The sequence below is a fragment of the Kitasatospora sp. NPDC087271 genome (genome assembly GCF_044744605.1).
GTDB lineage: Bacteria > Actinomycetota > Actinomycetes > Streptomycetales > Streptomycetaceae > Kitasatospora.
The window spans coordinates 1-108,457 of record NZ_JBIUYQ010000017.1 but is presented as its reverse complement, the minus strand read 5'-3'; the positions used below and the strand labels follow the sequence as shown (position 1 = coordinate 108,457).

Annotated in this window: 127 protein-coding genes, 1 other RNA gene and 1 riboswitch (1 of these 129 cut by a window edge); of the genes, 89 read left to right on the top strand and 39 right to left on the bottom strand. The window is 73.1% G+C overall.

What is annotated here, in order from left to right:
- Positions 1-1,831, bottom strand: partial view of a bifunctional [glutamine synthetase] adenylyltransferase/[glutamine synthetase]-adenylyl-L-tyrosine phosphorylase gene (locus tag ACIO9K_RS26285; RefSeq protein WP_371516738.1) — the 5' portion only. 1,202 nt of this gene lie to the left of the window's left edge; only the first 1,831 of its 3,033 coding nucleotides appear in the window; its start codon is at positions 1,829-1,831; its stop codon lies off the left edge, out of view.
- A 193-nt stretch (positions 1,832-2,024) separates the two neighbouring features.
- Between ACIO9K_RS26285 and ACIO9K_RS26280 the strand changes: the two genes are divergently transcribed.
- Complete coding sequence (locus tag ACIO9K_RS26280) at positions 2,025-3,239, top strand: acyltransferase family protein (RefSeq protein ID WP_400333567.1); 1,215 nt, start codon at positions 2,025-2,027, stop codon at positions 3,237-3,239.
- On the opposite strand, the gene ACIO9K_RS26275 is transcribed toward ACIO9K_RS26280, so the two are convergent.
- Both ACIO9K_RS26275 and glnA read right to left on the bottom strand, forming a co-directional pair.
- On the bottom strand, positions 3,206-4,423 hold the full coding sequence (locus ACIO9K_RS26275; protein WP_363622307.1) for a hypothetical protein: 1,218 nt from the start codon (positions 4,421-4,423) through the stop codon (positions 3,206-3,208). The two genes, ACIO9K_RS26280 and ACIO9K_RS26275, sit on opposite strands and share 34 nt — an antisense overlap.
- A 166-nt stretch (positions 4,424-4,589) precedes the next feature.
- The gene (gene glnA / locus ACIO9K_RS26270; protein ID WP_363580876.1) at positions 4,590-5,951 is read right to left on the bottom strand and encodes a type I glutamate--ammonia ligase; all 1,362 of its coding nucleotides are present in this window, start codon (positions 5,949-5,951) and stop codon (positions 4,590-4,592) included.
- A 163-nt stretch (positions 5,952-6,114) separates the two neighbouring features.
- Here glnA and ACIO9K_RS26265 point away from each other — a divergent pair, with 163 nt between their 5' ends.
- Entirely contained in the window at positions 6,115-7,869 is a 1,755-nt protein-coding gene (locus tag ACIO9K_RS26265) for an NAD+ synthase (protein ID WP_363580874.1), read from the top strand.
- A gap of 5 nt (positions 7,870-7,874) precedes the next feature.
- Here the strand turns inward: ACIO9K_RS26265 and ACIO9K_RS26260 are convergent, their stop codons facing one another.
- The 3 genes from ACIO9K_RS26260 to ACIO9K_RS26250 all read right to left on the bottom strand — a co-directional run bounded on the left by ACIO9K_RS26260 (position 7,875) and on the right by ACIO9K_RS26250 (position 11,620).
- Entirely contained in the window at positions 7,875-8,744 is an 870-nt protein-coding gene (locus tag ACIO9K_RS26260) for an endonuclease/exonuclease/phosphatase family protein (protein ID WP_363580978.1), read from the bottom strand.
- A 450-nt stretch (positions 8,745-9,194) separates the two neighbouring features.
- Positions 9,195-9,845, bottom strand: a complete 651-nt coding sequence (locus ACIO9K_RS26255; protein WP_363580872.1) for a TetR/AcrR family transcriptional regulator — start codon at positions 9,843-9,845, stop codon at positions 9,195-9,197.
- A gap of 164 nt (positions 9,846-10,009) precedes the next feature.
- Positions 10,010-11,620, bottom strand: a complete 1,611-nt coding sequence (locus tag ACIO9K_RS26250; RefSeq protein ID WP_363580870.1) for an MFS transporter — start codon at positions 11,618-11,620, stop codon at positions 10,010-10,012.
- Between the two features lie 280 nt (positions 11,621-11,900).
- Here ACIO9K_RS26250 and panB point away from each other — a divergent pair, with 280 nt between their 5' ends.
- Positions 11,901-12,770 (top strand): 3-methyl-2-oxobutanoate hydroxymethyltransferase, encoded by an 870-nt coding sequence (panB, locus tag ACIO9K_RS26245; RefSeq protein ID WP_371516740.1) that lies wholly within the window; start codon positions 11,901-11,903, stop codon positions 12,768-12,770.
- A 143-nt stretch (positions 12,771-12,913) separates the two neighbouring features.
- On the opposite strand, the gene ACIO9K_RS26240 is transcribed toward panB, so the two are convergent.
- From ACIO9K_RS26240 to ACIO9K_RS26225, 4 genes are all read right to left on the bottom strand, one after another.
- On the bottom strand, positions 12,914-13,759 hold the full coding sequence (locus tag ACIO9K_RS26240; protein ID WP_363622313.1) for a GNAT family N-acetyltransferase: 846 nt from the start codon (positions 13,757-13,759) through the stop codon (positions 12,914-12,916).
- 84 nt (positions 13,760-13,843) lie between these two features.
- Complete coding sequence (locus tag ACIO9K_RS26235) at positions 13,844-14,041, bottom strand: hypothetical protein (protein ID WP_363622315.1); 198 nt, start codon at positions 14,039-14,041, stop codon at positions 13,844-13,846.
- 2 nt (positions 14,042-14,043) lie between these two features.
- Positions 14,044-15,162 (bottom strand): radical SAM protein, encoded by a 1,119-nt coding sequence (locus ACIO9K_RS26230; RefSeq protein ID WP_363622317.1) that lies wholly within the window; start codon positions 15,160-15,162, stop codon positions 14,044-14,046.
- A 73-nt stretch (positions 15,163-15,235) separates the two neighbouring features.
- Positions 15,236-15,880, bottom strand: a complete 645-nt coding sequence (locus ACIO9K_RS26225) for an ATP-binding protein (protein WP_363622319.1) — start codon at positions 15,878-15,880, stop codon at positions 15,236-15,238.
- 184 nt (positions 15,881-16,064) lie between these two features.
- Here ACIO9K_RS26225 and ACIO9K_RS26220 point away from each other — a divergent pair, with 184 nt between their 5' ends.
- Positions 16,065-17,363 carry a hypothetical protein gene (locus tag ACIO9K_RS26220; RefSeq protein ID WP_400333646.1) on the top strand — a complete coding sequence of 433 codons (1,299 nt, stop codon included), beginning with the start codon at positions 16,065-16,067 and terminating at the stop codon, positions 17,361-17,363.
- Here the strand turns inward: ACIO9K_RS26220 and ACIO9K_RS26215 are convergent, their stop codons facing one another.
- On the bottom strand, positions 17,364-17,897 hold the full coding sequence (locus tag ACIO9K_RS26215; RefSeq protein WP_350885084.1) for an NUDIX hydrolase: 534 nt from the start codon (positions 17,895-17,897) through the stop codon (positions 17,364-17,366).
- Between the two features lie 346 nt (positions 17,898-18,243).
- On the opposite strand from ACIO9K_RS26215, the gene ACIO9K_RS26210 reads away from it, so the two are divergent.
- Entirely contained in the window at positions 18,244-19,266 is a 1,023-nt protein-coding gene (locus ACIO9K_RS26210; protein ID WP_363580866.1) for an ATP-binding cassette domain-containing protein, read from the top strand.
- Entirely contained in the window at positions 19,263-20,075 is an 813-nt protein-coding gene (locus ACIO9K_RS26205) for an ABC transporter permease (protein WP_400333556.1), read from the top strand. The genes ACIO9K_RS26210 and ACIO9K_RS26205 overlap by 4 nt, the downstream gene beginning before the upstream one ends.
- A 158-nt stretch (positions 20,076-20,233) precedes the next feature.
- Here ACIO9K_RS26205 and ACIO9K_RS26200 read toward each other — a convergent pair whose 3' ends face one another.
- Positions 20,234-23,632, bottom strand: coding sequence for a BTAD domain-containing putative transcriptional regulator (locus ACIO9K_RS26200; protein WP_363622327.1), 3,399 nt, complete (start codon positions 23,630-23,632; stop codon positions 20,234-20,236).
- A gap of 181 nt (positions 23,633-23,813) precedes the next feature.
- On the opposite strand from ACIO9K_RS26200, the gene ACIO9K_RS26195 reads away from it, so the two are divergent.
- Positions 23,814-24,629 carry a site-2 protease family protein gene (locus ACIO9K_RS26195; RefSeq protein WP_363580861.1) on the top strand — a complete coding sequence of 272 codons (816 nt, stop codon included), beginning with the start codon at positions 23,814-23,816 and terminating at the stop codon, positions 24,627-24,629.
- Between the two features lie 4 nt (positions 24,630-24,633).
- Here ACIO9K_RS26195 and ACIO9K_RS26190 read toward each other — a convergent pair whose 3' ends face one another.
- Together ACIO9K_RS26190 and npdG are read right to left on the bottom strand one after the other, a co-directional pair.
- Entirely contained in the window at positions 24,634-24,834 is a 201-nt protein-coding gene (locus ACIO9K_RS26190; protein ID WP_363372195.1) for a hypothetical protein, read from the bottom strand.
- Between the two features lie 114 nt (positions 24,835-24,948).
- A complete protein-coding gene (gene npdG, locus ACIO9K_RS26185; protein ID WP_363622329.1) occupies positions 24,949-25,641 on the bottom strand; it encodes an NADPH-dependent F420 reductase in 693 nt (230 codons plus the stop codon).
- A 47-nt stretch (positions 25,642-25,688) separates the two neighbouring features.
- Between npdG and ACIO9K_RS26180 the strand changes: the two genes are divergently transcribed.
- Both ACIO9K_RS26180 and ACIO9K_RS26175 read left to right on the top strand, forming a co-directional pair.
- On the top strand, positions 25,689-26,294 hold the full coding sequence (locus ACIO9K_RS26180; RefSeq protein ID WP_400333551.1) for a hypothetical protein: 606 nt from the start codon (positions 25,689-25,691) through the stop codon (positions 26,292-26,294).
- A 107-nt stretch (positions 26,295-26,401) separates the two neighbouring features.
- On the top strand, positions 26,402-27,769 hold the full coding sequence (locus ACIO9K_RS26175; protein WP_363622333.1) for an MFS transporter: 1,368 nt from the start codon (positions 26,402-26,404) through the stop codon (positions 27,767-27,769).
- A gap of 67 nt (positions 27,770-27,836) precedes the next feature.
- Here the strand turns inward: ACIO9K_RS26175 and ACIO9K_RS26170 are convergent, their stop codons facing one another.
- Positions 27,837-28,067: a hypothetical protein gene (locus ACIO9K_RS26170; protein ID WP_363622335.1), complete on the bottom strand. Its 231-nt coding sequence runs from the start codon at positions 28,065-28,067 to the stop codon at positions 27,837-27,839.
- Between the two features lie 104 nt (positions 28,068-28,171).
- Between ACIO9K_RS26170 and map the strand changes: the two genes are divergently transcribed.
- Complete coding sequence (gene map, locus ACIO9K_RS26165) at positions 28,172-29,017, top strand: type I methionyl aminopeptidase (protein ID WP_363622337.1); 846 nt, start codon at positions 28,172-28,174, stop codon at positions 29,015-29,017.
- 19 nt (positions 29,018-29,036) lie between these two features.
- Here the strand turns inward: map and ACIO9K_RS26160 are convergent, their stop codons facing one another.
- Positions 29,037-29,738 carry a bifunctional DNA primase/polymerase gene (locus ACIO9K_RS26160; protein WP_363580851.1) on the bottom strand — a complete coding sequence of 234 codons (702 nt, stop codon included), beginning with the start codon at positions 29,736-29,738 and terminating at the stop codon, positions 29,037-29,039.
- A 413-nt stretch (positions 29,739-30,151) separates the two neighbouring features.
- Between ACIO9K_RS26160 and ACIO9K_RS26155 the strand changes: the two genes are divergently transcribed.
- Positions 30,152-30,382 carry a hypothetical protein gene (locus tag ACIO9K_RS26155; RefSeq protein WP_063347363.1) on the top strand — a complete coding sequence of 77 codons (231 nt, stop codon included), beginning with the start codon at positions 30,152-30,154 and terminating at the stop codon, positions 30,380-30,382.
- Positions 30,383-30,434: 52 nt separating this feature from the next.
- Positions 30,435-30,632, top strand: coding sequence for a hypothetical protein (locus tag ACIO9K_RS26150; RefSeq protein WP_063347364.1), 198 nt, complete (start codon positions 30,435-30,437; stop codon positions 30,630-30,632).
- 36 nt (positions 30,633-30,668) lie between these two features.
- On the opposite strand, the gene ACIO9K_RS26145 is transcribed toward ACIO9K_RS26150, so the two are convergent.
- Positions 30,669-31,325 (bottom strand): PadR family transcriptional regulator, encoded by a 657-nt coding sequence (locus tag ACIO9K_RS26145; protein WP_350885063.1) that lies wholly within the window; start codon positions 31,323-31,325, stop codon positions 30,669-30,671.
- 187 nt (positions 31,326-31,512) lie between these two features.
- On the opposite strand from ACIO9K_RS26145, the gene ACIO9K_RS26140 reads away from it, so the two are divergent.
- Positions 31,513-31,911, top strand: coding sequence for an ACT domain-containing protein (locus ACIO9K_RS26140; RefSeq protein WP_363622340.1), 399 nt, complete (start codon positions 31,513-31,515; stop codon positions 31,909-31,911).
- Between the two features lie 95 nt (positions 31,912-32,006).
- The gene (locus ACIO9K_RS26135) at positions 32,007-32,264 is read left to right on the top strand and encodes a hypothetical protein (RefSeq protein ID WP_063347367.1); all 258 of its coding nucleotides are present in this window, start codon (positions 32,007-32,009) and stop codon (positions 32,262-32,264) included.
- A 237-nt stretch (positions 32,265-32,501) separates the two neighbouring features.
- Here ACIO9K_RS26135 and ACIO9K_RS26130 read toward each other — a convergent pair whose 3' ends face one another.
- The 3 genes from ACIO9K_RS26130 to ACIO9K_RS26120 form a co-directional block, all read right to left on the bottom strand.
- Positions 32,502-33,821, bottom strand: coding sequence for a site-specific integrase (locus ACIO9K_RS26130; RefSeq protein ID WP_363622342.1), 1,320 nt, complete (start codon positions 33,819-33,821; stop codon positions 32,502-32,504).
- Positions 33,818-34,261, bottom strand: coding sequence for an ImmA/IrrE family metallo-endopeptidase (locus ACIO9K_RS26125; RefSeq protein WP_363622344.1), 444 nt, complete (start codon positions 34,259-34,261; stop codon positions 33,818-33,820). Before ACIO9K_RS26125 ends, ACIO9K_RS26130 begins: the two co-directional genes overlap by 4 nt.
- Before the next feature lie 123 nt (positions 34,262-34,384).
- Entirely contained in the window at positions 34,385-34,957 is a 573-nt protein-coding gene (locus ACIO9K_RS26120; protein WP_363622346.1) for a helix-turn-helix transcriptional regulator, read from the bottom strand.
- Between the two features lie 186 nt (positions 34,958-35,143).
- On the opposite strand from ACIO9K_RS26120, the gene ACIO9K_RS26115 reads away from it, so the two are divergent.
- The 24 genes from ACIO9K_RS26115 to ACIO9K_RS26000 all read left to right on the top strand — a co-directional run bounded on the left by ACIO9K_RS26115 (position 35,144) and on the right by ACIO9K_RS26000 (position 45,533).
- Positions 35,144-35,359, top strand: coding sequence for a helix-turn-helix transcriptional regulator (locus ACIO9K_RS26115; RefSeq protein ID WP_363622348.1), 216 nt, complete (start codon positions 35,144-35,146; stop codon positions 35,357-35,359).
- On the top strand, positions 35,356-35,625 hold the full coding sequence (locus ACIO9K_RS26110) for a helix-turn-helix domain-containing protein (protein WP_363622350.1): 270 nt from the start codon (positions 35,356-35,358) through the stop codon (positions 35,623-35,625). Before ACIO9K_RS26115 ends, ACIO9K_RS26110 begins: the two co-directional genes overlap by 4 nt.
- A 94-nt stretch (positions 35,626-35,719) precedes the next feature.
- On the top strand, positions 35,720-36,088 hold the full coding sequence (locus ACIO9K_RS26105; RefSeq protein ID WP_363622352.1) for a hypothetical protein: 369 nt from the start codon (positions 35,720-35,722) through the stop codon (positions 36,086-36,088).
- Positions 36,085-36,501: a hypothetical protein gene (locus tag ACIO9K_RS26100; RefSeq protein ID WP_363622354.1), complete on the top strand. Its 417-nt coding sequence runs from the start codon at positions 36,085-36,087 to the stop codon at positions 36,499-36,501. The genes ACIO9K_RS26105 and ACIO9K_RS26100 overlap by 4 nt, the downstream gene beginning before the upstream one ends.
- Complete coding sequence (locus tag ACIO9K_RS26095) at positions 36,498-36,662, top strand: hypothetical protein (RefSeq protein ID WP_363622356.1); 165 nt, start codon at positions 36,498-36,500, stop codon at positions 36,660-36,662. The genes ACIO9K_RS26100 and ACIO9K_RS26095 overlap by 4 nt, the downstream gene beginning before the upstream one ends.
- Complete coding sequence (locus ACIO9K_RS26090; RefSeq protein ID WP_363622357.1) at positions 36,659-36,958, top strand: hypothetical protein; 300 nt, start codon at positions 36,659-36,661, stop codon at positions 36,956-36,958. The genes ACIO9K_RS26095 and ACIO9K_RS26090 overlap by 4 nt, the downstream gene beginning before the upstream one ends.
- Entirely contained in the window at positions 36,958-37,374 is a 417-nt protein-coding gene (locus tag ACIO9K_RS26085) for a hypothetical protein (RefSeq protein WP_363622359.1), read from the top strand. The genes ACIO9K_RS26090 and ACIO9K_RS26085 overlap by 1 nt, the downstream gene beginning before the upstream one ends.
- Positions 37,374-37,808 (top strand): hypothetical protein, encoded by a 435-nt coding sequence (locus ACIO9K_RS26080; RefSeq protein ID WP_363622361.1) that lies wholly within the window; start codon positions 37,374-37,376, stop codon positions 37,806-37,808. The genes ACIO9K_RS26085 and ACIO9K_RS26080 overlap by 1 nt, the downstream gene beginning before the upstream one ends.
- 12 nt (positions 37,809-37,820) lie before the next feature.
- On the top strand, positions 37,821-38,030 hold the full coding sequence (locus ACIO9K_RS26075; protein ID WP_363622363.1) for a hypothetical protein: 210 nt from the start codon (positions 37,821-37,823) through the stop codon (positions 38,028-38,030).
- 307 nt (positions 38,031-38,337) lie between these two features.
- Positions 38,338-38,943, top strand: a complete 606-nt coding sequence (locus tag ACIO9K_RS26070) for a hypothetical protein (protein ID WP_363622364.1) — start codon at positions 38,338-38,340, stop codon at positions 38,941-38,943.
- A 79-nt stretch (positions 38,944-39,022) separates the two neighbouring features.
- Positions 39,023-40,018, top strand: a complete 996-nt coding sequence (locus tag ACIO9K_RS26065) for a hypothetical protein (RefSeq protein WP_363622366.1) — start codon at positions 39,023-39,025, stop codon at positions 40,016-40,018.
- Positions 40,015-40,653 (top strand): hypothetical protein, encoded by a 639-nt coding sequence (locus ACIO9K_RS26060; protein WP_363622367.1) that lies wholly within the window; start codon positions 40,015-40,017, stop codon positions 40,651-40,653. Before ACIO9K_RS26065 ends, ACIO9K_RS26060 begins: the two co-directional genes overlap by 4 nt.
- Positions 40,650-40,964, top strand: coding sequence for a DUF4326 domain-containing protein (locus tag ACIO9K_RS26055; protein ID WP_363622369.1), 315 nt, complete (start codon positions 40,650-40,652; stop codon positions 40,962-40,964). Before ACIO9K_RS26060 ends, ACIO9K_RS26055 begins: the two co-directional genes overlap by 4 nt.
- A 3-nt stretch (positions 40,965-40,967) precedes the next feature.
- A complete protein-coding gene (locus tag ACIO9K_RS26050; RefSeq protein ID WP_363622371.1) occupies positions 40,968-41,678 on the top strand; it encodes a hypothetical protein in 711 nt (236 codons plus the stop codon).
- 135 nt (positions 41,679-41,813) lie between these two features.
- Positions 41,814-41,978 carry a hypothetical protein gene (locus ACIO9K_RS26045; RefSeq protein WP_363622373.1) on the top strand — a complete coding sequence of 55 codons (165 nt, stop codon included), beginning with the start codon at positions 41,814-41,816 and terminating at the stop codon, positions 41,976-41,978.
- A 61-nt stretch (positions 41,979-42,039) separates the two neighbouring features.
- Entirely contained in the window at positions 42,040-42,270 is a 231-nt protein-coding gene (locus ACIO9K_RS26040; protein ID WP_363622375.1) for a hypothetical protein, read from the top strand.
- Positions 42,267-42,470, top strand: coding sequence for a hypothetical protein (locus tag ACIO9K_RS26035; protein ID WP_363622377.1), 204 nt, complete (start codon positions 42,267-42,269; stop codon positions 42,468-42,470). Before ACIO9K_RS26040 ends, ACIO9K_RS26035 begins: the two co-directional genes overlap by 4 nt.
- A complete protein-coding gene (locus ACIO9K_RS26030; protein WP_363622379.1) occupies positions 42,467-42,742 on the top strand; it encodes a hypothetical protein in 276 nt (91 codons plus the stop codon). Before ACIO9K_RS26035 ends, ACIO9K_RS26030 begins: the two co-directional genes overlap by 4 nt.
- Complete coding sequence (locus tag ACIO9K_RS26025) at positions 42,739-42,924, top strand: hypothetical protein (protein WP_363622381.1); 186 nt, start codon at positions 42,739-42,741, stop codon at positions 42,922-42,924. Before ACIO9K_RS26030 ends, ACIO9K_RS26025 begins: the two co-directional genes overlap by 4 nt.
- Positions 42,921-43,196, top strand: a complete 276-nt coding sequence (locus ACIO9K_RS26020) for a helix-turn-helix transcriptional regulator (RefSeq protein ID WP_363622383.1) — start codon at positions 42,921-42,923, stop codon at positions 43,194-43,196. The genes ACIO9K_RS26025 and ACIO9K_RS26020 overlap by 4 nt, the downstream gene beginning before the upstream one ends.
- Entirely contained in the window at positions 43,193-43,666 is a 474-nt protein-coding gene (locus ACIO9K_RS26015) for a hypothetical protein (protein ID WP_363622384.1), read from the top strand. Before ACIO9K_RS26020 ends, ACIO9K_RS26015 begins: the two co-directional genes overlap by 4 nt.
- A gap of 49 nt (positions 43,667-43,715) precedes the next feature.
- Positions 43,716-44,456, top strand: a complete 741-nt coding sequence (locus ACIO9K_RS26010; protein WP_363622386.1) for a hypothetical protein — start codon at positions 43,716-43,718, stop codon at positions 44,454-44,456.
- A gap of 67 nt (positions 44,457-44,523) precedes the next feature.
- The gene (locus ACIO9K_RS26005; RefSeq protein WP_363622388.1) at positions 44,524-45,105 is read left to right on the top strand and encodes a hypothetical protein; all 582 of its coding nucleotides are present in this window, start codon (positions 44,524-44,526) and stop codon (positions 45,103-45,105) included.
- Positions 45,102-45,533 (top strand): DUF6221 family protein, encoded by a 432-nt coding sequence (locus ACIO9K_RS26000; protein WP_363622390.1) that lies wholly within the window; start codon positions 45,102-45,104, stop codon positions 45,531-45,533. The genes ACIO9K_RS26005 and ACIO9K_RS26000 overlap by 4 nt, the downstream gene beginning before the upstream one ends.
- A gap of 168 nt (positions 45,534-45,701) precedes the next feature.
- Here the strand turns inward: ACIO9K_RS26000 and ACIO9K_RS25995 are convergent, their stop codons facing one another.
- Positions 45,702-45,863, bottom strand: coding sequence for a hypothetical protein (locus tag ACIO9K_RS25995; RefSeq protein WP_363622392.1), 162 nt, complete (start codon positions 45,861-45,863; stop codon positions 45,702-45,704).
- Between ACIO9K_RS25995 and ACIO9K_RS25990 the strand changes: the two genes are divergently transcribed.
- The gene (locus tag ACIO9K_RS25990) at positions 45,856-46,113 is read left to right on the top strand and encodes a hypothetical protein (RefSeq protein WP_363622394.1); all 258 of its coding nucleotides are present in this window, start codon (positions 45,856-45,858) and stop codon (positions 46,111-46,113) included. The genes ACIO9K_RS25995 and ACIO9K_RS25990 overlap by 8 nt on opposite strands.
- Before the next feature lie 51 nt (positions 46,114-46,164).
- Here ACIO9K_RS25990 and ACIO9K_RS25985 read toward each other — a convergent pair whose 3' ends face one another.
- The gene (locus ACIO9K_RS25985) at positions 46,165-46,482 is read right to left on the bottom strand and encodes a hypothetical protein (protein ID WP_363622396.1); all 318 of its coding nucleotides are present in this window, start codon (positions 46,480-46,482) and stop codon (positions 46,165-46,167) included.
- A 307-nt stretch (positions 46,483-46,789) separates the two neighbouring features.
- On the opposite strand from ACIO9K_RS25985, the gene ACIO9K_RS25980 reads away from it, so the two are divergent.
- Genes ACIO9K_RS25980 through ACIO9K_RS25860 form a run of 25 tightly spaced genes read left to right on the top strand, consistent with a single transcriptional unit; the run spans position 46,790 to position 66,193 of the window.
- Positions 46,790-47,260 (top strand): hypothetical protein, encoded by a 471-nt coding sequence (locus tag ACIO9K_RS25980; RefSeq protein ID WP_363622398.1) that lies wholly within the window; start codon positions 46,790-46,792, stop codon positions 47,258-47,260.
- Positions 47,244-48,815: a hypothetical protein gene (locus ACIO9K_RS25975; protein ID WP_363622400.1), complete on the top strand. Its 1,572-nt coding sequence runs from the start codon at positions 47,244-47,246 to the stop codon at positions 48,813-48,815. The genes ACIO9K_RS25980 and ACIO9K_RS25975 overlap by 17 nt, the downstream gene beginning before the upstream one ends.
- Before the next feature lie 13 nt (positions 48,816-48,828).
- Entirely contained in the window at positions 48,829-50,307 is a 1,479-nt protein-coding gene (locus tag ACIO9K_RS25970) for a phage portal protein (protein ID WP_363622402.1), read from the top strand.
- Positions 50,308-50,311: 4 nt separating this feature from the next.
- Positions 50,312-51,313, top strand: coding sequence for a hypothetical protein (locus tag ACIO9K_RS25965; protein WP_363622404.1), 1,002 nt, complete (start codon positions 50,312-50,314; stop codon positions 51,311-51,313).
- Positions 51,314-51,362: 49 nt separating this feature from the next.
- On the top strand, positions 51,363-52,106 hold the full coding sequence (locus tag ACIO9K_RS25960; protein ID WP_363622406.1) for a hypothetical protein: 744 nt from the start codon (positions 51,363-51,365) through the stop codon (positions 52,104-52,106).
- A gap of 18 nt (positions 52,107-52,124) precedes the next feature.
- A complete protein-coding gene (locus ACIO9K_RS25955; protein ID WP_363622408.1) occupies positions 52,125-52,985 on the top strand; it encodes a P22 phage major capsid protein family protein in 861 nt (286 codons plus the stop codon).
- 14 nt (positions 52,986-52,999) lie between these two features.
- Entirely contained in the window at positions 53,000-53,377 is a 378-nt protein-coding gene (locus tag ACIO9K_RS25950) for a hypothetical protein (protein WP_363622410.1), read from the top strand.
- The gene (locus ACIO9K_RS25945; protein WP_363622412.1) at positions 53,377-53,658 is read left to right on the top strand and encodes a hypothetical protein; all 282 of its coding nucleotides are present in this window, start codon (positions 53,377-53,379) and stop codon (positions 53,656-53,658) included. The genes ACIO9K_RS25950 and ACIO9K_RS25945 overlap by 1 nt, the downstream gene beginning before the upstream one ends.
- Before the next feature lie 9 nt (positions 53,659-53,667).
- Positions 53,668-54,228 (top strand): hypothetical protein, encoded by a 561-nt coding sequence (locus ACIO9K_RS25940; protein ID WP_363622414.1) that lies wholly within the window; start codon positions 53,668-53,670, stop codon positions 54,226-54,228.
- Positions 54,228-54,635, top strand: a complete 408-nt coding sequence (locus ACIO9K_RS25935) for a DUF6093 family protein (protein WP_363622416.1) — start codon at positions 54,228-54,230, stop codon at positions 54,633-54,635. The genes ACIO9K_RS25940 and ACIO9K_RS25935 overlap by 1 nt, the downstream gene beginning before the upstream one ends.
- Positions 54,632-55,012, top strand: coding sequence for a hypothetical protein (locus ACIO9K_RS25930; protein ID WP_363622418.1), 381 nt, complete (start codon positions 54,632-54,634; stop codon positions 55,010-55,012). Before ACIO9K_RS25935 ends, ACIO9K_RS25930 begins: the two co-directional genes overlap by 4 nt.
- Positions 55,009-55,416: a hypothetical protein gene (locus ACIO9K_RS25925; RefSeq protein WP_363622419.1), complete on the top strand. Its 408-nt coding sequence runs from the start codon at positions 55,009-55,011 to the stop codon at positions 55,414-55,416. The genes ACIO9K_RS25930 and ACIO9K_RS25925 overlap by 4 nt, the downstream gene beginning before the upstream one ends.
- Positions 55,417-55,426: 10 nt before the next feature.
- On the top strand, positions 55,427-55,756 hold the full coding sequence (locus ACIO9K_RS25920) for a hypothetical protein (protein WP_363622421.1): 330 nt from the start codon (positions 55,427-55,429) through the stop codon (positions 55,754-55,756).
- 35 nt (positions 55,757-55,791) lie between these two features.
- Positions 55,792-56,271 (top strand): hypothetical protein, encoded by a 480-nt coding sequence (locus tag ACIO9K_RS25915; RefSeq protein ID WP_363622423.1) that lies wholly within the window; start codon positions 55,792-55,794, stop codon positions 56,269-56,271.
- Positions 56,271-56,810, top strand: coding sequence for a hypothetical protein (locus tag ACIO9K_RS25910; protein WP_363622425.1), 540 nt, complete (start codon positions 56,271-56,273; stop codon positions 56,808-56,810). Before ACIO9K_RS25915 ends, ACIO9K_RS25910 begins: the two co-directional genes overlap by 1 nt.
- A 47-nt stretch (positions 56,811-56,857) precedes the next feature.
- Entirely contained in the window at positions 56,858-57,118 is a 261-nt protein-coding gene (locus tag ACIO9K_RS25905; protein WP_363622426.1) for a hypothetical protein, read from the top strand.
- A 1-nt stretch (position 57,119) separates the two neighbouring features.
- Positions 57,120-60,782, top strand: a complete 3,663-nt coding sequence (locus ACIO9K_RS25900) for a phage tail tape measure protein (protein WP_363622428.1) — start codon at positions 57,120-57,122, stop codon at positions 60,780-60,782.
- Positions 60,783-60,796: 14 nt separating this feature from the next.
- Entirely contained in the window at positions 60,797-61,672 is an 876-nt protein-coding gene (locus ACIO9K_RS25895) for a hypothetical protein (protein WP_363622430.1), read from the top strand.
- 10 nt (positions 61,673-61,682) lie between these two features.
- Entirely contained in the window at positions 61,683-62,723 is a 1,041-nt protein-coding gene (locus tag ACIO9K_RS25890) for a hypothetical protein (protein WP_363622432.1), read from the top strand.
- Positions 62,723-63,796 (top strand): hypothetical protein, encoded by a 1,074-nt coding sequence (locus ACIO9K_RS25885; RefSeq protein WP_363622434.1) that lies wholly within the window; start codon positions 62,723-62,725, stop codon positions 63,794-63,796. The genes ACIO9K_RS25890 and ACIO9K_RS25885 overlap by 1 nt, the downstream gene beginning before the upstream one ends.
- A complete protein-coding gene (locus ACIO9K_RS25880; RefSeq protein WP_363622435.1) occupies positions 63,793-64,254 on the top strand; it encodes a hypothetical protein in 462 nt (153 codons plus the stop codon). The genes ACIO9K_RS25885 and ACIO9K_RS25880 overlap by 4 nt, the downstream gene beginning before the upstream one ends.
- Before the next feature lie 10 nt (positions 64,255-64,264).
- A complete protein-coding gene (locus tag ACIO9K_RS25875; RefSeq protein ID WP_363622437.1) occupies positions 64,265-64,645 on the top strand; it encodes a hypothetical protein in 381 nt (126 codons plus the stop codon).
- Positions 64,646-64,662: 17 nt separating this feature from the next.
- Positions 64,663-65,598 (top strand): hypothetical protein, encoded by a 936-nt coding sequence (locus ACIO9K_RS25870; protein WP_363622439.1) that lies wholly within the window; start codon positions 64,663-64,665, stop codon positions 65,596-65,598.
- 2 nt (positions 65,599-65,600) lie between these two features.
- Complete coding sequence (locus ACIO9K_RS25865) at positions 65,601-65,882, top strand: hypothetical protein (RefSeq protein WP_363622440.1); 282 nt, start codon at positions 65,601-65,603, stop codon at positions 65,880-65,882.
- Positions 65,879-66,193: a hypothetical protein gene (locus tag ACIO9K_RS25860; protein ID WP_363622441.1), complete on the top strand. Its 315-nt coding sequence runs from the start codon at positions 65,879-65,881 to the stop codon at positions 66,191-66,193. Before ACIO9K_RS25865 ends, ACIO9K_RS25860 begins: the two co-directional genes overlap by 4 nt.
- Before the next feature lie 71 nt (positions 66,194-66,264).
- Here the strand turns inward: ACIO9K_RS25860 and ACIO9K_RS25855 are convergent, their stop codons facing one another.
- Both ACIO9K_RS25855 and ACIO9K_RS25850 read right to left on the bottom strand, forming a co-directional pair.
- Entirely contained in the window at positions 66,265-66,450 is a 186-nt protein-coding gene (locus tag ACIO9K_RS25855) for a hypothetical protein (protein ID WP_400333510.1), read from the bottom strand.
- Between the two features lie 8 nt (positions 66,451-66,458).
- Complete coding sequence (locus ACIO9K_RS25850) at positions 66,459-66,710, bottom strand: hypothetical protein (protein WP_363622445.1); 252 nt, start codon at positions 66,708-66,710, stop codon at positions 66,459-66,461.
- A 57-nt stretch (positions 66,711-66,767) separates the two neighbouring features.
- Here ACIO9K_RS25850 and ACIO9K_RS25845 point away from each other — a divergent pair, with 57 nt between their 5' ends.
- The gene (locus ACIO9K_RS25845) at positions 66,768-67,430 is read left to right on the top strand and encodes an HAD family hydrolase (protein WP_363622447.1); all 663 of its coding nucleotides are present in this window, start codon (positions 66,768-66,770) and stop codon (positions 67,428-67,430) included.
- Here the strand turns inward: ACIO9K_RS25845 and ACIO9K_RS25840 are convergent.
- Positions 67,411-68,670 carry a transcriptional regulator gene (locus tag ACIO9K_RS25840; protein ID WP_363622449.1) on the bottom strand — a complete coding sequence of 420 codons (1,260 nt, stop codon included), beginning with the start codon at positions 68,668-68,670 and terminating at the stop codon, positions 67,411-67,413. The two genes, ACIO9K_RS25845 and ACIO9K_RS25840, sit on opposite strands and share 20 nt — an antisense overlap.
- Before the next feature lie 390 nt (positions 68,671-69,060).
- Between ACIO9K_RS25840 and ACIO9K_RS25835 the strand changes: the two genes are divergently transcribed.
- From ACIO9K_RS25835 to ACIO9K_RS25825, 3 genes are read left to right on the top strand one after another with little or no spacing between them, the layout of a single operon-like run.
- Positions 69,061-69,540, top strand: a complete 480-nt coding sequence (locus tag ACIO9K_RS25835) for a hypothetical protein (protein WP_363622451.1) — start codon at positions 69,061-69,063, stop codon at positions 69,538-69,540.
- A complete protein-coding gene (locus ACIO9K_RS25830) occupies positions 69,537-69,704 on the top strand; it encodes a hypothetical protein (protein WP_363622453.1) in 168 nt (55 codons plus the stop codon). The genes ACIO9K_RS25835 and ACIO9K_RS25830 overlap by 4 nt, the downstream gene beginning before the upstream one ends.
- On the top strand, positions 69,704-70,147 hold the full coding sequence (locus ACIO9K_RS25825; protein WP_363622454.1) for a hypothetical protein: 444 nt from the start codon (positions 69,704-69,706) through the stop codon (positions 70,145-70,147). The genes ACIO9K_RS25830 and ACIO9K_RS25825 overlap by 1 nt, the downstream gene beginning before the upstream one ends.
- A gap of 360 nt (positions 70,148-70,507) precedes the next feature.
- Here the strand turns inward: ACIO9K_RS25825 and ACIO9K_RS25820 are convergent, their stop codons facing one another.
- Complete coding sequence (locus tag ACIO9K_RS25820; RefSeq protein WP_363622456.1) at positions 70,508-70,753, bottom strand: helix-turn-helix transcriptional regulator; 246 nt, start codon at positions 70,751-70,753, stop codon at positions 70,508-70,510.
- Between the two features lie 237 nt (positions 70,754-70,990).
- Here ACIO9K_RS25820 and ACIO9K_RS25815 point away from each other — a divergent pair, with 237 nt between their 5' ends.
- Positions 70,991-71,128 (top strand): hypothetical protein, encoded by a 138-nt coding sequence (locus ACIO9K_RS25815; protein WP_363622458.1) that lies wholly within the window; start codon positions 70,991-70,993, stop codon positions 71,126-71,128.
- Here ACIO9K_RS25815 and ACIO9K_RS25810 read toward each other — a convergent pair.
- Positions 71,119-72,042 (bottom strand): hypothetical protein, encoded by a 924-nt coding sequence (locus tag ACIO9K_RS25810; protein ID WP_363622459.1) that lies wholly within the window; start codon positions 72,040-72,042, stop codon positions 71,119-71,121. The genes ACIO9K_RS25815 and ACIO9K_RS25810 overlap by 10 nt on opposite strands.
- A 219-nt stretch (positions 72,043-72,261) precedes the next feature.
- Between ACIO9K_RS25810 and ACIO9K_RS25805 the strand changes: the two genes are divergently transcribed.
- Positions 72,262-72,474, top strand: a complete 213-nt coding sequence (locus ACIO9K_RS25805; protein WP_363622460.1) for a hypothetical protein — start codon at positions 72,262-72,264, stop codon at positions 72,472-72,474.
- A 351-nt stretch (positions 72,475-72,825) separates the two neighbouring features.
- On the opposite strand, the gene rnpB is transcribed toward ACIO9K_RS25805, so the two are convergent.
- From rnpB to ACIO9K_RS25785, 4 genes are all read right to left on the bottom strand, one after another.
- Positions 72,826-73,222: RNase P RNA component class A (gene rnpB, locus ACIO9K_RS25800), an RNA gene on the bottom strand.
- A 13-nt stretch (positions 73,223-73,235) separates the two neighbouring features.
- Entirely contained in the window at positions 73,236-74,723 is a 1,488-nt protein-coding gene (locus tag ACIO9K_RS25795) for an MFS transporter (RefSeq protein WP_363622462.1), read from the bottom strand.
- Positions 74,724-74,826: 103 nt separating this feature from the next.
- A complete protein-coding gene (locus tag ACIO9K_RS25790) occupies positions 74,827-76,284 on the bottom strand; it encodes an RNB domain-containing ribonuclease (protein WP_400333503.1) in 1,458 nt (485 codons plus the stop codon).
- Between the two features lie 95 nt (positions 76,285-76,379).
- Positions 76,380-76,637 (bottom strand): Fic family protein, encoded by a 258-nt coding sequence (locus tag ACIO9K_RS25785; RefSeq protein WP_363622466.1) that lies wholly within the window; start codon positions 76,635-76,637, stop codon positions 76,380-76,382.
- Positions 76,638-76,694: 57 nt separating this feature from the next.
- Between ACIO9K_RS25785 and ACIO9K_RS25780 the strand changes: the two genes are divergently transcribed.
- The gene (locus ACIO9K_RS25780; RefSeq protein WP_363622468.1) at positions 76,695-77,135 is read left to right on the top strand and encodes a DUF3995 domain-containing protein; all 441 of its coding nucleotides are present in this window, start codon (positions 76,695-76,697) and stop codon (positions 77,133-77,135) included.
- Positions 77,136-77,220: 85 nt separating this feature from the next.
- Positions 77,221-78,006 carry a peroxide stress protein YaaA gene (yaaA, locus tag ACIO9K_RS25775; protein WP_400333499.1) on the top strand — a complete coding sequence of 262 codons (786 nt, stop codon included), beginning with the start codon at positions 77,221-77,223 and terminating at the stop codon, positions 78,004-78,006.
- 115 nt (positions 78,007-78,121) lie between these two features.
- Here the strand turns inward: yaaA and ACIO9K_RS25770 are convergent, their stop codons facing one another.
- The 3 genes from ACIO9K_RS25770 to ACIO9K_RS25760 are packed head-to-tail and all read right to left on the bottom strand — an operon-like array spanning position 78,122 to position 80,866.
- On the bottom strand, positions 78,122-79,258 hold the full coding sequence (locus tag ACIO9K_RS25770; RefSeq protein WP_063347373.1) for a bifunctional RNase H/acid phosphatase: 1,137 nt from the start codon (positions 79,256-79,258) through the stop codon (positions 78,122-78,124).
- A 4-nt stretch (positions 79,259-79,262) separates the two neighbouring features.
- Positions 79,263-80,006 carry a C4-type zinc ribbon domain-containing protein gene (locus ACIO9K_RS25765; RefSeq protein ID WP_363580833.1) on the bottom strand — a complete coding sequence of 248 codons (744 nt, stop codon included), beginning with the start codon at positions 80,004-80,006 and terminating at the stop codon, positions 79,263-79,265.
- A gap of 23 nt (positions 80,007-80,029) precedes the next feature.
- Complete coding sequence (locus tag ACIO9K_RS25760) at positions 80,030-80,866, bottom strand: Nif3-like dinuclear metal center hexameric protein (protein WP_363622472.1); 837 nt, start codon at positions 80,864-80,866, stop codon at positions 80,030-80,032.
- 625 nt (positions 80,867-81,491) lie between these two features.
- Here ACIO9K_RS25760 and ACIO9K_RS25755 point away from each other — a divergent pair.
- The 6 genes from ACIO9K_RS25755 to ACIO9K_RS25730 all read left to right on the top strand — a co-directional run bounded on the left by ACIO9K_RS25755 (position 81,492) and on the right by ACIO9K_RS25730 (position 91,107).
- Positions 81,492-84,701, top strand: coding sequence for a lanthionine synthetase LanC family protein (locus tag ACIO9K_RS25755; RefSeq protein WP_400333494.1), 3,210 nt, complete (start codon positions 81,492-81,494; stop codon positions 84,699-84,701).
- Positions 84,698-86,695, top strand: coding sequence for an alpha/beta hydrolase family protein (locus tag ACIO9K_RS25750; RefSeq protein WP_400333491.1), 1,998 nt, complete (start codon positions 84,698-84,700; stop codon positions 86,693-86,695). The genes ACIO9K_RS25755 and ACIO9K_RS25750 overlap by 4 nt, the downstream gene beginning before the upstream one ends.
- Before the next feature lie 189 nt (positions 86,696-86,884).
- Complete coding sequence (locus ACIO9K_RS25745) at positions 86,885-87,028, top strand: VenA family class IV lanthipeptide (protein WP_159398410.1); 144 nt, start codon at positions 86,885-86,887, stop codon at positions 87,026-87,028.
- A gap of 115 nt (positions 87,029-87,143) precedes the next feature.
- A complete protein-coding gene (locus tag ACIO9K_RS25740; protein WP_400333488.1) occupies positions 87,144-88,835 on the top strand; it encodes an ATP-binding cassette domain-containing protein in 1,692 nt (563 codons plus the stop codon).
- Between the two features lie 224 nt (positions 88,836-89,059).
- Complete coding sequence (locus ACIO9K_RS25735; protein WP_400333485.1) at positions 89,060-90,766, top strand: ATP-binding cassette domain-containing protein; 1,707 nt, start codon at positions 89,060-89,062, stop codon at positions 90,764-90,766.
- 167 nt (positions 90,767-90,933) lie between these two features.
- Positions 90,934-91,107, top strand: coding sequence for a hypothetical protein (locus ACIO9K_RS25730; RefSeq protein ID WP_400333482.1), 174 nt, complete (start codon positions 90,934-90,936; stop codon positions 91,105-91,107).
- Between the two features lie 77 nt (positions 91,108-91,184).
- On the opposite strand, the gene ACIO9K_RS25725 is transcribed toward ACIO9K_RS25730, so the two are convergent.
- Positions 91,185-92,276, bottom strand: a complete 1,092-nt coding sequence (locus tag ACIO9K_RS25725) for an alcohol dehydrogenase catalytic domain-containing protein (RefSeq protein WP_363622484.1) — start codon at positions 92,274-92,276, stop codon at positions 91,185-91,187.
- Between the two features lie 177 nt (positions 92,277-92,453).
- Here ACIO9K_RS25725 and ACIO9K_RS25720 point away from each other — a divergent pair, with 177 nt between their 5' ends.
- From ACIO9K_RS25720 to ACIO9K_RS25705, 4 genes are all read left to right on the top strand, one after another.
- Positions 92,454-93,110, top strand: coding sequence for a class I SAM-dependent methyltransferase (locus ACIO9K_RS25720; RefSeq protein WP_363622485.1), 657 nt, complete (start codon positions 92,454-92,456; stop codon positions 93,108-93,110).
- Between the two features lie 179 nt (positions 93,111-93,289).
- Positions 93,290-94,477 carry a hypothetical protein gene (locus ACIO9K_RS25715; RefSeq protein WP_400333479.1) on the top strand — a complete coding sequence of 396 codons (1,188 nt, stop codon included), beginning with the start codon at positions 93,290-93,292 and terminating at the stop codon, positions 94,475-94,477.
- Between the two features lie 7 nt (positions 94,478-94,484).
- The gene (locus ACIO9K_RS25710; protein WP_400333476.1) at positions 94,485-95,471 is read left to right on the top strand and encodes an N-acetylmuramoyl-L-alanine amidase; all 987 of its coding nucleotides are present in this window, start codon (positions 94,485-94,487) and stop codon (positions 95,469-95,471) included.
- A gap of 195 nt (positions 95,472-95,666) precedes the next feature.
- The gene (locus ACIO9K_RS25705) at positions 95,667-96,578 is read left to right on the top strand and encodes a hypothetical protein (protein ID WP_363580813.1); all 912 of its coding nucleotides are present in this window, start codon (positions 95,667-95,669) and stop codon (positions 96,576-96,578) included.
- 202 nt (positions 96,579-96,780) lie between these two features.
- On the opposite strand, the gene ACIO9K_RS25700 is transcribed toward ACIO9K_RS25705, so the two are convergent.
- The 3 genes from ACIO9K_RS25700 to ACIO9K_RS25690 form a co-directional block, all read right to left on the bottom strand.
- Positions 96,781-97,842, bottom strand: a complete 1,062-nt coding sequence (locus tag ACIO9K_RS25700) for a prenyltransferase (protein WP_350885009.1) — start codon at positions 97,840-97,842, stop codon at positions 96,781-96,783.
- Positions 97,839-98,588: a class I SAM-dependent methyltransferase gene (locus ACIO9K_RS25695; protein WP_400333472.1), complete on the bottom strand. Its 750-nt coding sequence runs from the start codon at positions 98,586-98,588 to the stop codon at positions 97,839-97,841. Before ACIO9K_RS25695 ends, ACIO9K_RS25700 begins: the two co-directional genes overlap by 4 nt.
- Positions 98,589-98,711: 123 nt before the next feature.
- Entirely contained in the window at positions 98,712-100,022 is a 1,311-nt protein-coding gene (locus ACIO9K_RS25690) for a glycosyltransferase family 4 protein (protein ID WP_363622491.1), read from the bottom strand.
- Positions 100,023-100,276: 254 nt separating this feature from the next.
- On the opposite strand from ACIO9K_RS25690, the gene ACIO9K_RS25685 reads away from it, so the two are divergent.
- The 6 genes from ACIO9K_RS25685 (at position 100,277) to ACIO9K_RS25660 (ending at position 106,888) form a co-directional block, all read left to right on the top strand.
- On the top strand, positions 100,277-100,906 hold the full coding sequence (locus ACIO9K_RS25685) for a TetR family transcriptional regulator (RefSeq protein WP_063351068.1): 630 nt from the start codon (positions 100,277-100,279) through the stop codon (positions 100,904-100,906).
- 92 nt (positions 100,907-100,998) lie between these two features.
- A riboswitch (cobalamin riboswitch) is annotated at positions 100,999-101,074 on the top strand.
- Between the two features lie 117 nt (positions 101,075-101,191).
- Positions 101,192-102,439, top strand: a complete 1,248-nt coding sequence (locus ACIO9K_RS25680; protein ID WP_363622493.1) for a prenyltransferase/squalene oxidase repeat-containing protein — start codon at positions 101,192-101,194, stop codon at positions 102,437-102,439.
- Positions 102,440-102,537: 98 nt separating this feature from the next.
- The gene (locus ACIO9K_RS25675; protein WP_400333643.1) at positions 102,538-103,254 is read left to right on the top strand and encodes an SCO2322 family protein; all 717 of its coding nucleotides are present in this window, start codon (positions 102,538-102,540) and stop codon (positions 103,252-103,254) included.
- A gap of 48 nt (positions 103,255-103,302) precedes the next feature.
- Positions 103,303-104,406 carry a CbiQ family ECF transporter T component gene (locus tag ACIO9K_RS25670; protein ID WP_363622496.1) on the top strand — a complete coding sequence of 368 codons (1,104 nt, stop codon included), beginning with the start codon at positions 103,303-103,305 and terminating at the stop codon, positions 104,404-104,406.
- Positions 104,403-106,013, top strand: a complete 1,611-nt coding sequence (locus ACIO9K_RS25665; protein WP_400333467.1) for an ABC transporter ATP-binding protein — start codon at positions 104,403-104,405, stop codon at positions 106,011-106,013. Before ACIO9K_RS25670 ends, ACIO9K_RS25665 begins: the two co-directional genes overlap by 4 nt.
- On the top strand, positions 106,010-106,888 hold the full coding sequence (locus ACIO9K_RS25660; protein ID WP_400333464.1) for an ECF transporter S component: 879 nt from the start codon (positions 106,010-106,012) through the stop codon (positions 106,886-106,888). The genes ACIO9K_RS25665 and ACIO9K_RS25660 overlap by 4 nt, the downstream gene beginning before the upstream one ends.
- 26 nt (positions 106,889-106,914) lie before the next feature.
- Here the strand turns inward: ACIO9K_RS25660 and ACIO9K_RS25655 are convergent, their stop codons facing one another.
- Entirely contained in the window at positions 106,915-107,742 is an 828-nt protein-coding gene (locus ACIO9K_RS25655; protein WP_363622502.1) for a helix-turn-helix domain-containing protein, read from the bottom strand.
- A 238-nt stretch (positions 107,743-107,980) separates the two neighbouring features.
- Here ACIO9K_RS25655 and ACIO9K_RS25650 point away from each other — a divergent pair, with 238 nt between their 5' ends.
- Complete coding sequence (locus ACIO9K_RS25650; RefSeq protein ID WP_363622506.1) at positions 107,981-108,367, top strand: dienelactone hydrolase family protein; 387 nt, start codon at positions 107,981-107,983, stop codon at positions 108,365-108,367.
- Positions 108,368-108,457 lie beyond the last annotated feature (90 nt).

Genomic DNA, 108,457 nt, shown 5'->3' with positions numbered 1-108,457 from the left:
GGCCGGCCGACAGCACCCGGGCCAGCTGCTCGGCGGCGGCGCTCTCGTCGCGCAGCAGCCGCAGGTACCAGGGGGTGCGGCCGAGCGCGTCGGAGACCTGGCGGAAGTTGAGCAGCCCGGCGTCCGGGTCGGCCGAGTCGGCGAACCAGCCGAGCAGCACCGGCAGCAGGGTGCGCTGGATCGCGGCCTTGCGGCTCACCCCGGAGGCGAGCGCGCTGAGGTGGCGCAGCGCGGCGGCCGGGTCCGCGTAGCCCAGCGCCTCCAGCCGGGCCCGGGCCGCGTCCGGGGTCAACCCGGCCGCGCCCGGCGGCAGTTCGGCGACGGCGTCGAGCAGCGGCCGGTAGAACAGCTTCTCGTGCAGCCGCCGGACCTCGACCGCGTGCCGCTTCCACTCGCGCTGCAGCGCGGCCACCGGGTCGGAGCGGGTGTCGTCGTTGATCAGCGCGGCCAGCGAGCGGGCCAGCCGGCGCAGGTCCTCCGCGCCGGTGGGCATCAGGTGGGTGCGGCGCAGCCGGTAGAGCTGGATCCGGTGCTCCAGGGAGCGCAGGAAGCGGTAGGCGGTGTCCAGCGAGACGGCGTCCGCCCGGCCGACGTACCCGCCGCGGGAGAGCGCGGCCAGCGCCTCCAGGGTGTTGCCGCTGCGCAGCGCCGGGTCGGTGCGGCCGTGCACCAGCTGGAGCAGCTGGACGGAGAACTCGACGTCGCGCAGCCCGCCGGGGCCGAGCTTGAGCTGGCGGTCCAGTTCGGTGGCGGGGATCGAGTCGATCACCCGGCGGCGCATCTGCTGCACGTCGGTGACGAAGTTGTCCCGGGCGGCGGCCTGCCAGACCATCGGGGCCAGCGCCTCCAGGTAGGCGGCGCCGAGTTCGGCGTCCCCGGCGACCGGGCGGGCCTTGAGCAGCGCCTGGAACTCCCAGGTCTTGGCCCAGCGCTGGTAGTAGGCGAGGTGGCTGGCCAGGGTGCGCACCAGCGGGCCGTTGCGGCCCTCGGGGCGCAGGTTGGCGTCCACCGGCCAGATGGTGCCCTCGCCGGTGGTGTCCGCGCAGAGCCGGGTGAGGGCGGCGGCGAGCCGGGTGGCGGCCTTGACGGCCTCGTGCTCGTCCACGCCCTCGCGCGGCTCGGCGACGAAGATGACGTCCACGTCGGAGACGTAGTTGAGTTCGCGGCCGCCGCACTTGCCCATGCCGATCACGGCGAGCCGGCAGGCCCGGGCGGCGTCCTGGTCCTGCTCGGCGGCGAGGTCCAGGGCGGTCTGCAGGGTGGCGCCGGCCAGGTCGGCGAGCTCGGCGGCGGTCTGCGCGAGGTCGGTGGTGCCGGTGAGGTCGCGGGCGGCGATGGCGAGCAGGCAGCGGCGGTAGGCGACGCGCAGCGCGTCCGCCGGGCTGCGGCCGCCCTCCCGGCCGCGCCGGACGCCCTCGGCGAGCGCGCGGCGGAAGTCCTCCGGGCCGGGGTGCATGTCGCGCAGCTCGAAGGTGACCAGCATGTGCCAGTCGTGCGGGTGCCGGGCCAGGTGGTCGGCGAGCGCGGTGGAGACGCCGAGCACGCCGAGCAGCCGGTCGCGCAGCGGCTTGGAGGTGGTGAGGGTGTCGCGCAGGGTGCGCCGTTCGGCCTCGTCGGCGGCCTCCAGCAGCCGGGCCAGGCCGAACAGGGCGAGGTCGGGGTCGGCGGTGGCGCCGAGCGCGTCCAGCAGCACGGGGTCGTCGGCCAGGCCTTCCAGGCCGGGGCCCGCCAGCAGCCGCACCGCCTGCGCCGGGTCGGTGAACCCGCGCCTGACCAGCCTGATCTCCGGCCGGCTGACCCGGCTCCCGGCCCGCTGCTCGTCCACCGCCATGGCCCCTCCATCCGTCCGCCCCAGCAGGTTACGCGCCCTGACGGCCCGGCGCCGGACACGACCACCGGACACGACCACCGGACGGCCCGCCGCCGCGCGCCGCGCCGCCCGTCCGTGACCTCGGGCCCGCCGCGCTCGTTCTCCCGGCGCCGACCGCCTCACCCCGCCCATCCCGTCCCATCCCGGAGCGCCGATGCCCAGCCGCCTGCCCTCGCTCACCGGGCTGCGCTTCTGGGCGGCCCTGCTGGTGGTGCTCTACCACCTGTCCCGCAAGGTCGGAGGGCTGCCGGTACTCGATCCGCTCGCCTGGTACGGGCGCTCGGGGGTGACGTTCTTCTTCGTCCTGTCCGGTTTCGTCCTGGCCTGGACGTACGGCGGCTCGCCCGTCCCCGCCGGGGCGTTCGCCCGCCGCCGGTTCGCCCGGATCTGGCCGTTGCACGTGCTGAGCACCGTGCTGTCGCTGGGCGCGGACGCCGCGATCGGCACGGCGCTGCCGGTGGCGGCCGCGCTCTGGTCGCTGCTGCTGGTGCACCCGTGGGCGCAGGCGACGGTGTACGGCGGCAATCCGGCGTCCTGGTCGCTGGGCGCCGAGGCCTGGTTCTACCTGCTGTTCCCGCTGCTGCTGCGGTTGCTGGCGCCGCGCCGCCGCGCCTGGCTGCCGGTGGCGGCGGTGTGCGCGGCGCTCGGCCCGGCACTGTGGGCGGCGGGCCCGCTGCTGCCGGCCGATCCGACGGTGCGCGGCTGGCTGCTGGACTACCTGCCGCTGGCCCGTACCCCGCAGTTCGTGCTCGGGGTGGCGGTCGGGCTGGCGGTGCGGCACGGGCTGCTCCCCCGGGTGCGGCTGGGCGCGGCGGCCGCGGCGGTGGCGGGCTGGCACCTGCTGCTGGCGCCCTGGCACGCGGCCGTCCCGGACGCGCTGTGGTGGGGCCCGTACAGCGCCTCCCAGCTGGTGCCGGCGGCCCTGTTCGCGGCGCTGCTGGTGGCGGCGGCCCAGCGGGACGCGGCCGGTGCGGCACCCCGGCCGCCGGGCGAACGGGGCCCGGCCGGACGGGGACCGGCCGGGCGAGGTCTGGCCGGGCGGGCGGCGGTGCGGCTCGGCGAGTGGTCCTACGCCTGGTACCTGGTGCACGAGATCGGCATCCGCTGCTGGCTCGCCGAGTCGGGCCGCCCGGCGCCCGGGGCGGCGGCGCTCGGGGTCTGGCTGCTGCTGGCCGGGGGGTCGCTGGCGGTGGCGGCGGGCCTGTACCGCTGGGTGGAGCGGCCGTGCGAGCGGCTGCTGCGCGGCTCGCCACGCCGGCCCGGCGGGAACGCGGCGGCGCCGCTGCCGGCCCGCGCGGTGCGGGTGGGTCGGCAGCGGCGCCGGGCGGCGGCCGGTCAGGCGTCGGTGGAGCCGTCCAGGTTGACGTAGGCGTAGAAGACGCCGATGTCGTAGCCGTCCTTCTGGGTGTTGAAGGTGGTGGTGAGGTCGGTGTCCCCGTTGCGCAGGTACGGCGAGATGTCCCAGCGGTTGGAGTCGTAGCCGAAGTTGTTGCGGTTGTACGGGTTGCGGGCGAACTGGTCCTCCGGGGTCAACTCCTCGATGGTGGAGTTGAAGGCGTCGTCCGGCGCGTGGTTGATGTCGGAGAACAGCGTCTCGGGCCCGTTGGTGGACTTGACCGACAGGGTGTCACCGGTCCACTTGAGGTCGCCGTCGTAGACCACCCAGCCGAGCTTGCCGTGGAGCTGACCGCTCTGCGGCGTCTGCAGCCCCGTGAGCTTGATCTGCCGCGTCGGGCTGTCCGGCAGCTCGACCTGGAAGCCGTCCCACAGGTGGATGTGCCGCATCGGCTTGCAGTCGTTCTCGTACGCGACGACGATCGTCCAGCCGCCCCAGCTGTGCGGCTTCACCACCGAGTCCATGTTGGCGACGGTGTAGGTGCCGTTGCCGGCGTTCCTGACCAGGTCGGTGATGTCGGCGGAGGCCTGGTAGCTGCTCTCCACGTCGGTGGTGATGTAGCCGATGGACGGCTGGTCGTTGGCGATGTCCCGGTACTGCTTCTCGCCCGGGACCTTGAGGTACACCTCGTCGATCTGGTTCTCCGGCAGCACGGTGTCGCCGATGCCTCGGGTGCCGCCCCAGTACAGCCGGGCGTACTTGACCTTGGAGCCGTCGATCAGGCCGAGGTCGGCGGAGCTGGCGGAGTAGATCGGGTCACCGAGCGGGCCGATGGAGCCCGGGTCGATGTTGATGTACTTCATCTCGTACTTGTTGTTGATCGGCATGCTGCCGAGGCCCTTGCGGGCGTCCTCGCAGGGCGGCTGCGCCGGGTCGACCGGCGGCTTGGTCTCGTCACAGGTCATCAGCGAGTTGCTGATCCTGGTGACGGAGCCGTGGAAGTCGCCCTGGAAGCGGGTGGTGAACGGCAGCGGGTTCTCGGCGATGGTCTCGGCGCGCGGGCGCGGGTTCGACGAACCGGAGCCGGAGCCACGGGCGTCGGCGACCGGGGTGGCCAGCAGCTGGCTCGCGACGGCGGCGAGGGCGGCGCCCGCGACGACGGCCCGGCGGGCGAGCAGGCGGGCCGCGGCGGCGCGGCTGACAGCGGAGGAGGGCATGGGATCCTCTCGGGACGGAACGGACGAGCACGCCCATCGGACCACAACTGTCCGTCACAGGATCTTCACATACCGCCATTGGGGAAGCGATCCCACCCCAGCGGACGGCCCGCTGTCATCCGATCGAACGACAGCGGGCCCGGAGGTGTTTGGGAGCCTCAGGTGCTCACAGCACCTGGAGGTTCTTGCGCAGCTCGAACGGGGTGACCTCGGAGCGGTACTCCTCCCACTCCTGCCGCTTGTTGCGCAGGAAGAAGTCGAAGACGTGCTCGCCGAGGGTCTCGGCGACGAGCTCGCTGCGCTGCATCAGGTCGATCGCCTCGCCGAGGTTCTGCGGCATCGGCTGGATGCCGAGGGCGCGGCGCTCGGAGTCGGACAGCGCCCAGACGTCGTCGTCGGCGCCCGGCGGGAGCTCGTAGCCCTCCTCGATGCCCTTGAGGCCGGCCGCGAGGGTGACGGCGTAGGCGAGGTACGGGTTGCAGCCGGTGTCCAGGGAGCGGACCTCGATCCGGGTGGAGCCCTGCTTGCCGGGCTTGTACATCGGCACCCGGATCAGCGCCGAGCGGTTGTTGTGGCCCCAGCAGATGTAGGACGGGGCCTCGCCGCCGGCGCCGGCGGTGCGCTGGGAGCCGCCCCAGATCCGCTTGTAGGAGTTCACCCACTGGTTGGTGACGGCGGCGGTCTCGGCGGCGTGCTTGAGCAGGCCGGCGATGAAGGAGCGCCCGACCTTGGAGAGCTGGTACTCGGCGCCGGTCTCGTGGAAGGCGTTGCGGTCGCCCTCGAACAGCGACAGGTGGGTGTGCATGCCCGAGCCGGGGTGGTCGGAGAACGGCTTGGGCATGAAGCTGGCGTGCACGCCCTGCTCCAGCGCGACCTCCTTCATGACCAGACGGAAGGTCATGATGTTGTCGGCGGTGGACAGCGCGTCGGCGTAGCGCAGGTCGATCTCCTGCTGGCCGGGGGCGCCCTCGTGGTGGGAGAACTCCACCGAGATGCCCATCGACTCCAGCATGGTGATGGCCTGTCGGCGGAAGTCGTGGCCGACCCCGCGCGGGGTGTGGTCGAAGTAGCCGGACTGGTCGGCGGGGATCGGCGGGGTGCCGTCGCCGGGCAGGTTCTTCAGCAGGAAGAACTCGATCTCGGGGTGGGTGTAGAAGGTGAAGCCCTGGGCGGAGGCCTTCTCCAGGGTGCGCTTGAGCACGAACCGGGGGTCGGCGTAGGACGGCGAGCCGTCGGGCATCAGGATGTCGCAGAACATCCGGGCGGTGCCGGGGGTCTCCGAGCGCCACGGCAGGATCTGGAAGGTGGTCGGGTCCGGCTTGGCGATCATGTCGGACTCGTAGACCCGGGCGAAGCCCTCGATCGCCGAGCCGTCGAAGCCGATGCCCTCCTCGAAAGCCTGCTCCAGTTCGGCCGGAGCCACCGCGACCGACTTCAGGAACCCGAGCACGTCGGTGAACCACAGCCGGACGAACCGGATGTCACGCTCCTCAAGCGTCCGAAGCACGAACTGCTGCTGCTTGCCCATGGGGACAGTCTCACCTCTGCTCTTTACGCTCGTGTTACGCCCGGAAGACCCCCGGACGCGACTGCCCCCATCATGGCCGATCACCGCGCGGGACGGCAGTCCGGACCCCGGTCCGACCCCCCGGGCAGCACATTGCGTCAGATCGACGATTACACTCGGAGGCATGCCCAATCTCCGTCTCGCCCTGAGCCAGATCGACCCCTGGGTCGGTGACATCGCCCGCAACAGCGATGAGGTGGTGCGCTGGACCAGGCAGGCCGTGGAGGCCGGCGCCCAGTTGGTCGCCTTCCCCGAGATGGCCCTGACCGGATACCCCGTCGAGGACCTCGCCCTGCGCAGTTCCTTCGTCGAGGCGTCCCGGGGCGCGCTGGTCGAGCTGGCCGGGCGGCTGGCCGCCGACGGGCTGGGCGAGGTGCCGGTGGTGGTCGGCTACCTCGGGCGCTCCGAGCACGCCTCGCCGAGGTTCGGCCGCCCGGCCGGCTCCCCGCAGAACTGCGCCGCCGTGCTGCACCGGGGCGAGGTGGTGACCCGCTTCGCCAAGCACCACCTGCCCAACTACGGCGTGTTCGACGAGTACCGCTGGTTCGTCCCGGGCGAGCAGCTGCCGGTGCTGCGGCTGCACGGAGTGGACGTCGCGCTGGCCATCTGCGAGGACATCTGGCAGGACGGCGGCCGGGTCACCGCGGCCCGCGAGGCCGGGGCCGGGCTGCTGCTGGTGGTCAACGGCTCGCCGTACGAGCGGAACAAGGACGACCAGCGGCTGGAGCTGGTCCGGCGCCGGGCCGCCGAGGCGGGCTGCCCGCTGGCCTACGTCAACATGGTCGGCGGCCAGGACGAGCTGGTCTTCGACGGCGACTCGATCGTGGTCGGCGCGGACGGCGAGGTGCTGGCCCGCTCCCCGCAGTTCGAGGAGCACCTGCTGGTGCTGGACCTCGACCTGCCGGCCGCCGGCGGCGACCACACCGACGGCCTGCTGCTGAGCGACGGCCTGCACCTCGTCCGCACCGAGCTGGGCGGCGAGCCGCAGGCCGCGCCCGCGGACACCCCGACCCCCGAGGTGGCGCCGCGGCTGTCCGACGAGGCGGAGATCTGGGCCGCGCTGGTCTCCGGCACCCGGGCGTACGTCACCAAGAACGGCTTCCGTTCGGTGCTGATCGGCCTCTCCGGCGGCATCGACTCGGCACTGGTGGCCGCCATCGCGGTGGACGCGATCGGCGCCGAGAACGTGTACTGCGTCTCGATGCCCAGCCGCTACTCCTCGCAGCACTCCCGGGACGACGCGGCCGAGCTGGCCCGCCGGACCGGGCTGCACTACCGCACCGTCTCCATCGCCCCGATGTTCGACGCCTACCTGGGCGCGACCGAGCTGACCGGCCTGGCCGAGGAGAACCTGCAGTCCCGGCTGCGCGGCACCCTGCTGATGGCGATCTCCAACCAGGAGGGGCACATCGTGCTCGCGCCCGGCAACAAGAGCGAGCTGGCCGTCGGCTACTCGACCCTGTACGGCGACTCGGTGGGCGCGTTCGGGCCGATCAAGGACGTCTACAAGTCGCTGGTCTTCCGGCTGGCCCACTGGCGCAACGAGGAGGCCGAGCGGCGCGGCGAGGTGCCGCCGATCCCGGAGAACACCATCTCCAAGCCGCCGTCCGCCGAGCTGCGGCCGGACCAGAAGGACAGCGACTCGCTGCCCGACTACGACCTGCTGGACAGCGTGCTGGCCCGCTACATCGAGGGCGACGAGGGGCGGGACGCGATCGTCGCGGCCGGCTTCGACCCGGCCGTGGTGGACCGGGTGGTCCGGCTGGTCGACACCGCCGAGTACAAGCGGCGGCAGTACCCGCCGGGCCCCAAGATCTCGGTCAAGAACTTCGGCCGGGACCGCCGCCTGCCGATCACCAACCGCTGGCGGCGGGGCTGACCCAGCTAGTTGAACCGGTAGGTGGCGGCCACCGCGAGGTGGTCGCTGCCGTCCCGGGGCAGGGTGCGGGAGTCGACCGGCGCGAGGCCGCCCTTGCTCATGATCTGGTCGATCCGGGCCATCGGGAAGGACGCCGGCCAGCTGAAGCCGAAGCCGTCCCCGGCGGCGCCCTGGGCCGAGCGCATCTGCGAGGTGACCGGCGCCAGGCTGCGGTCGTTCATGGTGCCGTTGAGGTCGCCGAGCAGCAGCACCTTCTTCACCGGCTCGGCCTGGATCGCGTCGCCGAGCGCCTGCGCGCTGACGTCCCGCTGGTCGACGGTGAAGCCGCCCTCGGCCTTCAGCCGCACCGACGGCAGGTGCGCGACGTACACCGCGACCGGGCCCTGCGGGGTGGCGACCTGGGCCCGGAACGCCCTGGTCCAGCCCATCTTGAGGTCCACCGGCGAGACTCCGCTGATCGGGTACTTCGACCAGAGGCCGACCGTCCCCTCCACCTCGTGGTACGGGTACGCCTCGGCGAGCCCGCTCTCGTAGTCGCGCAGCGGCTTGCCGGCCAGCTCCTGGAGGGCGACGATCTGGGCGCCGGAGGCCACCAGGCCGCGGACGGTGCCCGGCACGTCGGGGTTGGCGGCGGCGACGTTGTGGCTGACCACCGTCCAGTCGCCGGTGCCGCCGCTCTTGTCGCTGAGCAGGCCGCCGAACAGGTTGAGCCAGATCGCGACGGGCAGCAGCAGCGCGATCAGCGCGGTGGCGGAACGGCGCAGCAGCGCGGGGACCAGCAGCACCGGGACGGCCAGGCCGATCCAGGGCAGGAAGGTCTCCAGCAGGCTGCCGAGGTTGCCGGCGCTGTTGGGGACGTCGGCGTGGAGGGCCATCAGCAGGGCGGTGAGCACGGCCAGCACCGCGACCACCAGGCCGCGCCGCCAGGTGGTGGCGCCGCGGCCGTCCCGGCCCCAGTGCCGCAGGCCCAGGAACCCTCCGGGACGGCCCGCGGGGGCCGGGGCGCCCGCCTCGCCCCAGGGCCCGGCCGTGCTCCGGTCGGTCCTGTCCGCCTGCGTCATCCGTGGCTCCCGTTGTTCGTGCCGTCGCCGGTCCGGTGTCCGGCCCGTGGGGTACGGGCGGGTGCCGGACTGGTGCCGGTTTGATCGGATACCCGGCTCAGCCTATGCCGGGACAGACGCGGGGCCGTCGGAGCGGGTTCCGGCGTGGCCCGGTTTGGTGAGCCAGGCCACGCCGGACGCAGGTCGGTGCAGGTCGGACGCAGGTCGGTGCAGGTCGCTGCGGGTACGGGACCGGGGCGCGGGGTCCGGGGCGCGGGAGCGCGTTCAGCCGCGGGAGCCGGAGGCCGCGTGCGGCGCCAGGCCTTCGAGCAGCGAGTCGACCATCCGGCGGGCCAGGTCCGGGTCCTCCAGGTCGGAGTCGTCCCAGAGGATGCTGCGGTACAGGATCGGGCCCATCAGCATGTCGCCGAGCAGCTCGACGTCGAGGTCGGACCGCAGCACGCCCTCGTCCATGGCGCGGCGGATCAGGGTGAGCCCCGCCTCCCGGCGCGGCTTGATCACCCGGTCGCGGTACGCGCTGTACAGGTCGGGCAGGCCCTGCATCTGGCCGAGGGCGGCCTTGAGCACCCAGCGGGAGCGCTTGGCGAGGCCGCGCCGGCGCATGTAGTCGATCATCTCGATCAGGTGGTCCCGGGCGGTGCCGTCGGTCGGCGCGGGCATCGGGACTTCCAGCCGGCTGACCACGTCGACCAGCAGGGCCTCCTTGTTGGGCCAGCGCCGGTAGATGGTGGCCTTGCCGACGCCGGCCGCGGCGGCGATGCCCTCGATGGTGAGCTCGGACAGCGCGGTGCCGCCGGCCATCAGGTCCTCGACGGCGGCGAAGATGGCCTGCTCGGCGGCCTCGCTGCGCGGGCGGCCGCGGCGTACGGCGGCGCAGGGCTGTCCGGCTCCGGCGGCCGGGGTGTCCGTCTTCATCCCCGCTGTACTCCCTCGCTGTCCGCGTGGCGCACGGGCGCCGTTCCGTTTCCGATGGTGGTCCGTGGACCGGGCCGGGTGGCGGCCGCCGTCCTGGACCTCGGCCCTGCCGCCCGGGGGTTCACCCGGGTGACAGGGCCATTGTCGCTCAGTGCGATCGAGGGTCAGGCGTCCGCGGCCACGGCCTTGCGGCTCTGGTCGGGCTGCTCGGCGGCCTTCCCGGCCGGGCCGCCGGGGGCGGCCGACCGGCGCGGCAGCAGGAACCAGGCGATCAGCGCGCCGACCACCGTGATGCCCGCGGAGAGCGAGGCCACCACGTGCATGGCGCTGACGAAGGCGTCGTCGGCCGGGCCGATCAGCGCGGCGCCCTTGGGGCCCATCCGCTCGGCGATGGCCAGGGTGGCCTCCAGCGACTCGCCGGCCTTGCCGCGCAGGTCGTCGGGCAGCTGGTTGAGCGTGTCGGTCATGCCGTCGCGGTAGACGGTGGAGAGCACCGCGCCGAGCACGGCGACGCCGAGCGAGCCGCCGACCTGGCGGAAGGTGTTGTTGACGGCCGAGCCCGCGCCGGCCTTCTCGCGGGGCAGCGAGGCCATGATCGCGACGGTGACCGGCGGCATGACGTGCGCCATGCCGGTGCCCATCAGCAGGCCGAGCACGATCAGCACCCAGATCGGCGTGTCGACGCCCAGCAGGGTATAGCCGACGAAGCCGACCGCGATCAGCAGCATGCCGACGGCGGCGGTGGCGGCGACGCCGAAGCGGTCGACCACCAGCCGGGCCCGCGGCGCGAACAGGAGCTGGGCGACGGCCAGCGGCAGCATCAGCAGGCCGGCCTGGAGCGCGCTGTAGCCGCGCACGCTCTGGATGTAGAAGACGCCGAAGAAGGAGACGCCCATCAGCGCGAAGAAGACCACGCCGACGACCACGACGGAGGCGCTGAACACCTTGTTGCGGAACCAGGTGACGTCCAGCGCGGGGAAGCGGGTGCGGCCCTCGAACCAGACGAAGGCGGCCAGCGCCAGCACGCCGACCAGCGTCGGCACCCAGGCCTCGGCGGCGGTGAAGTCGGCCAGCTCGCCGCCCTTGATGATGCCGTAGATCAGCGCGACCAGGCCGATGATCGACAGCAGCACGCCTATCGGGTCGAGCTTGCCGGGGTTCGGGTCCTTGGACTCGGGCACCAGGACGATCATCGCGATCACCGCGACGATCACGATCGGGACGTTGACCAGGAAGACCGAGCCCCACCAGAAGTGCTCGATCAGCAGGCCTCCGGTGATCGGGCCGATGGCGATGGCCAGGCCGACCGCGCCGGCCCAGATGCCGATCGCCTTGGGCTGCTCGGAGCGCTCGAACACGTTCATGATGATGGCCAGCGTGGCGGGCATCGCGAGCGCGGCGCCGACGCCCATCAGGGCGCGGTAGCCCACGAGTTCACCGGGCGAGGCGGCCAGCGCGGAGAGCAGCGAGGCGATGCCGAAGACCACCATGCCGCCGAGCAGCGCGCGCTTGCGGCCGAAGCGGTCGCCGAGCAGGCCGGAGGTGAAGAGCAGCCCGGCGAACACCAGGGTGTAGGAGTTGATCGACCACTCCAGGTCGCTCTGGCTGGCGCCGAGGCCGACCGGCGCGGGGGTCGCGATGGTCTTCATCGCGACGTTGAGGATCGAGTTGTCGAGGACGACGACGAGCAGGGCGAGCACCAGGGTGCAGAGGATCGCCCAGCGTCGGCGGTGGATGGCTTCCGGCACGCGGGGTGGCGCGGCTGCGGTGGTCATTGGTCTTCCCGTCCGTGGTGGTGTGGCACTGGCGGGCAATTCCGAGCCATGGTCGTCTCGTAACCCCCCGGCACCAGGGTAGCGGCCATTACGATACGAGACGACTCCGTTTCGTAAAAACGCGGCAAAGCCCGGGGGCGCCCGCGCTCGCCGGTGTGCCGCAGATCGCACCCGACCGCCCGCACGCCCCTTTGCGCGCACGCCGGGGCGTGCAAGCATGGAGGTGATCCGGGGACGCCGCACGGCGCCACGAGACGACAACCCTTCAGGAGTCCGTTCGATGAACGCTTCTTCGCCTTCGCCTGCCCAGAACCAGGCGGCGACCGCCACCCTCTACGGCGGGGTCACCAACCGCCGCATCACCGTCCGCGACCTCGCCAGCGCCAAGCAGCGCGGCGAGAAGTGGTCGATGCTCACCGCCTACGACGCCCTCACCGCCGGAGTGTTCGACGAGGCCGGCATCCCCGTCCTGCTGGTCGGCGACTCCGCCGGCAACTGCCACCTCGGCTACGAGACCACCGTGCCGGTGACCATGGATCAGATGGTGATGCTCTCCGCCGCCGTCGTCCGCGGCACCAAGCGCGCGATGATCGTCGCCGACCTGCCGTTCGGCTCCTACCAGGAGTCCCCCGCGCAGGCCATGCGCAACGCGGCCCGGCTGATGAAGGAGGCCGGGGTCGGCGCGGTCAAGCTGGAGGGCGGGGAGCGCAGCGCCCGCTCGATCGAGCTGCTGGTCGAGGCCGGCGTCCCGGTGATGGCGCACATCGGCCTCACCCCGCAGTCCGTGCACGCCTTCGGCGGCTACCCCGTCCAGGGCCGCGGCGACGAGGCGGCGCACCAGCTGCTGCGCGACGCCAAGGCCGTCCAGCAGTCGGGCGCCTTCGCGGTCGTACTGGAGGCGGTGCCGGCCGAGCTGGCCGCCCAGGTCACCGAGCAGCTGACCATCCCGACCGTCGGCATCGGCGGCGGGCCCGACACCGACGCCCAGGTCCTGGTCTGGACCGACATGGCCGGCATGACGGCGGGCCGGGTGCCCAAGTTCGTCAAGCAGTACGCCGACCTGCGGACCGTCCTCGGCGACGCCGCCCGCGCCTTCGCCGAGGACGTCCGCGGCGGCGCCTTCCCGGCGGCGGAGCACAGCTTCCGCTGACGGCCTACCCGCACCGTCGCCCGTCGCCGCTTCGGCATCGCCGAAGCGGCGACGTTGCCGGTCGAAAAGGGCAGGGCCCCGCGGTTCCTTCGTTGGCCGCGGGGAGACAGGACGAATCCCGGCCTCGGCGGAGCTCGATCCGCTCAGATGTCGGAGACGCAGACGACCCCCAGGTCGGCGAGTCCTTCGCTCTGGCAGAGGTGATCGGACGCGCCGCCGACGGCGGTCTGCAGCAGCTGGTAGTCGGCGCCGTGCGCCCGGCCCCAGTGCATGGCGGCCCGCCACAGTTGCCGCCCCAGGCCGAGTCCGCGGTACTCCGGCAGGACTCCGAAGTACTGGGGCAGGAGGCGGACTCGCCCGATCGGGTCAGCCATCGTCTCCATGGGGCCGATGGCACCGGCCACCCGCCCGTCCCGCACCTCGATCAGAACGGGGCCGACGGTTTCGAGCCTGGAGTGCAGGAAGGCGAACCCCTCGCCGGCCAGCTTCTCGGCGAAGGCCTCGAAGGTCTTCGCCACGTCCGCGGCTGTTCCGGACAGGGCCTCGACTCCGTCGACAGCGGGAACGCGGCTGTCGAAGGTCCTGAGCTGGACGCGGGTGGATGCGGCCAGAGGCTCCGGGGCCTCCTGGAACCACACGACGCGGGCTTTTGCGACTCCGCGCAGGGTGGCGAGTCCGGCGGCGTTCTCGCGGGCTCCGGGCAGGCACTCCGAGGCACCGTAGAGGTGGAGCCGCAGGATCCCGCGGTCGGTGATCGTCGGGATCAGGGTGTGCTCGCGGTCCTGGACGATGTCGTCCACCAGGACCCGTTCGCCCTTGCGGTCCGACCAGCGCCGGTCCTTGTCGTGGGACAGGAACCGGCCGGTGCCGGCGACGGCGAACACGTCGTTCAGAAGTTCCGGGCCCATCACGTCGGGGTGAACGGGGCCGAGTGCCGGCACGTACGGCACGGAGATGCGGGGTTGCAGCCAGTCCCAGCGGAATCCCATGCGCCCACGCTACTCGGCTGCCACGCCGGGCTCAGGCCCTGACGCGAACCGCGTCAGGGCCTGAGCATCACCGACCGATCGCGATCAGTGCGGGTTGTCGTCACCTGCGGAGCACGAGCACTTGATCGACTCCATGGTGTCGTCCAGGTCGGCGACGGTGGTGATCTCGGTGACGGGCGGGACGGAGACGCCCAGGGGCCGCGTCAGGTACGGCAGGCGCTGGGTCGGGCCGTCCCCCGGCAGCGGACGCCTCGGGGAGATCTCGATGGCAACTGCGGTCATGTTCATCCTGCTTTCTTGATGCCGTGTTGGCAGTAGGAACCGAGTGGTGCCTTCGCCTCCTGGTAGTGCTTGGCCAAGGGTCGGCACACCGTGCACGACCCGGAGAGCTGGCAGCCGGAGCAGCCACCGGTGCGAAGCATGAGGCGGTCGGCGATGACGCCGAGCCGGGCAAGGCCGTCGATCCCCTCAGCGGGCAGACTGATCTGGTCGTCACGGCCGATCTTGCAGATGGACACCAGACCGTGGGGATCGGTGTGGAAGAAGCTGTGGCCCGCGTTGCACCCGGCGAACGGCTTGCGCATGCGCAGGTGCTCTTTGGACTGCGCGGTCAGGGACTCGGCACCGCCGTAGATCGTCGGCGTCATGTTGGTGAAGACGTTGTACTCCAACCCCCACGACCGGCAAAGGTCGATCATCGCCTGCTCCTCGTGCGCGTTGTCGTCGGTGACGACAACGCTCATCCGTAGCGGGAGCCGGGCGTGGCGCGCGGCGTTCATCCCCTGGACGAACAGGTCCCAGGCGCCCGGCCGTTGCGTGAGCTCGTCGTAGCTGGCTTTCGTGGCGCCGTACATCGACACCGTGACCCGGTAGGGCGGGCAGTCCCGGAGGAGGCCAAGCAGGTTCTCGCGCCACAGTAGCGAGGCGTTCGTCGAGACCGTGATCATCATGCCCAGCTCGAAGGCGGTCCGATAGGACACGAGGAAGTCCTTGTCCACGGTGGGCTCCCCACCGGTGATCTGGAGCCACAGCACGCCAGCTTCGGCCATGATCCGCAGACACGCCAGCTTGTCGGCCAACGGCATGCCGGAGTTGACCTTGAGTCCCAGGTAGCAGTGCTTGCACGTGTAGTTGCAGCCGAGGTTGATCTCCCACGACGCCCTGGAGTAACCCCACGGGGAGGGCTCGCGGACGAACAGGAACTCGCCCACCGGCCGGCCGGTGACCTCCAGGTCGGCCCACTGGGTGCCCACGGCGTCCACGAGCCAGGAGGGAGCCGCCTCGGCCGGGTCATGGGCACGCAGGTCCTCGTAGTAGGAGTGCGGGAGCCGAAGGCCGCCACGGCTGCCCGGCCGCACCAACAGGTACTCGTCCAAGAACGGACTGGCGATGAGGTTGTGCATGTTCCCTCCTTCACTGAGCAATTCGGAAGGCGCCGCCGACGGCGGGCCGAAGTGCCTGGGCGGATCCAGGCGGTCAGGCGCCGGGGTAGCGCAGGTACGCCTCAGCGGACGCAAGGGTGTAGAAGCGCCTGATCCGGTGCGGATCGCCCAACGCGCGCAGGTACTCGTGCCGCTCGCGGTCGTAGATCCCCCAGCACTCCAGCAACAGGAAGTGCGGGCTGCAGGAGTCGATCGGGCGAATCTCGTATCGAGACGAGGGAGAGGAGACGGTCGCCCCACGACCACTGGCCGGATCGACCCCCGTCACGGCTCGGTCGGGGGCCGCTTCGAACCACACCACCTTTCCCTTCTCCACCGGGTGCCAGCCCCAGGAGTGAGCCAGTGCCTCCACCAGCAGGAGGCCACGGCCGTTGGTGGCCATGTCGTCGGCCTTGCTCCTGACCGGCGGCTGCGGACTCCGGTCAGCGATCTCGACCCGCAGGCGGGCGCCAGTCCACAGCACCGTGATGCGGCAGCACTCCTGTCCGTACTCGATGGCATTGGCCAGCAGCTCGCCCGCGCACAACTCCGCATCCCACAAAGCGTCGTCCGTCAACGGAACCCGCCAGGAAGCGGCGAGGTGCCGGATCAGTCGACGTGCCGGCCGGATGGTCGCCGGGTTCGGCTCGACATCCCAGGAGTGCGGCTTCGGGATCGTGGCAGCGTCGGTGCGGTTCATTGGCGGGGCCGTCTCAGTCGGGTACTCCTCCGGGCATGTATCCGGAGGAGCACCAGAATCCCGAGGCGGCGGCTTCGAGGTAAGGCCAGCGTGTGTACCCACGATGGGTAAACTTGCGGTCAGTTATCTCAAGTGACGCTGAGCGATGATCCTTTGCTGCAGGGGGCCGGTCGTGAGTGAGCCAATGGGGCCGCCCGGGCTTCCGCGTCGCCTGCTCGCGGACCCCGAGATGAGGGCGGCCTGCGCGGATCGAGACTTCGCAAGAATCTTCCAACTCGCCAAGCGCAAAGGGGGGTTCCACCCTTCACGCATCGCACGGGCCTGTGAGCTGACGCCCAGCAGGGTGGGGGAGGTGATGAAGGGGCGCCCGAAGATCACCAACATGGTCGTCATCGAGCGCATCGCGGATGGCTTACGGATTCCCGGCCGCATGCTCGGGCTTGCGGATCGTAGCTGGGAAGGTCCACACCCCCGCGCAGGGTCACCAGTGATGGTTGACCCTGCGTATACCTCGAGGCCGGCCAGGGACGCGCCAACAGAGAACACCTTGGATGACATCCTGGCCATCGCAGCCGGATCCAGGGCCACACCGAATGTCCTCCGCTCCCTTCAGGTGTCCATCGAGGACTACTGGCGGCGCGACGATCAGCACGGCGGTGAGGCGCTCCGACCTGCGGTGATCGGTCAACTGAGGTACGTCATGGGCGTCATACGGGACGCTGTCGACCCGAACTACCGGCGCAGTCTCCACGGCATCGCGGCCGAGCTCGCCCGCCTTGCCGGCTGGACGTACTTCGACGCGCGGCAGTACAGCGCGGCGCAGGGCTACTTCACCGAATCACTTCGGTTCGCGCGGGAGATCGACGACCGCACGTTCATCGCCAACGTACTTGCGTGCCTCAGCCTCCAGGCGACCTACCAGGACAAGCCTCAGGACGCAATCACGCTCGCCCGGGCCGCGCAGGACAACGCACGCTCTGCCGGAGGTACACCGAGACTCCTGGCGATGCTGTCGGTGCGGGAAGCCTTCGGTCACGCGAGTGCGCACGATCGGGAGGCAGCCCATCGCGCGATCACCGAGGCGCATCGCCACTTCGGGTGCATCGCCGATGGTGACGGCGACCCCGCCTGGGTTCGGTATTTCGACCACACCAAGCTCACCGTGGATACCGGCATCGTCCTCGGCCGGCTGAATGAAGCCGGGGCTGCCGAGCCGCTCATCGCCGAAGGATTGAAGGCGGAGCCGATGGCGAACCTCAGAGGCCGCGCGTTCCATACCTTCTGGCTCGCACGGACCCAACTCCAGCGGCGAGAGGTCGAATTGGCATGCGCCACCGCTGGGGAGGCCCTCGCCCTGACCGCAGCCATCGAGTCCCCCAGGGTGGTCGCCCATCTCCATGAGTTCTGCCGACTCCTGAGGCCCTACCGCAGCAGCGCCTCGGCCGCGGAACTGTCCGACCGGATCACCGGCATGGCCGAGTGATCAGTGACCGGCCTCGTCAAGCAGCAGGTACAGCACTCCCACGAGCGTGCCGCTGCTGACGATCTCGCGGCGGTCGATCATGCCGCGAAGCTCGGACAGGGGAATCCACTCGACTCGGTCGGACTCGTTGCGCTCGGTCGGCGGGCCCACGTACTCGACAGCGTCGGCCCGGAAGACGAAGTGCTCCGAGTCCGTGATCCCGTTGGCCGGCTGGGCGTAGATCAGCGGCTCGACCCCAGCGACCTTCCAGCCGGTCTCCTCCAGTGTCTCGCGGGCTGCCGCCTCTGCCGGGCTCTCGTCCGGCTCGATAAGCCCCATCGGGAGTTCCCAGGCCCAGGTATTGGTGATGAAGCGGTGCCGCCACATCATGAGGACCTGCTTCCGGTCGTTCACGACAGCCGCCACAGCGAGGTGCCGCAGCTTGACCACGTGGTGTTCCCAGCGGTGGCCGTCGGGCTGCTCGATGTCGGCCAACCACAGATTCACCCATGGGTTCTCGTAGATCGGACGTTCCCCGTGGATCTTCCACTGCATTGCTGAAGCCTCCCTCGATGGACCCTCAGCATCTCAGAGGTCGGCGCCCCGGGCAGGCCCCTCCGACTAATTCGCGTCAGACTGACGAATAGTGGTGATGTCGGCAGACAGTTGCCAAGTCCCCCTTCATTCCGAGCCTGGTCCCTCCCTGTTCGTTCAGAATTTTTTCTTTCGGTGGCGCCTCCTCGTCCGAGGAGGCGCCACCGATTAAAAATCTTTTCTTTTGGTGTTGAAATAATTTGGAGGCCGTATCCCCGTACGCCGGTGACAGCCGGGTGACAGCGGCCTGACAGCGAGCGGCGCCGGCCGACAGGGGGCTGACAGCCGGGCCGGACAGCCTAGGGGCATGACACGAATCGCCACCGCCCCGAACGACCGGGGGACCGCCGCGGGCAACGCCGTCGAGGTCCGCGGCATCGTCAAGCACTACGGCACCACCAAGGCCCTCGACGGGGTCGACCTCACCGTCCGCGAGGGCACCGTGCTCGGCGTGCTCGGCCCCAACGGCGCCGGCAAGACCACCCTGGTCCGGGTCCTCTCCACCCTGATCAAGCCCGACGCCGGCACCGCGTTCGTCGGCGGCTACGACGTCCTGCGCCAGCCCAAGCAGCTGCGCCGCACCATCGGCCTCACCGGGCAGTACGCCTCCGTCGACGAGCTCCTCTCCGGGTACGAGAACCTCTACCTGATCGGCCGGCTGCTCGACCTCCCCAGCCGCGAGGCCAAGGCCCGGGCCGCCGAACTGCTGGAGCGCTTCTCGCTCACCGAGGCCGCCAAGCGGACCGCCAAGACCTACTCCGGCGGCATGCGCCGCCGCCTCGACCTGGCCGCCAGCATGATCGGCCGCCCCAAGGTGCTCTACCTGGACGAACCCACCACCGGCCTCGACCCGCGCACCCGCAACGAGGTCTGGGACGAGGTCCAGCGGATGGTCGCCGAGGGCAGCACCGTGCTGCTCACCACCCAGTACATGGAGGAGGCGGAGCAGCTCGCCGACGAGCTGACCGTCATCGACCGCGGCCGGGTGATCGCCAACGGCGGCGTGGCCGAGCTCAAGGCCAAGGTCGGCGGCCAGACCCTCCAGATCCGCGCCGTCCACCCGGCCGAGCTGCCCGAGATGGCCCGCTGCCTGCACGACCGCGGCATCACCAGCGCCACCGTCTCCACCGACACCGGGCTGCTCGCGGTGCCGATCACCAACGACGAGCAGCTGACCGCCGTCATCGGGGTGCTCGGCGGCCGCGGCTTCGCGATAGCCGGCATCGACACCAAGGTGCCCAGCCTCGACGAGGTCTTCCTCGCCATCACCGGCAAGCCCGCCGACACCGCGGACGCCGCCCCCAGCCTCGCCAAGGAGCCCGTCGCATGACCACCGCCACCATCGCCCCCGCCCGGGTGGAGGACCCCCGGATCGGCCTGTCCGGCACCTTCCGCCACGTCGGTGCACTGACCCGGCGCAACCTGATGCGGATCAAGGCCGACCCGGAGTCGATGTTCGACGCCGTGCTGATGCCGGTCATCTTCACGGTGCTGTTCGTCTACGTCTTCGGCGGCGCCGTCTCCGGCAACCAGGACTCCTACAAGCAGTACATGATCCCCGGCCTGCTCGGGCAGACCGGCCTCACCCTCGCGATGGCCGTCGGCACCGGCCTGAACAGCGACTTCCAGACCGGCGTGATGGACCGCTTCCGGACCCTGCCGATCGGCCGGGCCTCCGTCCTGCTCTCCAAGATGGCCGCCGAGACCTGCCGGGCGCTGCTCTCCTTCGTGATCCTGATCGGCTTCGCGATGTGCATCGGCTTCGAGGTGAAGACCGGTCCGCTGGAGGTCGTGGCCGCGGTCGGCCTGTCGCTGGTGTTCGGCATGTCGATCGTCTGGGTCTCGATGCTGCTGGGCATGGCGCTGCGCAGCGCCCAGGCCGTCCAGGGCGTGGCCATGCTGGTCCTGATGCCGATGCAGTTCGGCAGCTCGATCTTCGCGCCGACCGACACCATGCCGGGCTGGCTCCAGGCCTTCACCAAGGTCAACCCGCTGTCGGCGCTCGCCGACGCCTCCCGCTCCCTGCTCAACGGCCAGGGGCCGCTGGCCCACCCGGTGATGGTCGTGCTGATCTGGTCGGTGGCCACCACCGCGATCTTCGCGCCGCTCGCCGTCGCCCGCTTCCGCAAGCGGACCTGAGAACGGCCGCCGGCCCTCCGCGGGGGAGGGCCGGGGGGCGACCGGCCGGCACCAGGGGACGGGGCCGGCCGGCGGAACGGCTGGCCGGTGACCAGGGACGGACGCCGGTCAGCCGATCCACTCCTGTCGGCTGGCCGGTGACCAGGGACGGACGCCGGTCAGCCGATCCACTCGTACATCCGCTCCCGGACCTGTTCCGGGGTCAGGCCCTCGCCGGCGGCGTGGGCGGCCTCGAACGCGGCGTCGCCCAGCTGGGCCCGCAGGTCGGTCGCCGCCCGGCCGCGCTCGACGCGGTCCAGGTAGCCGCCCTTCGGGCCGTTCAGCACGTGGTGCGCGCCGTGCAGCACGGTGGCCTGCCGGGCCCGCTCCAGGTCGCCGTCGCGCTCGGCGAAGGCGCGCAGCACCCCCACCACCGCGGGGACCACCATGACCGTCATCTGCTCGCCGAAGCCGCTCGTGCGCGACGTCTCGCGCAGCAGCGTCCGCCCCTCGCGCAGCATCGCGAGCCCCTCGTCCGGCCGGCCCGCCCGGGCGGTGATCCAGCCCCGGGTGGTGGTCAGCATCCCGGTCACGATCCCCGGGGCGAAGCTGCCGACGCTGGTCGCCTCCATCCGGTCCAGCTCGGCCAGCGCCTGCGCGTACTCACCGCGCAGCATGTGGACGCCGCAGAGCGTGAGGCCGCCGAACAGCAGCGCGCCGGTGGAGGAGTGGTCCGCGCTATGGTGGTCCAGCCCGGCCAGCGTCTCCCGGATGATCCGCTCGCCGCGCTCCATGTCCTGCTCCAGCAGGGCGGAGCCGAGGTTCACCCGCAGCATCGGCACCTCGTGCGGCGTCCCCAGCTCCTCGGCCAGCTCGATCGCCCGCTCGTACGCGACGGCGGCCGCCTCCGGATCGCCCCGGTTGGCCAGCGACTCGCCCTGGGCGGACAGGGCCTGGGAGACCCCCCAGAGGTTGCCGGCCTGCTCGAACAGTTCCAGGGAGCGCTGGCCGTCCAGGATTCCCTGGTCGGCCCCGCCCGGCCAGTCGTTCAGCATCTTGGCCCGGAGCTGCAGGATGAACGCGAGGTCGTTCGGCCCGCCGTGCTCCTCGCAGCCGCGGACGGCGTCGTCCAGCAGGCTCCTCATCATTTCCAGCCGGCCGGCCAGGAACGCCCCGAACACCCGCATCAGGCCCGGGAACCGGTAGGCCTGCGGCAGCTCCGGGGTGTAGACCTCCAGCAGCTGCTCCGCGACGGCGATCGCCACCGGGTTGCCGAGCACGTCCAGGTTCCCCTCGAACATGCCCATCAGCCGGTACATCGCGAGCAGTCGTCGGGCCTCCTCGACGACCCCTTCGGGCATCGGCAGGCCGTAGGAGAGCACGTCCCGCTCCAGCGGTACGGGCGGCTTCGGGCCGAACGGATCCGGCCCGAGCGCCGCGACGGCGTCGTACCAGCCGCGGGCCTCCATGCTGTAGCCGCGCAGCGACCAGTACCAGCTCATGCCGAGGGTGAGGACCAGCGACTGCTCCTCGTCCCCGAGGTCGATGGCGCGCCTCAGCGCGGCCCGGATGTTGTCCAGCTCGCGCTCCAGCACCGTCAGCCAGTGCAGCTGCTGGGGGCCGTGGATGTTCAGGAAGGCGGTGGCGGCGATGGTACGGAAGTGCGTCAGGTGGCGGGCCCCGGTCGCGTCGCGCTCCTCCTCGGACTCGGCGAGGCGCTCGGTCGCGTACTCGTGGATGGTCTCCAGCATCCGGTAGCGCGGCAGGCTGCCATCGTCCAGGTCGGCTACCAGCAGGGACTTGTCGACCAGCGACAGCAGCAGGTCGGCGACCTCCCCGCCGACCACCTCGACGCCGTCCGCGCAGATCGCCTCGGCGTCCTCCAGCTGCCAGCCACCGGCGAACACCGAGAGCCGGCGCAGCACCGCCCGTTCGCGCTTGCCCAGCAGGTCCCAGCTCCAGTCGACCACCGCGCGCAGGGTCTGCTGACGCGGCAGCAGGGTGCGGCTGCCCGCGGTGAGCAGGGCGAACCGGCCGTCCAGGCGGTCGGCGATCTGGCGTGCCGTCATCACCCGCAGCCGGGCGGCGGCGAGTTCGATGGCCAGCGGCAGGCCGTCCAGGCGGCGGCAGATCTCGGCGCAGGCCGCCGGGTCGGTGTCCGGGTCGAAGCCGGGTCGGGCGGCGGTGGCGCGCTCGGTGAGCAGGCGCAGCGCCACCGGGTCGGGCAGCGGCTCGACCGGCAGCACGGTCTCGCCGGGCACGCCGAGCGGCTCCCGGCTGGTGGCGAGCACGGTCAGCTCGGGGCACTCGGTGAGCAGGATGTCGGCGAGGTCGGCGGCGGCCTGGATCAGGTGCTCGCAGTTGTCCAGGACGAGCAGCATCCGGCGGTGGCCGCAGTGTTCGACCAGCCGGCGCACCGGGTCCTCGGCGCGCTTCTCGATCACCTCGGCGACCATGCCGCCGCTGTGCAGCACGATCTCGCGCAGGCCGAGCGCGGAGACCACGGCGGCGGGCACCGCGTCCGGGGTCTCCAGCGGGGCGAGTTCGGCCACCCAGACGCCGTCCGGCCAGTGCCCGGCGGACTGCTCGGCGCGGCCGGCCTCGATCGAGAGCCTGGTCTTGCCGGAGCCGCCGGGGCCGGTCAGGGTGACCATCCGGCGCTCCGTCAACGTCCCGCGCAGTGCGGCGAGATCGCTCTCCCGGCCGACGAAGCTGGTCAGCCGGCCGCGCAGGTTGCCGCCGACGCGCGGGGGTTGGGGCGCCCCCGGCCGCCCGGCGGCCTGCGGGGCCGGCGGGGCCGGCGGGGCCGGTATGGACTCCGGAGCGGGCGTGGTCGGCGCGGCGGCGGGCGCCGGTTCGACCTCGGCCGGGGTCAGCAACGTGGCGTACAGGGACTGGAGTTGGCGCCCCGGGTCGACGCCGAGCTCCTCGGCGAGGGCGCGCCTGGTCCGCTCGTAGTGGCGCAGCGCCTCGGCGGTGCGACCGCTCTCGTGCAGCGCCCGGATCATCAGCTGCTGCAACGGCTCGTCCAGCGGCTGCCGTTCGCAGAGCTCGGTGAGCTCGGCGACCAGTTCGGCGGCCCGGCCGAGCCCGAGTTCGGCGGTGATCCGGTGGCGGCGGGCCTCCTCGCGCTGGGTCTCCAGCCGGGCGGCCGGGCCGCCGCGGTCCGGCAGGTCGGCCAGGGCGGGGCCGCGCCACAGCGCCAGGGCGGCGCGCAGCCGCTCGGCGGCGAGCGCGTGGTCCCCGGTGTCGAGGGCGCGGCGGCCTTCGGTGCCGAGCCGCTGGAACTCGGCGAGGTCGGTGGCCGGGTCGGTCAGCCAGTACCCGGCCGGGCCGGAGCCGATCTCGTCCCGGCCGACGGTCCGGCGCAGCCGGCCGACCAGGGTCTGGAGCGCGGCGGAGGAGTCCTGGGGCGGCTCGGCCTCCCACACCTCGTCCACCAGCAGGTCGGCGGGCACCGGACGGCCCTGCCGGAGGGCGAGCGCGGTGAGCAGTGCCCGCAGCCGGGCGCCGCCTAGCGGCACCGGGGTGCCGTCGTCGTGGTGGGCCGTCGTGGTCCCGAGGATGCCGTAGTACACCGGTCCATTCTGGTCGATGGGCGGCGATCGGGGCGCACAATTGTCCAGGGGCCCCTCACCGGCGGCGGAACCCGGACGGGGCCCTCGGACGTTCACCCGGGACGGCTTGTCCGGTCACCGGCCCGCCCGGCATGATCGATCCCCTGCCCGCTTTTCCTCGGACACCCGGAGCACCCACACCATGACCTTCGCCGCCACGCAGCGCTCACGCAGCGAGGACCGCCGGATCAGCCCGGTGTTCTGGGTGCTCCTCGCCGTCCTCGCCACCTCCGGCTGGGCGGTGTACTCGGGCTACGGGAACGCCGCGTTCGGGGTGTTCCTGTTCGTGGTGGCGGGCTGGATGGTCTCGCTGTGCCTGCACGAGTACGCGCACGCCCGCACCGCCCTGCACGGTGGCGACATCAGCGTCGGCGCCAAGGGCTACCTCACGCTCAACCCGCTGAAGTACACCAACGTGCTGCTCAGCTTCGTGCTGCCGATCGTGTTCGTGATCCTGGGCGGCATCGGCCTGCCCGGCGGCTCGGTCTGGATCGAGCGGGACCGGATCCGGGGCCGGCTCAAGCACAGCCTGATCTCGGCGGCCGGGCCGCTGGTGAACGTGGTGTGCGCGGCCCTGCTGCTGATCCCGATCGGCGCCGGCTGGCTGGACGACCCGACGGTGCACGCGGTCTGGAACGGCTACGAGCTGAACGTCTCGCCGTTCGCGGGCGCGCTCGGCTTCCTCGGCCTGCTCCAGCTCAGCGCCGCCCTGCTGAACCTGCTGCCGGTGCCCGGGCTGGACGGCTACGGGATCGTCGAGCCCTGGCTGTCGTACAAGACCCGGCGCGCGGTCGAGCCGTTCGCGCCGTACGGGCTGCTGGCCGTGTTCGCGCTGCTGTGGCAGCCCTCGGTGAACTCGTTCTTCTTCGGGGTCATCCACGACCTGATGAGCCTGTTCGGCGTGGACCAGGACTACGCGACGCTCGGCCGGTACCTGTTCAGCTTCTGGAAGAACTAGCCGACTAGCCCTGCTCGGCTGCCGCGGCGGCGGCCGTGGCCTCGGCGATCTTCGCGCGGCGGCGGTTCATCCAGAGCACGTTGCTCGCCACACCGGCCATCGGGAGCCAGATCAGGCCCAGCCAGAAGCCCTGGGTCAGCGAGACCACGGCGGCCGCCAGCGCGAGGACGACGACGATCAGGGCGAAGAGGGACGTGCGGGGCATGGCGGGAGGCTCCTAGGGCCGGGTGCGGTCGGCCGGGTTGCGGCCGCACCCATTGTCGCCGACCTCACCTCCGGAGCTGGTCCAGGGGTGAGGCCGACACGGCTCCACCGGATCTCAGACGTCCGTCACCCGCAGGCCCGCGTGGGCCTTGTAGCGGCGGTTGACCGAGATCAGGTTGGCCACCAGCGACTCCACCTGGTGCGCGTTGCGCAACCGGCCCGCGAAGATCCCCCGCATGCCGGGGATCCGGCCGGCCAGCGCCTGCACGATGTCGGTGGCGGCCCGCTCCTCGCCGAGCACCATGACGTCGGTGTCGATCTGCTCCACCGACTCGTCCTGGAGCAGCACCGCCGAGAGGTGGTGGAAGGCGGCGGTGACCCGGGAGTCCGGCAGCAGCGCGGCGGCCTGCTGGGCGGCGCTGCCCTCCTCCGGCTTCAGCGCGTACGCACCCTGCTTGTCGAAGCCGAGCGGGTTGACGCAGTCGACCACGATCTTGCCGGCCAGTTCCTCGCGCAGCGCGGTCAGGGTCGAGGCGTGCCCGTCCCAGGGCACCGCGACGATCACCACGTCGCTCTCCCGGGCGGTGGTGGCGTTGTCGGCGCCACGCACGCCGAGGCCCAGCTCGGCGGCGGAGGCCTCGGCCCGGGCCGCGTCGCGCGAGCCGATGATCACCTGCTGGCCGGCCTTGGCCAGTCGCAGGGCCAGGCCGCGCCCCTGGTCGCCGGTGCCGCCGAGGACACCGATCACCAGCTGTGAGACGTCCGGCAGTTCGTGGGCCGGGTTTGTCGCTGAATCGAGGGAAGTCATGGGCCGATCCTGTCAAACCCCTGGCCGGACGCGACATTCTGGGCCGCATGGACGCGGTGAGAGTTTCGGCACTCCGGCAGCACCTGGCGGGCACCGGCTGGCTGGAGGCGGTCGGCGGCTTCGCCGGGTCGCTGCGGCGCTCGGTGTCGCGGCGCGGGGCCGGCGGACTGCTGCTGATCGGCACCGAGGCGTACGAGCCCTGGCATCTGGCCGCACACCTGGCCGACGAGGCCGCCTGGTCGGCCGTCCCCCGACTGGCGCCCATCCTGCTGCGGCACGCTCCGCCGGTCGGCGCCCCGGCGCACCTCGCGCACGGCCTGAGTCGGCTCACCGGGGCCGGGCGCGGCGCCACCGTCCTGGTGGTGGCGCCGGAGACGGCCGGCGCGCCGCTGCTGGAACGGGTGCAGGACGCCCGCCGGCACGGCGCGACCGTGCTCGCGCTGGACGGCGCCGCCCCCGCCGAGCCGGGCGACCTCGGCGGGCTCGCGCACGAGCGGCTCGCCGTCGGCACCGCCGACGAGGAGCCCTTCGACCTCGCCCAGCACCTGGTCAGCGCCGCCGCCGGGCGGCCCCCGGCCCGCCGCGCCGCGCTGGACCGGCTCGCCGAACTCGCCGGCCGGCTGACCGCACCGCCCGCGATCAGCCGCTGGTAGCCCGGGCCCGACCCGGCCGTTGTCAGCGAGGTGTCGGGCTGACGGTCGTGTGTCGGGCTGAAAAACCCTTTGCGAACCCGGCAGCCCGCGTTCGAGGATGCTGGTTCGTGAACGACGACGAACCCCCGCATCCCCCCGGCACCTCCGGACGGTTGCGCACGCTGCTGCGCTCGCTCGCGCCCGACCTCTCGCCCTGGCGCGCCTCCCGCGACTTCCGCTTCCTCTGGCTCTCCGGCTGCGTCACCAGCTTCGGCAGCTACCTGACCTACGTCGCCGTGCCGATGCAGATCAAGGAGCTGACCGGCTCCTCCTTCGCGGTCGGCCTGATCGGCGCCTTCGAGCTCGTCCCGCTGATCGTCTTCGGCCTGTGGGGCGGCGCCCTCGCCGACGCCCTGGACCGCCGGAAGCTGGTGCTGCGGGCCGAGGCCGGGCTGGGCCTGCTCGCCGGCCTGCTGCTGCTCAACGCGCTGCTGCCGTCCCCGCTGCTCTGGCCGATCTACCTGGTCGCCGCGCTGGTCGCGGCCTGCGACGGGTTGCAGCGCCCGGCCCTGGACTCGCTCACCCCGCGGATCGTCCCGCACCAGCACCTGACCGCCGCGTTCGCGCTCAACTCCCTGTACCGCAACGCCGCTTCGGTGGCCGGTCCGGCGCTGGCCGGCGTCGTGGTGGCGTTCTCCGGGGTGGGGACGGCGTACGCGCTGGACGTGCTCACCTTCGCCGCATCGCTGCTGCTGCTCGTCCGGATCCGGGCGGTGCCGCCGGCCACCGGCGCCGAGCGGCCGTCGGTGCGGGCGGTGCTCACCGGCGTCCGGTACGCGTGGAGCCGCAAGGACCTGCTCGGCACCTACACGATCGACCTCTGCGCGATGCTGTTCGCCTTCCCGGTGGCCGTCTTCCCCTTCCTGGCCTCCGAGTTGGGCGCGGACTGGGCGCTCGGCCCGATGTACGCGGCCTCCGCAGCCGGCGCCCTGCTGGTCGGGGCGACCAGCGGCTGGACGTCCCGGATCCACCGGCACGGCCGGCTGCTGGTGGTCGCCGCCGTCGGCTGGGGCGCGGCCATGGCCCTGGCCGGCCTGTCCGGGAGCATCTGGCTGGTGCTGCTCGGCCTGGCGCTGGCCGGCGGCGCCGACGAGATCAGCGGGCTGGCCCGCTCGACCATGTGGAACCAGTCCATCCCGGACGAGGTGCGCGGCCGGATGGCCGGCGTCGAACTGCTCAGCTACTCCGTCGGGCCCCAGCTCGGCCAGGTCCGGGCCGGCACCATGGCCGGGCTGGTCGGCGTCCGCGCCGCCGTCTGGAGCGGCGGCCTGATCTGCGTCGCCGCCGTCCTCGCGGTGGCCGCCGCGCTGCCCAAGCTGCTCGCCTACGACGACCGCACCGACCCGCACACCGCCGCCGTCCGCGCCGGGCACGAGCGCGCGGAGCGCGAGCGGGAGCAGCAGCGCGAGCGGGAGGCCGCCGCGGCGACGGACTGACGGCGGACGGACGGGACGGACGGCGGCGACGGCTTGACGGCAGAGAAGCCGGGCGCCGCCCCGGCCGCTACTCGCCGCCGTCCTTCGGCGTGTCGTTCCAGCGCTCGTCCCCCTGCCGCCACTCCCGGTTGCGCTCGTCGGCGAGTTGCAGGGCGTGCGAGGCCTCCTCCGGGCTGTCGTACGGGCCGAGGCGGTCCTTGGCGGGGCACTCCGGCCCCTCCTCGACCTTGCCGTGCTTGATGCAGTAGAACCACTCGCCGGGCTTGCCGGTCGGCTTGCGGTGGAATCCCAGGGGCATGGTGCCCTCCCGTCGATTCGATGGGGTCGTACCGATCATTCCCCGGCCGGGGCCGCCGCGCACACCGCCCGGGCGCGCCGGGGGCGGCCGATAGACTCGCGGCCATGGCTCTCGTACCCGGCATCCAGTCCCCCACCCGCAAGGTCCCGGCGCACATCGCGCGCCCCGAGTACGTCGGTCGGCCCGCCCCGACGCCGTACACCGGGCCCGAGGTGCAGACCGCCGAGACGATCGAGAAGATGCGGATCGCGAGCCGGATCGCCGCCCGGGCGATGGCGGAGGCCGCCAAGCTGATCGCCCCCGGCGTCACCACCGACGCGCTGGACGCCGTCGCCCACACCTACATGTGCGACCACGACGCGTACCCGTCCGACCTCGGCTACCGCGGCTTCCCCAAGTCGGTCTGCACCTCGATCAACGAGGTGATCTGCCACGGCATCCCGGACTCGACCGTGCTCCAGGACGGCGACATCGTCAACATCGACGCCACCGCGTACATCCACGGGGTGCACGGCGACCTCAACGCCACCTACCTGGTCGGCGACGTCGACGAGGAGTCCCGGCTGCTGGTCGAGCGGACCCGCGAATCCCTCAACCGGGCGATCAAGGCCGTCAAGCCCGGCCGTCAGATCAACGTGATCGGGCGGGTCATCGAGTCCTACGCCAAGCGCTTCGACTACGGCGTGGTGCGGGACTTCACCGGGCACGGCATCAACACGTCGTTCCACTCCGGCCTGATCATCCCGCACTACGACAGCGAGCGGGCCACCGAGGTGATCAAGCCGGGGATGACCTTCACCATCGAGCCGATGCTCACCCTGGGCACCTACGACTACGAGATCTGGCCGGACGGCTGGACGGTCGTCACCAAGGACCGCAAGCGCACCGCCCAGTTCGAGCACACCCTGGTGGTCACGGCGGACGGCGCGGAGGTCCTCACCCTGCCGTGACCCCCGGCCGGGCGCCGGTTCAGCCGATGAGCCACTGCTCCTCGGCGACGGCGCCCACCTCGGTGCAGGCGTCGGTGAGCACGTCCAGGACGCGCAGCGGGTCCGGCAGCGGCTGCTCGGGCCCGCGCAGCCACCGCACCTGCGAGCCGTCCGGCAGCGCGGCCGGCGGCAGCAGGGTGTACGAGCCGCGGCAGTGCCAGCGCAGGCCGGGGTGCTCGGACATGGTGTCCGGGGTGGAGTCGAGGACGCTCGGCCACCACTCGTCCTCGTCCTGCGGGGTGCCCCGGGTGGCGGTGAAGAACAGGTAGCGGTCCTCGCCGACGGCGGCGACCGGGCCCTCGACGCCCCGCTCGGTCAGCCGCTCCAGGGCCAGCCGGCCGGCCTCGACCGGGACGTCCAGGACGTCGTGGGCGCGGCCGGTGGCGGTGATGAAGTTGGTCTGCGGATCGCGGGCGAGCCAGCGGGCGAGTTGCTCGGGGTCGGTCGTGGCCTGGGTCTGCCAGGCGAAGGAGACCGGGTGCTGGGCGGGCGCCGGACAGGCCACCCGGTCGCAGGAACAGCGGTAGCCGGCCGGATGCGCGGCCGGCGCGAGCGGGAATCCGGCGCGCACCGCGCCGAGCAGCTGATCGAGCCGGGCGGCGGGGCCGTCCACCTCACCCGACCGGGCCCGCTGACGCTCACGCTTCTGCCACCAGGTCGTCCACCTGCCGCCGGCTTCCATCGGGCCCCTTCCGCGCACTGCCGTACCTGGTGCGGCACAGCGTTCGACGTACCACTCCGACGCAACGCACAGCGCCCCCCGCTGCTTCCCGGGGCGGTGCTCGGCCCTGCTGTCCACGCCCTGCCGACCGGGAACCGGGGTCACCGGAGGGCCGACGCCCGGGTCACGGTACGCAGTCGCGGCAGCACGCTGTCCGCGCCAGGTCGGCCGGAGGGCGCGCGGATCCGCGCCCCGCCCGGCCCGTACGGGGCCCGCTGACCCGGGTGAACCCCGGGGGCGTAACAGGAAGGATAAGGGTGCGCGGGGCCTCCGGATGACCGGGGGCGGTGCCTCTCCGGTCACACTCCCCGCACCCGGCCGGAGGGCTCGGGCGGGTGCGCCGGTCACCCGTGCGGAGGTGAGACCCTGGTGGGGTGAAGAGCGCGGACACCGAATTCGTCGGCGGCCCCCTGGACGGCCGCATCCTCCCCATCCCGCTGGGGCCGATGTTCGGCGTGCCGAAGACCTACAAGGTGCCCGTCCCCGCGCACGGCGACTCCCCCGCGCGCACACTGGTGTACGTCCGGTCCAAGCAGGTGCGGGGCATCAGCTGGCACTGGCGCTACGAGTTCGACGAGGCGGCCACCGCCCGCGCGTCCGGCTGACGGCCGCGCCGCCCGCACCGGCCGCCGCCCCCAGCCTCCCCGGGAGGACGGCATGGCGAGAACGGCACGGCACCCCCGCAGCCGCCCCCAGGCGGTCGCGCACCACAACCGGCAGGTCGCCGGCGTCACCGGTGCGCTGCTGGTGGCGGTCTGCGTCTACACCGTGGTGATCGGCCCGAACGGCTGGCTCTGGTTCGGCTGGGCGGTGCTGCTGCTCGCCTGCGTGGCCCTGTTCACGGTCCACCCCTGAGCAGCCGCACCGCCTGTGCCCAGCCCCCCACGGCGGTCAGTCCTCCTCGGCGAGGATCAGGTACAGCTTCTTGCGCGCCTCGGTGAGCACCACCAGGCCCTTGGCACGCTGCGCCTCGGTGCCCGTCGCCATCACCTGGCGGATCGCCTGGTCGACCGCGGCCAGCGCCTGGCCGACCTCCTGGACGGCCTCCCAGTCGACCTCCCGGCCGGCCTCCGCCCACGGCTCGGCGGGCCCCGCCTCGGCCTCGGCCCGGCCCGCCTCGGTGAGCGATACCAGCCGCTTGCCGCCGACCTCCTCCGCGGTGATCAGGCCCTCCTCCTCCAGCAGTTGGAGGTTGGGGTAGATCGAGCCCGGGCTCGGCCGCCAGGCCCCACCCGTCCGCTCGGAGATCTCGGCGATCATCTCGTAGCCGTGCATCGGCCGTTCCTTGAGCAGCGCCAGCAGCGAGGCCCTGACGTCCCCGCGCCGCGCCCGGCCGCCGCGCCGCCCGTGCGGGCCGCCCCGGCGCCCGCCGTGCCCGCCGAAGCCGTGCCCGAACGGACCGCCCATCGGCCGCCCGGGCCCGCCGCCGCCGAACGGCGGCGGGCCGAAGCCGCCGAAGGCCTCCCGGCCCTCGAACTCCCGCCCTTCGAAGTCCGGCCCCGGCCCGCGGCGCCAGCCACCGCGCGGACCCTCGCCGCTGAACCGCATTCCCGGATTTCCTCGGTTTCCTGAGCGCACGGCGCTCACCTCCTCGTTCACCGAGCCAGTCGAGTTACTGTCTCGATAGCTCGACGATATATCGGCGACTGTCGCTCGTCAACGGATTCCGACACGAACGGCGCATCGGCACCCCACCCCGCCACCCAGGCCCCGTCCGCCCGCTACGGTGACGGGCATGGCCGGTGAACGAGACCTCGCGAAGCTGCTGCACGGGATGCGCCCGCTGCTCAACCCGGGGCGGTACGTCTACTGCACGCTGCCCGCCAAGGTGCCCGCGGGCATGCGGCCGGTGGTGACCGTCGCCGAACCCGAAGGGGTCACGGTCGTCGTCACCCAGGAGGAGGCCGACGCGCTCGGGCTGCGCTACGAGTACGTGGCGGCCTGGATCACCCTGCAGATCCACTCCGCCCTGGAGGCCGTCGGCCTCACCGCGGCCGTCGCCGGGCGCCTCGCCGACGAGGGGATCAGCTGCAACGTGGTGGCCGGCTTCCACCACGACCACCTGTTCGTCACCGCCGACGACGCCGACCGCGCCGTCCGGGCCCTGGAGGAACTGGCCGCCCGGCCCGCCTGACGACGCCGTCGAGTGGCCGCCCCCGCAGGGCCCTCCGACACTGGGAACGGCTGCCCGGCCACCCGGCCGGCCCCCACCGGAAGGAGACGGCCGCCATGGCCACCTGCGTCACCTGCGGCAACGACTACTGGCTCGCCTTCGAGATCAAGACCATCACCGGCGACACCTACACCTTCGACAGCTTCGAGTGCGCGATGGAGAAGCTCGCGCCGCGCTGCGAGCAGTGCCAGGTCCGCATCGTCGGCCACGGCGTCGAAGTGGCCGGCCGCTTCTTCTGCTGCGCCAACTGCGCCCGCGTCAACGGCGGCCTCGGCGACCAGATCCGCGACGCCGTCGGCGCCCGCCCCGCGTAACGGCGGGCGGGCGGAGCAGTCGGCCTGTACCCCCGGTTCTGTCTCCCCAGGTGCTCGCACGACTGGGGCGGCCTCACGAAAAAGGCCCCCTGACCTGCGGTTTCGCAGATCAGGGGGCCTCAGTCGAGCTGGGGCGGCGGAAGAGTCGGCCTGTACGCCGGGTACAGGCCCTATTCCCCCGTCCGGAGAGACATTCAGGAGAGGTGACCTGGGGAAACGTCGCAGGGACGAAGCCGACTAGGCAACCCTGGGGAGCGGTTGGGGAGATCCGTTTCCGGGACTCTCTCCGGGGAGCGTCTCGGCCGGGGAAGGCATCGGCGCGATCCACCGGCCGAGGGCCGACAGTGCCTGCCGCCCAGCCTCCGGCAGGAAGTGCACGTACGTCCGGAGCGTGAACGCAGGGTCGCTGTGGCCAAGCCACGCCGCCAGGGTCGTCACGGTCTCGCCCGCCTGGAGGACGACTGAGGCGAACGTGTGCCGCAGGACATGAAATCCGTCAGAGCGGTCCATCTTCCACGACACCCTCGTCCACACCACCTTCGCGCCCTGGACCTGCTCACGCTTCGGCTCCGGAATCACGCCGGCCTTGACGAGCGCCGGCTTCCACGCCTTCTCATCCCACGTTGTCCGGTTGATCGCGCCGCCGCCCTTCCCACTGACCCTGGCGGTTGTCACCAGGAGGCGCACGGTCTTCAACGGCCGTTCCGCCCAGGGCAGGTTCGGCCTGTCCGGGTCGACCCAGGGCAGAGTGACCTCGACCGCCGGGAACTCGGCGGCGTAGGCGGCCACCCGATCGGCCAGGCCAGGCGGACAGGCCGTCAGCCGGATTTTGTTGCCCTTCGGCGGCCCGAACGCCAGCTTGCCGTCGATCTTGAGCACCTGCCGTACAACGTGGATCTCCTGGCCGACGATGTCCTCCGGGCTAAACCCGAAGGCCTCGCCCTGCCGTAGGCCGGCACCAACGGCCAGGTCGGGAAGGATCCGGTATCGGGGTGCCAGCGCCTCACGTACCGCGAGGACAGTGGCCAGCGGCCACGCCTTCGCATTGCTCTCCGGCGCCTTCGGCGGCCGCAACTCGGGGTCCCGAAAGGGGTTCTCGGGGATTCTCTTGGCTTTGAATGCGGCCTGCATGATCGCAGAGAAGTGCTTCCAGGTGGTCCGGATGGTACCGACGTCGATCGCTCGCTCGGCCTGGGTCACCCACCACCTGATCTGCTCGTCGCCGATGCGGATCAGCGGCTGTTCGCCCAGGTGCGGCAGGATGTGGTTCCAGATCCGCGGCCGCATGGACGACCGGGTGTTCGGCGGTTTCCGCAGACTCGGCCACCAGTGGGTCTCGACGTACTCCCGCAGCGTGATCTCCCCGTTGCGGGGGTCGTAGAGGTTGCCGCGGGTGCTGTCCGTGGCAGCCTCGCGCAGCCATTTCTTCGCGTCCTCGAGGCCAGCGAACGAGCGGTCCCGGACTCCGGGGATGCCGGCCACCTTGTATCGCTTCCCCTTGCCCCACAAGGAAGTTCGCTCCCGCTTCCCCGTCTCCGGGTTGGGCCGTTTGTTCATCCAACGATCTTCGATGTACCCAGCCACTGGGCACCCCCCTCAAGATCAATCGCGCGGGTCTTCAGGATCCAACCAGTGACACCGAGTTCGGCGGCAAGTTCGGCAGGGCTCGCGGCCCATTGCCGGGCGGCGCAGAAGTCGGACAGCCCGATGAGCTTGCGGGCGGCCCGCAAATCGGCGAGGCGCTCGGCCCGCACGCTGGTCGCGCCACCGCAGCCAACGTCGCCAGCCAGGATGTGCTCGATCTCGTGCGCGAGGACGCACCGCTCCTCAACCGGGCTGATCCCCTGGGCGACGACGACGATGCGATGCTCGGGGGACCACGCTCCCCAGGTGTCCCTCAGCCACTGCCGGACGACGGGTATGCCCATCCGGTCCAGCTCGGCGTGCGGGTCGTACTGCTGCGCTACCTCGGCGACAGTGCCGACGGCTCCGGGCATGCCTCTCCCCCTGAGTCCTGACGTGTGGGAGGCATGCCGGTGCGGAGATTCTGGCATATGCGCGTGAGGACGTGTGAGGATTTAGCCACGTTAAGTCACGCGTGTCGCGGGTATGCCGGGGAGTTACGGCTGTTCGCGGCGCCCGCGCTCGTGCTCCTCGATGGCCTGCTGGATCCGAGCTGCATCGTCGCCCGGAACGCCAGGGTCGCCCTCGGCCCAGGCGTGCGGCCGGTACGCGGCAAGACCGTAGGAGCCCTGTGCCGCGGGCGTGCCGCGCTGGGGGATCGACTGCAGCAGCCGGTCTGCGACATCCTCCAGAAGGTCACGTAGCACGGGGTCGCCGCCCGCCGCCACCGCAGCGCGGGCGAAGCGTCCCACCGCGGGGAACAGATCTCCGGGGGCAGCACCGTGGGATGGGGTCACGGCGGCGAGCGCGTTCGCTGGTGCGCTGAAAGTGCTGGGGTCTTGGCCGGCCAGTGCCCGATCGACGCCGTCGGGGGGCCACAGAAGTGCTCGACCGACCGCCAGATAGCCAGCGGGGATCTCCGGCGCACTGGCTGGCACTGCCCCCGTCTCGTACGTGCTGATCGTTCTCACTGTCAGCCCGGATTGGTTGGCCAGCTCGGGCTGTCGCCACCCCTTGCGCATGCGGTCGCGCTTGATGCACCGACCGAGGTGCTTCCAGTCCTGCTCCACGGTCCCGATCTCCCTTGACTGCTCGGCGCGCTCTTCCTGCAAGGCAACGATAGGCAACAGTCTTGCAGAGGGCGTGCAACTGCACGCAGTCAGGTTCCCGCCAACGTCACGCCCGCCTCCTTTGACTTCCTCTCTACTTCTCATTGCTTCTTGCGCTTCTCGTCCACTGCATCTACGGTTCCTGTTGTGCAAGCAGACGGACCGAACATTCGGCGCCTGCGCGAACGAATGGGTCACGGCCTGAACTCCTTCGCGCAGCGAGCCGGAATCTCCCCCTCGCACCTGTCGCGCATCGAGCGCGGGCTCAGTGGGGCTCAGCCGGAAGTGATCCAGCTCATTGCCGCCGAACTTCATGTCGAGGTGGAGCTGATCATCAAAGAAGAAGTGGAGAAGAAGTCATGAGCGAGGTGGACTCGCCCTTCCTGTCGCATAACGAGGCGGCTGCCTACATCAAGCGGACTCCGCGCGCCCTGTACTGCCTCAACGACCGACGGCAGGGGCCGCCGTCCTTCCGTCTCGGCGGCCGACGCATGTACCGCCTTGTCGCCCTCAAGGCATGGCTCAGGGAGCACGAGGCGGCTGATTCCCGGTCGAACCTCGCCCTCGACCCCACCCGCCAGGCCGTCGAGCCGCGCCGCGCACAGCGCCGCCAGCCCGCCGCCGCCTGACCCACCCACAGACATGGGTCGGGCCGCCCCGGCTTGGACTCCAGGGACGGCCCCGGCCCACCGATCAAGCACTCACAGAAGGAGGTAGGGCCGCGTGAAGCAGCCTACTACCACCCCCCTGGCCAACCTCGGACACTACGAGCCGCACGCGACCGTCTTGGAGCTGCAGGCCCAGACCGCCGCGATGTACGTCGCGCTGCACCTGACGAACCGCGCGCTGACCTCCGGCCTGGCAGCGCCCTGGTGGACCATCGACCCCACCGGCAGTCTCGCGGCCGAGTTCACCGGCCCGCTCGCCCTGCGGGACCTCGACCGCTGGCGCCGCCACCTCCCCGACGCCGCGACCACCTCGGCCCGGGGGCTGCACGAGATCCGATGGACCGTCACGTCGACCGTGCAGAACGTCTCTGTGCAGCTGGTCGCCGTCGTGCCCGCCCTGGTCCGGACGGCGGTGCCGGCGTGAACAGCCACAACCTGATGAGCGACCAGCGCCTCGACAAGATCCGCGCGCTCGACCTCTCGACGATGCTGCCCGAGAGCGCCGAGTGGGCGGACACCGAGCGCGCCAGCGCCGCCGTCTGGCTGGCGAAGTTCGCCCCGGTCATCCGCGAGCTGGTTGGTGAGATCGACGACCTCGAGAACGTGCTCGACGAGGCGGAGGACGAGGTCGACGCTCTGCGGGCGAGGATCCCGAGCGAACCCGGACATCCCGGCCAGATCCGGGTGGTGTCGGTGCGCAAGGTCGCGCCGAAGAAGTGGAGGGTCTGCTGGGTCGAGGACGGGCGCCGCCGGTCCAAGACCTGGTCGACTCCCACCGACGCCCGCGGCTATGCCGAGTGGCTGCTCCGCCAGCAGCAGCTCGGTGGTGGCTGGTGAGCATTCCCGAGTTCGGCGCCGTGCTGGTCCTGGTCCTCACCGTCCCGGTGACCGCGCTCGCGCTCCGGCACTGGGACCCGGACCGGATCCGCCGCCGTGCCCACCGCCGCCGCATCCGCGCGGCCCGCCGCACCAACTTCCCGAAGGGCAGTACCCGATGAGTACGACTACTACCTGGTGGACGAAGCGCGCGTACGTGGACACGCACGACGCCCGCGGCACCCTGCACATTCACCCCGGCGGGCTCCGTGGTGACCAGTTCACCCTCTACCGGGACGACAAGATGTCCGCGGACGACATGTTGGCGATCGCGGACCGCGTCCTTGCCGAGGTGCAGCGCTGGCGCGACGACATCGCGAAGACCGCCAAGGCGGACCGCACCATCGCCGACGAGCTCGCCGCCGCGCGGGCCCGCATCGCCGTGCTGGAGAACTCCGCCCAGGAAGGCGGCTCCTGATGGCCGCGCGGCTCACCAATCAGAGCGTGAAGGGCGTCGCCGCGGACATCGCCCACGGAACGATGAAGGGCTACCGGCAGCACCGGTACCGCGGCGTGCCGCTGTGCGAGGACTGCCGCCAGGCGTGCAGGGACGACGCCAACACCCGGGCGGCGAACAAGCCGGCGAGCAACCGGCGCGCACAGGCGTGGAACGGCGGCATGGTCGGCGAGAGCGCCAGCACGGTGCGGATCCTCGCAGTCCCGGCGCCCTGCAGCATCCCGGGCTGCGGGACCGCAGCGGCTGACCCCTGGCCCGAAGGCTGGGAGATGGCCACGGTGGACGGCGCGGAGCGGCAGTACTGCCGGCCGTGGTGCGCCACCTACGCCCAGGCCCTCGCGGACGTGCGCGCCATCGACCGGACGGAGGCCGCCTGATGAACTCCTCCCAGCCTGACACCGCGTGGGACATCGTTCGGACCGAGCTCCGCAGGGTACTCACCCGGGCGCCGTTGAGGATCGTGCGCTGCGACGACCCGCGGCCCGCTCTGGAACTGGTCCGGTCGAACGGCGCCGGCTGGTTCCTCGTGCCCCTGCCGCCCCGGGCCCGCCTGCGGTTGCGCTACCGCGACTGGCCCCAGCCGCACCTGCGGCTGGAGGACACCCCGCGCCCGGGCTGCCGCACCTGCGGCGGCAGCGGTGAGGTCGAGACCGGCGGCGACGAGGACGGGCCGTACGAGCCGGCCGCCTGCCACTGCTGGGAGCCCTGGCCCTACCGCGACCCCGTCCTAACAGTCCCGGTGCCGCGTTGGGCCGCCCGCCGCTGGTGCGGCTGGGCCGAGCCCGAGTACAGCTCCGAACCGCCCTTCTGACCGGAGGACCTGATGCCCGCTCCCCAGACCGACCCCGTACTGGCCGATGCCCTGCGCCGCACGGTGGTCGAGCACATCGCGGTCGGACTGTCGAGCGGGCAGCCGATGGTCATCAACGCGGCCCTCAAGCTCCTCACCGACCTGGACCTCGTCGGGGTCCCGGTCGGTGAGGAAGTCGACCAGGCGCTCGTCGCCCTGCCGCCGGCCTGGCGCCGAAGGTGACCAGCTCGTGCAGCCAGTGGCTGCCCGACCAGGGCAGCCACTGCGGGCGGAGCGGTCGACCGTACGCCGTCGGCTCGCGTTGCCCGGATCACACCCCCGCCGCTGAAGCCGGGCGGCCCGAGCCGCCGCCCGGCCCTGGTTACACCCCTCAGCGCCTGCCGACTCCGCAGTCTGCCAGCGCGCTCACCGACGCCCGCGCGATCGCCTCCGGCAAGCGCCGCAGCACCCCCCAGCAGTACCGCCTCGCCCAGGCCGCCACCGCAGGCGAGGCACGCACCCGCGCTACCAGTCCCAGGAGGACGCCCTCATGACGGTTCGCCTGCTCCCGCCCATCAGCAGCCTCGGTCTGCACGGCCCCGACGCCGTACCCCTCGCCGACGGTCCGCGCTACGTCCGCACCGAACGGATGACCCGCTGGCACCGGGTTCGTTCCGGAGTCCGGTACGGATCCGGCCGGACGGTCTACCAGCTGTGGTGCACGGGGACTGTCTTCGACGACCACTTCTTGTCCCGCGAGGACCTGCCCACCGGCGCGACCGTGTGCGGGCCGTGCGACGGCCGCGCGGTCGGCGCCGGCCAGGAACCGAACGGACCGGACGGCAGGGTCCTCGTGTTCACCCCTCGGGACCTCGCCCCGCCGGCGATCTGCCCCGGCTCCCGCTCCGACCGACTGAGCCAGGCCATCCCGCCCGGCACCGTCGGTCAGTGCCTCGCGTGCCTCGACCTCCACCCCGTCCGGGCCATGGGTGGCCCGTACAACCCGCGCGCCGCGATCGTCCAGCATCCGCCCGGTGGCGGCCTGCCCGATCCGTGCCCCTTCCACCGGTGGAAGTACCTGGAGGCCACTCCCGAGGGCGGCCTGCGATGCGCCTGCGGCCGTTCCCTCCGCGAGCCGCGTCCGGCCGCCGCCTGACCCACCATCCAGAGCGGCCCGGGGCGGGCCGGACTCGACTCCGCCCGTTCCGGGCGACCAACCCACCGGAGAGCACCCCTTGAGCACCACCCACACCGCCCAGGGCGACCGGACCCAGACGGTCCGCAACGCCTGGACGAACGTGCTGCGCGCGGAGGTGCTGCGGGTCGGCAGCCGCGACCTGGCAGCGGTCGCGCGGGTTGGGGTGTGGCTCGCCACCTACGCCGACGCCGACGGGACCAACGCGTTCCCCGCCAGGGAGACGCTGGCCGTTCTGGCCGGGTGCACGGCGGAGTCGGTGACCCGGGCGCTCCGGGTGCTGGAGGGCGTCGGCATGGTGACCAAGCGACGTCGCCCGAACGCGACAGCCGTCTACCGCCTGGTGCTGCCGGTGGCCCGGCCCAACTGGGACCAGCACCTCCACCACTACACCGACACTCGGCAGCGCAAGGCGCGCGCGGCCGAGAAGGCCAAGGCCATCGAGGAGCACCTCCGGACAGCGTCCCCGGCGGGGGTTCCGGACAGCGTCCCCGCCGGGGGTTCCGGACAGCGTCCCCGGACGCTTCCCACCGTCCCGGATAGCGTCCCCGGACGCCCCCGGATAGCGTCCCCGGACGCTATCCGGACAGCGTCCCCGGCGGGGGGGTACCAGGACCTACCTACCTACGGTAGGGACCAGATCCACTACCACCCCGCGCGCGAGGCCGACGACCGGCTGCCCGCCCTGCGTGGCAACGCAGTGGAGGACGCGGTCGACATCGGCCCGCTGATCGACTCGATGCGCTCCCGCGGAATGACCGTGTCCTGGCCGCTCTCCGAAGACGAAAAACGCGCGCTCGCCGCGCAACTGGCGGCCGTTGGCGCGCCGGTCCTGGTCGAGCACGCCGCACGCATCTGGCGAGCCAGCCGCGACACCCCCTACAGCGCCCGGTACTTCCTCCCGCAGTGGCTCGCTCTGTCCGTCAATGGCCCGCCGACCGCACTTGGCGACCTCGGCGGCCCCAGCCGAACGGCTGACTACCTCGCCGACATGGCCGCCATCGCCAACGAGATGCGGCAGAACGGAACTCGATGAACCCCGAGTTGATCCCGAAGTTGATCGCCGAGATCGCCCTCGCGGACCCACGCATCCGCCGCGACGACGGGACGGAGCGACGGGCACAGGCCACGATGTGGGCCGGCATCCTCGCTGACGTCCCGTACGAGGCCGCGCTGCAGTTCGCTTACCAGCACTACCGCGTCTCCCAGTGGCCGATCCTTCCCGCGGACATTGCGACCCGCTGGAGCGCGGGAACCCGGGCGAGGCTTGGCCGGCACACCGATCCGACGCCCGCCGTCGACCCGGACCGCGTCACCGAGTGGTGCGCCGAGCTCGGCGCCACCCGACGTGCCGTCGCCGTCGGGCGCGCCGCACCCGCCGCGTACGCCATCGCCGAGGGACCGCCGGTTGCAGTCGCCGAACTGATCGCGGGAATCGGGCACATGCCCCCGGAACGCGACACGTCGGCGACCTACATTCCCGACCACGCGCGCACCCAGCTCGCACAGTTCCGGCACCCACGCCGGCCCGAGTGGGCAATCGCCTGCCCTGTACCGACCTGCCGCGCCCGCGCCGGTCAACGGTGCACCCGGCCGAGCGGCGGACCGATCACCGGCGGCAGCCACCCCAGCCGCCTCGACAACTGGCTCGCTAAGCAGGCCGCCGCGTGATTCCGCCCGCCGCCGCGCAGACCATCCGCTCTGCCGTGCTCGACGCCCACCAACTCCGCCCCGCCGCCCCCGAGGCCATCGCCCGCCACGTCCTGCGGGCCCTCGCCGACGCGGGCTGGCAGATCACCCCGATCCCGCCTACCGACCACGACGACCAGGAGATCAGTCCCATGCCGAAGAAACCCGACCCGGCCGCCGCCGCCCGCGCCGAGTTGGCCGGCCACGACCTCGCCTGCCGATGCGCCCTCAGCCAGCTCTGCCACGCCGACGTCCTGCTCGAACTCGCCAACCAGCCCGCCCAGGAGGCCTGACCCATGACCGAGCCCCTCGGCCTCGACGCCATCCAGGCCCGGCTCGACGCGGCCACCCCTGGACCGTGGCGATGGCGTGGCAACACCGAGAGCCGCCACCTTCGCCTCCAGACCCCTCACCACGGCGGCCTGACCGTCATGGACTTCGAACGCTGGGGCATGCAGGGCGCCCAGCCCCGCTTTGCCCGCGACCACCTCATGTACCCCGCCAACGAGATGGTCACCTACGAGGTCGCAGCCTGGTCGAAGGACATCTACCGCAAGGACATCGTCGGAATCGAGCACCCGGACGCCGAGTTCATCGCTGCTGCCCGGCAGGACGTGCCCGCTCTGCTCGCCCGGGTCCGGGAACTGGAGGCCGAGCGCGACCGCTACCGCACCGCCTGGCACTCCGCCCGCCGCCGCGCCAGCCTCCTCCACGACGAGAACGCCACCTGGCGCCGCACCGTCACCAGCGTCGAGCAGGACCGAGACCGCGTCTTCGAGCACGCCCGCACCCAGGACGAACGCATCCGGGCGTTGGAGGTCGAACTGGCCACCGCCAAGGCTGCCGGCTACCGCCAGGCCGCCGACCACGTCTCCGAGCTGATCCTGGGACACGGCAAGGACGCGGACGCGGAGATGGTCCTCGTCTTCCTCCAGAACGGCGCCGACCTCCGCGAGCGCTTCGCCGCCTCCCAGGCCGCTCCCAGCGGCGCCACACAGCCCGCCTGACAGCCCCACAGCCACGACCTGACGGCCCCGTGCGCGGCCAGGACCGGACCACCAACGGCCGCGCCGGCCCAGGGTGCCACCCGAACTCCCGAAGGCCCCAGGCGGGCCGTCACACCAACCACAGGAGCCACCGTCATGCCCACCACCCGCGAACAGCTCCTCACCGCCCTCTGCGACCCCACCGAGTGGGACGCCGACGTACTAGGCCTTCCCGAGCACGAGGCCACGCGACTCCTCGACATCTACCGCGCCGAGATCCTCGCCGAACAGGACACCGCCTTCAACACCGCCACCACCTGACAACCCCCCTGGCGGCCGACACCCACCGGCCGCCACACACACCCACCACGGAGAACCCACCATGACCAACGCCCGCACCACCCTCCTCGCCGGGGAGGACCCCGCCAGCCCCGAGTACGCCGACGCCCGGGCCCGCGTCGAGCGGCTGGTCGACGACTACCGCACCGCGCTCCTCGCCAAGGCGGCCCGCCGCATCCGAGGCAGCAAGATCAACCAGCCCGGCGACGACATCGACCACCACATCAACGACGTCATCGAGCAGACCGCCGCGATGGTGGTGGGCATCCGGTGACCGGCACCCCGCCGCCCGCCAGCCAGCAGGGCTGGGACCGCGCCGAGTTCACCTGCGGCTGCTGCGGCGTCACCGTCACCGCCGCGACCGAGCGCGAGTACATCCGCCTCGTGGCCGGCGCCGGCCAGGCGGCCACCCTCATCGCCCTCCACCCCCACGGCCGCGACAACCAGCCCGAACCGAACGGAGACCAGAAATGATCAAGCCCGGCCAGATCTACCAGTCCCTCAGTGGCCGCCACCACCCCGCCGACCGACCCACTCGCATCCTCATCAAAGGCGTCATCCCGTACGGTGCCGGCTGCTGGGGACAGGGCACAGCCAGCGTCGTCACCCTCACCACCACCGGCCGGGAAGTGCGGCCCCGGAACGTCAAGCTCACCCAGCTCCACGACAGCCCGACCACCCGCGACGGACGGCCCCGTCGTAGCGGCTACGCGCTCTACAGGGACGTCGAAGGCGGCGCCGAATGACCCCTTGGACCGTCCTCGCCACCTGCGGACCCGCCGCCACCGTCGGCCTCTGGTGGATCCACCGCATCAGCCACCACCCCACCAGCGCCCACGTCCGCATCTACGTGCCACCACCCCTCACCGAGCAGTACGTCGACACCCAGATCGCCGTCCTCGAACTCCAGTGGGAACGCCAACGATGACCGACACCGCCATCACCACCCTCCCTGGCACCCCGCTCACCCGCTCCGAACTGCGAGTCCTCCGACTCCTCGCCAACGGCCGAACCACCGACCAGGCCGCACGCCACCTGTACGTCTCCCGGAACACCGTCAACACGCACATCTACCGCATCTACCGCAAGCTCGGCGCCGTCGACCGGGCCCACGCCGTCGCCCTCGGCATCGCCACCGAGCAACTCGACCCCAGCGAGATCACCGTCGTCCACCCCATCGCCACCAGGAGCGTCACATGATCCCCAGCGCCCGCGAGCAGCAACTCGCTGCTCAACTGCGTACCGCCGAGGCCGACCGCGACGGCGCCTACCGTGAACGCGCCCACCTCACCGCGTGGCTCGCCACCATCCACCCCGCCGTCATTGCGCCTGCCACCGACATCGACGAGCCCGGCTGGCAGCTCCTGTACGTCACCGTCGGCGGCCAGCAGCTGTCCTGGCACATCCACCCCCGTGACGCCGACCTCTACACCCACGTCGAACACGTCGACCCGACCGACCCGCGCGCCCAGTGGGACGGCCACACCACGACGGAGAAGTACGCCACCATCCGCGGCCTCACCTTCACCGAGCTGCGGGGAGACGACCAAGGTGGAAAGGCTGAAGCCCGCGCCGCCGACTACGAGCAGGTCATCCAGAGCCAGCGCGACGAACTCCTCAAGGCCCGCGCCGCCGGGCGACCGGTTCCGACCTCGTCCGCGCACGCCTGATCCCCTCTGGCGCCCATCACCAGCCCGCCTGACGTACCTGGAGCCACCCATGACCAGCACCGCCCACACCGACCTCACCCACATTGCCGACCGCTGGACCGACCTGCGCGAGCTGCTGGAGGCCCAGACGCCGCGCACGTGGCCGCCGGCGGGCCGGATGTCCGACCACCAGCGGGACCTCGACGACGCCCTCGACGGGATCGAGGTTGTCGACCAGCAGGCCGCGGCCGAGCGCGCCGAGCGGACCGCCCTCGCCCCCGGCGTCCGGCCGGCGCCGCTCCGGGTCCCGATCTTGGACACGATCACCGAGCTGGAGGGCGAACTCCTCGCGCTGGCCGACGAGATTGCGGGCAGCATCCAGCGGCCCGCGTTCACCGCCCGCTCCGCCAGCCCGGCCGACGAGATCGCCCGCTCGGTCGCCATGATGAGCGCCCGCGACGCCGCCGACCCCCGCCGCTGGAAGTTCAACATGGCCGTCCGGAACGGTGCCCTCGCGGCCCGCTGGCTCGCCGACCGCATCGAGGCCACCGACGGCCCGTTCCGGCCGCTCTCCGACAACCAGCACGCTCGGATCGGCCAGGTCGCCGCCGCCGCCCGGCGCCGCATCGACCGCGCACTTGGTGAACCCGAGGCCGACACCGACCCCACCCCGCTCGGCCAGACCTGCCGAGCCTGCGAAGGCGGCCTGACCTACACCCGGACCGACGGCGACTTCACGATCTGGTGTCAGGGCGAGTGCGGCGCGTCCTGGACCGGCGCCAACCTCCTGCGCGGCCTCAACGTCGCCTGAACCCGCCCGTTTGTGAGGGCGCTCACCACCCGCTCGTGAGCGCCCTCACCCACCCGGAGAACACCACGTGAACACCCTCACCATCGGCGCCTGGCACGCTGCCGAACTCCACGGAATCGCCGGCCCCTGGGCCGTCCACGGATACGCCACCATCTGGGACATCACCACCACGGCCGACGGCACCCAGCACGTCACCGTCGAGGTCAGCGCCCCCGGCGGCGCCACCGACGCGCCCCACTACACCTACGCCACCGGCCGCGTGAGCATCCTCACTGACGGCCGGACCGCGCTCACGGACGTCATCACCCCGCAGCCCGGACCCACCCGGATCGTCCTCAGCGCGGTCCCTGACTGCCTCCTCGGCGACGTCGACGCCCAGCGCCACCGGGCCCAGGCCGTGAGCACCCTCACCGACTGGCAGCCCATTCCCGACAATGACAGCTCCCTCGGCGTGAGCGCACTCACGCACCTCGCCCGGGCCGTTCAGCGAGTCGCCGACGGCGAGAACGCGGTCCGCGAGCGAGACACCCTGATCCGCCGGCTCCGAGCCGGACAGGTCGACCGCAGCCAACTTGCCACCATCGTCGGCACCGACCCCAGCCGGATCACCCAGATTTGCAAGCCGATCCGCGAGAGGATGAGCGCATGAACACCGACCTGATCGCGTTCATCCGCGCCCGTCTCGACGAGGACGAGCGAGAGGCCCTCGCCGTACTCTGGGCGGGATCCGGCAACCGCCTGGACTGGACGCTTGTGGCATCGGCAACGATTGAGATCGGAACCGAGACCATCGGCACGGATGATCGAAACGTGGCCAGTCACATTGCTCGCCACGATCCGGCGCGGGTGATGGCCGAGGTCGACGCCAAGCGGCGCCTGCTGGACCTGCATGGCCCCCTCACGCTGCGAGGAGGGGCGGGCGCCCGGTGCTTCGACACCACTACCGCCTGCCGATCCTGCGAGCCTCCCCAGTTCCCCGAACACGCCTACCCCTGCGCGACGCTCCGCCTGCTCGCCCTGCCGTACGCCGACCACCCCGACTACCGGCCCGCATGGGCACCCGACGTCACCGCTTGACGCGCACCCACCCAGTGATCCACAATTGCCCCACGTTCGGCGTGCCCGGACACCACAAACCGCTGACAGCCCCTCGTTTTTCTTCCCGAGAGCCCCGCGAGCCAACGCCGCGGGGCTCTCGCCGCATCCAAGACCGGCAGCCCGCCAACTTCCCCACGGCGGGCCGATTCAGCACAGCGCTTGACCGGCGGACAGCACCGCACTGACGTCCACCTTCAATCCGTTCCCGAGCTGCAGGTCATCAGCCCAGATGGGCGCCGGCTTCGGGTACTTGGCCTGGGCCGTGCCGTTCACGCCGTACTCGACGCCACCCGCTTCGAAGGTGACCATCCGCCCCGGCCGGCACCGCAACGTCCCGGACTCCACCGTGAATGGCCAAGGCGACACCGTCAACCTCGACACCGCCCTGCCGCTGGCGTCGCTGCTGACACCAACTCCGGCACCACCAGCTGACACCCGCGTCGTGCTCGACTTGCTGGCCGGGGCGGGGTCGTCATCCGTGACCAACCATGCAAACCCGAAGATCGCGGCCGTCACCACCCCCGCCGCGATCCACTGCCCCCGCGGCCAACTCTTCTGACCTGCCACAACCGCACCTCCCCAGTGAGGCCGCTCAGCGTAGGGCAGGTGATCAACCGTGGCCAGACGTCGCGTACTCACCGTTTGCACCGTCGCCGGCTGCCCCGACCTCACCACCGGCGGCCGCTGCCCCACTCACCAGGCCCAGGCCGACCGCGCCCGTGGCACCCGGACCCAGCGCGGCTACGGCCAGCAGCACCGTACCCGCTTCCGCCCCGGTGTCCTCCGGCGCGACCCGCAGTGCGTGTGCACCGACCAAGCCCACGGCCACGGGCAGCCCTGCGGCCAGCCAAGCCAGCACGCCGACCACTGGCCGCTGTCCCGCCGCGAGCTGGCCGCCGCCGGCCACGACCCAGACGACCCGAGACACGGTCGAGGTCTATGCCATAGCTGCCACAGCAAGGAGACAGCCAGGCACCAGCCAGGAGGCTGGAACAGCCAGTAGCCGCCAGCCGCCAGCCGCTTCCCATGCCAGTCACCCAAGGTGACGGTACCCAGGGGGGTGACCCCCTCTGGCTATCTGCCAGGGACCCGCGGGGGAGGCAGCTCGCAATCTGTACGGGTCTGGTGTCCCTCGGGGCCCCACACCTGTAACCCAGAGTGACCCCAGGTTCGAGCCGCAACGGCCCGGCCGTGACGTGCCGCAACGGCGCTGGAGAGTGATCACCATGGGAGGAATGGGACCGGTCCCGAAGCCGGCGCCCGAACGGCGGCGCCGCAACGCCGCGGTGGCCATGACCCAGCTGCCCGCCGCGGGTCGGCAGGGCAAGGCTCCCTGCTTCCCGCTGCCCCCGCTCATCAACCAGGACGAAGACCTTGGCGCCCTGCGCGAACGCGAACTGGACCTGTGGGCCGACCTGTGGACCACTCCGCAGGCCGTGATGTGGGAGCGCACGCACGCCACGTTGGCGGCGGCCCGATTCGTCCGCTTCTCCGTCCTCGCCGAGAACGGCAACACCAAGGCCGCAACCGAAGCAAGGCAGTTGGAGGACCGGCTGGGCCTCAACCCCCAGGCGATGCTCCGGCTGCGCTGGGAGATCGCCCCGGACGAGGTGGCCGAACAGCGCCAGGACCGCGCGGCTCGGCGAGCGCCCGCCAGCGCCCGCCAGCGCCTGCGAGTGGTTGACCCCGGTGTGGCGGGGGCCTGAGTACCCGGGCGAGTTCCCCACGTTGGGCTGGACGGTCGGCGAGTGGATCGAGGCTCACTGCGTCATCCCCGACGGCGACCGGATCGGCGAGCCGTACCTGCTGACCGACGAGATGTGGCAGCTCCTGGCCTGGCACTACCGTCTGCGGCCGGAGGCCACGGCCGACCGGTGGGCATCCGCTTGGGCCTACCGGCGCTCGCAGTTGGTGAGGCCTCAGAAGTGGGGCAAGGGCCCGTTCAGTGCCTCCCTGATCTGCGCCGAGGCGGTCGGCCCGGTCCGCTTCGCCGGTTGGGACGCCGCGGGCGAGCCGGTCGGCCGGCCGTGGGAGACGCCCTGGATCCAGATTGCCGCGACCTCCGAGGACCAGACCGACAACGTGTACCGGGTGCTCGTCCCGATGATCGACGAGGGGCCGCTGGCCGACTGGATCCCGGACACCGGCGAAACCCGCATCAACGTGCCGGGCGGCGGCCGGATCGAACCGGTCACCAGCTCGGGCCGGGCCCGCCTGGGCCAGCGCATCACCTTCGCCGTGCAGGACGAGACGCACTCGTGGCTGGAGGCCAACGGCGGCTGGCGGCTCGCGGAGACCCAGCGCCGCAACCTGTCCGGCACCGGCGGCCGGGCGGTGGAGACCACCAACGCGTGGGACCCGTCCGAGCAGTCGGTGGCCCAGCGCACAGCCGAGGCCCGAGTCACGGACGTGCACCGCGACCACCGGATCCCGCCGCCAGCGTCGCTGGCGAACAAGCGGGAGCGGCACCGAGCCCTGCGGGTCGCCTACGGCGGCTCGGCGGTTGGCGCGGGCGGCTGGGTGGACATCGACCGGATCGACGGCGAACTCGTCGAGATCGCCGAACGCGACCCGGCGCAGGCCGAACGCTTCTACCTGAACCGGATCGTCGCTGGCACCGCCGGCTACCTCGACCGGCACCTGTGGGACGCCCGGGCCGACGCCCGGCCGGTCCCGGCCGACGGCACCCCGGTCGTGCTGGGTTTCGACGGCTCGGATGTGGACGACTGGAGCGGCATTCGGGCTGAGACGCTCGACGGCTTCCAATTCACCCCGACGTTCGGGCCGGACCGCCTCCCGACGATCTGGGACCCGGCGGAGCACGGCGGCCAGGTGCCGCGCCTGGAGGTCGACGCCGCGGTGCAGGACTTGATGCGCCGCTACCGGGTCGTCCGCATGTACTGCGACCCGCCGTACTGGGAGACCGAGGTCGACACGTGGGCGGACCGGTACGGGGAGAAGGTCGTGGTCCGCTGGTACACCCAGCGGGCCGTGCAGATGCACGCCGCGGCGGAGCGCCTGCGCACGGACGTCATGAAGAAGGACAGCGCCTTTCGGCACGACGGCTGCCCGACCGCGGGCGCGCACGTCGCGAACGCCCGCAAGGCAGCGCGGCCGGCCGACCGATACGTCCTCAAGAAGGCCAGCCCGGCCCAGAAGATCGACCTTGCCGTGGTGAGCATCCTCGCTCACGAGGCAGCTGGCGACGCCATCAAGGCGGGCCTGGCCCGCGAGACCGAGTCGTGGGTTTGGACCGCGTGAGGGGAGGTGCCCGGTGGGGCTGACGCTGGAACAGGCCGGGCGGCTGGCGGACGTGCTGATGTCCGAGCTGCAGTCCCGCTCGGGCGCCGTCCGCACGGCGACGCACTACTACATGGGCAAGGTGCCGCTGAGGTTCGCCTCCGAGCAGTACCGGCAGTACTTCGAGAAGCAGTACCGCGGGTTCTCGGACAACTGGGTGGCTCCGGTCTCCGAAAGCCCGGTCGAGCGTCTCGCGGTCACCGGGGTGAAGGCTGCCGGCGAGATCACGGCCGACCGGGACCTATGGGAGGTGTGGCAGCGAAACGGCCTCGACGCCGACAGCCAGCTCGGGTTCCTCGGCGCAGGCCTGGGCGCGCGGGCGTTCGCCCTGGTGTGGGGCGACCCCGACGACGAGGAGACCCCGCGGGTCACCTTCGAGGACGCCCGGCAGGCCATCGTCCAGTACGAACCGGGCAGCCGCCGTTGCCGCCGGGCCGCCCTGAAGACGTGGCAGGACGGCAACCGCGAGTTCGCCACCCTCTACCTCAAGGACGAGGTGTGGAAGCTTCAGCGGCCGGTCGGCGCGGAGCCCCGCAAGTCGCCGCTGCTCGCGCAGGCCGACGAGCTGGAACGCGACTGGGCGCCACGGGAGATGGGCGAGGAGCCGAACCCGCAGCTGAACCCGCTGGGCATGGTGCCGATGGTGGAGCTGCCGAACCGGCCGCTCCTGGCGGACGACCCGATCTCGGACGTGTCCGGCGTCATCGCGATGCAGGACGCCGTGAACCTGCTGTGGAGCCAGCTGTTCACCGCCTCCGACTTCGCGAGCTTCCCGCAGCGCGTCGTCCTGGGCGCCGAGCCGCCGAAGACCCCGATCCTGGACGCCAACGGGCAGGTGATCGGCTCCAAGCCGGTGCCGCTGGAGAAGTTCGCCGTCGACCGCGTGCTCTGGCTCAGCTCCGACAAGGCCAGCATCGGCTCGTGGCCAGCCGCCAACCTGGAGGCCTACACCAAGGTGATCGAGGTCGCGGTAGGCCACATCGCCGCCCAGACCCGCACCCCCCAGCACTACCTCATCGGCAAGATGGCCAACCTGTCCGGTGACGCGCTGATCGCCGCCGAGACCGGCCAGGTCAAGAAGGTGCAGCAGAAACAGCTCTGGTACGGGCAGGCTCTGCGCGAGCTGTTCCAGCTCATCGCCCTCGCGCGCGGCGAGGACGGCAAGGCCCGCGCGCTGGCCGGCGGCACGGTGATGTGGGCGGACGCCGAGTCCCGGTCGATGGCCCAGCTCACCGACAGCCTGCTGAAGCTGAAGCAGATCGGCTTCCCCTTCGAGTACCTCGCGCTCCGGTACGGCCTCACCCCGACCGAGGTCGCCGACCTGATGGCCATGCGCGAGCAGGAGGCCGCCCTGGACCCGGTCTCGGCGCTGATGAACAGCGCCCAGCAGGCCCAGGGCGCACAGCCAGCTGCCCCGCCCGGGCCGCTCGCCGAGCCCGCCCCGACGGGCTGAGCGGGTGGACCTCGCCGACCTCGCCGAGCGGCACCTCGTCGCCCGCCGCCGGGCGGCCGCCGCCACGGTCCTCGGGGCGGTACGCGAGTGGCGCCAGATCGACATCCGCGACCTCACCGCATCGTGGTCCCAGCTGTCGCCCCGCCTCCTGGCCGTGGTCTCGGCCGGCCAGACTGCCGCCGCCGCTGCCGCCCAGGCCTACACGGACCGCGCGACCACGCTGCAGGGCGCCCAGCCCGAGCCGGCCGGGACGATCGCCGCCTCGGCGTTCTCCAGGCACGCCTCGGACGGCCGCGACCTGGCCAGCCTGCTCTACCTACCGGTGATCGACACCAAGGAGGCCATCACCTCCGGCGCGAGCACCACCGAGGCCCTGGGCGTCGGGGAGCGCAAGCTCCGCATGCTCGTGGACACCGAGGTCGCCGACGCCGGCCGGGCCGCTGACAGTGTCGGCATCACCGCGAACCGGGCCCTGACCGGCTACATCCGCACCGTCTCCGGCGGCGCGTGCGGGCGGTGCGCACTCCTCGCGGGCACCCGGTACGCCTACAACGCCGGCTTCCAGAGGCACCCGCACTGCCACTGCACGCACGTCCCGATCGCCGGCCGCGGCCGGCACGCAGCGGCGACGCTGGACCCGCGGGCCTACTTCAACTCCCTTACCCGGGCCCAGCAGGACAAGGCCTTCACCGTCCACGGAGCGCAGGCCATCCGTGAGGGCGCCGACATCGGTCAGGTGGTCACCGCCCGCCGCGGCGTGTCCACCGTCGGGTCCTGGACGCAGGACGGCGTCACCCACCGCGGGCGCCTCGCCCACACCGGCACGACCCGGGTCTCCACGACCTCGTTCGGCACCTCGCGCCGCAGCCTGGCCGGTCGCCGACTGCGCGAAGCCGGGGCCCGCGGGCCGCAGGTGCGCCGACTGACCCCGGAAGCGATCTACCGGCTCGCAAGCACCCGCGACGAGGCGATCCAACTGCTGTTCCGGCACGGCTACATCGTCTGAACTCCCGGCCGCCGCAACGGCAGCCCCGACTCCTGCAAGAGGAGCCCCGATGAACAACCGCACCCTCCCCCGCCACGCCCGTACGGGCCTGCTCGCCGTCGGCTGGCGCAAGCCGCGTCCCGGCGAGGACGGCGACCAGCCGATCTGGCCGGTCCTCGGCGGTGCCCCCGGCGACGGGGACGACGAGCCCGGTGACGAGCCGGACGGCGGCAACCCGGACGACGGGGACGACGAACCGGACGACGAGCCACTCGGAGAGGCCGGCACGAGGGCCCTCACGGCGGAGAAGGCCCGCCGCAAGGCCGAGGCCGAGCGCCGGAGGGCCGCCGAGAAGCGCGCCGCCGACCTGGAGGCCGCGCTCGCCGCCGCGAAGAAGGGCGACGGCGGCCCCGACGAGGACCAGATCCGCCGCGATGCCACCACCGCGGCCACCGCCCGCGCCAACGAGCGCATCCTGCGCTCCGAGGTCCGCGCGGCCGCCGCCGGCAAGCTGTCCGACCCCCGCGACGCCCTGCGCTTCCTCGACCTCACCAAGTTCGAGGTCGACGAGGACGGCCAGGTCGACGAAGACGAGATCGCCGAAGCGATTGACGACCTCGTGAAGTCCAAGCCCTACCTGGCCGCAACGGCCGGCAGTACCAAGCCGCGGTTCGAAGGCACCGGGGACGGCGGCGCGCGCAAGACGCCCGCCGGACCGCGCCAGTACACCGAGGCCGACGTCAAGACCATGACGCCCGAGCAGATCGACGAGGCTCACCGCAAGGGTCAGCTGCGCGACTACCTGGGCTCCTGACCGAGAGGACCCACAGCAGTGGCCATCACCCGTTTCAAGCCGGAGATCTGGAGCGCCAAGCTCCTGGTCGCCCTGCGCAAGGAACTCGTCTACGGCGGGCCCGGCATGATCAACCGCGACTACGAGGGCGAGATCGCCAACGCGGGCGACACCGTCCGCATCACCTCGATCTCCGACCCGACCATCGGCACCTACGTGCCGAACAGCACGACCATCGTGCCGGAGGAACTCACCGACGCCCAGCGGACGCTGGTCATCGACCAGGCGAAGTACTTCGCGTTCAAGGTCGACGACGTCGACCAGCGCCAGGCCGCCGGCAACGTCATGACCGAGGCCATGTCCCGGGCCTCGTACAAGCTCGCCGACACGGTCGACCAGTACATCGCCTCGTTCTACACCGGCATCGTCGCCGCCAACCAGCTCGGCTCCACCGGGGCGCCGATCGACACCTACACCACCGTCACCGACGCCTACGACAAGGTGTTGGTCCCGCTGCGGACCGCCCTGAAGAAGGCCAACGTCCCGACCGCCGGCCGCTTCGTCGTCGTCTCCCCGGAGATGATGGGCTCTCTCCTGCGCGACAACCGCTTCGTGCGCGCCAACGAGTCCGGCACCACGGACGCCCTGCGCAACGGCTTCGTCGGCAGGGCCGCGGGCTTCGACATCTACGAGTCGAACAACGTCCCCAACCCCTCCGGCGACACCCAGGTCGTCATCGCGGGCGTCAACTCCGCGATCACCTTCGCCGAGCAGATCAGCCAGACCGAGGCCTACCGCCCCGAGGCCGGGTTCAGCGACGCCGTCAAGGGCCTGGCTGTCTACGGCGCCAAGCTCGTCCGCCCCGAGGCGCTCGCCTGCGCCTACATCAACCCGGCCTGATCGGAGACCTGACCATGGCCCGCACCACCGTCGGCTACAGCGCCTTCGTCCCGAACTCGGGCGTCGCCGACTCCTCCCTGACCACCGTGCCCCTCAACCCCGGCACGGGCAACGGCCACACCATCGCCAAGGCCGTTCCGGAGCTGACCGTTCTGCGCGTCGCGGTCGGCGCGACCGGCGGCAACATCACCGTCAAGGCCGGCACCTACCCGCCCGCGCTCGCCTCCGGCCAGGGCGACCTCGTAGTCAACGTCACCGCCAACACGACCTCGTGGATCGGCCCGTTCGAGTCCGGCCGGTTCCTGCAGGCGGACGGGACGATGCTGGTCGACGTCGCCGCTGCGGTCGTCCCGGGCACCATCACCGCCCTTCGCGTCCCGAGGAACACCTGATGTCCGACACCATCCACGTCCTCGGCGAGGGCGGCGTGGTCATCGCCATGGACGTGCCCCTGCCCGACGCGATCGCCCACCGCATGACCACCGGCCAGCTGCGGCGCGTCAACGAGGACGGCAGCCCCTACATCGCCGACGTGCCGTCCCTGCCGAGCCAGGCACCGTCGACCGGCGCCCCCAAGGCGGAGTGGGTCGGCTGGGCGGTCGCCAACGGCGCCGAACCGGCCGACGCCGAGGCCATGACCAAAAGCGACCTGATCGAGGCCCACGGCGTCTAGGAGGCGAGCATGAGCCTGCCCCCGCTCGCCACCCAGGCCGACGCCACCGCCTACGGCTACAGCCTCCCGGCGGCCACCGCCGACGCCCTCCTCGCCCGGGCGTCGGCACGCATCCGCCGGGCGGCCGGCCAGCCGATCACCTCCGGCACGTCGACCGTGCGCCTGACCGCCCACGACGGCACCGTGACCCTGCCCGGGCCACCGGTCACCGCCGTGTCGTCAGTCCTCGAGGTCGACGGTACGGGCGCCACCACCGCGGTGCCGTGGTGGCGCTGGGACGGCGAGCGCATCACCATCCCCCACGGCGTCGACCAGGCCGACGTGGTCTACACCCGCGGCTACAGCACCGTCCCGGACGGCATCGTCGAGCTGACTTGCTCGGTCGCCGCACGGTTCGGCGCCACCCCGGCCGGTGCCGACGGACTGCTCCGGTCCGAGCAGATCGACGACTACAGCCGAACGTTCGCCACCGAAGCCATCACCGCGGCCGGCGACCTGCTCCCCGGCGAACTGGAGGCTCTGGAGGCGGCCCTCGGCACACCGGAGGCCTGGATGACGAGGAGCCGCTGATGCCCCTCGACACCCTCCTGGCCGCCGGCCGCGCCGCCCACGAGGCCCTGATGCTGGACACGGTCCGCCTGGTGCGGCCCTGTGCCGACGTCTACGACCCTGCCACGGGCGCCACCACCCGGCCGGACGCCCGCACGCTCTACCAGGGCCCAGCCCGGGTCAAACCCAACGTCGTCCAGGACCAGGGCGTGCAGGCCGGGCAGCGGCAGGTCGTTCTGCGCCGCTACCAAGTCTCGCTGCCCTGGTCGGCTCTGCCCCTCGCGGCGGCCCGGGTGGTGGCCGGCGACCAGGTGGTGGTGGACGCCTCCCCGGACCCGCGGCTGGCCGGCATGACCCTGTGGGTCACCTCGGTGGGCGAGTCCGCGACGGCGACGGCCTGGCGGCTGGAGACGGAGGACCGTTCATGAGCATCGACATCAGCGGCCTGGAGGCCCTGGTCGCGGACCTGGCCCGGGCCGGTGTGCAGGCGGAGCGCGGCGCCCGCGGCGTCGTATCCAAGGGCGCGCTGAACATCAAGCGGGACTGGCAGGCCAACGCCCGGGCCAGCAGCGGCCGGTACGCGCCGCACTACCCTGCCTCGATCGGCTATGACCTGGAGACCACCCCAGTCGGTACGAGCGCGGTGATTGGCCCGGACAAGGGCGGCCCGCAGGGCGGGTTGGGCAACCTGCTGGAGTTCGGGTCGGCGCACAACCCGCCGCACAACGACGGCGGCCGCGCACTGCTCGCCGAAGAGCCGCGGTTCCTGGCCGCCGTCGAGCAGTTCGGCGGGGGCCTGCTGTGACCACACCCGACACCCTGCCGCACGTGGCCGCCGTCCAGGCCGCACTCGAGGCGGCCGGGTTGACCGTCTACCTCGGCGGCGCCCCGGCGGGGCCCTCAGCGCTGCCCAAGAACTACGTCGTGCTCTACCCGGGCGCGGGCACGGTGCTGTCGGACTCCCTGGCCGACGACCGCACCACCCTGGAGGCCCTCCTACAGGTCACCTGCGTGGCCAGCACCCCCGATGGTGCCCTCGGCACCGCCGACCGGGCCCGCGCAGCCCTGTCCGCAGCCCTGACCGTGGACGGCCGGGCGACGTGGCGCCCCGAGAACCTCGGCGGCCCACCCCTACAGCGCGACGACGACGTCACCCCGCCCCTCTACTACATCCCGGTGCAGTACCGGATCCGATCAATCCCCGCATGAGGAGGGCCCGATGGCCACACTCACCGCCGCCGCACTCGCTGCGTCCGGCACCCTCGAAGCCCCCGTCGCCGCGTCCGCCGGCGGTGACAAGGTCGCCCCGGTCGGAGACCGCGTCTGGGTGGAGGTGACCAACGGGGGCGGTTCCTCAATCACGGTCACCATCCCGTCCTACGCCACCGTCCGCGGCCTGGCCGCCGCCGACCGCACGGTCACCATCGCCGCTTCGGCCACCAAGAAGATCCCGCTCTACGCGGACCTCAACACCAGCCCCAGCGACGGCCTCGCCACGATCTCTTACTCGGGCGTCGCCACGGTGACCGTGGCCGCCTACCGGTCCTGAGCCGCCCGCCCCCGACCAGCCCAGAGGAGAGCACCATGTCTGACCTCATCAGCGACGGCCTCACGAAGGTGGTGTGGGCGGCGAGCCTGTCGAGCCTCACAGCGCCGACCGCCACCGAACTCAACGCCTGCCCTGACTACACCAGCCGCGTCACACCTGACGGCCTCAAGATCGACCCGACCACGGCTGCGGTCGACACCGGCAGCCTCGCCTCCACCACGGACACCGAGGAAGTCGGCCGTGTGAAGTGGGACATCGAGCTGACTCTCAAGATCGGCTCGACGCCGACCGAACAGCTCCCGTACACCACGCTCACCCGCGGTACCCACGGCTACCTGGTCGTGCGTCGCGACGTCGCCTTCAGCACCGCATTCACCTCTGGCCAGCCGGTCGAGATCTACCCGGTGGCTTGCGGGCAGCGTGCCCGAAAGTCCCCGGCCGCGAACGAGGTGGCCAAGTACATGGTGCCGATGAAGGTCACCACCGAAGCCAACCCGGATGCAGTGGTCGCCTGATGACGAACAATCCGCAGCCGATGGGGCTGGACATCGAGGCGATCATCGAGGGTGCCACGGCGCGCGAGGTCACCGTCCCGCTGTGCCTGGCGGGCGCCCTCCAGGGGGAGTACGAGGCGCTGGAACGGCAGCTCATGGACGCGGCGGCGACCGTCGGCCAGTCCCTGGCCGGCAGCCCGCGCACGCAGGTCGCCGAACGCATGGAAGCTCTGCGCGAGGAGATGACCCGGCACCTGGTCGAGTTCCGGTTCCGGGCCCTGGACCCGCACGCCTGGTCCGACATCCTGGCCGCTCACCCGGCCAGCACGCCGGACATGCTGTTCGACCCGGGGACTCTGTTCCCCGCGGTGATCGCCGCATGCTCGGTCGACCCGGTGATGACCGTCGAGCAGTACAAGCGCCTGGCGACGAAAATGTCCGCCGGCCAGCAGAACGTGCTGGAACAGGCCCTGTGGGACCTGAACAACACCGCCCAGCAGGCCGTCCCTTTTTCGTTGCTCGCCTCCGCGACCGCCGCCTCCCGCACCGGCGAGAAGTAGAAGCCGCACGCGCCTGGGGCGTCCCGCGGTCGGTCTTTCTCGGCCGGGTGGTCGGGCCCGACGAGCCGCTGTGGAGCGACTCCGACCGAGCGTGGGCGCTCGCCCTGCTCGCGGTCGAGGACGACACCTGCCGCGGCTGCGGCCAGCCCCTGTCCACCGCGACCGCTCCCGAGGCCGAGGACGCGTGGGTGGCAGAGATCATCCGCTGCCACGCATGCACCGCCGCAGGCCAGCGCACTGCCCAGTTCCAGCAGGCCGGAGGCGACCCGAACGGGGCGCACGTCCACGTCCACCACCAAGGAGGCTGACGTGGCCCGCACCGTCAACGTCCGACTCGGCCTGGACACCGCCGCGTTCCAGCGCGGCGCCGGCCAGGCCGAGCAGGACAGCCGCCGCCTCGCGGTCACCGCGCAGGCCGCCGCCGCCGAGACCCAGACCGCGTTCAACCGGGCGTTCGAGAGCACCGCCACTGGGGCGACCGCCGCCATGCGCGCCCAGCAGGGCGCGTTCGAACGCGGCGCCCAGGCCGCAGTGGCGGCGGGCCGCGCGGTCACGGAGGCCGGTCAGACCGCTGCGGCGTCGACCGAGCGCGTCGCGGCGGCGGCCGAGACCATCCCCGCCACGTTCCGTTCGGCGGCCGCGGCAGCGGACGCCTCGCTGTCCAGCATCGCCGGCGACGCGCTCGGCGCCTCGCAGGCCCTGTCCCGGACCGGTACAGTCACGGTCAACATGTCCGCGGCCGCGAGTGAGGCGCTGGCCGGTCTGGCTACTGCTGCGGGCGGCAGCATGGCTGAAGTCACCACAGCCTCGACCCTGGCATCCACCGCGACCCGCTCGGTGGCGGCCGCCGCCAGCGAGATCCCGGCGACGTTCCGGGCAGCTGCCGCCACCGGCGCCGCGTCCATGGCCGAGGTCACCGCGGCGTCCACCCGCTCGGCGATGGCCATCGGCCAGACCTCGACGGCGCTCACCAGCGCAAACCTCGCTGCGGCGACAGGCGTTGAGCGCCTGTCGCTGGCCTCGCGCCTGGCACTGTCCGAGGCGGCAACCGCCGCGGGTGTCGTCACGGCGGAGACAGCCGCAGCCCAGGCCACCGTGTGGGGCCGCACGACCATGGCCGTGAGCGGGTTCGCCGCTGCCGCCCGGGCGAACGCCGCCTCGTTCGGCACGAGCATGGTGTCGGCGGGCGAGCGCGGCGAGAAGGCGTTCACCGCGGTCCGTACAGCAGGCCTGCTGATGATCGGGGCATTCGCCGTAGCCAGCATCACAGCCGCCCATTTCGAGAAGTCGATGTCGGGCGTCGCTGCGGTCGCCGACGCATCGGCAGAGCAGTTGGGACAGCTGCGGACCGCAGCGATCGTGGCCGGCCGCGACACCGCCTACAGCGCGTCCCAGGCCGCGGACGCCGAGGGCGAGCTGGCCCGTGCGGGCGTCAGCGTGGCCAACATCCTCTCCGGAGCCCTCCACGGCTCCCTCTCGCTGGCCGCCGCCGGGCAACTCGACCTCGCCGAGGCCGCCACGCTCAGCGCGCAGGCGATGAACACCTTCGGCCTCCAGGGCAAGGACGTTGAGCACATCGCCGACGTCCTCGCCGCCGGCGCAAACAAGTCGGCGGCCGACGTGCACGGCCTGGGCGAGTCCCTGCGCATGGGCGGCCTGCTCGCCCACCAGACCGGCCTCAGCCTCGAGGACACCGTCGGCGCGCTGTCCGCCTTCGCGGACCGGGCCTTGATCGGAAGCGACGCCGGCACCAGCCTCAAAGTCATGCTCCAGAGATTGGTGCCGCAGTCCGACGAAGCCCTCGGCATCATGAACAAGCTGGGTTTCAGCGCCTACGACGCTGGCGGAAACTTCGTCGGCCTGACCAAGCTCGCCGGAAACCTCAAGTCCTCGTTCTCGAACCTCACGCCCGAGGCCCGCAATGCAGCGATGGCGACGATCTTCGGATCGGACTCGGTGCGGGCGGCAACGATCCTGTACGAGCTGGGCGCCGAGGGCGTCGACAAGTACCGGGACGCCGTCAACGACCAGGGCGCCGCCAGCAGGATGGCGGCGACCCAGATGAACAATCTGTCTGGCGACATCGAGCAGTTGAAGGGGTCTCTCGAGGTCGCGCTGATCAACGGCGGCACCGCCGCCAACGAGGTCTTGCGGGACATGGTCCAGTGGGTCACCAAATTGGTCAACGCCTACAGCGATTTGCCGCCATGGCTGCAGACCAGCGCGGTGGCCCTGTTCGGCATCGGCGGCGCGCTCACCCTCGTGGTCGGCGGCCTGATGCTCGCTCTGCCGAAGCTCGTCGCCTTCAGGGCCTCGGTGGCGACGCTGTCCGAGACCATGCCGCGGCTCGCGTCGGCGGCCTCCGGCGCCGCTGGTTTCCTGGGAGGCCCGTTCGGCGCGATCCTCGGCGTCGCGACCGTCGCCCTGTCGATCTTCGGTCTCGCCTCGCACGACGCCAAGCAGCAGCAGGAGTCACTGACCGAGGCGGTCAAAGCCGACAGCAACGCGGTCGGCGCGAACGTCAAGGCCTGGCTGGCCCACAAGCTGGAGCAGGACGGCGCACTCCAGGCATCCAAGACCCTGGGCATCTCCACCGCTGACCTGACCGACGCGATCATCGGCAACGCTGCCGCTGTCCAACGCGTCCGCGACCAGCTCGCCCCGATGAAGGAGGAGGCGAAGGCCAACGCGCAGGCCGCGGCCGAGGCGGGCGGCGGAAACGACGAGTGGTCCCAGAGCATCGTCAAGGTCGACCAGGCGCTCAGCGGGCTGTCCCCGCAGATCACCGGTGCGGTGGACGCGGCCAAGCGCGAGGCCGAGGCGACTGGGAGCGCGGCGGGCAGCACCAAGGGCCTGGGCGACGCGGCCAAGGTCACCGCCGCCGACCTGTCCGACACCCGGACCGAGGTCGAGAAGCTCAACGACTCACTGAACAACCTGAACGGCAAGAACATCAGCGCCGCGAAGGCGGCGATCGCGATGCAGTCGTCGCTGGCCGATCTCAAGGACAAGATCAAGGAGAACGGGCGCGAGCTCGACATCCACAGTGAGAAGGGACGCGCGAACAAGAGCGCGTTCCTCGACGCGGCCGCGGCTGCCCAGGCCCATGCCGAAGCGGTCATGAAACAGACCAGCAGCAGCGAGCAGGCCACCGCCGTCCTCGGCCAGGACATCGAAGCTCTCAAGGGCGTCATGAGGCAGGCCGGGTTCACGCGACAGCAAATCGAGTCCCTGACCTCGGCGTACGCCCAGTTGCCCCCGGCGAAGGAAACCAAGGTCACCGACCCGGGCGCCCTGCAGTCCATCAAGGATCTGCAGGAGGTCAAGGCCAAGGTCGAGGACATCCCGCCCGGGAAGTCCATCACCATCCGGGCACCGGGCCAGGACGCCATCCAGTCGCTGGAGGCCATCGGCTACAAGGTCGAGCAGCTGCCCGGCGGCAAGGACGTCAAGGTCACGGTTCCGGCCAATGACGCCGTCAACGGCTCCGCCCGGATTCAGCAGGTCATCAACCAGATCCAGGGCCGGACCGTGACGGTTAGCGTCGAGTACGACCGGGAGTACGCCGACCGGCACATCCCGGTCAACAAGGCCTGGGGCGGCATCACCCGGTACGCCAACGGCGGGGTCCGGGCCGCCGCCGACGGTCGCCTGTCGGACCGGCAGGCGATGTTCGCGTCCCAGCCGATCCTGTGGGCCGAGGCCGGTCCGGAGGCGTACATCCCGCTCGACCCTGCCAAACGCAGCCGCAGCATGGCCCTGCTCGGCGAGGTCGCCTCGATCTTCGGGCAGCAGCTCCTCCCGGCCAGACCAACGGCCAGCGAGCTGATCCCGGCCCGGCAGATCGCCGGCCCGGGCCCAGCTGCCAGCCAGAGCCACAGCCGGACCACCACCGTCAACCTCTACGGCGCCGGGCAGAGCTCCGAAGCCCAACTCGCAGACCTGACACGGCACCTCGAGTTCATCGGCTGAGAGGAGGTGGTGGCGTGGCCGGGTACACGCCTGGGCAGCTCCTCGGCGGCCGCCAGGTCACCCTCGGCTCCCTGCAGTTGGGCGCGGTCGATGCCGGCGGGGTCGCGTGGACGGTGGCCCGGGACGGCCTCAAGGGCTGGTCCGGTGCCGCGGTCCGCACGCAGTACTCCGACCGGGAGGCCGATCACGGGGCCTGGGCCGGTCCGACGTACCTCGGGGCCCGGGTCATCACCCTGGCCGGCACGATCGTCGCCCCGTCCCTGGCCGCGCTGGACGCGGCCGCCGAGCAGCTGTTCGCGGCCGCGGCCCTGAGCGACACGACCCTGACCGTGGCCGAGAGCATCCCGAAGCAGGCCACGGTCAGGCGCTCGGGCGAGGTGCTGCTGGAGTACGACACCGACCGGGTCGCCCGGTACTCGATCATGCTGACCGCCGCGGACCCGCGCCGGTACAGCACGACGCTGCAGTCCCAGTCCGCCGGTCTACCGCAGACCAGCGGCGGCATCACGCTGCCGATCATCCTGCCGCTGACGATCACCGCGACCACCGCGTCCGGGACGATCACGCTCGCCAACCAGGGGAGCATCAGCACGCGGCCCGTGCTGACCGTCACCGGGCCGTGCACCGGCGGGTTCACCATCGTCGCGGCCCGGCCGTCCGGCGTCGTCACCCAGCAGACCTACAGCGACACCCTCGGCCCCGGCGACACCCTCGTCATCGACGCGCAGGCCCGCACCGTGCGGCTCAACGGCCAGGCGAGCCGCCGCCGTTACCTGTCCGGCGCGTGGCCTGAGATCCTCCCGCAGTCCCAGCTCACCTTCAGCTGGTCCTGCCCCAACTTCGCCGCGGCCGCGCTGCTGACCGGCACCGCGCGCTCGGCCTGGATGTAAGGAGCCGCCCATGCCCACCGACCCTCTCTGGCTCCCCACCCTCAGCTACGACGAGACCAAGCTCCGCCGCATGGACTCGGTGTTCGTCATGGCCGACGGCACGGCCCTGGGCTCTCGCCCCGGAGTGCGCCCCGGGGACTCGGGCCTGACCGTCACCGTCTCCGGCGGCACGGTCAGTGTCTCCGCCGGGGTCGCGACCCTCTACCGCTCCGGCCAGGGCGTCTACCGCGCGCAGATCCCCGCGTCCACTGCGGGCACCCTCGCCGCCGCGGACGCCACCTACACGCGCATCGACCTGGTGTACCTGCGGGTGTGGGACACCAGCGTGGACAGCAGCGGCCTCCGGAAGGCGGACGTGGTGCTGCTGCCCGGCGCGCCGGCCGGTTCCCCGTCCGCACCGGTGCCCGGCGCCACCGAGATCTTCGTGCCGCTCGCCACGATCACGGTCCCCCCGACCGGCGCCGGCGGGACCGGTGCGGCCACCGTGTCCACGGCCGTCCGCCCGGTCACCGTGGCGCCAGGCGGGATCCTGCCTGTCTCCAGCGCTACGGACATTGCGGCCGTCGGCACCTACACCGGTCAGGCCCGGTACAACACCGTCCGCGGATGTCCCGAGTACTGGAACGGCACGTCCTGGCTGGCCCAGGGCGACAGCACCACCTTCGTTCCCGCCTTCACCAGCCTCGGAGGCGGCGCCAGTGTCGGCAACGGCGTCATCACCAGCCGCTGGACCCGCGTGGGCAACCAGGTCCATTGGTCTGGCAGCTTCACGATTGGATCGACCACCAATGCCGGCGTCGGCCTGTGGTTCATTTCGATGCCGACCCCTCAGCCCATCGGGTACACCCGCGTCGGTTCCCTCAACTACATCGCCGCCGGAAACAACTACCTGGGTGAGATCAGCTGCAACCCGGCGGACGGCGGCAGGGCCACACTGATCGCCAAGAGCAGTTTCAGCAGCGTCTCCTTCGACAACGTCAGCGGGACGAACCCGGTCACCTCGACCACCGGAAACCAGATCCTGTGGAACGTCTCCTACGAGGCGGCCTGATGGCGGTTGAACTCGCTTGGTACGGCTGTGACCTGCGCACCGGCGGCATCTCCGAAGAGTTGCCGTCACTGCGGCCGGATCAGCCGATCAGCATGCGGATCGGGGCCCCCGTCAGCGGCAGCATGACCCTCGACCTTGCCAAGGCGCCCCCGGAGTGGGAGGCCGCCACCGACCCGGGCCGCACCATGCTCGTCGCCGTCGACACCCTCACCGGCCAGCCTCTGTGGTCCGGGCTGGTCCTGCGGCGCACGGGTGGCTCGGGCCCGGTCGTCCACCTGCCGGTGGCCACCCCCGAGGCCTACCTGGACCGCCGGTACCCAGGCGATTACACCGCCACCGACACCGACGCGACCGACGTCATGACCGCACTCGCCACCCCGGCACTCACCGGCGGGCCGCCGATCACCCTCGACACCACCGCCAGCGGCACGGCCATCACCTACACCATGGCCGACGCGGACGACCGCACCATCCTGTCCGGTCTGCAGGAGATCAGCGCCATGGCCGGCGGCCCCGAGTGGACCGTCGACACCGTGTGGGGCGATGACGCCCAGACTCGGTTCCAGCTCTGCCTGAGGATCCGGCCGACCCTCGGTGCCGTCGCGGCCGACGCCTCGTTCGACATGCCGGGCTGCATCGCCTCCTATTCCCTGAGCGAGTCCTATGAACGCGGCAAGGGAGCCACCCGGACCATCGCCCGCGGCGACCAGAGCGGCAACGTCCGAGCCACCTCCACCGTGCACACCGCCGATGCCCTGATCGCCTCCGGCTGGGCGCTGTGGGAGCACCGGTGGACGCCGGCCCAGGGCGTGACCGACACCGCCCAACTCGACCGGCACGCCGCCGAGGCACTCGCCCTCATGGCCACTGGCACCCGCGCCTGGACGGTCGACGCGGTCGCCTCCGCCGCCCCGCGCCTGGGCTCCAGCTGGGACCTCGGCGACACCGTCAGCATCACCGTGGACTCCTCGGCACGCCACCCCGCCGGCATCTCCACCACTGCCCGGGCCTACGCCTGGACCCTCGACCCCGCCGCGGACCGCGTCTCCCCGATTTTGCTGGAGGACCAGTGACCACCCGACAGGACCAACTCCCGGGAGGCCCGGGGGCATTCGGTGCCCGGCTGGCCGACCTGGAACGCCAGCTCCGCGAACTGCGCGCCGCGCGCCCCGACATGTCCGCCGCAGACGCCCTGCTGCCGCCCCTGGACGCCGACCCGACCCGCTGGCCCCAGACCACCCTGACGTCGTGGACCGCCCTCGCGACCAGCAGGAACGTCCGCTGGGCCACCCAGATCCGCCTCGCCCTCACCACCGCCACGTCCGGCGGAGGCGTCGGCAGCATCAGAGTGACCGTGAACGGGTCCCAGTGGGGGCCCGTCGTGGCCGCCGGCACACCGTACGACTACACCGCCGCGCTGCCGGCCAACATCGCCATCGGCTCCCTCTACCGGATCACGGTGGAGGGGATCCGCACCTCCGGCTCCGGCACCGTCTACGCCCAGACCCAGCTCATCCGCAACCTCATGTAGGAGCCCGCCTGTGCGCACGGTCTCAACCCTCGTCGCCCTCACCCCCGCCGACCTCGCCAGCCGCCTCGACCAGTTGGCCGCCGCCGAGTACCTCGCTGGTCGGTGCGGGCAGCTCGCTCCGACGCAGGTGGGACAGCCGCCCGCGTACGGCGAGTTGTGGCTCCTCGCCGTCGCCCGCGTTGCCATCGACCCCGGCGAGTACATCGTCTACGCCATCACCAGCGAGGACGACGTGCCCGGCTGGCCGTACCGCACTGGCCAGTACACCGGCGGCATCCGGTCCGCCCTCGATATTGCCCGGCCGCTCGCCACCGCAGGCAACACCGTGGCCCTGCGCCACTACGCGCAGTTCGGCGTCAGCTCGACCGCGGCCGACGTCCCCCTCATCTGACGCCCAGAGGAGCCCGCATGACCCCGCAGTGGAAACGTCTGCTCGATCACGTCATGGCCGTCCCCGAGCAGGTCTACGAGGGCTGGAACGCCCGGGACGGCTGGGACAACCACACCCGCTTCGGCGTCCAGTTCGGCGAGGACGGTGTCAGCTGGTGCGTCATCTGGGACTGGTGCATGTACGCCGACGTCGGCCTCGCCGGGATCGTCCCGAAGACCGACAACGTCTCGACGTTCTCTACCTGGGCGAAGGCCCGCGGCCAGTGGTCTGAGTACCCCAGCGTGGGAGCGTGGGCCAATTTCGGCAACGGCTCGCACACCGAGCTCGTCGTCGGGTTCGACGCCACGACCGTCTACACCAAGGGCGGCAACAGTGTGAAGGCCGGCAGTACGGACGCCGGACAGGGCAACGGCGTCTGGTCCCACGCCACCGCGCGCCAGGCCAGCCGCGTGACCGGCTACTTCGCCCCCCACTTCGCCGACGGCTGCCCGCCGTCCGCCGATCCCAACGACCCTCGCGGCGGCCGCGCCCAGACCTCCTACCGCTGGCCCGGACCGGATCCGACGCCACCCACACCCTCAACTCCCCAACCCTCGGAGGCCGATATGCCCCTGAACGACGCCGACAAGGCGGCCATCACCCAGATCGTCCGGGACACCGTGCGGTCCGGGGCGCCGGCCGACCGGGACGCCTACGCGGTCGCGAACCTCTTCGCGTACGCCCTCGGTGGCCAGGTCCCGCCCGGCGGAGACGACACCGTGGCCCAGATGGCCGGTTGGCTCCACCAGACCACCCAGACCTGCATGGGCGCGGTGGTCGACGATCGGCTCGCCAACTTCGACCTGGAGAGCAAGATCGCCGCTGCAGTCGCCGGGGCCGTCGGCCCGGCCGTCGCCGCCGCGTTCGCCTCCGGCATCCAGCTCACCGTCACCCCGTCCCCGAAGGGAAACTGATCATGCGCGACTCCACCCGCCGCACCATCCGGACCACGCTGCAGACCATGCTGTCCTTCGCGGCCGCGGCCCCGCTGATCGTGGACGCCTCCGGCATCCCGCAGACCACCGTCGGGGTCGGCGCCGGCCTCGCGGTTGCGGCCGGCCTCACCCGGGTGATGGCACTCCCGGCCGTGGACCGGATGCTGCCGTCCTGGCTGCGGATGGCCCCGGCGGCTCTGACCCTGCCCGACCCGGTCGCGCCGCCGGCCTCGCCTGTCCCGCCGATCGGGACCGCGGGGTGACGAGCCCCCCGGATCCGCTCCGGGAGCTGGCCGTCGGTCTGGCCGAGCTGCGCGGTGATGTGGGCACCGGGCTGGCCGAGATCAAGGGCAGCCTGGCCCTGCTGAGGCAGAGCGACAGCCACACCGGTCAGACGATCGCCGACCACAGTGCCCAACTCGCCGACCACGACCGGCGCATCAGCGACGGGGAGCGGGAACGGGCGGCCGCCGGCGAGGTGCGCCAGGCCGACCGCCGTCGCCTCCAGGCCCTGGCCGGACTCGCAGGGGTCGCGGCCGCCGTGGCCGCTGTCGTCCCGATCGTCAACCGCTGAACACCACGCCCCCGCTCGGCTTCGGCCGGGCGGGGGCTTCGTCGTGTGCTGGGGCCTGACCGGTACGGCCTCTACGGGCTGTCGTGCGTCCACCACCAGACGCCGTCCGTATCCGGCTGGTACCAGGATCGGCCGCCGGCGTACTGGCCGTGGGGGCTGGTGAGGGCGGTGCCCGGGTCGGGGTCTGCGGTGTCAACGACGGTGCTGTACCCGTCCAGCGGGCCGCCGTGTAGCTCGACTGTCTCCCAGCGCTCCATGACGTCCATCATGCCTCGCCGTCGAGCACCTTCTTCGCAGCGTCCAGCGACGCCTGCCAGAGCTTCTGATGCTTGCCCTCAGCCCGCGCCTGCTCCCAGATCGGGTGCGTCCTGAGTGCCTCGGCTGCCGCGAGGTAGGCCTCGCGTGCGGCGTCGCCGTCGCCGCCGGCTAGGCGTACCTCGGTCATCGCCCGGTCGGCTCTCAGCGCGGCAACGTGGAGGGGCAGCAGGTCAGCGGGGAGATCAGGTGCATCGGCCATGGCGTCATCGTATGAGAGGACACGGACAGGACGTCCGCGCCCCACTAGGCTGCGACCATGACGATCAAGGCTGTCGTTTTTGATGTCGGCGAGTGCCTGGTGGATGAGACCCGGGAGTACGGGACCTGGGCCGACTGGTTGGGTGTGCCCCGGCATACCTTCGTGGCCCAGTTCGGCGCAGTGATCGCGCAGGGGCGCGACTACCGAGAGACATTCCAGGTCTTCCAGCCCGGCTTCGACCTGTACAAGGAACGGGAGAAGCGGGCGTCGGCCGGTCGGCCGGAGCACTTCGGCGAGGAAGACCTCTACCCCGACGTCCGGACCGCGTTCGCCCAGTTGCGGGCGGACGGCCTGTGGCTGGCCATCGCCGGGAACCAGACGGTTCGGGCCGGCGGGATCCTGCACGAGCTGTTTGCCGGCGACGTGGACCTGATCGGCACCTCGGACGACTGGGGCGCTAGCAAGCCGGACGCCCTGTTCTTCGAGCGCGTTGCCGAGGTGGTGCCGGCCGCGCCGGGCGAGATCCTGTACGTCGGCGACCGGCTCGACAACGACGTTCTTCCCGCAGGCCAGGCGGGGATGCGGACGGCGCTGATCCGGCGGGGGCCGTGGGGCTGGATCCAGCAGCACGACCCGGCCGCGTCCAAGGCCACTTTCCGCGTCGACTCGCTCTCGGAGCTGCCTGAGCTGATCGCGAAGTTCAACGCTGGAGTGAGCTGAGCGTCGCGGACCAGGAGTAAAGGCGGTCGTCCACTCGCCGGACGGCCGCCGAGTCCTGCCACGGGCCGAGCGCCCGCCTCGCGTCCCGTACGCGTTCCATCCCGGTGGCGTACCAGGTCACTGCCAGTTGGTCGAGCGCCTGCTCCAGCAGGGCGCAAGCGAGGTCGGGTTGCCCGGCTGCCGCCTCAACGGCGGCCAGGTCCGCGAGGATGACCGTCCGCTGTTTCCCGTCCGTGTCGGGGAGATCGGCAAGCGTCTGCTCCAAGGTGGTCCGGGCCTGGGGGATCAGTCCGGCCACCAACTCGGTGTTGCCGCGGAACGCGTGCAAGCGAACCGCCGAGAACCAGGTGAACCAGCCGGGCAACCCGACCTCACTTCCCGCAGCGAGGACGTCCTCGGCATGGCGGAGCAGGGCGAGCGCACCCCGGTGGTCGCCGCAGCGGGTAAGGCACTCGGCTTCGACCGCGTCGAGCCACGCAAGGACTTCGGCTGAGGCTGGCGCCCGCCGGGCGTAGGTGCGGGCGGCGTGCATGCGTTCGCGAGCGGCATCGAGGCGGCCGTCCCAGCCGGGCACGAACGCCGAGTGGGCGAGAATCGCAGCGCCGAGGAGGTGGTCGTCGGCCTCACCGGCCGCCTGGAGCGCGCGCACGAAGGTGGCATCGGCGGGTTGGCGCAGGTCGAAGAACTCGATGCGACCCAGCAGCAGCAGCGACTCTGCGAGGGCTGCAGCGAGGATGCGGCGGGCTACGCCGGACGTCTCGCCGAGCAGTACGGTGCCGAGGCCTGCGTGCTCGGCGACGGCCCGGTGGAGGGCGGCGGGGGCCACGGAGGCGTAGAGCCGGCGGTGGGCCTGGGTGACTATGGCGTAGTCGGCGCCCACGGTGCCGGGTTGCGTGCCGGCAGAACCGTACGGTCGGGGTAGGGCGCCGCGCAGGGGCGTAGGTGCGACGACCGCCGCCGGCGCTGCGGGCGCGGTAGGTGTGGCGGGGCGGCCCCGATTCCATGGGGCACGGAAGCCGAGGTCTTCGACTGGCTGGTGGAGGACGTGGACGAGGAGTCGCTGATAGTCCTCGCCGGGCCATGGTGGGGTGTCGGATTCCCATCGGCGGACCTGCCGAACGCTGACCTCGACGCCGCGCATGCCGAGTTGGCGGGCCGCGTCCGTGAGTGCGTCGGCGAGGGCCTGCTGTGTGGCGTAACCAGCGGCCTGGCGGGCCGCCTTGAGCGCGGTGTTGGGCACAGTGTCCTCCGCACGAGCCGATGATGAGCCAACTCTACGGTCGATGAGGACAGTTCGGGGACCTGAAAGGCCTATGGAAGCCACATGAGTCCTCTCAACGTCCCCCAAGAGTCCTCCGTAAGACCTTCAGGACGTCCGCGTGAGGGCCGACGATTAACCGTCACCTTCCAGTGGCGTCATCTTACTGACAGTGGGGGTTCGCATGCCCGAGGCGGGACCGACGCCTACCCGCGCTCAGCTCCAGGCCGAGGCGTGCATCCACTGCCGGCGCGAGGGAGGCGAGCTGATCCCCGCCGGCCACGTCTACACGTCGACTGGCCCGACCACGGCGCCGCTCGGCTGGCCGGTCGCGGCTCACCCGAAGTGCATCACCATCGAGGAGGAGGGGGCATGTTGACCGATGAACTCACCGTCGCGGTGGATGGCCACCTGGAGCCGGTCACCGCGCCGGCGCTGCAGGCGCTGGACATCCTGTGGCAGACGCTGCGCGAACTACCGATCGGCGAGTACCAGCTCCGGGCGATGGAGCGGCTGGTGGGCAGCCGCGATACGCGCGACCTGCAGAACTGGATGCACGGCGACGAGTCCACCGACTGGACCCTCGCCCTCGAAGGCGGCGACACGGCGATCGTGCGGGTGACGTACGGCGACGGGCTGACCCGTCGGCAGCGCGTCGCGGCCCGCTACCGTCCTGAGCGGGTGGAGCGTCCGGCTGGCCGCCCCGAACAGTGGGTCGTCAAGGATCTGGCGACCGGGTACCCGGCCACCAACTGGCTGCCCACCGAGGCGGCCGCCTGCGAATGGATCCGCCGCCAGGTGCAGAACGCCAACTACCAGACCGGTCCGGCGGCCAAGCGGGGCGCCGAGTGAGCGCCGTCGGCGGCACGCCGGTCGAGGCCGAGGAGCGGGTCGAGCGGGGCCTGTGCCTCGTCTGCGGGCGTTGGGTCCGCGGCAGATTCGTTCGCGACCTCACCCAGTACACCGCGGAAGTCGACCACTGCCCGCCGCTGGACGCCCCGAGGGAGGTCTCGTGATGGCCGCGGTGGATCCGTTCCTCACTTCCCTCTGGGACCAGGCCACCGCGAGCGCGGCCCACACAGACGAGCTGCTTGCCCAGGCCGGCGTCCAGCGGAGCGAGTCGGCCTCCATGGACGAGGTCGACCAGTGGGTCCGGGACGCCATCGCCACCATGGACCAGGCTCGACAGGACAACGCGCTGCGAGTCTGCGACCACCTGACCAGCATCCAGCCCATGGCGGTGCTCGCCGAGGCCCCCCGTCGAGTCGTGTGCTGGTCCTGCTACACCGAGGCCCGTGCCGTCCGGGCATGCCTGAGATGCGGCTGTCCGGCTGGCACGGCGTCACTGCTGGGCGGTGTCGAGTCGCTGGTGCGCGGCCCCGCGGTGTTGTACTCGCGGATGCTCTGCATGCCGTGTGCCTACCCTGCCAGCCCCGGTGGGACGTTCGGCAGCGGCTAGGCCACCGGCCACGCCACGATGGTGACCCCCAGCAGGAGGAGGACGCGATGGGCGGCACGGTACCCCCAAACGCACAGGGCCGGTGGCACAACCAGCGAGGCCGCGATTCCCGCGGGCCCAACCGGGCGGCGGCGCACCCCACGATGCCACCGCCGGGCGACACCCCGGCGGCAGAGGTGGAGATCACCGAGGAAGACGAGATGAACCCACAGAAGGACCCGAGCGGCGGCAGCGGAGGGATCGGCGGTCCGAAGGCCCCGCCGGCCGCGCCGAAGACCCCGCCGCCGCCGGCCGACCCGCCGCCGACCCCCGAGAAGTAGACCTCCTGGCCGGCCGTACGGCGGTACGGCCGGCCAGGTCCTACCCGTAGAACAGGCGCCAGGTCGGAACGTCGAACGCCCGTGCGATCGCAGCAAGGTCGTCAAGGCCGACGGACGTCATCCCGTGCTCGTAATGCCGGATGCTCTGCCGGTCACGCCCGATCAGCTCGGCCAGCCGCTCTTGACTCATGCCGCGCGCCCGCCGCAGGTGCCTGATCCGTTCGCCGACTGCGTGACGTTCTTGCAGTTGGTAGGCATCCGGTGGTCTTCGGGGCGGGGTCGGCACCCCTTGACGCTGACCGGTCCATGATCGAAAGTCTGCATACCAAGGTCACCAGTTGACCGTATGCATGTTCGATAGACTCGACCCACCGCAGTCCGGGGGGACTGAACGGAGCACACCCTGAGCACCTACACACTGAGCATTGAGGGCCTTACCGACGAGGCGTCGTTCGGCGAACTGCAGGACGCGATCGACGTCCTGTCCAGCACGCTGAGAGGTGCCTCTATCCAGGCCGATCGCGTGGCGGCCTATCTGTGGATGGTCGCTGCCCCTGGCGGCCTGGATCGGGTGCGCGACTTCATGGTGCGCGACGGCGAGTTCCGACTGCGCTTCACGTCAGACGGTCAGCCGTACACTGCGGTGATCCGTCAGCGTTGAAGCTCTCGTTTCGCCCACCAGTACAGCAGTTGCGGCACGGTAGTCGCACCAGCCATTGCCTTCAGCTCTCCCAAGCGGTTGGTGACGGTGCGGCGAGAGACCTCAAGCTGTGTGGCCGCCTGGTCCTGCTCAAGTCCACGCGCCAGGCACGAGAGGATCCCAACGTGGATTGGAAGGAGCTCCGACTCCTGGGTGCCTCCCCAAGGCTCAGAGTGAGCCCAGTCTCGCTCGAATGACCCACACACGAGGGCAACGAGGACCCCGTCTGTCACCACTGCCGCGCGGTCCGATGCCACCTCGGTCGAGCTCCACGGTTCCAGCACGGGCACTACGGCGACTCGACGGTCAACCACGATCGCCCGGCCGAACGTGCGGCCTGTGCGGATCTGGGCGCCGCGTTCGCTCATGGTCAGCGCCCAGCGCGCCGTTGGACCATCGGAGCGCACGCTCGGCAGGTAAATCGTGCGCATGGTGGCGCCGCGCTTCAGGACGCCGAGGTCGCGCTGGTAGGAGACAGCCAGGAGATCGGCCGGCCGCGGGCCGGTCGGCTGCGCGGTTAGGAGCTCGCGCGTGCACCTGGTGACGATCGCTTCAAGTCGTTCGTTGATCGCCCGATACCCGGTGACGATCTCGACGCCTGGCGTCATGCTGCGACCAGGGTGTGCAGCCCGGTAGGCGGATGCCATCCCCGCGAGTTGCGTTGGGAACGACTGCGCTTCAGACAGCATCCCAGCCGCCATGTGAACGAGGGATGACTGCCACTGTCGAACCGCGGCGTCAACGTCGAGTGCTTGTATCCGATCCGGGCGTCCGGGTTCCGGGGCGATGAGGCCGACGCTGATCAGCTGGTCGCGCGCAGGGCTCGGGGGTGGGCTACTTTCTGCGCCGGAGAGGATCTTCAGATAGAGATCCACTGCTTCCGGTATGAGAAACAGGCGAGCCTCACCTATGTCCGATTCCACCGATATACCCCATATGACGGCCAGTCAGAACTGCGCACGTGCGCAACTTTTCGAGCATATCGCGAGAAGGGTTGATTCAACCTCGAACAGTGCGAACACTGGTCTATCAAGGAACCCGCACCTCCGCTTCCTCAACCAATCACCCCAGACAAGTCGTGAAAGAGGTGTCCCATGCCCGCACGCAGGACCACCGCCCGAGTCCTCGCTGGCGCTCTCGCTGGCGCCGCCCTCATCGCCGGAATCGCGACTTCCGTCACAGCCGCCTCCGGCTCGCAGCAGAGCGTCGCCGACTCCGTGTGGGGCGCTGTGGCGCCGCAGCCGACCGAGACGCCGACCGCGGCCCCGGCCGCCATCACCACCCTCGACGACTCCGTCTGGGGCTGATAAATCAGCTTCGGCCGGCCGCCATACAGGCGGCCGGCCGGGCCCATGGCTCCCGTTCCTCAGTGCCCGCTTTCACCGGGCGCTGAGGAACGGGACCTCCAGGGTCGGTAGGAGACCCTCATGCTGGGAGGCTGCCGGAATCCTACCGACCTGAGATGCCGCCCCGTACCCCCCACAAGGGGGGTGCGGGGCGGCTCGCGTACGTCCCGGCGCGAAATTCTGGGGAGTTTCCGGGGAGTGGGGAGTCTCTGGGGAGGTCCAAACTGAGGACCCCCGAGGAAGTGTGGGAAATCCTGAGCAAACTGAACTCGCAGATCAGGCCACCTTTCGGGGGCCTGATCTGCAGAGCGGCGGAAGAGTCGGCCTGTACGCCGGGTTCTGTCTCCCGGGGTGCTCGCGCGGCCCGGGGAGGCGGCCATCCATCTAGGACTGCCGTTGCCGACAGCCTCGTGCGGTCTACCCGCGGACTCGGGCGAGCAGCCCTCGGTCATCCGCGCACGGCGCCCGAGGGCACCGATCTTGACCTTGCTCCAGGTGGGGTTTACCGAGCCGGCCGAGTCACCCCGGTCGCTGGTGGTCTCTTACACCACCGTTTCACCCTTACCCGCCGCCGAAGCGGTGGGCGGTCTGTTTTCTGTGGCACTGTCCCGCGGGTCACCCCGGGTGGGCGTTACCCACCACCCTGCTCTGTGGAGCCCGGACGTTCCTCGGCGGGTCAGGGACCCGTCGCGACCGCCCGGCCGGCTCTTCCGCCGTAGTGGTCATCGTAGCCGCTCGGGTGGGGCCTCCCGCACACCGGAGCGGACCGCGGGCGGCTCGCCGCCGAGGCGGGCGGCCACCCGGACGGCGGTCGCGGTCGCCCACGGGGTGGTGGTGGCCAGGCCGAGGAGGAGGATCGCGCCGCCCAGGCCCACCAGGATCCACCAGCCGGCGTGGCTGGCCGGGGCGAAGCCCGTCGCCACCGGGCCGACCACGGCCGAGGTGACGACCGTGCCGATCACCGCCACCCCCAGCGACTGGCCGATCTGGCGGCTCGTCGAGGCGACCGCCGCGGCCACCCCCGCCTGGGCGCGCGGCATGCCGGAGACGGCCGCGTTGGTGATCGGCGCGTTGACCATGCCGAAGCCGAAGCCGAACAGCGCGTACGCCACCAGCAGCAGCGCCGCCGGGGAGTCGGCGGCCAGCCCGGTCAGCAGCAGCCCGCTCGCGACCAGGCCCAGCCCGGCCGCGACCAGCGGCCCGCGCGGGCCCCGGCTGCCGACGATCCGGCCGGACAGCGGCGCGCAGACCAGCATCATCGCGGCCATCGGCAGCGTCCACAGGCCCGCCTCGAACGGGTCGTAGTGCCGGACGTTCTGCAGGTAGAGCGTGTTGAGGAAGAGGAAGCCGCCCAGGGCCGAGAAGGCGCAGACCGCGGTGACGGTGGCGCCGGTGAACGGCGCGCTGGCGAAGAACCGCGGGTCCACCAGCGGTTCGGCCACCCTCCGCTCCCACAGCGGGAAGGCGACCAGCGCGGCCAGGGCGGCCGCCGCCAGGGCGAGGATCAGCGGGGACGTCCAACCGCTGCCCGGGCCCTCGATGATGGCCGCGGTGCCGCACCCCAGCAGGACGATCATCAGCAGCTGCCCGACCGGGTCCAGCCGGCGCGGCCGGGGCGAGCGCGACTCCGGGACGTAACGGGCGGTCAGGAGCATCGCGACCACGGCGACCGGAACGTTGATCAGGAAGATCGACGGCCAGCCCGCGCCCTCCACCAGGAAGCCGCCCAGCAGCGGGCCGAGCGCCATCGAGATGCCGACCACGCCGCCCCAGACGCCGATCGCCCGGGCCCGCTCCTTCGGGTCGGTGAAGGTGTTGGTGATGATCGACATCGCCACCGGGTTCAGCATCGAACCGCCGACCGCCTGCAACGCCCGGAACGCCACCAGCCACTCCAGGCTCGGCGCCAGACTGCACAGCAGCGAGCCGAGCGCGAAGCACAGCAGCCCGGTCTGGAACACCCGGCGGCGGCCGAAGCGGTCGGCCACCGAGCCGAACAGCATCAGCAGCGAGGCCAGGACCAGGGTGTAGGCGTCGATGATCCACTGCAGCCCGGACGCCGGGGCGTCCAGGTCCCGCTGGATCGCCGGCAGGGCGATGTTCACCACGGTGTTGTCCAGGCCGACGATGAACAGGCTCAGGCAGCAGATCGCCAGGACGAGCAGTCGGCGGCGGCGCCCCGGGGCGCCGGAGGGCTGGGCTTCGGGCACGGGACCGATCCTCCCACCTGGGCGGTGCCCGGGGGCCGTGTGACGGACCGTCCGGGTGGCGGCGCCGGGGGGAGCGCCGGGGGCGCGTGGAAGCCCGGGGGGGTCAGACGGCGGCGAAGCGGACGGTGCGGGTGACCGGGTCGGCCTGCGTCAGCCGGACCCGGATCAGCCCGCCGAGCGGCAGCACCGCCCCGGGATCGGCGCCGTCGCAGCGGGCCCGGACGGCGGGCCGGCGCAGCTGCACGGTGCCGGCCGCGGGCCGCCGCTCGTCCACGTCGACCACCACGGCGGTGAAGTCCTCGCCCTCCCGGCCGGCCAGCAGCTCCGCCTCCACCAGGTCCACGCAGGCCCGCTCGACCTCGGCCGCGCGGCGGTCCCCGCTCGCCATCAGGCCCGGCACGGCGGGCAGCGCCTCGCGCGCCCAGTCCGGCACCTCCTCCCCCGCCGCCACCGCCGCGCACACCTCCTGCGCGAAGCGGTCCCCGAGCCGGCGCAGCGGCGCGGTGCAGTGCGCGTACGGCGCGGCGAGCGCGGCGTGGCCCGGGTCGGCCGGGGCGGGCAGGCCCCGGGACTCGTCGAAGGCGTGGTAGCCGGCGCCGCGCAGCAGGCCGGTGCACGCGTTGAGGAAGGCGGCGTCCATCGGCGCGTCCGGGTCCAGGGAGCGGATCAGCTCCGGGTACGGGAGCGTCTGCGGCCAGTCCACGTCCAGCGCGGCGGCGATCCGGCGCAGCCGCTCGTACGCGGCGGCGGGCGCGGCGGGCAGGGTGCGCAGCAGGCCGACGCCCGCGTCGAGCATCAGGTCGGCCGCGGCCAGGCCGGTGAGCAGCGAGATCTGCGCGTTCCAGCCGTCGGCGGGGCCGGGCGCGCGGTAGCCGAGGACGTAGCCGTGCAGAGTCTCCTCGACCTCCTGCTCGGGCACCGGGAGGCTGATCCCGCCCCGCGCGCGCTCCTGCTCCTCGCGCAGCCGGCCGACGGTGGCGAGCAGGGCGAGCTGCTCGTCGGCGCCGCCGAGGTCCACCGCGCGCTGGACGGCCTCGTAGTCGAGGCGGCGGTGTGAGCGGACCAGGGCGCGGCGCAGGTCGGCGAGCACCACGGCGCCGTCGGCGTCCAGGTCCAGCTGCCAGAGCAGGGCGGGCCGGGGCTCGCCGGGCAGCAGGCTGGCGGCGTCCTCGGAGATCCGGGTGGGGTGCAGCGGGACGCGGTGGTCCGGGAAGTACAGGGTCTCGACCCGGCGGCGGGCCTCGGCGTCGATGGCGCCGCCCGGGCGGACGAAGGCGGAGACGTCCGCGATGGCGTAGTACACCCGGTAGCCGCCGCCGGGGCGGTGGAGCAGGTGCATGGCCTGGTCGAGGTCGCGCGAGCCGGGCGGGTCGACGGTGAACAGCGGCAGGTCGGTGGCGTCGTGCTCGGGCAGCCGGGGGCGCTCGGCCGCTTCCTCCGCCTCGGCCAGCACCGGCTCCGGCCACTCGGTGTGGATCTCCAGGCGGGCGCGGAGTTCGGTCAGTTCGGTGTTGATCCGGGCGGAGTCGGCGGCCTTGACGCGCAGTTTTCGGCGAGGCATGCAGGCAGCGTAGGGCGAATCGGGTGATTCCGGACGGATCACCCCGCCGGACGCGCCGGGCCGCCGGTGGCACTGGACTGCCGGTGCTGTTGGGCTCAGCGCCCCAGCAGCGACTTCAGGTCCTTGCCCGCGAGCACGACGGCGTCGTCGTAGCCGCCGGTCGCCAGCCGGAGCATGAAGGCCACCGCGGCGGCCGGGTGCGGGTCGGTGTACGGCTCGCCGTTGTAGTCCGGGAACAGCAGCATCGCCTCGAAGGCGGTGCGCTTGTTCCGGTCGATCAGCGGGTGGTTGCGGGACAGGCTCTGGCCGAGGGCGGCGGCCTTGGTCCACGGGGCGCGGGCGGGGTGGGGCACGGGTGTGAGCGCTCGTAGGGTGGGGTCGAGTGGTCGTTCACGAAGGGGGTTCGGGCGATGGGTGTGGTGAAGGCGACCGGGGCGGCGGTGTCCGGGGTGTTGGCGGCGACGGGGGCGCTGCACGCGGTGTGGGCGGTGACGCCGTGGCCGCTGCGGACACCGGAGGAGTTCGCGGACACCGTGGTCGGCGCGGGCGACGGAACGCCGTCCCCGGCGGCCTGCGTCGCGGTGGCGGGGCTGCTCGGGACGGCCGCGTACCTGGTGGGGGCGGAGGCCGGGGTGCTGCCGGCGGTGGGGCCGCGGCGGCTGCGGCGGGCCGGGGTGCGGGCCGTGGCCGGGGTGATGCTGGCGCGCGGCGCCGGCGGCCTGGTGCTGTTCGGGAGGGTCGTCGAGCGGTCGGAGCGGTTCAAGCGGCTGGACACCCGGTACTACTCGCCGCTCTGCCTGGCGCTCGCGGCCGGGGCGGCCGTGGTCGCGGGGGCCGGTGGCGCCGAGTAGCCGCGGCCGGACGGGCCGCCCGGGGCGGACCGGTTTTGCGTAGGGTGGCGGGGTTCATCCGCCACAGAGTGTTGAGGAGTCCGCTGTGCTGGTGCTGTTGCCGCCTTCGGAGGGCAAGGCCGCGTCCGGGGACGGGGTGCCGGTGGCGCTCGACCGGCTGTCGCTGCCCGGGCTGACGGCCGCGCGCGGCGAGGTGCTGGACGCGCTGGTCGGCCTCTGCCGGGGTGCCGAGGACACCGCCGCGGAGGTGCTGGGGCTCAGCCCCGGGCTGCGCGGCGAGATCGCCCGCAATGCCGGGCTGCCGGCGGCGGGTGCCCGTCCGGCGGGCGAGGTGTACACCGGGGTGCTGTTCGACAACCTGGGTCTGGCCACGCTGGACGCGGCCGCGTACGGCCGGGCCGAGCGGTCGCTGCTGGTCTTCTCCGGTCTGTGGGGAGCCGTCCGGATCTCCGACCGGATTCCGCCCTACCGCTGCTCGATGGGCGTGAAACTGCCCGGCCCGGGGGCGCTCGGCGCGCACTGGCGGGGCGCGATGGCGTCCGTGCTGCCGGAGGTGGCGGACGGGCTGGTGCTGGACCTGCGCAGTTCGGCGTACGCGGCGGCGTGGAAGCCGGCCGGCGAGGTGGCCTCCCGGACGGCGACCGTCCGGGTGCTCCAGGAGCGCAACGGCAAGCGCACGGTCGTCAGCCACTTCAACAAGGCGACCAAGGGACGCCTGGTGCGGGACCTGCTGGTCGCGGGGATCGAGCCGAAGACGCCGGACGAGCTGCTGGACGCGCTGCGGGGCCTGGGGCACCGGGTGGAGCTCGCCGCCGAAGGCACGGCGCGCAAGCCGTGGCAGCTGGACGTGGTGGTCACCGAGGTGCACTGAGCCCGGCTCCGGGGGCCCCGGAGCCGGGCGTTCAGCCCCGGGCGTTCAGCCCCGGGCGTTCAGCCCCGGGCGTTCAGCCCCGGGCGTTCAGCCCCGGGCGTTCAGCCCCGGGCGTTCAGCGCAGGTGCGAGGTGTCGTTGAGCAGCCGCAGCGAGGCGTTGCCGTCCGCGTAGTACTGGACGGCGCAGAACGAGGCGGCGGACAGCTCCATCCGGTACAGCGCGTCCGGCGGGGCGCCGAGCGCCAGCCGGACCAGCGTCTTGATCGGGCTGACGTGGGAGACCACCAGCACCGTCCTGCCGGGATGCCGGGCGATGATCTTGTCCCTGGCGACGCCGGCCCGGTGGGTGAGCGTGGTGAAGCTCTCCGTGCTGCCGGTGGGCTTGGCCTTCGCCGAGCCGAGCCAGGCCGCCAGGTCCTCCGGGTGGCGCTCCTGCACCTCGGCGAAGGTCAGGCCCTCCCAGTCGCCGAAGTCGACCTCGCGCAGCCCGTCCTCGTACCGGACCTCCAGGCCGAGCCGGGCGGCGACGATCTCGGCGGTCTCCCGGGTGCGGCGCATCGGCGAGGCCACCACGGCCTGGATGCTGCCGCGGGCGGCCAGTTCCTCGGCGGCCCGCGCGGCCTGCCAGCGGCCCTTGTCGGACAGTTCCGGGTCGCTGCCGCCGCTGCCGGAGAAGCGCTTCTGCGGGGTCAGCGCGGTCTCGCCGTGGCGGAGCAGGACGAAGGTGGTCGGGGTGCCGAGGTCGGCGGGGGCGGCCCAGCCGGCCTTGGGGGCGGCGGTCTCCAGCGGCGGCTCGTCCACCACCGCGGCGGCCCGCGGCCGGGGCTCCCACTGGCGGCCGGCCTTGCCCGCGTCCATCGCCTCGTTGGCGAGCCGGTCGGCGTCCTTGTTCCGCTCGCGCGGGATCCAGGTGTACGTCACCCGGGCGCGCGGGAGGATCGTGCGGGCCTCGGCGGCGAGCGGCTGCATGTCGGGGTGCTTGATCTTCCAGCGCCCGGACATCTGCTCGACGACCAGCTTGGAGTCCATCCGGACGTCCACCGAGGCGTCCGGGTCGAGCTCCCGGGCCGCCTTGAGGCCGGCGATCAGACCCTTGTACTCGGCCACGTTGTTGGTGGCGTGGCCGATGAACTCGGCGGCCTCGGCGATGATCTGCCCGGTGTCGCCGTCCCGGACCACCGCGCCGTAGCCGGCCGGCCCCGGGTTGCCCCGGGACCCGCCGTCCGCCTCGACGATGAAGCGAGCCGCCACCGGGTCAGGCGCCCGAATCGGCGGTGCGGACCAGGATCCGCGAGCAGTTCTCGCAGCGGACCACCTTGTCGGCCGGCTCGGCCTTGATGGCGTTGAACTCGGTGATGGAGAACTCGGTGCGGCAGCCCTCGCAGCGGCGCTGGTAGAGGCGGGCCGCGCCGACGCCGCCCTGCGTCTGGCGCAGCTTGGTGTAGACCTTCAGCAGGTCGGCGGGGACGACGGCGGCGACGGTCTCGCGGTCCCGCTTGACCTTGTCGGCCTCGGTGTCGATCTCGGCGAAGGCGGCGTCCCGGCGGGTCTCGGCCTCGGTGAGGACGACGGTGGAGTGCTGGAGGCGCGCGGTCAGCTCGGTGACCCGGGTCTGGGCGCTCTCCAGCCGCTCCATGACCTCCAGCACGATCTCCTCCAGGTCGCCCTGGCGCTTGGCCAGCGAACCGATCTCGTGCTGGAGGTTCTCCAGGTCCTTCGGCGAGGTGATCGCGCCGGAGTCCAGGCGCTGCTGGTTGCGGGCGGCCCGGGCGCGGACCTGCTCCACGTCCTGCTCGGCCTTGGTCAGCTCGCGCGTGGTGTCGCCCTGCTGGGCCTCGGCGGCGACCACCAGGTCCTTGAGCGCGGTGTGGTCGGCGGAGGCCTTCTCGATCTCGGCGTGCTCGGGCAGGCTCCGGCGCCGGTGGGCCAGCTGGTCGAGCTTCGAGTCGAAGGCCTGGAGGTCGAGCAGGCGGATCTGGTCGGCGGGCGCGGCGTTCAAGGGGAAGGCTCCTGTGAATCGGGTCAGGCGGTGAAGGACATGGGGGCGTGCGCGGTCCACGGGTCGGTGACCCGGTGGGAGACCTTGGTCTCCACGGCCCAGCCGCGCTGGTCGGCGGCGGCGTGCAGGGCCCGCTCGGCCAGGGCGAGCCAGGGCCACTCGGTGGCCCAGTGCGCGGCGTCGACCAGGGCGACCGGCGCCGCCTCGGCGGCCTCGGACGCGGGGTGGTGGCGCAGGTCGGCGGTGAGGTAGGCGTCCACCCCGGCCGCCCGCACCTCGGCGAAGAAGCTGTCGCCCGAGCCGCCGCACACCGCGACCCGGCTCACCAGCCGGTCCGGGTCGCCGGAGACCCGGACGCCCGTGGCGGTGGCCGGCAGGCCCTCGGCCACCTGCGCGGCGAAGGCCGACAGGGGCAGCGGGGGCTCCAGCAGGCCGATCCGGCCGGTGCCGCGGCGGCCCAGCGGGTCGGTCGGGTCCGGCACCAGCGGGCCGGTCACCCGCAGGCCCACGGCCTCGGCGAGCGCGTCCGAGACGCCGGGGTCGGCGTGATCGGCGTTGGTGTGCGCGACGTGCAGGGCGATGCCGTTGCTGATCAGCGTGTGCACCACCCGGCCCTTGAAGGTGGTCGCGGCGACGCTGGTGGTGCCGCGCAGATAGAGGGGGTGGTGGGTGACCACCAGGTCGGCGCCCCACTCGACGGCCTCGTCGACGACCGCCTGCACGGGGTCGACGGCGAACAGCACGCGGCCGACCTCGGCCCGGGGGTCTCCGCAGACCAGGCCGACGGCGTCCCAGGCCTCCGCCCACTGCGGCGGGTAGACCTCTTCGAGCGCGGTGATGACGTCGGACAGTTTCGGCACCTGTCGAGACTACCGTGCGCACGGGGGCGGTCGGGCCTCGGCCGTTCGGCGACCTGGACGGCGGCGGGGCGGCAGTGCGGCGGGGATGGCGGCGGGTGTGCGGCGGCGGCGAGGTGGCGGCGCGGCTCGGACACGGGTGCCGATGGCGTACGGACGCGCGTCAACCTGTGGCGGGGGCGCCCGGGAGGGGCCGGCGCCGGTCGCACGCGCCCGTGCGCCCGGCGCCCACTGCTCACACGGGAGCCATCGCACGAATTCGAAACCGCCTCCTGATCACCCTTACGAGTGAAGTGACCGGCTCTACGTTGAGCCACTCCCGCCTCGAAAGTAACTTCAGTCCTGCGAACGGGAGTTGCCCCGACAGTTGCCCCGACCGGGGGTCGGGAAGGCGCTCCGCCGGACACGGGCCCTGGCGAGACCGGGCCTGGGGCGGGCGCGGCCGGGGCCCCCGCCCCAGGCGCGGCACCGCCGTACCAGGGCGGTGCGCCGCACCGGGGCGGCACTCCCGTTCAGGGGCGGCACTCCCGCTCCTTCCGAGGAAGCCGATCAGGCCGGGCCGCACGCCCGGGTGCCGGAGCAGCGGGCACCCGCGGGCGGCGGACGAGACGAAGGGATGTGGTGGCGAATGGCGGCGGGCACATCGCTGCGTACGGCCGGGGGCGGGGAATCGGCGGGCCACGGGCCGGATGCGGCCGGACCGTGGCCGGAGACGACGCGCGCGGCGCTGGCGGACGCCGGCGGCCGGGGAGGCGGCGGCGACTGGGAGGTCACCGCCGGGGGCTTCTGGTGCACGGCCAGGCCGCCCGCGTCGGTTCCACTCCCGGAGCAGGGCTGGAAGCTCCACGTCAGCGCGGCCTCGGCGGTCGGCGAAGCGGTGCTCGCGGCCGTCGTACGGGCTCTCGCCGACGACCCGTGCCCGTTCAAGTTCGCCGCCGGGGAGCAGCGGCTGCGCGAACTCAACTCCCGTAACAGCGATCGGGGTTCGGCGGGCAAGTTCATCACCGTCTACCCGGCCGACGACGCCCAGTTCCGGCGGCTGGCCGCCGGACTCGACCGGGCCACCGCCGGACTGCCCGGGCCCGTCGTGCTCTCCGACCGCCCCTACCGGCCCGGCAGCCTGGTCCACTACCGGTACGGCGCCTTCGCGGCCCGCGCCGAGCTCGGCCACGACGGGGAGTACCGCTCCGTCCTGCACGGGCCGGACGGCGAACGGGCCGAGGACGTGCGCGGCGCCTCCTACCGGGCGCCGTCCTGGGCCCGGGACCCGCTGGCGACCGGTGCGGCCAGGCCGGGGGCGAAGCGCGGCGCGGGCGTGCTGCTCGCCGAGCGGTACGCGATCACCGCCGCCGTACGGCACAGCACCAAGGGCGGGGTCTTCCTCGGCCGGGAGGCCGCGAGCGGCGTCGAGGTCGTGGTCAAGCAGGCCCGCGCACACATCGAGGTCGACCGGGCCGGCACCGACGCCCGCGACGCCCTGCGGCACGAGGCCGCCCTGCTGACCCGGCTGGACGGGCAGGGCCTGGCACCCCACCCGATCGAACTGATCGAACGGGACGACTCCGTCTTCCTCGTGCAGGAACGGATCGCCGGACAGCCCCTCGGCGCGTGGGTCGCCGCCCGACTGCGGCGCGACGGCAGCCCCGACGTCGACTGGGCCGAAGCCGGACCGGTCGCGCACGCCCTCCTCGACCTCGTCGAGCAGGTGCACGCCCAAGGGCTCGTCCTGCGCGACCTCTCCCCCGGCAACGTGATGGTCCGCCCCGACGGCCGCCTCCGGCTCGTCGACCTCGAACTCGCCGCCGAAACCGGCCGCCCCGCCGGCTCCGCCGGCACCCCCGGCTACCGCGCCCCCGAACAGGGGCCCGGCCGGCTCGGCCTCGTCCACGACGGCACCTGCGTCGCCGACCCGGCCGTCGACCTGTACGCCCTCGGCGGCCTGCTCTTCCTCCTCGCCACCGGCCACGACCCGCTGCTCCCGGACGACCTCCCCCGGGCCCGCCCGGTCACCGAGCGCCTCGGCCGCTGGCTCACCCTCGCCGCCCGCACCGGCACCACCGCCCGCCGCCTCGCCCCCGCCGTCCTCGGCCTCCGGGCCGAACAGCCGGGGCAGCGCTGGAGCCTCACCCGGGTCAGGGCGGAACTCGCGGGCGGAGCCACCGCGGGCGCCCGGCGCAGCGGAGACACGCACCCGGACCCGGCCGACGGCGGCGGAACCCCTGGTGCCGTGCACGGCCACGACACCATCGCCGCCGTCACTCCCCTGTGGCAGGCACCGAACCGGCGGAACACGCACACCGGGCGCCCCGACGGCCCGCATGCCGCCGGCCCGACCGGCGCCACCGCACCCCCGCAGCGAGCCGCAGACAGCAGCGCCGCGCCCGCCGGGGCCGGTGCCATCCGGGCCGCCGCCGCTCCGCCGTGGCGCGCCGCGGCCCACCGGGCCACGCCCGCCGAGCACTCCGGCGACGCCCACGACGACCGTTCCGCGACCGATGCGACCACCACGACCGGCGGCCCCCGGGCTGCCGTCCGACCCGACGGCACCGCTCCGGACGCCGCCTGCCGCGCGTCGGCCGGCCTCCTCGACCGGGTGCTGTGCGACGGCCTGCGGCAGCTGGCCGTCACGGCCACGCCGCTGCGGCGGGACCGGTTGTGGCCGGTCGTGCCCGCCGGGGAGCGGACGGATCCGTGCAATGTGCAGCACGGCGCCGCCGGGGTTCTGGCGGTGCTGGCGCGGGCGGTGGTGGCGGAGGGCCTGCCGGGCGGGGTGCGCGCGGAGGCCGCGCGGACGGCCCGGACGGCCGCCGGGTGGATCGAACGGCGCCTGGCCGCCGAGCCGGTGGTGCTGCCCGGGCTGCACTTCGGGCGGTCGGGGACGGCCTGGGCGCTGCTGGACGCCGCCCGGGCGCTGGGCGACGAGGGGCTGGCCGTTCGGGCCGCCGCGCTCGCCCGGCGGATCCCCGTCGAGTGGCCCAACCCCGATGTCTGCCACGGCGCGGCCGGCTCCGGGTTCACCCAACTCCGCTTTGCCGCCGAAGGCTTCACCGCCGAAGCCGCCGGTGACCCGGCCTTCCTCGACCGCGCCGCCCACTGCGGCCACGCCCTGCTCGCCGCCGCCCGGCGCGAGCCGTACGGGCGGGTGTGGCCGGTGCCGGCGGACTTCGACTCGGCGCTCGCCGGGATCACCCATCTCGGCTTCGCGCACGGCGTGGCCGGTGTGGGCGCCTTCCTGCTGGCCGCCGCCGAGGCGACCGGTGACCGCGACCTGCTGGCCGGCGCCGTCGAGGCCGGGCGCACGCTCGCCGCGACCGTCCGCTGGGACGCGCCGCGCGAGAGCGCCTGGTGGCCGCAGAGCGCGGGCGATCCGGACCGCGTCCGGCTGGCGCACTGGTGCAGCGGCTCGTCCGGCGTGGGCACCTTCCTGCTGCGCCTCTGGCGGGCCACCGGCGACGCCACCGCGCACGGGCTGGCGCTGGCCGCCGGGCGGGCCGTACTGGCCGGGCGCTGGCACGGCGGGGTGAGCGCCTGCCACGGACTGGCCGGCGACGGCGAGTACCTGCTCGACCTCGCCGAAGTCGCCGACGATCCGGAATTCCGTTCCGGCGCCGAGGAGTTGGCACAACTGATCGCTGCCCGGTCGGCGCTGCGGGGCGGCCTGCTGGTGCTGCCGGACGAGACCGGGACGGGCTGCGCGGCCGGCTACGGCACCGGCGCGGCGGGCGCGCTGGCCTTCCTGCTGCGGCTTCGGCACGGCGGCCCCCGGCTCTGGGTGGATCCGGTGCCGCCCGCCGTGCGCCGGCTCCAGGGCTCGGGCAGCGGGGTGAGCGGGGCATGAACGTGGCCACCCGGACCGTCGCGCAGGCGCTGCGCCGGCTGAGCTTCACCTTCTCCGCCGACGGCGGTCACGCCGCCTGCCTCGCCTCGGCCGCCGACGGCGGCTGGTACGTGGAGAGTTGGCGGCTGCCCTCGGACGGCGGGCCGGCCACCCCGCTGGCGTTGCCGCTGTCCGGCAACCGGTCGGAGAGCCTGCGTTCGCAACTGGTCGCGCTGCCGGACGGCTCGGTGCTGGTCTGCCGGCACGACGGCGAGCGGCACGACCTGGTCCGCCTCTCGTACGGCGAGAACGGCGCCGTGGAGCAGCAGATGGCCACGATCCGGATGCCCGGGCTGCGGCTGCTGCCGGTCCCGACGCCCCACGGCGCCGGTCCTCGGACGCCGGTGGCGCTCGCCCTCGGAACGGACACCCGCCCGGCGACCACCGTCTGGCTGGTGCGGACGGACGGCAGCGAGCCCGAACGGGTCGCCGAGATCACGGGGTTGCACGGCGGCGGCGCCTGGCTGGACAGCGCCGGGGCGCTGCTGGCGCTGGACCGGGTGAACGCGGGGCTCGTCCGCACCGTGGTGCTGGACCTGCGCAGCGGCACGACCACCCCGTTGCTGGAGATCGGCGAGCGCAGCAACGACCGGCTGGTGCTGTTCGACCCGGACAGCCGGTTCGCGATGGTGCGCAGCGACGCGCCGGGCACCGACCGGCTCGGCTGGGGCGTGCTGGGCGGCGGCGAACCGCTGCGGTTCCCGGAGTGCCTGCACGTCGCGGGCATGTTCCTGCGGCCGGTCGCGCTGCGGCGGACGGCGGACGGCCCGCAGGTGGCGGTGCAGGTCGACCACGGCGCCGGCTCCGCGCTCGCCCTGTGGCGGGCCGCCGCCGGCCGGCTGGACCAGCTGCCGGTGCCGCCCGGCCGGCTCGGCGCGGTCGGCCACTGGGGCGGGGCGGCGCTGCGGCTTCCGTACTCCTCGCCCGACCACCCGGCGGCGCTGGCCGCCCTGGACGTGGACGCGCTGCTGGCGCACGGCCCGGCGAAGGCCGGGTCCGGCCCGATGCCGATGCCGCTGCCGCTGCAACTGGCGCCGCTGGGCTCCGGCCTGCCCGGCCCGTGGCGGGACACCGTGCTGCCCTGGCAGCCCGGCGGTCCGCGCACTCCCCGCACCCAGCCGCCGGGTTGGCGGGTGGACGGCAGCGCCGCCCCCGGGGACGGCGGCCGCTGGCAGCCCGCACAGAGCCTCGAACTCGCCGGTCCGGCCGGGCCGTTGGAGGCCGTGGTGTACGGCGGGGACACCTGGCTGAGCAGCCCGCACCTGGTGCTGGCGCTGCACGGTGGCCCGGCGGACGCCTGGCGGCTGGAGTTCGACCCGGCCCTTCAGCGGATGGCCGCCGAGGGCCTGGCCGTGATCGCGCCGAACCAGCGCGGCTCCACCGGCTACGGGGTGGCGCACGCGATGGCCATCCGGGGCGCCTGGGGCGGGCCCGACCTGGACGACGTGCTGTACCTGCTGGACGGCATCGCCGGCCAGCGCGCGGCACTCGGGCTGGAGCCGCCGGCCCTGTTCGGGGTCAGCTACGGCGCGTTCCTGGCGCTGCTGGCGGCCGCGCACGCGCCGTCCGAGCAGGCGTCCCGCTGCGCGGTGGTCGCACCGTTCCTGTCCGGTGCCCGGCTGCTGGCCGAAGCGGCACCCCCCGTACGGGCGTTGACCACCCGGCTGGCCGGCGACGAACCGATCACCGACGCCCGCGGCCCGCGCGACGTCCTCCAGCTGGCGCACCGGTTGAGCGCCCCGCTGCTGGTGGTGCACGGCAACCGGGACGAGGTCGTGCCGGTGAGCCAGTCCCGTTCGCTGCGGCACGAGTTGCTGCGGATCGGCCGGGTCGAGGGCGCGGACTTCCGGTACGTCGAGGCGGCCGGATCGGGCCACGAGGTGCTCGCCGAGGAGGGCGCGGCCGTGCTGCACGAGCTGCTGGCCGCGTTCCTGCGGACCGGCCGACCGGGCTGACCGGAGCCCCGACACCTCGGTACGTCGACTCCTCGACACCTCAGGACGTCGACACCTCACCACACAGACTCCCGGGCCCGACGCGGCCCGGGGCACCACCCCGACGCGGCGGACCGAGCCGCCCGGGGGCGACACCCGATGCCCGCAGGCAGATCGCGGCGGGCGTAGTTCCAGGGGAGGAACCCGATCATGGAGAACATGGTGGACTTCGAGACCGACCTCGCGGCGCTGCAGGACCTGCCGGAGACCGAGTCCGTCGAGCTGACCGGCCACGGCGCCGGCTGCCAGTACACCTGTCTCATCCTCACCTGCCTGATCTTCACCAACAGCTGATCCAGGCGGTGAGCCGTGGGTGCCGTCCCCGCCTGTCCGGACAGGCGGGGACGGCACCGTCCGTTTCCCCGCACATGCCCGACCCCCGACCCGACGTCCCGACGGGAGCTCCGACTTGCCCCGCCGCCCCACCGACTTGCCCCGCCGCCCCACCGGCTGGACCCTCGCACTCGGCATCGCCCTGCCGGTCGGGGCCGCCACCACGCTCGCCCTGCCCGCCACCCTCGCCGCGGCCGTCGACGCCGCCCTGGGCCACCGGCCCGACTCCGGCGCCTTCGTGCGGCTCGCCCTCGTCCTGGGCGTGGCCGCCGCGGCCGACGCCACCGCCGCCGCGGCCGCCCCGGCCTGCTCCGCCGAGGCCACCGCCGCCCTGCGCGGGCGCCTCGTCCGCCACCTGCTCGCCCTCGGAGCCGGCGGCCGGCTCCGCCACGGACCACCGCCCGGCGACCTCGCCGCCCGCCTGCTGGGCTCGGCCGGCGACGCGGGCGGCCGGCTGCCCGCCGTCCTCGGCGCGGCCACGGCGCTGCTCACGTCGGCGGGCGCGATCGTCGGGCTCGGGCTGCTGTCACCGTGGCTGGCGCTCGCCTTCTTCGCGGGCGTCGTCCCCGGCGTGGTGCTGATCCGGCTCTTCCTGCGCGAGGCCGGGCCGGTGTTCGCCCGCTACCAGGAGGTCCAGGCCGACCTTGCCGCCCGGCTCGGCGGCGCCCTCACAGGACTGCGCAGCATCCACGCCGCCGGCGCCGAACAGCGTGAGGCGGCACGGGTGTTGGCGCCGCTACCGGACCTGTCCGCCGCCGGGCACGCGCTCTGGGCGGCGCAGCGGCGCACCGCCTGGCAGGCCACCCTGCTGATCGCGGTGGTCGAGGTCGCGGTGCTCGCCACCGCCGGGGCGCTCCTCGCCGACGGCACCAAGACCCCCGGCGCCCTGGCCCCCGGGGCGCTCGCCGCCGCGGCCGGCTGGGCGGCCCTCGGCGCCGGGCTCTTCGAGCAGGTCGAGGGGCTGGTCGCGGTGGTGCACGCCCGCGCCGGGCAGGCCCGGGCCGACGAACTGCTGGCCGTCCGCCCGGCCGAACCCGGCCTGACGGCCCTCCCCGCCGGCGGCTACGGGGAGGTCGTCCTGCGCGGCGTGGTGGTGCGCGACGGCGACCGGGTGCTGCTCGGCCCGCTCGACCTGACGATCCCCGGCGGCCGCACGGTCGCGCTGGTGGGACGCTCCGGCTCCGGCAAGTCCCTGCTGGCCGCGCTGCCCGGGCGGCTGCGCGACCCCGACGAGGGAGCCGTACTGATCGACGGCGTCCCGGTGGACGCGCTGGCCCCGTCCGAACTGCGGCACGCGGTCGGCTACGCCTTCGCCCGGCCCGCCCTGATCGGCCGTACGGTCCGCGACGCGCTGGCCGGCGCCGGCCCCGCCGAGGCGGCGGCCGCCCGCGCGGACGGCTTCCTCCAGCGGTTGCCCCGGGGCTGGGACACCCCGCTCGACGAACTCCGGCTCTCCGGCGGCGAACTGCAACGTCTCGGCCTGGCCCGACTCCTGGCCCAGCCCGCCCGGGTCGTCGTCCTCGACGACGCCACCTCGGGCCTGGACCTCGCCACCGAGTACCTGGTCACCGAGGCCCTCGACCGCGCCACCCTCGGCCGCACCCGGCTGGTGGTCGCCCACCGCGCCGGCGTCGCCGCCCGCGCCGACCTCGTCGCCTGGCTCGACGCCGGCCGCCTGCGCGCCCTCGCCCCGCACGCCACCCTCCTCGCCGACCCCGACTACCGCGCCACCCTGTCGGACACCGCCCTCCAGACGGCCGCCGCCTGATGGCCCGCCACCGCACCCCGTCCGACGGCGGCGCGGGACGTCGGCCCGCTCGACTTCCCGTACACCCGCCGACCCCGGCGCCGCCCGGCACGAGAAGTCGGCATCGCCGACGTGCCGCACCACGGCCCGCAACGACCGGGGCCCCGCGTCGGCCCGGCGCGGGCCGACCGCCCGGCACCGGAAGTCGGCGTCGTCGACTTCCCGCGTCCGCCTCCCCCGGGTGGGTGCTGCTGTTCCGGCAACTGGCCGTCACGCGCGGGCCGCTGCTCCGGCTGCTCGGGTGGTCCGGGGTGGAGGCGCTGCCGCCGCTGCTGTCCGGGCTGCTCGTCTCGACCGCCGTCGACCGGGGGTTCCTGGCCGGGCGGCCGGGGGCCGGGGTGGCCTGGCTGGCCGGGTTCGGCGCCGCGATGGCCGTCCGGGCGTACGCGGCGCGGGCCGGGTTCCCGCACCTGGCGGGGGTGGTGGAGCCGTTGCGGGACGCCCTGGTCGAGCGGGTGGTCCACAGCGCGCTCGCCCGGCCGTCGGCGGATCCGGCCGAGGTCGCCCGGCTCACCGAACAGGTCGAGTCCGCGCGGCAGTTGACCGCCACCCTGCTGCGCACCCTGCGCGGCGTCGGGGTCACCCTGGTCGCCGCCCTGGCCGGTCTGGCGCTGCTGGCGCCCGTCGTCCTGCCGCTGGTCCTGCTGCCGCTGCTCGCCGCCGGGTTCCTCTTCGCCCGTCTGCTGCGCCCGCTGGTGGCGCGGCGGCACGCGGTCGTGCTCGCCGAGGAGCGACTGGCCGCCGAGGCGGGGCGGGCGCTGCACGGGTTGCGCGACGTGCAGGCCACGGGCACCCGGGAGCAGGTCGCCGAGGCACTGACCGGGGCCGCCCGAGCGAGCGCCACCGCCTCCCGCGCCCTGGGCCGGGCCTCGGCCCTGCGCGCGCTGGTCGTGGCCCTCGGCGGCCGGCTGCCCGTCCTGGCCGTCCTCGCCGCCGCGCCGTGGCTGCTCGCCCGCGAGGCCCTGACCCCCGGCGAACTGCTCGGCGTCGCGACCTATCTGCTGCAGCAACTCGACCCGTCAGTGCGGACGTTGGCGGGTACGGTCGGCGGCTGGCTGCTCAACCTCGCCGTCGTCCTGGACCGCCTGGCGGCCACCGCGATCGGCCCTCCGGCGGACACCGCCCCCAGCGCGCTGCCGGGGAGAGCCCCGGGGCAGGAGCCGGAGGTACGGGTCAGCGGGTTGAGGTACGGGCACGGCGGGGCCGGGGCGCCGGTGCTGGAGGGGCTGGAGTTCGGGTTCGCGCCCGGGGAGCACGTGGCCGTGGTGGGGGTGAGCGGGGCGGGGAAGTCGACGCTGGCGGCCCTGCTGGCCGGGGTGCTGGCGCCGACGGGCGGGGCCGTCTCGGTGGGCGGGGTGCGGCCGGACGGGCTGGCGGGGGCCGCGCGGGCACGGCTGGTGGCGTTGGTGCCGCAGGAGGCGTACGTGTTCCCGGGGCCGGTGCGGTCCAATCTGACCTGGCTCTCCCCGGAGGCCACGGAGGAGCAACTCGCCCGTGCCGTCCGCGTACTGGGGGCCGATCAGGTGGTCGCGCGGCTGGGCGGCCCGGAGGCCGTCCTGCGCGATCCGGGCGTGCTGTCGGGCGGGGAGCGGCAGTTGCTCGCGCTGGTGCGGACGTATCTGTCGTCGGCGCCGGTCGTGGTGCTGGACGAGGCGACCTGCCATCTGGACCCGCGTGCGGAGGAGCGGGTCGAGCGGGCGTTCGCCGCCCGGCCAGGGACTCTCGTCGTGGTCGCGCACCGGATCAGTTCGGCCCTGCGCGCGGACCGGGTGCTGCTGCTGGACGGCGGGCGGGGGGTGCTCGCCCGGCACGGCGATCTTCAGGTGCTGTCCCCGCTGTACCGCGAGTTGGTCGGTCACTGGCTGGGTTCGACGGCGGGTCGCGCGTCATGATCTCGATAGGATCTCGTCCGTTCCGGCCGTTATGGTGGCCGGGGCACGGGCCGCGATCACCGGCTGTGGCGCGTACCGAGCGCCCGATCGGGGACCCGACCGCGCGCCGCCAAGCGCCGGCCGGGCGCCGATGACCTGCACCCTCCGCACGGAAAAGACGATTTCTGATGTCCGACACCCTCACCGACACCACCGGACCCGCGGCCAACGGGACCGACGCCGACGAGAGCACCGCCGGGTACACCTCGTCGCACGGCCGGCACCGGGGCCGTTCCGCCGCCGACGACAAGCCCGAGGCCGACCCGCACGGCCGGCACCGCGCCGCGGCGGGCCGGGGCTGAGCACACCCGCACCGGAAGGGCCCGCCGGGGGGAGCACCCCCGGCGGGCCCTCGTCGCGTTCGGGCGGGGCCCGCGGCTCAGCGCCCCAGCGTCACGACCGTGCGCAGCGCCTCGCCGCTGCGCATCTGGGCGATCGCCTCGTTGACGTCCGACAGGTCGACGCGGTGGCTGATCATGCCGTCGAGGTCGATCCGCCCGGCCCGCCACAGGTCGACGACCAGGGCGATGGTGCGGGCCACCGGCGCCCCGCCGTAGAGCGAGGGCAGCAGGCGCTTCTCGTTGAAGAACAGCTCGCCCATGGTGAACTGCGCGAGGTCGTCCTGCGCGCCGGCGCCGATCACCACGACCGCGCCGCCGCGCCGGGCCGCGTCGTAGCCGGCCCGGACGGTGGCGGACCGGCCGACGGCCTCGAAGACGTAGTCGAAGCCGCCCCCGGGCAGGCCCTTCGCCGTCGCCCTGAGGTCCTCGGGGGCGATCGCCTCGGTCGCGCCGAAGGCCAGTGCCCGCTCGCGGCGCGAGACGACCGGGTCGACGACGGTGATCCGGGCGGCGCCGCAGACCCGGGCGCCCTGCACGGCGGCGACCCCGACCCCGCCCGCGCCGATCACCGCGACGGAGGCGCCGGGTTCGACCCGGGCGGTGTTGACGGCGGCGCCGACGCCCGTGGTCACCCCGCAGCCGATCAGCGCGGCGGCCTCGTACGGCAGGTCGGCGGGCACCTTGATGACGGCGTCCGCGGCGACCACGACCTCCTCGGCGAACGCCCCGGTGCCGTAGAACCCGGAGGCCTCGACCGCCGCGCCGCCGTCCTCGAAGCGGAAGCCGGGCGCGCCGAGCCGCCGCAGGCTGGCGATGCACAGGTGGCCGCGGCCCCGCTCGCAGTGCGCGCAGCGGCCGCAGGGCGCCATCCAGCAGAGCACCACGCGGTCGCCGGGGGCGAGGCCGGCCACGCCCCCACCGACCTCCACGACCTCCCCGGCGCCCTCGTGCCCGGGGACGAACGGCGCGGGCTGCGGCAGGACGCCGCTCATCGCCGAGAGGTCGGAGTGGCAGAGACTGGCAGCGCGCATCCGGACCCGTACGGCGCCCGGCCCGAAGCCGACGGCCGTCACGTCCTCCCGGACGTCAAGGGTCTCCTGGCCGGTCTTGTGCAGGACGGCTGCGCGCATGGGGCTGCTCCCGGTGTGCCTCGTGTGCTCGGTTCTCCACGGTCGGGCCCGATTCTGACACGGGCGACCCGACCCGACTAGAACACGTTCCAGGGCCGCTGTGGTCCGCCCCTCTACCGTCGAGTAGGGTCCGGGGCGAACGCGTTCGCGCACGTCCCGAGCCCGAGGAGCACCGTCATGTCCGACCTGCTGGAGAGTGTCCGCCCGGCGGCCGAGGTGCTGGCGGCGTTCGAGGCGGCCACCGGGTTCATGCCGCTGGACGAGGGGCTGGCGCTGTACGCGGCGGCGGTGACGGCGGCGCGGCGCACCGGGCTGCCGGTGCTGGAGATCGGCACCTACTGCGGTCGCTCGGCGGTCCTGCTGGCGGCGGCGGCCCGGGAGACCGGGACGACCGCGCTGACGGTGGACCACCACCGCGGCTCGGAGGAGCAGCAGCCCGGCTGGGAGTACCACGACCCGACGCTGGTGGACCCGGAGGTGGGGCTGATGGACACCCTGCCGCGCTTCCGCCGGACGCTGCACGCCGCCGGGCTGGAGGAGCACGTGGTGGCGCTGGTGGGCCGCTCGCCGCGGATCGCGGCGCTGTGGGGCCGGCCGCTGGCCCTGGTGTTCATCGACGGCGGGCACACCGACGAGCACGCGACCGGCGACTACGAGGGCTGGGCCCCGCACCTGGCGCCGGACGGGCTGCTGGTGGTGCACGACGTGTTCCCGGACCCGGCGGACGGCGGCCAGGCCCCGTACCGGGTGTACCTGCGGGCGCTGGCCGAGGGCTTCGAGGAGGTCTCGGTGACGGGCTCGCTGCGCGTCCTGCGCCGGACCGCCGCGAGCTAGCGCTAGCCGCTCACCACCCGCCGCCCACCGCCCGATCCGCCGCCCGATCCGCCGAGCGGCCCCACAGTCCTGCACGGATGCTCTAACGTCGTGCCGGAGCTGTCGGGCGGAGGTTCGAACGGTACGGTGTCCGCGCAGCACCAGGCAGAGCATCGGCGGACGGTGGGGGCTAGCGGCACATGACGGACCAGCACAACACCGCTCCGGCAGTCTGGGACCCCACCGCGCGCGGCGGCGCGGGCGGCTGGGTGCGCGGCCCGCAGCGACCCGCCGAGCCCACCCCGGCGCAGCCCGCCCCCGCCCAGCCCGCCGCACCGCGCCCCGGGGCCGCACCGCAGGACGGGGCCGCGCTGCCGCCCGCCACCGGCGCCGTCGGGGACCAGGGCCCGCCGCTCGGTGCCCGCCCGTACCTGGCCGCCCCGAAGCCGCCGTCCGTGCCGCCGCCGGCGCCGTTCCCCTCCCACGCGTCCGCGCAGACCCCGGGGCCCGGCTACGTGTCCGGCGAGGCCCCCGGCCCCGGCTACGTGTACCCGCCGCAGCCGCCCGCCGGCCCGCAGCAGCCCCCGTACGTCCCGTACCAGGGACAGCCCGACTACCCCTCCGGTTACCCCGCCGACTACGAGGACCCGGACGACGGGGACCGCCCGAACAACCGGAAGGCACCGCTGCTGATCGGCTTCGCGCTGCTCCTGGTGGTGGCGGTCGGCGGCGGCCTGCTGGTGGCCGCCCAGAACAGCGGCGACAAGAAGGACCAGGCCTCGCCCGCCCCGCCGTCCGCCTCCGCGACGTCCACCGGGAACCCGCCGACGGGCCCGGCGCCCACCGGTACGGACGCCGCGCCGAACGGCGCCACCGACCCGGCCTCGTCCGCCGCGGCGCCGTCCCCGACCGCGAGCGGTGCCGGCGCCAACGCCAAGACGCAGGCACAGGCCCTGGACGGCCTGCTCACCGAGGGCGAGAGCGCGAAGGCCCCGATCGGCAGCGCGGTCGCCAAGGTGAGCAGCTGCCCGGCGAAGGCCGACATCGAGAGCGCGGCGCAGGTGTTCGACAACGGCGCCAAGCAGCGCGACGAACTGCTGCGCAAGCTCGCCAAGCTGAGCGCCTCCGACGTGCCGGGCGGCGCGGACGCGATGGCGTCGCTGAAGTCCGCCTGGCAGCTGTCGGCCGACATCGACCGGGCGTACGCGAACTGGGCGCGGGCGGTCGCCGGCCAGGGCTGCTCGGGCTCGGCCCCGAACACCGCCGACAAGAAGCGGGCCGACGAGCTCAACCCGCAGGCCACCCAGGCGAAGAAGGACTTCGCGGGCAAGTGGAAGCCGATCGCCGACACCTACGGCCTCACCCCGCGCACCCAGGACAGGATCTGATCCACCCGTGACCGGCCCGAACTCCCGACCGCCCCGCCGTTCCACCCTGCTGCGCGCCACCACGGCGGTGGGCGCGGCCGTTCCGCTCTGCCTGGCGGGCTGGCTGGGCTGGCAGTCCCTCGGCCACTCCGCGGCGGTGGGCGGCACCGCCGCGCCGGCCACCTCCCCGGCCGGAACCGCCACACCGGGCACCACCACACCGGGCACCACCGCACCGGGAACCCCGGCCCAGACGCCGACGACCCCGGTGCCCCCGACCACCCCGACGACGCCCGCCCCGTCGAACACACCCGCCCCGTCGGACACCCCGGTCTCCCCCACCGCGCTCACCGGCCGCACCATCCTGCTCGACCCCGGCCACAACCCCGGCAACTCCGCGCACACCGCCGAGATCAACCGCCTGGTCGACATCGGCAACTCCCGCAAGCAGTGCGACACCACCGGCACCGAGACCAACTCCGGCTACACCGAGGCCGAGTACACCCTGGACGTCTCCCACCGGGCCCGCGCCATCCTGGCCGCCCGCGGCGCGACGGTGGTACTGGCGCAGGACGGCGACCGTCCGTGGGGCCCCTGCATCGACGAGCGCGCCCGGGCCGGCGCCGACGCGCACGCCGACGTGGCCCTGTCGGTGCACGGGGACGGCGGTCCGGCGGGCGGCAGCGGGTTCCACGTGATCCTCCCGGCGAAGGTGGCGGCCGGGAAGGCGGACAACTCGGCGATCGTCGAGCCGTCGCGCCGGCTCGGCCTGCTGCTGCGCGAGCGCTTCCGCGCCGCGACGGGCGAGCCGTACGCGGACTACACCGCGAGCGACGGCCTGGACACCCGCTCCGACCTGGGGGGCCTGAACCTGTCCACGGTGCCGAAGGTGTTCATCGAGTGCGGTAACATGCGCAACCCGGTGGACGCCAAACGGATGACGGATCCTCAGTGGCGGCAGCGGGCGGCCCAGGGGATCGCCGACGCGCTGACGGCGTATCTGACCACCCGGTAAGGAAGTTGGGCCGGGGCGGCCGACGGCGTGCGCGCCGCCCGGGTCGCGCCTTTGGCAACGACTTCGCCCCATTCCCGGTCCCGCCGTGCACCGGCGGTGCGGTTGGGCCTAGGCTTCTGGTCCGTTCGGGAGTTTCGGCCGGTCAGCCCGACCGCACGAACCGCCGTCCACGACAGGTCAACGAGGGGAACGTTAGTGAATCTGCGCGCTCTCACCAGGGGAGACGCCGCCGTCGCCGGCGCGGCCGTCCTGCTCTTCATCGCCTCCTTCCTGCCCTACTGGACGGTGGACTGCACCGGCCGGTACTGCGGCGACACATCGCAGAACGCGTGGAGCACCCAGCTGTTCCCCATCCTGCCGTCGATCTACCTGCTCGGCATCGCCGCCGCGGTGCTGATCCTGCTGCACCGCTTCCAGGGCGAGGCCGCGGCCGGGCGCCAGGTGCTCGGCCTGCGGCTGGACCAGTGGGGCATCGCCTTCGCCGTCGTCGCGCTGTGGACGGCGCTGTGGTCGCTGGGCGGCGGCCCGTCCGGCGGCAGCTTCGGGCACGGCTTCGGCGCCTGGCTCGGCCTCATCGCGCTGATCGTGCTGGCCGGTGCGGCCGCGGCCGCGCCGCTGGTGCCCGCGCTGAAGGCCCCGCTGGTCGCCGACCGTCCGGCGGCCGTCCCCTACCAGGGCGGCTACCCGGCCCCGGGCCAGCCGGTGCAGCCCGGCCAGTACGGCTACCCGGCCCCGGGCCAGGACCCGAACCAGGCCCCGGCGTACGGCGCCCAGCCCGGTGGCTACGGCTACCCGGCGGCCGGCCAGCCGCAGCCGGTGCAGGCCGGCCAGCCGCAGGACGCGGCCGCCGCCCCGCAGCCGGTCCCGGCCGCGCAGCCGCAGCCGACCCCGGCCGCCCCGGCGGCCGACTTCGCACCGTTCTGGTTCGCCGTCCCGGCCCCGCGCTCGCTGGCGTCGAAGGACAACCCGGCGGGCGCCCCCGTCGGCGAGCTGGTGCCCGGCACCTGGTACCTGGCGGTCGAGCAGCGCGGCAGCGCGCTGGTCGCCCAGTTGCAGGACGGCACCGTCGGCCTGCTGGCCGACACCTCGGGCATCCAGCGCGGCTGACGCCCCCGCCGGTACGACGAAGGGGTGGGACCGGATCTCTCCGGTCCCACCCCTTCGCGTTGCCCGTACGAGCCTCAACCGTCGTACGGGCCTCAGCCGTCGTGCGGGCCTCAGCCGTCGTGCGGGCCTCAGCCGTCGTGCGGGCCTCAGCCGTCGTGCGGGCCTCAGCCGTTCGCACCGGCATCGGCCACGGCTACGGGCCTCAGCAGCAGTCCTGGACCACCAGCCCGGCGGGCAACTGCTCCCCGCCGAAGACCGCGACCGTCGCCGGGTCGCCGCCGAGCGCGGCGACCGCGAGCAGCAGCGCGCCGGCCGTCCAGGTGGTGCGCTCCTCCGGCCAGACGGCGTCGTCCTCGAAGACGTACCCGGTCCAGTAGGAGCCGTCCTCGTGCCGCAGGTGCTTCTGGATCCAGCGCAGGATCTCCACGGCGCGGTCGGAGCGGCCGATCGCCCAGAGCGCGAGGGCGAGTTCGGCGCTCTCGCCGCCGGTCACCCACGGGCGGTCGCTGACGCAGCGCACGCCGAGGCCGGGGACGACGAAGCGGTCCCAGTCCCGGTCGATCCGTTCCAGCGCCGCGTCGCCGCGCAGTCCGGTGCCGAGCACCGGGTAGTACCAGTCCATCGAGTAGCGGCCCTTGTCGAGGAACCGCTCGGGGTGGTGGGTGATGGCGTGCCCCAGCCGGCCGGCGGCGAGCTCCCAGTCGGGCTGCGGCTCCTCCAGGTACTCGGCGATGGCCAGCCCGCAGCGCAGCGCGTGCAGCATGCTGGACGAGCCGGTGAGCAGCGCCTCGTCGGTGGCGGTGCCGTCCTCGTCGAGGCGCCAGGCGATCGGGCCGCCGGGCAGCCGCTGGCCGACGATGAAGTCCAGGGCGCGCCGGACGACGGGCCAGATCCACTCCAGGAAGGCGTCGTCGCCGGCGCTGAGGTGGTGGTGCCAGACGCCGACGGCCACGTAGGCGCAGAAGTTGGTCTCCTTGGCCCGGTCGGTGACGGCGCCGTCGGTGTAGGCGGCGTACCAGGAGCCGTCCGGGTTCTGGGTGGCGGCGAGCCAGCGGTAGGCGGCCTCGGCGGCGGCGTGCTCGCCGGCGGTGTCGAGGGCCATGGCGGCCTCGGTGTGGTCCCACGGGTCGAGGTGGTGGCCGGCGAACCAGGGTATGGCGCCGTCGGGAAGCTGTTCGGCCAGGATGCTGCGGACGGTGCCGGCGGCCTGCTCGGCGTCGAGCACCCCGTCGAGCAGCAGTGCCTCGGGGACGGCGGCGGTCATGCGTCCACGCGCCCGGGCTCGGTCCGCCGCGGCTTGGACGCGTAGGCGACGAAGCTCTTGCCGATGACCGGGTTGAGCGCCCGTTCGGCGGCCTTGGTGAGGGTGCTGATCACCGGGGTGCCGACGATGTCCCAGACCAGCAGCTGGTGGTAGGCCTTGACCGGCAGCGCCTTGTCGTTGTTCACGCCGACCGCGCACTTGATCCACCAGTACGGCGAGTGCAGCGCGTGCGCGTGGTGGGTGCCGTAGGGCTCCAGGCCGGCGTCCTTGAGCTTGCCGAGCAGTTCGTCGCCCCGGTAGATCCGGATGTGGCCGCCCTCGACCTCGTGGTACTCGTCGGACAGCGTCCAGCAGATCTTCTCGGGCAGCCAGCGCGGCACGGTGACGGCGAGCAGCCCGCCCGGCTTGAGCACCCGGAACATCTCGTTGAGCACGCCCTTGTCGTCCGGTATGTGCTCCATCACCTCGGAGATGATGATCTTGTCGAAGTAGTCGTCCTCGAACGGCAGCGCCAGCGCGTTGCCCTCCATCGCGACCGCCGACGCGCCCTCCGGGGCCTCGCCGGCCTGCTCCATCGCGGCGAACCACTTCTGGACCTCGGTGATCTCCTCGGCGTTCTGGTCGAGGGCGATCACGTTGGCGCCGCGGCGGTAGCACTCGAACGCGTGCCGGCCCCCGCCGCAGCCCAGGTCGAGCACCCGGTCGCCGGGGGCGAGCGGGAAGCGCGAGAAATCGACGGTCAGCACTGCAGGGCTCCCATTCCTTTTGCTACCAAGCGGACTTGACGCCGCGTCAGTTCGATCCGCTACCGCTCCGCACCGGGCGGCCGGGGCCGCCGGGCGGGCGCCGCGCAGGGCGGCCGGAGCGACTCAGGGCACGTACCGCCAACCCGGCCCGGAGCGGGCCCGGGCGCCGGCGCCGGTGGCGATCGCCGCCCGGTAGGCGTCGGCGGTCAGCTCGGCGGCCCGCGCCCAGGTGAACCGGGCCAGCACCCGCTCCCGGCCGGCCGCGCCGAGCCGGGCGCGCAGCCGCGGGTCGTCCAGCAGCCGGCCGAGCGCCGCCGCCAGCCGGTCCGGCTCCCCCGGCGGCACGGCCAGGCAGGTCTCCCCGTCCGGCCCGGCCACCTCGGGGATCGCGCCGCCGGTGGTGGCGACCAGCGGGGTGCCGGTGGCCATCGCCTCGGCGGCGGGCAGCGAGAAGCCCTCGTACAGCGACGGCACGCAGGCCACCTCGGCCGAGCGGTAGAGGTCGACCAGCTCCCGGTCGGTCAGGCCGCTGCGGAACTCGATGTGGTCCGCCAGCCCGAAGCGGCGCACCGCCTCCGCCACCGGGCCGTCCTCCTTCTGCGGCTTGCCGACCACCACCAGGTGCGCGGGGCGCTCGGTGCGCACCTTCGCCAGCGCCTCGACCAGGAACACCAGGCCCTTGAGCGGGACGTCCGCGCTGGAGGTGGTGACGATCCGTCCGGGGACGCGGGCGATCTCCTCGGAGGGCGACCAGAGCCGGGTGTCGGCGCCGATCGGCACCACCGAGATCGCGCCCGGCGCGGCGCCCAGGTGCTCGGCGATCTCGCGCTGCGAGGTGCCGGAGACGGTGATCACGTGGTCCAGCCGGGCGGCGACCCGGCGCTGCATCCGGGTGAAGGCGTACCAGCGGCGCAGCGACAGCCGCTTGACCCGGGTGGTGGCCGCGTCCAGCTCCAACTGCCGGTCCACGGTGATCGGGTGATGGATCGTGGTGACCAGCGGGAACCCGTGCCGGGCCAGGCCGAGCAGGCCGTAGCCGAGCGTCTGGTTGTCGTGCACCACGTCGTAGCGGCCCTTGTGCCGGGCCAGGTACTGGCGGGCGCGCAGCGAGAAGGTCAACGGCTCGGGGAAGCCGCCGGTGCGCATGGTGGCGAACTCCAGCACGTCCACCGGGCTGTGGAACTCGCCGCGGGCGGGCGTGCGGAACGGGTCCTCGGCGCGGTAGAGGTCCAGGCTGGGCAGTTCGACCAGGCGCACCGAACCGGGGCCGTCGACCTCGTCCAGCACCGGGTACGGCTGGGCACCGATCACGTCCACGTGGTGGCCGAGCCTGGCCAGCTCACGGGAGAGGTGGCGCACGTACACGCCCTGACCGCCGCAGAAGGGGTCCCCGCGGTACGACAGCAGGGCAATCCGCAGCGGCTGCGCGGTCATCCTCGGGCCCTCATCTCTAGCTGCTATTCCTGTGCTGCTGCTGTCTCTGCGTTGGCGACGGCGCTGCCGCCGGTCGCTAAAGTAGATCAGGTTTCAGTGGCTGTGGAACTCGTCATCGACCATGTGAACAATGAGAGACCTCGAAGATACCGGCCCGTAGCTTTCCCTCAGGAGCCAGGGCTGGTGATTCCCGCCACGCCGACCCTGCCGACCTTGTGGAGCACGCCGCCACCCACGCGCCCCGGGAGCACTCCTTGCCGCCGCCGACCACCTCCACGAGCCCCACCACCCCGCCCCCCGCGCAGCCGGGCGAGCCGCCGCTGACCGCCCGCCAGGCCGAACGCCGGCGCCGGATCCTGCGGGCCGCCACCGCCCTGGCCGCCCGGGGCGGGTACGAGGCGGTGCAGATGCGGGAGGTCGCGGAGACCGCGCAGGTGGCCCTCGGCACGCTCTACCGGTACTTCCCCTCCAAGGTGCACCTGCTGGTCGCGGTCATGCTGGAGCAGTTGCAGGGCCTCCAGGAGCACATCCGGCGCCACCCGCCGACCGACCCCGAACCGGCCCCGCGGGTCGCCGACACGCTCACCCGCGCCTTCCACGCGCTCCAGCGCGAACCGCTGCTCGCCGAGGCGATGGTCCGGGCGCTGTCCTTCGCGGACCGCTCCGTCGGCGCCGAGGTGGACCAGGTCAGCACCGCCACCGGCCAGCTCATCCTGGACGCCATCGGCCAGTCCGGGCCACCCAGCGAGAGCCAGCGCGCGGCCGTCCGGGTGATCGAGCACACCTGGCACTCCGCCCTGGTCGCCTGGCTCTCCGGCCGCGCCTCGATCGCCGAGGTCCGGGCCGACCTGCACACCGCGGCCCGGCTGCTCACCCTGCCCTGACTGGAACCTGTTCCTGCCCGGGCGGGAGGGGCCGGCCGCCCCCGGCGGTTAGAGTCGACGGACAGCACAACTTCATCCCGTCCCTCCCCCGGGGGAAGCCGGTGCGAATCCGGCGCTGACCCCGCAACCGTGAGCCCGGCCCCCGTGACGGCCCGGGCGAGTCGGACCGCCCGTGGAGGGGCGAGCGGCCAGCCCGGGCCCGCCACGCGCACCGCCCGGCACCGTCGAGGACTACGGAACGGCCCCGCCGGGCCACCACCGCTCACCGAAAGGCACACCTCCACCATGCTCACCGCCGCCCGTCTGGGCGCCGCCGCCCTGTCCGCCGCGCTCCTCGCCGGCGCCACCGCCGGACCGGCCCTCGCCGACAGCCCCGCGCCCACCGCCGCCGCCGTCCCCGACGGCCTCTACGGCAAGGGCGACCCGACGTACGACGGCGTCTGGCGGCAGTCCCTCGCGCTCACCGCGCTCGCGGCGGCCAAGGCCACCCCGGCCGACTCCGCCGTCGGCTGGCTCACCGGACAGCAGTGCGAGGACGGCGGCTGGCCCTCCTTCCGGGCCGCCGGCGCCGCCTGCGACCCCAAGACCGAGGACAGCAACGCCACCGCCGTCGCCGTCCAGGCCCTCGTCGCCCTCGGCGGGCACCAGGAAGCCGTCGACAAGGGCGTCCAGTGGCTCAAGGCCACCCAGAACGCCGACGGCAGCTGGCCCTACAACCCCGGCAGCCCCGGCGACGCCAACTCCACCGGCCTCGCCGTGAACGCCCTCTTCGCCGCGAAGACCGACCCGGCCGGAGTCGCCAAGGCGGGCAAGAACGCCTTCGACGGGCTCGCCCTCTTCCAGCTCGGCTGCGCCGCCCCCGCCGACCAGCGCGGCGCCTTCGCCTACCAGCCCGACCCGTCCTCCGGTGCGCTCGCCCCCAACGCCCTCGCCAGCGCCCAGGCCTCGCTCGCCGCCGCCGGCGGCCACCTCCCGGTCGCCACCACCGCCCGCACCGACGCCGCGCCCAAGGCCCTCGGCTGCGACTCCGCCGCCGCCTCCACCGCGGCTGCTCCGGTCGCGCACGCCGACTCCGGCGAGGCCGCCGGGGCGTACCTCACCGCCCAGCTCGCCGCGGGCGACAACCACCTCACCCTCACCACCCCCGGCGCCGCCCCCACCCCCGACTACAACGCCACCGCCTGGGCCGCCCTCGGCCTCATCCAGAGCGGCCACCCCCAGCAGGCCGCCGGCGCCGTCGACTGGCTCGCCAAGGAGGGCGCTGGCTGGACCAAGGGCGGCACCGACGCCGCCGCCACCGCCAGCCTCCTGCTCGTCACCCAGGCCGCCCAGCGCGACACCGCCCCGCTGACCGCCGAGCTCACCGCCCTCGGCCCGGCCCTCAAGGCCACCGCCGGCCCCGCCCCGACGGCGGCGGCGCCCAAGAAGGACGACGGCATCGGCCAGTACTGGCTGATCATCGTCGGCCTCCTCGTCGGCCTCGGCGGCGGCCTCCTCCTCAGCCTCCAGCGCAAGCGCGGCCAGAGCCTGTGACACCCCGCCCCGCGCGCCGGGCCCGCCCGGGCCGCCGCCGTGGCCGCCGCGCTCTCGGCTCGCGGCTCGGCTCGCGGCTCGGCTCGCGGCTCGGTGCGGTGCTCGGTTCGGTGCTCGGTTCGGTGCTCGGTGCGGTGCTCCTGCTGGTCGCCTCCGCCGGGGCGCCGGCGGAGGCGGCGACGGGATACCGGTACTGGTCGTTCTGGCGTGCCGGCGGCGACGGGTGGCTGTACCAGCAGCAGGGGCCGGCCGTCGCCGTGCCGCCGGACGGGGCCGTGGACGGGTGGCGGTTCGCGGTAAGTCCGGACGGCGGGCAGGATGCGGCGCGGCCCCGGACGGCGGGCGACTTCGCCGCCGTCTGTGCGGACACGCCCGCGCAGGCGGGCCGCAAGCGGGTCGCGGTCGTGCTGGACTTCGGCACCGCCGCCGACTCCGGCTCGGGCTCCGGCTCGGGCTCCGGCTCGGGCTCCGGCTCCGGCTCCGGCTCGGCTTCCGGTTCCGGCTCGGGCGAGGCGCCGCCCGAGCAGCGGAGCGCGTGCGCCAGCGTCGTCTCGAACGCCACCTCGGCCGAGGTGCTGGCCGCCGTCGCCCCGCCGCTGCGCTACGACGCCAACGGCCTGCTCTGCGCCATCGCGGGCTTCCCGAAGGCCGGGTGCGCCGACCAGCTCGGGTCGGCGGCCAAGCCGGCCGACCCGTCCGGCGACGGCGGCGGCTCGGACTCCGGCCCGGACGTCGGCCTGATCGCCGGTGGCGCGCTGATCGCCGTGCTGGCCGGCGGTGCGGTCTGGCAGGCGCGCCGCCGCCGCACCTCCTGACGCCTCCCGAGCCGCTCCCCCTCCGGACCCCTTCACCTGGACTGACCCATGAGCACCGCCCGCACCACCCGCCCGCCCACCGGACCCCGGCAACTGCACCCCGGGGCCTGGTGGTTGTGGGCGCTCGGGCTGGGCGCGGCGGCGACCCGCACCACCAATCCGGTGATCCTGCTGCTGCTCGCCGCCGTCGCCGGGTACGTGGTCGCGGCCCGGCGCGGCGACGCGCCCTGGTCGCGCTCGTACGGCGCGTTCCTGCGACTGGGCCTGCTGGTCCTGGGCATCCGGCTGGTGTTCGCGGTGCTGCTCGGCTCGCCGATCCCGGGCACGCACGTGTTGTTCACACTGCCCGAAGTGCCGCTTCCCACCTGGGCGCAGGGAGTGCGGATCGGCGGCCGGGTGACCGTGGAGGGCCTGCTCGCGGCGCTGTACGACGGGCTGCGCCTGGCCACCCTGCTGGTCTGCGTGGGCGCCGCGAACGCGCTGGCCAGCCCCGCCCGACTGCTGCGCGCCCTGCCCGGCGCGCTGTACGAGGCGGGCGTGGCGGTGGTGGTGGCGATGACCTTCGCGCCGAACCTGGTCGCGGACGTCCGCCGGCTGCGGGCGGCCCGCCGCCTGCGCGGCCGCACCGACCGGGGGATCGCCGCCGTACTGAGCGTCGGACTGCCCGTCCTGGAGGGCGCGTTGGAGCGTTCGGTGGCGCTGGCCGCGGCGATGGACACCCGCGGCTTCGGCCGCACCGCGGACGTCCCGCGCCGACTCGCCCGGGCGACGGCCGCGCTCACCCTGGCCGGCCTGCTCGGGATCTGCCTGGCCGCGTACGGGCTGCTGACCGCCGGCGGCGCGGGCTGGGCGGCGCCGGTGCTGCTGCTGGGCCTGGCCGCCGCCTCCGCCGGGCTACTGCTAGGCAGTCGACGATCCGTCAGGACACGCTACCGGCCCGACCCCTGGGCACTGCCCGAGTGGCTGACCGCCGGATCGGGCGCCGCCGTCGCCGGGTTGACCATCTACCTGTCCACGCGCGACCCGGCCGCCTTCGCGCCCACCGTCGTCCCACCGACCGTCCCCGCGCTGCCGCTGGCCGCCGTGCTGGCCGTACTGCTCGGCCTGGTACCGGCGTTCGCCGCCCCGACCCCGCCCCGGAGGGCTTCGTGATCACCTTCGAGCAGGTCTCCGTCCGGTACGCGGACGCCGCCGCCCCCGCCGTCGCGGACGTCGACCTGACCGTCCCCGAAGGCGAACTCTGCCTGCTGGTGGGCCCGTCGGGCTCCGGCAAGTCCACCCTGCTGGGCGCGGTGAGCGGGCTCGTCCCGCACTTCACCGGCGGCACCCTGCACGGCCGGGTCACGGTCGGCGGCCGGGACACCCGCGAGCACCGGCCGCGCGAACTCGCCGACCTGGTCGGCACGGTGGGCCAGGACCCGCTGGCGCACTTCGTCACCGACACCGTCGAGGACGAACTCGCCTACGGCATGGAGTCCCTGGGCCTGCCCGCCGACGTGATGCGGCGCCGGGTCGAGGAGACCCTCGACCTGCTCGGCCTCGCCGACCTGCGCGACCGCGCCCTCACCTCCCTCTCCGGCGGCCAGCAGCAGCGCGTCGCGATCGGCTCGGTGCTCACCGTGCACCCGCGCGTCCTGGTCCTCGACGAGCCCACCTCGGCGCTGGACCCGGGCGCCGCCGAGGAGGTGCTGGCCGTCCTCCAGCGGCTCGTGCACGACCTCGGCACCACCGTGCTGATGGCCGAGCACCGGCTGGAGCGCGTCGTCCAGTACGCCGACCAGGTGCTGCTGCTCACCCCGGGCGCCCCGCCCGTCCTCGGCGAGCCCGCCGAGGTGATGGCGCACTCGCCGGTGCACCCGCCGGTGGTCGGCCTCGGACGGCTCGCCGGCTGGCGGCCGCTGCCGCTGTCCGTCCGCGACGCCCGCCGCAAGGCCGCCGGGCTGCGCTCCCAGTTGGACGGTCTGCACCCGGGCGCGGCCCCCGTTCCAACCGTTTCGACCACCGCACCGATCGCCGCCGCCGAACGCCTCGCCGTCCGGCGCGGCCCCGTCCAGGCCCTGCGCGGCGTCGACCTGGCGCTGCACGTCGGCGAGATCACCGCCCTGATGGGCCGCAACGGCGCCGGCAAGTCCACCCTGCTGGGCAGCCTGGTCGGCCTGCACACCCCCGCCTCCGGCCGGGTGACGGTCGGCGGCCGCACCCCGCACCGCACCCGCCCGGCCGAACTGATCCGCCAGGTCGGCCTCGTCCCGCAGGACCCGCGCGACCTCCTCTACGGCGAGAGCGTCACCGCCGAATGCGCCGCCGCCGACACCGACGCGGACGCCACCCCCGGCACCTGCCGCGCCCTGGTCGAACGACTGCTGCCCGGCATCGCCGACACCGCCCACCCGCGCGACCTCTCCGAAGGCCAACGGCTCACCCTCGCGCTCGCCGTCGTGCTCACCGCCCGGCCCCCGCTGCTGCTGCTCGACGAGCCGACCCGCGGCCTCGACTACGCCGCCAAGGCCCGGCTGGTGGCGATCCTGCGCGACCTCGCGGCGGAAGGCCACGCCGTCCTGCTCGCCACCCACGATGTCGAACTCGCCGCCGAACTCGCCCACCGCACGGCGATCCTGGCCGAGGGCGAGATCGTCGCCGACGGCCCGACGGCCGACGTCGTCGTCTCCTCCCCCGCGTTCGCCCCGCAGGTCGCCAAGGTGCTGGCACCCGGCCCGTGGCTCACCGTCCGCCAGGTCGCGGAGGCGCTGAGCGCATGAGCCGCCCCGCTCCTTCCGGTGTTCCTGCTGGTCGCCCCGTTCCGCTCGGCCGCCGCTCGGTGACGGCCCTGCTCCTGACCTCCCTCGTCGGCGTGGCGGCCTTCGGCTGGCCGCTGCTCGCCTCCACCAAGTCCGCCCTGGTCGGCCACGCCACCGACGCCCCCTGGCTGTTCGCCCTCCTGCTGCCGCTGCTCCTCGCCGTCGTCATCGCCCAGATCTCCGAGGGCCGCACGGCGGGCGGCGGCGCGCCCGGCCTGGATGCCAAGTCCGTGGCCCTGCTCGGGGTGCTGGCGGCGGCGGGCGCGGCACTACGGCCGCTCGGCGCGGGCACGGCGGGGCTGGAGCCCATGTTCTTCCTCATGGTGCTGTCCGGCCGGGTGCTCGGTCCGGGCTTCGGCTTCGTCCTCGGTTCGCTGTCGATGTTCGCGTCCGCGCTGCTCACCGGCGGCGTCGGGCCCTGGCTGCCGTTCCAGATGCTCGCCATGGGCTGGGTCTGCCTCGGCGCCGGCCTCCTCCCGGGCTCCGCGCGCCTGCGCGGCCGGCGCGAGCTCTGGCTGCTCGCGGGCTACGGCGCGCTGGCTTCCGTCCTCTACGGCACGATCATGAACCTCCAGGGCTGGCCGTACATCGCCGGGCTCTCCGGCTCCATCTCCTTCGTCCCCGGCGACCCGCTGCCCGCCAACCTGGTCCGCTTCGCCGCCTACTGCCTCACCACGTCGCTGGGCTGGGACCTCCCCCGCGCCGCCCTCACCGTCGTCCTCTGCCTCACCCTCGGCACCGCCGTCCTGCGCGCCCTGCGCCGCGCCACCCGCCGGGCCGCCTTCGACGCGCCGGTGACGTTCCGGCCGCCGGACTCCCGGCCGCCGAGCAGGTGAACTCCGCCGCCCCGCCCCCTGGTCGACTACGGCAAGGCCCGCGACACCCTCGGAGCCCGGCACTCCCCGCAGACCTGCCCGACACCCGCGACGGGCCGCCCGCACAAGCCGTCCCGCCCGGGGCACTCATGCCGACGCGGCCCCGACCCGCCGCCGCCCTGCGGGGTCAACGGAACGGGCGGCACCTTCGCCAACCGCCCCGCCAGGACCGCCCCCACGCTGTGCGTGACCCTCTCCGGCAAGGGCGCGGCCAGGATCCCCGCCAGCGCCTCCCCGCTCCACCCGCCCGCGAGCAGCCCCTCCACCCGCGCGGCCTGATCGCACAGTGGCTTGCCCGCCAGCGCCATCCTGGGCTCCCTGCGCCCGAGTTCGAGCAGCAGCGCCATGCCCGCCGTCAACTTCTCGGACGGACGGACGGAGGGAACTTCCGCTTCCTTCCCCATCACCTTTCCGGAAGGGCTTCCCGCCTTCCCGGCGCCCGCCACCCCAGCTCCGGGCCCACCGGCGGCCGGGGGCGCGGGAAGCGGCGGCACGGCGTGAACCGCCTTGCCCGTCACCGGCACTTCGTGCACCGAGACGATCGTCCGCACCTGCCCCGTCACCGGATCCCGCTGCGTCCGCCGCACGTAGTGCCCGGCCGCCTCCAGCTCACGGAGCGCCCGCGCCACCGTCGCCCGGCCCTCGACGCTCTTCGCCGCCAACGTCCGGATGTCCTCCCGCGCACCGTCCGGCAGGCTGAGCAGGTAGCTGAGCAACCCACGCGCCGCCCAACTCAGCGAGTGCTTCCGGACGACGTGGCCGTTGTCGAGGATCGTGTACCCGGGCGAGTGCTTCGGGATACGATGAATGTGCATTCGGGAGCCCTTTACTCCTAGTGCCATTCCCCGGGGTGTTAGCGCACCGCCGGGGCTCACTTTTGCCGCGCACAGGCCGTCCCTCCGAACGCCCGCGCCGACCCAATGATCACCGTAATGCGCTAACCGAGCGTCAAACTCCCTACCACATCACCCAAACGGGCGGCGCAAGCGCACACCCCCCAGCGCGCCCCAGGCCCACAAGCCCGGAACACGCCCCACATCTTTCGACTCATGGCTGACCACGAACCCGCGTTCCGGCCACTGGACAGCACGGAACTGTTCGGCACGGCCACCCCTCCCCAGCTCCACCAGCGACACTCGCCGTTCTCACCCACGGTGCCGGCGTCACCCGCGAAGAGGGCGGGTTCACCTCGACCCCGAAAAGCGCTGCGCCGACGTGCAGTCGCCAGTGCTCATCGTCCACGGAACGAAGGACACCTTCGTCGACGTCGAACTGTCCCGCCGGTTCGCGCCGCTGTTCGGCGCCGGAGCCGAACTGTACGAACTCGACGGCGCACAGCACGGCTTCGCCGTGCACGATGACCCCACGTACGCACACCCGCAGTCACAGGCGTGGCAGCGCGAGGTCGTCGCCAAGGTTGCCGACTTCCTCTCCCTCTAGTGTCCTGCGCCGGAGATCTGTCGTTAGATCTTGCGTGAGTGATTCTTCGGATGCGTCGGTGCGGCGTCGTGGTCCCGCGTTGGAGCCGTT

Coding starts and splice junctions, on each gene's coding strand:
- ACIO9K_RS26280 (WP_400333567.1), top strand. CDS start 2,025: ATGCCCAGCCGCCTGCCCTCGCTCACCGGGCTGCGCTTCTGGGCGGCC.
- ACIO9K_RS26275 (WP_363622307.1), bottom strand. CDS start 4,423: ATGCCCTCCTCCGCTGTCAGCCGCGCCGCCGCGGCCCGCCTGCTCGCC.
- glnA (WP_363580876.1), bottom strand. CDS start 5,951: ATGGGCAAGCAGCAGCAGTTCGTGCTTCGGACGCTTGAGGAGCGTGAC.
- ACIO9K_RS26265 (WP_363580874.1), top strand. CDS start 6,115: ATGCCCAATCTCCGTCTCGCCCTGAGCCAGATCGACCCCTGGGTCGGT.
- ACIO9K_RS26260 (WP_363580978.1), bottom strand. CDS start 8,744: ATGGCCCTCCACGCCGACGTCCCCAACAGCGCCGGCAACCTCGGCAGC.
- ACIO9K_RS26255 (WP_363580872.1), bottom strand. CDS start 9,845: ATGAAGACGGACACCCCGGCCGCCGGAGCCGGACAGCCCTGCGCCGCC.
- ACIO9K_RS26250 (WP_363580870.1), bottom strand. CDS start 11,620: ATGACCACCGCAGCCGCGCCACCCCGCGTGCCGGAAGCCATCCACCGC.
- panB (WP_371516740.1), top strand. CDS start 11,901: ATGAACGCTTCTTCGCCTTCGCCTGCCCAGAACCAGGCGGCGACCGCC.
- ACIO9K_RS26240 (WP_363622313.1), bottom strand. CDS start 13,759: ATGGGATTCCGCTGGGACTGGCTGCAACCCCGCATCTCCGTGCCGTAC.
- ACIO9K_RS26235 (WP_363622315.1), bottom strand. CDS start 14,041: ATGACCGCAGTTGCCATCGAGATCTCCCCGAGGCGTCCGCTGCCGGGG.
- ACIO9K_RS26230 (WP_363622317.1), bottom strand. CDS start 15,162: ATGCACAACCTCATCGCCAGTCCGTTCTTGGACGAGTACCTGTTGGTG.
- ACIO9K_RS26225 (WP_363622319.1), bottom strand. CDS start 15,880: ATGAACCGCACCGACGCTGCCACGATCCCGAAGCCGCACTCCTGGGAT.
- ACIO9K_RS26220 (WP_400333646.1), top strand. CDS start 16,065: ATGGGGCCGCCCGGGCTTCCGCGTCGCCTGCTCGCGGACCCCGAGATG.
- ACIO9K_RS26215 (WP_350885084.1), bottom strand. CDS start 17,897: ATGCAGTGGAAGATCCACGGGGAACGTCCGATCTACGAGAACCCATGG.
- ACIO9K_RS26210 (WP_363580866.1), top strand. CDS start 18,244: ATGACACGAATCGCCACCGCCCCGAACGACCGGGGGACCGCCGCGGGC.
- ACIO9K_RS26205 (WP_400333556.1), top strand. CDS start 19,263: ATGACCACCGCCACCATCGCCCCCGCCCGGGTGGAGGACCCCCGGATC.
- ACIO9K_RS26195 (WP_363580861.1), top strand. CDS start 23,814: ATGACCTTCGCCGCCACGCAGCGCTCACGCAGCGAGGACCGCCGGATC.
- ACIO9K_RS26190 (WP_363372195.1), bottom strand. CDS start 24,834: ATGCCCCGCACGTCCCTCTTCGCCCTGATCGTCGTCGTCCTCGCGCTG.
- npdG (WP_363622329.1), bottom strand. CDS start 25,641: ATGACTTCCCTCGATTCAGCGACAAACCCGGCCCACGAACTGCCGGAC.
- ACIO9K_RS26180 (WP_400333551.1), top strand. CDS start 25,689: ATGGACGCGGTGAGAGTTTCGGCACTCCGGCAGCACCTGGCGGGCACC.
- ACIO9K_RS26170 (WP_363622335.1), bottom strand. CDS start 28,067: ATGCCCCTGGGATTCCACCGCAAGCCGACCGGCAAGCCCGGCGAGTGG.
- map (WP_363622337.1), top strand. CDS start 28,172: ATGGCTCTCGTACCCGGCATCCAGTCCCCCACCCGCAAGGTCCCGGCG.
- ACIO9K_RS26160 (WP_363580851.1), bottom strand. CDS start 29,738: ATGGAAGCCGGCGGCAGGTGGACGACCTGGTGGCAGAAGCGTGAGCGT.
- ACIO9K_RS26150 (WP_063347364.1), top strand. CDS start 30,435: ATGGCGAGAACGGCACGGCACCCCCGCAGCCGCCCCCAGGCGGTCGCG.
- ACIO9K_RS26145 (WP_350885063.1), bottom strand. CDS start 31,325: ATGCGGTTCAGCGGCGAGGGTCCGCGCGGTGGCTGGCGCCGCGGGCCG.
- ACIO9K_RS26140 (WP_363622340.1), top strand. CDS start 31,513: ATGGCCGGTGAACGAGACCTCGCGAAGCTGCTGCACGGGATGCGCCCG.
- ACIO9K_RS26135 (WP_063347367.1), top strand. CDS start 32,007: ATGGCCACCTGCGTCACCTGCGGCAACGACTACTGGCTCGCCTTCGAG.
- ACIO9K_RS26130 (WP_363622342.1), bottom strand. CDS start 33,821: ATGAACAAACGGCCCAACCCGGAGACGGGGAAGCGGGAGCGAACTTCC.
- ACIO9K_RS26125 (WP_363622344.1), bottom strand. CDS start 34,261: ATGCCCGGAGCCGTCGGCACTGTCGCCGAGGTAGCGCAGCAGTACGAC.
- ACIO9K_RS26110 (WP_363622350.1), top strand. CDS start 35,356: ATGAGCGAGGTGGACTCGCCCTTCCTGTCGCATAACGAGGCGGCTGCC.
- ACIO9K_RS26090 (WP_363622357.1), top strand. CDS start 36,659: ATGAGTACGACTACTACCTGGTGGACGAAGCGCGCGTACGTGGACACG.
- ACIO9K_RS26085 (WP_363622359.1), top strand. CDS start 36,958: ATGGCCGCGCGGCTCACCAATCAGAGCGTGAAGGGCGTCGCCGCGGAC.
- ACIO9K_RS26080 (WP_363622361.1), top strand. CDS start 37,374: ATGAACTCCTCCCAGCCTGACACCGCGTGGGACATCGTTCGGACCGAG.
- ACIO9K_RS26075 (WP_363622363.1), top strand. CDS start 37,821: ATGCCCGCTCCCCAGACCGACCCCGTACTGGCCGATGCCCTGCGCCGC.
- ACIO9K_RS26070 (WP_363622364.1), top strand. CDS start 38,338: ATGACGGTTCGCCTGCTCCCGCCCATCAGCAGCCTCGGTCTGCACGGC.
- ACIO9K_RS26060 (WP_363622367.1), top strand. CDS start 40,015: ATGAACCCCGAGTTGATCCCGAAGTTGATCGCCGAGATCGCCCTCGCG.
- ACIO9K_RS26050 (WP_363622371.1), top strand. CDS start 40,968: ATGACCGAGCCCCTCGGCCTCGACGCCATCCAGGCCCGGCTCGACGCG.
- ACIO9K_RS26045 (WP_363622373.1), top strand. CDS start 41,814: ATGCCCACCACCCGCGAACAGCTCCTCACCGCCCTCTGCGACCCCACC.
- ACIO9K_RS26040 (WP_363622375.1), top strand. CDS start 42,040: ATGACCAACGCCCGCACCACCCTCCTCGCCGGGGAGGACCCCGCCAGC.
- ACIO9K_RS26030 (WP_363622379.1), top strand. CDS start 42,467: ATGATCAAGCCCGGCCAGATCTACCAGTCCCTCAGTGGCCGCCACCAC.
- ACIO9K_RS26025 (WP_363622381.1), top strand. CDS start 42,739: ATGACCCCTTGGACCGTCCTCGCCACCTGCGGACCCGCCGCCACCGTC.
- ACIO9K_RS26020 (WP_363622383.1), top strand. CDS start 42,921: ATGACCGACACCGCCATCACCACCCTCCCTGGCACCCCGCTCACCCGC.
- ACIO9K_RS26015 (WP_363622384.1), top strand. CDS start 43,193: ATGATCCCCAGCGCCCGCGAGCAGCAACTCGCTGCTCAACTGCGTACC.
- ACIO9K_RS26010 (WP_363622386.1), top strand. CDS start 43,716: ATGACCAGCACCGCCCACACCGACCTCACCCACATTGCCGACCGCTGG.
- ACIO9K_RS26000 (WP_363622390.1), top strand. CDS start 45,102: ATGAACACCGACCTGATCGCGTTCATCCGCGCCCGTCTCGACGAGGAC.
- ACIO9K_RS25995 (WP_363622392.1), bottom strand. CDS start 45,863: ATGGTCACCTTCGAAGCGGGTGGCGTCGAGTACGGCGTGAACGGCACG.
- ACIO9K_RS25980 (WP_363622398.1), top strand. CDS start 46,790: ATGGGACCGGTCCCGAAGCCGGCGCCCGAACGGCGGCGCCGCAACGCC.
- ACIO9K_RS25960 (WP_363622406.1), top strand. CDS start 51,363: ATGAACAACCGCACCCTCCCCCGCCACGCCCGTACGGGCCTGCTCGCC.
- ACIO9K_RS25950 (WP_363622410.1), top strand. CDS start 53,000: ATGGCCCGCACCACCGTCGGCTACAGCGCCTTCGTCCCGAACTCGGGC.
- ACIO9K_RS25945 (WP_363622412.1), top strand. CDS start 53,377: ATGTCCGACACCATCCACGTCCTCGGCGAGGGCGGCGTGGTCATCGCC.
- ACIO9K_RS25940 (WP_363622414.1), top strand. CDS start 53,668: ATGAGCCTGCCCCCGCTCGCCACCCAGGCCGACGCCACCGCCTACGGC.
- ACIO9K_RS25935 (WP_363622416.1), top strand. CDS start 54,228: ATGCCCCTCGACACCCTCCTGGCCGCCGGCCGCGCCGCCCACGAGGCC.
- ACIO9K_RS25930 (WP_363622418.1), top strand. CDS start 54,632: ATGAGCATCGACATCAGCGGCCTGGAGGCCCTGGTCGCGGACCTGGCC.
- ACIO9K_RS25920 (WP_363622421.1), top strand. CDS start 55,427: ATGGCCACACTCACCGCCGCCGCACTCGCTGCGTCCGGCACCCTCGAA.
- ACIO9K_RS25915 (WP_363622423.1), top strand. CDS start 55,792: ATGTCTGACCTCATCAGCGACGGCCTCACGAAGGTGGTGTGGGCGGCG.
- ACIO9K_RS25910 (WP_363622425.1), top strand. CDS start 56,271: ATGACGAACAATCCGCAGCCGATGGGGCTGGACATCGAGGCGATCATC.
- ACIO9K_RS25890 (WP_363622432.1), top strand. CDS start 61,683: ATGCCCACCGACCCTCTCTGGCTCCCCACCCTCAGCTACGACGAGACC.
- ACIO9K_RS25885 (WP_363622434.1), top strand. CDS start 62,723: ATGGCGGTTGAACTCGCTTGGTACGGCTGTGACCTGCGCACCGGCGGC.
- ACIO9K_RS25870 (WP_363622439.1), top strand. CDS start 64,663: ATGACCCCGCAGTGGAAACGTCTGCTCGATCACGTCATGGCCGTCCCC.
- ACIO9K_RS25865 (WP_363622440.1), top strand. CDS start 65,601: ATGCGCGACTCCACCCGCCGCACCATCCGGACCACGCTGCAGACCATG.
- ACIO9K_RS25855 (WP_400333510.1), bottom strand. CDS start 66,450: ATGGAGCGCTGGGAGACAGTCGAGCTACACGGCGGCCCGCTGGACGGG.
- ACIO9K_RS25850 (WP_363622445.1), bottom strand. CDS start 66,710: ATGGCCGATGCACCTGATCTCCCCGCTGACCTGCTGCCCCTCCACGTT.
- ACIO9K_RS25845 (WP_363622447.1), top strand. CDS start 66,768: ATGACGATCAAGGCTGTCGTTTTTGATGTCGGCGAGTGCCTGGTGGAT.
- ACIO9K_RS25835 (WP_363622451.1), top strand. CDS start 69,061: ATGTTGACCGATGAACTCACCGTCGCGGTGGATGGCCACCTGGAGCCG.
- ACIO9K_RS25825 (WP_363622454.1), top strand. CDS start 69,704: ATGGCCGCGGTGGATCCGTTCCTCACTTCCCTCTGGGACCAGGCCACC.
- ACIO9K_RS25805 (WP_363622460.1), top strand. CDS start 72,262: ATGCCCGCACGCAGGACCACCGCCCGAGTCCTCGCTGGCGCTCTCGCT.
- ACIO9K_RS25790 (WP_400333503.1), bottom strand. CDS start 76,284: ATGCCTCGCCGAAAACTGCGCGTCAAGGCCGCCGACTCCGCCCGGATC.
- ACIO9K_RS25780 (WP_363622468.1), top strand. CDS start 76,695: ATGGGTGTGGTGAAGGCGACCGGGGCGGCGGTGTCCGGGGTGTTGGCG.
- ACIO9K_RS25755 (WP_400333494.1), top strand. CDS start 81,492: ATGGCGGCGGGCACATCGCTGCGTACGGCCGGGGGCGGGGAATCGGCG.
- ACIO9K_RS25750 (WP_400333491.1), top strand. CDS start 84,698: ATGAACGTGGCCACCCGGACCGTCGCGCAGGCGCTGCGCCGGCTGAGC.
- ACIO9K_RS25745 (WP_159398410.1), top strand. CDS start 86,885: ATGGAGAACATGGTGGACTTCGAGACCGACCTCGCGGCGCTGCAGGAC.
- ACIO9K_RS25730 (WP_400333482.1), top strand. CDS start 90,934: ATGTCCGACACCCTCACCGACACCACCGGACCCGCGGCCAACGGGACC.
- ACIO9K_RS25725 (WP_363622484.1), bottom strand. CDS start 92,276: ATGCGCGCAGCCGTCCTGCACAAGACCGGCCAGGAGACCCTTGACGTC.
- ACIO9K_RS25720 (WP_363622485.1), top strand. CDS start 92,454: ATGTCCGACCTGCTGGAGAGTGTCCGCCCGGCGGCCGAGGTGCTGGCG.
- ACIO9K_RS25715 (WP_400333479.1), top strand. CDS start 93,290: ATGACGGACCAGCACAACACCGCTCCGGCAGTCTGGGACCCCACCGCG.
- ACIO9K_RS25700 (WP_350885009.1), bottom strand. CDS start 97,842: ATGACCGCCGCCGTCCCCGAGGCACTGCTGCTCGACGGGGTGCTCGAC.
- ACIO9K_RS25690 (WP_363622491.1), bottom strand. CDS start 100,022: ATGACCGCGCAGCCGCTGCGGATTGCCCTGCTGTCGTACCGCGGGGAC.
- ACIO9K_RS25680 (WP_363622493.1), top strand. CDS start 101,192: ATGCTCACCGCCGCCCGTCTGGGCGCCGCCGCCCTGTCCGCCGCGCTC.
- ACIO9K_RS25670 (WP_363622496.1), top strand. CDS start 103,303: ATGAGCACCGCCCGCACCACCCGCCCGCCCACCGGACCCCGGCAACTG.
- ACIO9K_RS25660 (WP_400333464.1), top strand. CDS start 106,010: ATGAGCCGCCCCGCTCCTTCCGGTGTTCCTGCTGGTCGCCCCGTTCCG.
- ACIO9K_RS25655 (WP_363622502.1), bottom strand. CDS start 107,742: ATGCACATTCATCGTATCCCGAAGCACTCGCCCGGGTACACGATCCTC.